Origin of the sequence: Bradyrhizobium sp. USDA 4532 (assembly GCF_024171315.1) — a bacterium.
In the GTDB taxonomy this organism is placed as follows: Bacteria; Pseudomonadota; Alphaproteobacteria; order Rhizobiales; family Xanthobacteraceae; genus Bradyrhizobium; species Bradyrhizobium australafricanum.
On the sequence record NZ_JALJZN010000001.1, the window covers coordinates 845,542 to 956,190 of the forward strand.

Annotated in this window: 111 protein-coding genes, 2 tRNA genes and 1 riboswitch (2 of these 114 cut by a window edge); of the genes, 73 read left to right on the forward strand and 40 right to left on the reverse strand. The window is 65.3% G+C overall.

The window, feature by feature from the left end; genetic code table 11:
• Positions 1-19 carry the 3' end of a helix-turn-helix domain-containing protein gene (locus tag J2R76_RS04050; RefSeq protein ID WP_057019538.1) on the forward strand. It extends 362 nt beyond the left edge of the window, so only the last 19 of its 381 coding nucleotides appear in the window; its start codon lies beyond the left edge, outside the window; the stop codon is at positions 17-19.
• Positions 20-371: 352 nt separating this feature from the next.
• On the opposite strand, the gene J2R76_RS04055 is transcribed toward J2R76_RS04050, so the two are convergent.
• On the reverse strand, positions 372-1,970 hold the full coding sequence (locus tag J2R76_RS04055) for an OprO/OprP family phosphate-selective porin (protein WP_057015490.1): 1,599 nt from the start codon (positions 1,968-1,970) through the stop codon (positions 372-374).
• A 345-nt stretch (positions 1,971-2,315) separates the two neighbouring features.
• Between J2R76_RS04055 and J2R76_RS04060 the strand changes: the two genes are divergently transcribed.
• Positions 2,316-3,674 (forward strand): DegQ family serine endoprotease, encoded by a 1,359-nt coding sequence (locus J2R76_RS04060; protein ID WP_092090135.1) that lies wholly within the window; start codon positions 2,316-2,318, stop codon positions 3,672-3,674.
• Positions 3,671-5,005: a replication-associated recombination protein A gene (locus J2R76_RS04065; RefSeq protein ID WP_057015492.1), complete on the forward strand. Its 1,335-nt coding sequence runs from the start codon at positions 3,671-3,673 to the stop codon at positions 5,003-5,005. Before J2R76_RS04060 ends, J2R76_RS04065 begins: the two co-directional genes overlap by 4 nt.
• Before the next feature lie 229 nt (positions 5,006-5,234).
• On the opposite strand, the gene J2R76_RS04070 is transcribed toward J2R76_RS04065, so the two are convergent.
• Positions 5,235-6,152, reverse strand: a complete 918-nt coding sequence (locus J2R76_RS04070) for an alpha/beta hydrolase (RefSeq protein ID WP_244558917.1) — start codon at positions 6,150-6,152, stop codon at positions 5,235-5,237.
• A gap of 167 nt (positions 6,153-6,319) precedes the next feature.
• Between J2R76_RS04070 and J2R76_RS04075 the strand changes: the two genes are divergently transcribed.
• The 7 genes from J2R76_RS04075 (at position 6,320) to J2R76_RS04105 (ending at position 15,287) form a co-directional block, all read left to right on the forward strand.
• Positions 6,320-7,612: an RluA family pseudouridine synthase gene (locus J2R76_RS04075; RefSeq protein WP_076831710.1), complete on the forward strand. Its 1,293-nt coding sequence runs from the start codon at positions 6,320-6,322 to the stop codon at positions 7,610-7,612.
• Between the two features lie 108 nt (positions 7,613-7,720).
• On the forward strand, positions 7,721-8,935 hold the full coding sequence (locus tag J2R76_RS04080) for an amidohydrolase family protein (protein WP_076831358.1): 1,215 nt from the start codon (positions 7,721-7,723) through the stop codon (positions 8,933-8,935).
• A gap of 88 nt (positions 8,936-9,023) precedes the next feature.
• Positions 9,024-9,326 (forward strand): hypothetical protein, encoded by a 303-nt coding sequence (locus tag J2R76_RS04085; RefSeq protein ID WP_076831355.1) that lies wholly within the window; start codon positions 9,024-9,026, stop codon positions 9,324-9,326.
• Positions 9,327-10,109: 783 nt separating this feature from the next.
• Positions 10,110-11,108: a glutaminase A gene (glsA, locus tag J2R76_RS04090; RefSeq protein ID WP_253623756.1), complete on the forward strand. Its 999-nt coding sequence runs from the start codon at positions 10,110-10,112 to the stop codon at positions 11,106-11,108.
• 133 nt (positions 11,109-11,241) lie between these two features.
• Positions 11,242-12,831: an MFS transporter gene (locus J2R76_RS04095; protein ID WP_076831700.1), complete on the forward strand. Its 1,590-nt coding sequence runs from the start codon at positions 11,242-11,244 to the stop codon at positions 12,829-12,831.
• Positions 12,832-13,249: 418 nt separating this feature from the next.
• Positions 13,250-13,813 (forward strand): HdeD family acid-resistance protein, encoded by a 564-nt coding sequence (locus J2R76_RS04100; protein ID WP_076831697.1) that lies wholly within the window; start codon positions 13,250-13,252, stop codon positions 13,811-13,813.
• A 166-nt stretch (positions 13,814-13,979) separates the two neighbouring features.
• Positions 13,980-15,287, forward strand: a complete 1,308-nt coding sequence (locus J2R76_RS04105; RefSeq protein ID WP_244558928.1) for an amidohydrolase family protein — start codon at positions 13,980-13,982, stop codon at positions 15,285-15,287.
• A 114-nt stretch (positions 15,288-15,401) separates the two neighbouring features.
• Here the strand turns inward: J2R76_RS04105 and J2R76_RS04110 are convergent, their stop codons facing one another.
• Entirely contained in the window at positions 15,402-15,857 is a 456-nt protein-coding gene (locus J2R76_RS04110) for a hypothetical protein (RefSeq protein ID WP_057015498.1), read from the reverse strand.
• Between the two features lie 70 nt (positions 15,858-15,927).
• Here J2R76_RS04110 and J2R76_RS04115 point away from each other — a divergent pair, with 70 nt between their 5' ends.
• The 5 genes from J2R76_RS04115 to J2R76_RS04135 all read left to right on the forward strand — a co-directional run bounded on the left by J2R76_RS04115 (position 15,928) and on the right by J2R76_RS04135 (position 20,304).
• A complete protein-coding gene (locus J2R76_RS04115; RefSeq protein WP_057015499.1) occupies positions 15,928-16,713 on the forward strand; it encodes an ATP12 family chaperone protein in 786 nt (261 codons plus the stop codon).
• 64 nt (positions 16,714-16,777) lie between these two features.
• Positions 16,778-18,361 carry a flagellar hook-length control protein FliK gene (locus tag J2R76_RS04120; protein ID WP_076831346.1) on the forward strand — a complete coding sequence of 528 codons (1,584 nt, stop codon included), beginning with the start codon at positions 16,778-16,780 and terminating at the stop codon, positions 18,359-18,361.
• Positions 18,358-18,621, forward strand: coding sequence for an EscU/YscU/HrcU family type III secretion system export apparatus switch protein (locus J2R76_RS04125; RefSeq protein WP_028335488.1), 264 nt, complete (start codon positions 18,358-18,360; stop codon positions 18,619-18,621). The genes J2R76_RS04120 and J2R76_RS04125 overlap by 4 nt, the downstream gene beginning before the upstream one ends.
• A gap of 133 nt (positions 18,622-18,754) precedes the next feature.
• Positions 18,755-19,567 (forward strand): class D beta-lactamase, encoded by an 813-nt coding sequence (blaOXA, locus tag J2R76_RS04130; RefSeq protein WP_076831343.1) that lies wholly within the window; start codon positions 18,755-18,757, stop codon positions 19,565-19,567.
• Between the two features lie 80 nt (positions 19,568-19,647).
• Complete coding sequence (locus tag J2R76_RS04135; protein WP_076831341.1) at positions 19,648-20,304, forward strand: carboxymuconolactone decarboxylase family protein; 657 nt, start codon at positions 19,648-19,650, stop codon at positions 20,302-20,304.
• Between the two features lie 176 nt (positions 20,305-20,480).
• Here the strand turns inward: J2R76_RS04135 and J2R76_RS04140 are convergent, their stop codons facing one another.
• Positions 20,481-21,839, reverse strand: coding sequence for a PLP-dependent aminotransferase family protein (locus tag J2R76_RS04140; RefSeq protein WP_076831695.1), 1,359 nt, complete (start codon positions 21,837-21,839; stop codon positions 20,481-20,483).
• A gap of 351 nt (positions 21,840-22,190) precedes the next feature.
• Between J2R76_RS04140 and J2R76_RS04145 the strand changes: the two genes are divergently transcribed.
• Complete coding sequence (locus J2R76_RS04145; protein ID WP_076831338.1) at positions 22,191-23,054, forward strand: DMT family transporter; 864 nt, start codon at positions 22,191-22,193, stop codon at positions 23,052-23,054.
• 144 nt (positions 23,055-23,198) lie between these two features.
• Here J2R76_RS04145 and J2R76_RS04150 read toward each other — a convergent pair whose 3' ends face one another.
• Positions 23,199-23,615 carry a DUF4260 domain-containing protein gene (locus J2R76_RS04150; RefSeq protein WP_028335494.1) on the reverse strand — a complete coding sequence of 139 codons (417 nt, stop codon included), beginning with the start codon at positions 23,613-23,615 and terminating at the stop codon, positions 23,199-23,201.
• Between the two features lie 160 nt (positions 23,616-23,775).
• On the opposite strand from J2R76_RS04150, the gene J2R76_RS04155 reads away from it, so the two are divergent.
• Entirely contained in the window at positions 23,776-25,308 is a 1,533-nt protein-coding gene (locus J2R76_RS04155; protein WP_076831336.1) for an acyl-CoA carboxylase subunit beta, read from the forward strand.
• Between the two features lie 245 nt (positions 25,309-25,553).
• Here J2R76_RS04155 and J2R76_RS04160 read toward each other — a convergent pair whose 3' ends face one another.
• Positions 25,554-26,624: a serine hydrolase gene (locus J2R76_RS04160; protein WP_076831333.1), complete on the reverse strand. Its 1,071-nt coding sequence runs from the start codon at positions 26,622-26,624 to the stop codon at positions 25,554-25,556.
• Between the two features lie 122 nt (positions 26,625-26,746).
• Here J2R76_RS04160 and J2R76_RS04165 point away from each other — a divergent pair, with 122 nt between their 5' ends.
• Positions 26,747-27,094, forward strand: coding sequence for a hypothetical protein (locus J2R76_RS04165; RefSeq protein WP_076831330.1), 348 nt, complete (start codon positions 26,747-26,749; stop codon positions 27,092-27,094).
• A gap of 168 nt (positions 27,095-27,262) precedes the next feature.
• On the opposite strand, the gene J2R76_RS04170 is transcribed toward J2R76_RS04165, so the two are convergent.
• Both J2R76_RS04170 and J2R76_RS04175 read right to left on the reverse strand, forming a co-directional pair.
• Positions 27,263-27,613 (reverse strand): cupin domain-containing protein, encoded by a 351-nt coding sequence (locus J2R76_RS04170; RefSeq protein WP_018272103.1) that lies wholly within the window; start codon positions 27,611-27,613, stop codon positions 27,263-27,265.
• Between the two features lie 149 nt (positions 27,614-27,762).
• Positions 27,763-29,010 carry a glycerophosphodiester phosphodiesterase family protein gene (locus tag J2R76_RS04175; protein ID WP_057015960.1) on the reverse strand — a complete coding sequence of 416 codons (1,248 nt, stop codon included), beginning with the start codon at positions 29,008-29,010 and terminating at the stop codon, positions 27,763-27,765.
• 94 nt (positions 29,011-29,104) lie between these two features.
• Between J2R76_RS04175 and J2R76_RS04180 the strand changes: the two genes are divergently transcribed.
• Together J2R76_RS04180 and J2R76_RS04185 are read left to right on the forward strand one after the other, a co-directional pair.
• The gene (locus J2R76_RS04180; RefSeq protein WP_057015961.1) at positions 29,105-29,422 is read left to right on the forward strand and encodes a hypothetical protein; all 318 of its coding nucleotides are present in this window, start codon (positions 29,105-29,107) and stop codon (positions 29,420-29,422) included.
• A 135-nt stretch (positions 29,423-29,557) separates the two neighbouring features.
• The gene (locus J2R76_RS04185) at positions 29,558-29,854 is read left to right on the forward strand and encodes a twin-arginine translocation signal domain-containing protein (RefSeq protein ID WP_076831329.1); all 297 of its coding nucleotides are present in this window, start codon (positions 29,558-29,560) and stop codon (positions 29,852-29,854) included.
• 69 nt (positions 29,855-29,923) lie between these two features.
• On the opposite strand, the gene J2R76_RS04190 is transcribed toward J2R76_RS04185, so the two are convergent.
• The gene (locus J2R76_RS04190; protein WP_076831326.1) at positions 29,924-30,187 is read right to left on the reverse strand and encodes a GCG_CRPN prefix-to-repeats domain-containing protein; all 264 of its coding nucleotides are present in this window, start codon (positions 30,185-30,187) and stop codon (positions 29,924-29,926) included.
• On the opposite strand from J2R76_RS04190, the gene J2R76_RS40560 reads away from it, so the two are divergent.
• Positions 30,186-30,311: a hypothetical protein gene (locus J2R76_RS40560; protein ID WP_256520351.1), complete on the forward strand. Its 126-nt coding sequence runs from the start codon at positions 30,186-30,188 to the stop codon at positions 30,309-30,311. The genes J2R76_RS04190 and J2R76_RS40560 overlap by 2 nt on opposite strands.
• 180 nt (positions 30,312-30,491) lie before the next feature.
• Here the strand turns inward: J2R76_RS40560 and J2R76_RS04195 are convergent, their stop codons facing one another.
• Positions 30,492-31,187 (reverse strand): helix-turn-helix transcriptional regulator, encoded by a 696-nt coding sequence (locus tag J2R76_RS04195; RefSeq protein WP_026192884.1) that lies wholly within the window; start codon positions 31,185-31,187, stop codon positions 30,492-30,494.
• 117 nt (positions 31,188-31,304) lie between these two features.
• Between J2R76_RS04195 and J2R76_RS04200 the strand changes: the two genes are divergently transcribed.
• From J2R76_RS04200 to J2R76_RS04210, 3 genes are read left to right on the forward strand one after another with little or no spacing between them, the layout of a single operon-like run.
• Positions 31,305-31,613, forward strand: a complete 309-nt coding sequence (locus tag J2R76_RS04200) for an NIPSNAP family protein (protein WP_050384507.1) — start codon at positions 31,305-31,307, stop codon at positions 31,611-31,613.
• Between the two features lie 33 nt (positions 31,614-31,646).
• Positions 31,647-31,997, forward strand: a complete 351-nt coding sequence (locus J2R76_RS04205) for an antibiotic biosynthesis monooxygenase (protein WP_028338223.1) — start codon at positions 31,647-31,649, stop codon at positions 31,995-31,997.
• A 56-nt stretch (positions 31,998-32,053) separates the two neighbouring features.
• The gene (locus J2R76_RS04210; protein ID WP_057015964.1) at positions 32,054-32,872 is read left to right on the forward strand and encodes an oxaloacetate decarboxylase; all 819 of its coding nucleotides are present in this window, start codon (positions 32,054-32,056) and stop codon (positions 32,870-32,872) included.
• 66 nt (positions 32,873-32,938) lie between these two features.
• Here the strand turns inward: J2R76_RS04210 and J2R76_RS04215 are convergent, their stop codons facing one another.
• Positions 32,939-33,379 carry a hypothetical protein gene (locus tag J2R76_RS04215; RefSeq protein WP_253623757.1) on the reverse strand — a complete coding sequence of 147 codons (441 nt, stop codon included), beginning with the start codon at positions 33,377-33,379 and terminating at the stop codon, positions 32,939-32,941.
• A 145-nt stretch (positions 33,380-33,524) separates the two neighbouring features.
• Here J2R76_RS04215 and J2R76_RS04220 point away from each other — a divergent pair, with 145 nt between their 5' ends.
• Entirely contained in the window at positions 33,525-34,166 is a 642-nt protein-coding gene (locus J2R76_RS04220; RefSeq protein ID WP_076831320.1) for a trimeric intracellular cation channel family protein, read from the forward strand.
• Between the two features lie 4 nt (positions 34,167-34,170).
• Here J2R76_RS04220 and J2R76_RS04225 read toward each other — a convergent pair whose 3' ends face one another.
• Positions 34,171-35,397, reverse strand: a complete 1,227-nt coding sequence (locus J2R76_RS04225) for a cytochrome c (protein WP_076831318.1) — start codon at positions 35,395-35,397, stop codon at positions 34,171-34,173.
• Between the two features lie 234 nt (positions 35,398-35,631).
• Between J2R76_RS04225 and J2R76_RS04230 the strand changes: the two genes are divergently transcribed.
• The 10 genes from J2R76_RS04230 to J2R76_RS04275 all read left to right on the forward strand — a co-directional run bounded on the left by J2R76_RS04230 (position 35,632) and on the right by J2R76_RS04275 (position 50,098).
• On the forward strand, positions 35,632-39,123 hold the full coding sequence (locus tag J2R76_RS04230) for an indolepyruvate ferredoxin oxidoreductase family protein (protein WP_057015968.1): 3,492 nt from the start codon (positions 35,632-35,634) through the stop codon (positions 39,121-39,123).
• Positions 39,124-39,391: 268 nt separating this feature from the next.
• Positions 39,392-40,549, forward strand: coding sequence for a thiolase domain-containing protein (locus J2R76_RS04235; RefSeq protein WP_076831315.1), 1,158 nt, complete (start codon positions 39,392-39,394; stop codon positions 40,547-40,549).
• Positions 40,549-40,938: a Zn-ribbon domain-containing OB-fold protein gene (locus J2R76_RS04240; protein ID WP_076831312.1), complete on the forward strand. Its 390-nt coding sequence runs from the start codon at positions 40,549-40,551 to the stop codon at positions 40,936-40,938. The genes J2R76_RS04235 and J2R76_RS04240 overlap by 1 nt, the downstream gene beginning before the upstream one ends.
• A gap of 209 nt (positions 40,939-41,147) precedes the next feature.
• Positions 41,148-42,008, forward strand: coding sequence for a MaoC family dehydratase (locus J2R76_RS04245; RefSeq protein ID WP_076831310.1), 861 nt, complete (start codon positions 41,148-41,150; stop codon positions 42,006-42,008).
• Positions 42,009-42,193: 185 nt separating this feature from the next.
• Positions 42,194-43,075: an SDR family oxidoreductase gene (locus tag J2R76_RS04250; protein WP_076831307.1), complete on the forward strand. Its 882-nt coding sequence runs from the start codon at positions 42,194-42,196 to the stop codon at positions 43,073-43,075.
• A gap of 93 nt (positions 43,076-43,168) precedes the next feature.
• A complete protein-coding gene (locus J2R76_RS04255; RefSeq protein WP_076831304.1) occupies positions 43,169-44,125 on the forward strand; it encodes a dihydrodipicolinate synthase family protein in 957 nt (318 codons plus the stop codon).
• A 2-nt stretch (positions 44,126-44,127) separates the two neighbouring features.
• A complete protein-coding gene (locus tag J2R76_RS04260) occupies positions 44,128-44,928 on the forward strand; it encodes an NUDIX hydrolase (protein ID WP_076831301.1) in 801 nt (266 codons plus the stop codon).
• Positions 44,929-45,200: 272 nt separating this feature from the next.
• Positions 45,201-46,109, forward strand: a complete 909-nt coding sequence (locus tag J2R76_RS04265; protein ID WP_076831299.1) for a DMT family transporter — start codon at positions 45,201-45,203, stop codon at positions 46,107-46,109.
• Positions 46,110-46,296: 187 nt separating this feature from the next.
• Positions 46,297-47,268, forward strand: coding sequence for a tripartite tricarboxylate transporter substrate binding protein (locus J2R76_RS04270; protein WP_076831296.1), 972 nt, complete (start codon positions 46,297-46,299; stop codon positions 47,266-47,268).
• Between the two features lie 148 nt (positions 47,269-47,416).
• A complete protein-coding gene (locus J2R76_RS04275; RefSeq protein ID WP_253623758.1) occupies positions 47,417-50,098 on the forward strand; it encodes a PAS domain S-box protein in 2,682 nt (893 codons plus the stop codon).
• A gap of 188 nt (positions 50,099-50,286) precedes the next feature.
• On the opposite strand, the gene J2R76_RS04280 is transcribed toward J2R76_RS04275, so the two are convergent.
• Positions 50,287-50,637, reverse strand: a complete 351-nt coding sequence (locus tag J2R76_RS04280) for a GrlR family regulatory protein (protein ID WP_057015832.1) — start codon at positions 50,635-50,637, stop codon at positions 50,287-50,289.
• A 316-nt stretch (positions 50,638-50,953) separates the two neighbouring features.
• Here J2R76_RS04280 and J2R76_RS04285 point away from each other — a divergent pair, with 316 nt between their 5' ends.
• Entirely contained in the window at positions 50,954-51,304 is a 351-nt protein-coding gene (locus J2R76_RS04285; protein ID WP_141340965.1) for a hypothetical protein, read from the forward strand.
• A 15-nt stretch (positions 51,305-51,319) separates the two neighbouring features.
• Here the strand turns inward: J2R76_RS04285 and J2R76_RS04290 are convergent, their stop codons facing one another.
• Positions 51,320-51,703, reverse strand: a complete 384-nt coding sequence (locus J2R76_RS04290; protein ID WP_057015836.1) for a VOC family protein — start codon at positions 51,701-51,703, stop codon at positions 51,320-51,322.
• Positions 51,704-51,964: 261 nt separating this feature from the next.
• On the opposite strand from J2R76_RS04290, the gene J2R76_RS04295 reads away from it, so the two are divergent.
• Together J2R76_RS04295 and J2R76_RS04300 are read left to right on the forward strand one after the other, a co-directional pair.
• Positions 51,965-52,600, forward strand: a complete 636-nt coding sequence (locus J2R76_RS04295) for a hypothetical protein (protein WP_233475693.1) — start codon at positions 51,965-51,967, stop codon at positions 52,598-52,600.
• Positions 52,601-52,815: 215 nt separating this feature from the next.
• Complete coding sequence (locus J2R76_RS04300) at positions 52,816-53,340, forward strand: hypothetical protein (RefSeq protein WP_253623759.1); 525 nt, start codon at positions 52,816-52,818, stop codon at positions 53,338-53,340.
• Between the two features lie 120 nt (positions 53,341-53,460).
• Here J2R76_RS04300 and J2R76_RS04305 read toward each other — a convergent pair whose 3' ends face one another.
• Positions 53,461-53,871 carry a hypothetical protein gene (locus tag J2R76_RS04305; RefSeq protein WP_028339251.1) on the reverse strand — a complete coding sequence of 137 codons (411 nt, stop codon included), beginning with the start codon at positions 53,869-53,871 and terminating at the stop codon, positions 53,461-53,463.
• Positions 53,872-54,088: 217 nt separating this feature from the next.
• Positions 54,089-54,168, forward strand: a riboswitch (ZMP/ZTP riboswitch).
• A 15-nt stretch (positions 54,169-54,183) separates the two neighbouring features.
• On the opposite strand from J2R76_RS04305, the gene J2R76_RS04310 reads away from it, so the two are divergent.
• The 6 genes from J2R76_RS04310 to J2R76_RS04335 all read left to right on the forward strand — a co-directional run bounded on the left by J2R76_RS04310 (position 54,184) and on the right by J2R76_RS04335 (position 58,262).
• Positions 54,184-55,047 carry a bifunctional 5,10-methylenetetrahydrofolate dehydrogenase/5,10-methenyltetrahydrofolate cyclohydrolase gene (locus J2R76_RS04310; protein ID WP_076831287.1) on the forward strand — a complete coding sequence of 288 codons (864 nt, stop codon included), beginning with the start codon at positions 54,184-54,186 and terminating at the stop codon, positions 55,045-55,047.
• A 129-nt stretch (positions 55,048-55,176) separates the two neighbouring features.
• Entirely contained in the window at positions 55,177-55,629 is a 453-nt protein-coding gene (locus tag J2R76_RS04315) for a MaoC/PaaZ C-terminal domain-containing protein (RefSeq protein WP_076831284.1), read from the forward strand.
• A gap of 58 nt (positions 55,630-55,687) precedes the next feature.
• A complete protein-coding gene (locus tag J2R76_RS40765; protein WP_206601531.1) occupies positions 55,688-56,275 on the forward strand; it encodes a zinc-ribbon domain containing protein in 588 nt (195 codons plus the stop codon).
• A gap of 210 nt (positions 56,276-56,485) precedes the next feature.
• Positions 56,486-56,779, forward strand: coding sequence for a hypothetical protein (locus J2R76_RS04325; RefSeq protein WP_016846480.1), 294 nt, complete (start codon positions 56,486-56,488; stop codon positions 56,777-56,779).
• A 243-nt stretch (positions 56,780-57,022) separates the two neighbouring features.
• Positions 57,023-57,394, forward strand: a complete 372-nt coding sequence (locus J2R76_RS04330; protein ID WP_076831282.1) for a hypothetical protein — start codon at positions 57,023-57,025, stop codon at positions 57,392-57,394.
• Between the two features lie 82 nt (positions 57,395-57,476).
• Entirely contained in the window at positions 57,477-58,262 is a 786-nt protein-coding gene (locus J2R76_RS04335) for a hypothetical protein (RefSeq protein WP_253623760.1), read from the forward strand.
• A gap of 139 nt (positions 58,263-58,401) precedes the next feature.
• On the opposite strand, the gene J2R76_RS04340 is transcribed toward J2R76_RS04335, so the two are convergent.
• Complete coding sequence (locus J2R76_RS04340) at positions 58,402-59,547, reverse strand: alkane 1-monooxygenase (RefSeq protein ID WP_253623761.1); 1,146 nt, start codon at positions 59,545-59,547, stop codon at positions 58,402-58,404.
• A gap of 161 nt (positions 59,548-59,708) precedes the next feature.
• Here J2R76_RS04340 and J2R76_RS04345 point away from each other — a divergent pair, with 161 nt between their 5' ends.
• Positions 59,709-60,719, forward strand: a complete 1,011-nt coding sequence (locus J2R76_RS04345; protein WP_143271114.1) for an AraC family transcriptional regulator — start codon at positions 59,709-59,711, stop codon at positions 60,717-60,719.
• Positions 60,720-61,617: 898 nt separating this feature from the next.
• Here the strand turns inward: J2R76_RS04345 and J2R76_RS04350 are convergent.
• Positions 61,618-61,694, reverse strand: a tRNA-Arg gene (locus tag J2R76_RS04350).
• 102 nt (positions 61,695-61,796) lie between these two features.
• A complete protein-coding gene (locus J2R76_RS04355) occupies positions 61,797-62,069 on the reverse strand; it encodes a hypothetical protein (protein ID WP_076831273.1) in 273 nt (90 codons plus the stop codon).
• 212 nt (positions 62,070-62,281) lie between these two features.
• Here J2R76_RS04355 and J2R76_RS04360 point away from each other — a divergent pair, with 212 nt between their 5' ends.
• Positions 62,282-62,728, forward strand: a complete 447-nt coding sequence (locus J2R76_RS04360; protein WP_018272072.1) for a hypothetical protein — start codon at positions 62,282-62,284, stop codon at positions 62,726-62,728.
• A gap of 76 nt (positions 62,729-62,804) precedes the next feature.
• On the opposite strand, the gene J2R76_RS04365 is transcribed toward J2R76_RS04360, so the two are convergent.
• The 5 genes from J2R76_RS04365 to J2R76_RS04385 form a co-directional block, all read right to left on the reverse strand.
• A complete protein-coding gene (locus J2R76_RS04365; RefSeq protein ID WP_309143566.1) occupies positions 62,805-64,472 on the reverse strand; it encodes a universal stress protein in 1,668 nt (555 codons plus the stop codon).
• A gap of 771 nt (positions 64,473-65,243) precedes the next feature.
• The gene (locus J2R76_RS04370) at positions 65,244-65,546 is read right to left on the reverse strand and encodes a hypothetical protein (RefSeq protein ID WP_050385697.1); all 303 of its coding nucleotides are present in this window, start codon (positions 65,544-65,546) and stop codon (positions 65,244-65,246) included.
• Between the two features lie 13 nt (positions 65,547-65,559).
• Entirely contained in the window at positions 65,560-65,778 is a 219-nt protein-coding gene (locus J2R76_RS04375; protein ID WP_076831271.1) for a hypothetical protein, read from the reverse strand.
• 85 nt (positions 65,779-65,863) lie between these two features.
• Positions 65,864-66,091 (reverse strand): hypothetical protein, encoded by a 228-nt coding sequence (locus tag J2R76_RS04380; RefSeq protein ID WP_076831268.1) that lies wholly within the window; start codon positions 66,089-66,091, stop codon positions 65,864-65,866.
• Positions 66,092-66,179: 88 nt separating this feature from the next.
• Positions 66,180-67,001, reverse strand: a complete 822-nt coding sequence (locus J2R76_RS04385) for a helix-turn-helix domain-containing protein (RefSeq protein WP_076831265.1) — start codon at positions 66,999-67,001, stop codon at positions 66,180-66,182.
• Between the two features lie 115 nt (positions 67,002-67,116).
• On the opposite strand from J2R76_RS04385, the gene J2R76_RS04390 reads away from it, so the two are divergent.
• Positions 67,117-68,301 carry an MFS transporter gene (locus tag J2R76_RS04390; RefSeq protein WP_076831262.1) on the forward strand — a complete coding sequence of 395 codons (1,185 nt, stop codon included), beginning with the start codon at positions 67,117-67,119 and terminating at the stop codon, positions 68,299-68,301.
• A 140-nt stretch (positions 68,302-68,441) separates the two neighbouring features.
• Positions 68,442-68,816 (forward strand): hypothetical protein, encoded by a 375-nt coding sequence (locus tag J2R76_RS04395; RefSeq protein ID WP_253623763.1) that lies wholly within the window; start codon positions 68,442-68,444, stop codon positions 68,814-68,816.
• Between the two features lie 30 nt (positions 68,817-68,846).
• Here J2R76_RS04395 and J2R76_RS04400 read toward each other — a convergent pair whose 3' ends face one another.
• Positions 68,847-69,674, reverse strand: coding sequence for a hypothetical protein (locus tag J2R76_RS04400; protein ID WP_057015859.1), 828 nt, complete (start codon positions 69,672-69,674; stop codon positions 68,847-68,849).
• 692 nt (positions 69,675-70,366) lie between these two features.
• Between J2R76_RS04400 and J2R76_RS04405 the strand changes: the two genes are divergently transcribed.
• A complete protein-coding gene (locus J2R76_RS04405) occupies positions 70,367-71,239 on the forward strand; it encodes a DMT family transporter (protein ID WP_050385698.1) in 873 nt (290 codons plus the stop codon).
• On the opposite strand, the gene J2R76_RS04410 is transcribed toward J2R76_RS04405, so the two are convergent.
• Complete coding sequence (locus tag J2R76_RS04410) at positions 71,236-72,699, reverse strand: deoxyribodipyrimidine photo-lyase (RefSeq protein ID WP_076831256.1); 1,464 nt, start codon at positions 72,697-72,699, stop codon at positions 71,236-71,238. The genes J2R76_RS04405 and J2R76_RS04410 overlap by 4 nt on opposite strands.
• Positions 72,700-72,720: 21 nt before the next feature.
• A complete protein-coding gene (locus J2R76_RS04415; RefSeq protein WP_028337644.1) occupies positions 72,721-73,380 on the reverse strand; it encodes a peroxiredoxin in 660 nt (219 codons plus the stop codon).
• Between the two features lie 388 nt (positions 73,381-73,768).
• Between J2R76_RS04415 and J2R76_RS04420 the strand changes: the two genes are divergently transcribed.
• Positions 73,769-74,350 carry a hypothetical protein gene (locus J2R76_RS04420; RefSeq protein ID WP_057017042.1) on the forward strand — a complete coding sequence of 194 codons (582 nt, stop codon included), beginning with the start codon at positions 73,769-73,771 and terminating at the stop codon, positions 74,348-74,350.
• 43 nt (positions 74,351-74,393) lie between these two features.
• Here the strand turns inward: J2R76_RS04420 and J2R76_RS04425 are convergent, their stop codons facing one another.
• The 5 genes from J2R76_RS04425 to J2R76_RS04445 all read right to left on the reverse strand — a co-directional run bounded on the left by J2R76_RS04425 (position 74,394) and on the right by J2R76_RS04445 (position 81,596).
• Positions 74,394-76,235 (reverse strand): alkaline phosphatase family protein, encoded by a 1,842-nt coding sequence (locus tag J2R76_RS04425; RefSeq protein ID WP_076831253.1) that lies wholly within the window; start codon positions 76,233-76,235, stop codon positions 74,394-74,396.
• A gap of 139 nt (positions 76,236-76,374) precedes the next feature.
• Positions 76,375-79,599: an efflux RND transporter permease subunit gene (locus J2R76_RS04430; protein ID WP_076831251.1), complete on the reverse strand. Its 3,225-nt coding sequence runs from the start codon at positions 79,597-79,599 to the stop codon at positions 76,375-76,377.
• On the reverse strand, positions 79,592-80,812 hold the full coding sequence (locus J2R76_RS04435; protein WP_076831689.1) for an efflux RND transporter periplasmic adaptor subunit: 1,221 nt from the start codon (positions 80,810-80,812) through the stop codon (positions 79,592-79,594). The genes J2R76_RS04430 and J2R76_RS04435 overlap by 8 nt, the downstream gene beginning before the upstream one ends.
• Before the next feature lie 113 nt (positions 80,813-80,925).
• Positions 80,926-81,276 (reverse strand): hypothetical protein, encoded by a 351-nt coding sequence (locus J2R76_RS04440; RefSeq protein ID WP_143271112.1) that lies wholly within the window; start codon positions 81,274-81,276, stop codon positions 80,926-80,928.
• A 92-nt stretch (positions 81,277-81,368) separates the two neighbouring features.
• Positions 81,369-81,596, reverse strand: coding sequence for a hypothetical protein (locus tag J2R76_RS04445; protein WP_076831245.1), 228 nt, complete (start codon positions 81,594-81,596; stop codon positions 81,369-81,371).
• Between the two features lie 99 nt (positions 81,597-81,695).
• On the opposite strand from J2R76_RS04445, the gene J2R76_RS04450 reads away from it, so the two are divergent.
• The 4 genes from J2R76_RS04450 (at position 81,696) to J2R76_RS04465 (ending at position 85,945) form a co-directional block, all read left to right on the forward strand.
• On the forward strand, positions 81,696-82,190 hold the full coding sequence (locus J2R76_RS04450; RefSeq protein ID WP_057017045.1) for an ArsI/CadI family heavy metal resistance metalloenzyme: 495 nt from the start codon (positions 81,696-81,698) through the stop codon (positions 82,188-82,190).
• Between the two features lie 124 nt (positions 82,191-82,314).
• Entirely contained in the window at positions 82,315-85,017 is a 2,703-nt protein-coding gene (locus tag J2R76_RS04455; protein WP_076831243.1) for an EAL domain-containing protein, read from the forward strand.
• Positions 85,018-85,098: 81 nt separating this feature from the next.
• A complete protein-coding gene (locus J2R76_RS04460; protein ID WP_057017046.1) occupies positions 85,099-85,548 on the forward strand; it encodes a PPC domain-containing DNA-binding protein in 450 nt (149 codons plus the stop codon).
• A gap of 148 nt (positions 85,549-85,696) precedes the next feature.
• Positions 85,697-85,945 (forward strand): septal ring lytic transglycosylase RlpA family protein, encoded by a 249-nt coding sequence (locus J2R76_RS04465; RefSeq protein WP_245467148.1) that lies wholly within the window; start codon positions 85,697-85,699, stop codon positions 85,943-85,945.
• Between the two features lie 19 nt (positions 85,946-85,964).
• Here the strand turns inward: J2R76_RS04465 and J2R76_RS04470 are convergent, their stop codons facing one another.
• Together J2R76_RS04470 and J2R76_RS04475 are read right to left on the reverse strand one after the other, a co-directional pair.
• Positions 85,965-88,433 (reverse strand): PAS domain-containing protein, encoded by a 2,469-nt coding sequence (locus J2R76_RS04470; protein ID WP_076831241.1) that lies wholly within the window; start codon positions 88,431-88,433, stop codon positions 85,965-85,967.
• Positions 88,434-88,607: 174 nt separating this feature from the next.
• Complete coding sequence (locus J2R76_RS04475; RefSeq protein WP_076831238.1) at positions 88,608-89,387, reverse strand: thermonuclease family protein; 780 nt, start codon at positions 89,385-89,387, stop codon at positions 88,608-88,610.
• Between the two features lie 341 nt (positions 89,388-89,728).
• On the opposite strand from J2R76_RS04475, the gene J2R76_RS04480 reads away from it, so the two are divergent.
• The 4 genes from J2R76_RS04480 (at position 89,729) to J2R76_RS04495 (ending at position 93,417) form a co-directional block, all read left to right on the forward strand.
• A complete protein-coding gene (locus tag J2R76_RS04480; protein WP_016840474.1) occupies positions 89,729-89,935 on the forward strand; it encodes a hypothetical protein in 207 nt (68 codons plus the stop codon).
• Between the two features lie 197 nt (positions 89,936-90,132).
• Positions 90,133-92,148 (forward strand): acetyl/propionyl/methylcrotonyl-CoA carboxylase subunit alpha, encoded by a 2,016-nt coding sequence (locus J2R76_RS04485; protein WP_076831235.1) that lies wholly within the window; start codon positions 90,133-90,135, stop codon positions 92,146-92,148.
• A gap of 106 nt (positions 92,149-92,254) precedes the next feature.
• Complete coding sequence (locus J2R76_RS04490) at positions 92,255-93,121, forward strand: oxaloacetate decarboxylase (RefSeq protein ID WP_253623764.1); 867 nt, start codon at positions 92,255-92,257, stop codon at positions 93,119-93,121.
• A complete protein-coding gene (locus J2R76_RS04495; protein WP_057020862.1) occupies positions 93,118-93,417 on the forward strand; it encodes an acylphosphatase in 300 nt (99 codons plus the stop codon). Before J2R76_RS04490 ends, J2R76_RS04495 begins: the two co-directional genes overlap by 4 nt.
• A 9-nt stretch (positions 93,418-93,426) precedes the next feature.
• On the opposite strand, the gene J2R76_RS04500 is transcribed toward J2R76_RS04495, so the two are convergent.
• Positions 93,427-94,239 (reverse strand): class I SAM-dependent methyltransferase, encoded by an 813-nt coding sequence (locus J2R76_RS04500; RefSeq protein WP_076831230.1) that lies wholly within the window; start codon positions 94,237-94,239, stop codon positions 93,427-93,429.
• A gap of 230 nt (positions 94,240-94,469) precedes the next feature.
• Here J2R76_RS04500 and J2R76_RS04505 point away from each other — a divergent pair, with 230 nt between their 5' ends.
• The 4 genes from J2R76_RS04505 (at position 94,470) to J2R76_RS04520 (ending at position 97,588) form a co-directional block, all read left to right on the forward strand.
• A complete protein-coding gene (locus tag J2R76_RS04505; protein ID WP_057020860.1) occupies positions 94,470-95,027 on the forward strand; it encodes a GbsR/MarR family transcriptional regulator in 558 nt (185 codons plus the stop codon).
• Positions 95,028-95,053: 26 nt separating this feature from the next.
• Complete coding sequence (locus J2R76_RS04510; protein ID WP_076831227.1) at positions 95,054-95,719, forward strand: DUF4166 domain-containing protein; 666 nt, start codon at positions 95,054-95,056, stop codon at positions 95,717-95,719.
• Positions 95,716-97,152, forward strand: coding sequence for a TIGR01777 family oxidoreductase (locus J2R76_RS04515; protein WP_253623765.1), 1,437 nt, complete (start codon positions 95,716-95,718; stop codon positions 97,150-97,152). Before J2R76_RS04510 ends, J2R76_RS04515 begins: the two co-directional genes overlap by 4 nt.
• A 73-nt stretch (positions 97,153-97,225) precedes the next feature.
• Complete coding sequence (locus J2R76_RS04520) at positions 97,226-97,588, forward strand: hypothetical protein (protein WP_143271108.1); 363 nt, start codon at positions 97,226-97,228, stop codon at positions 97,586-97,588.
• Positions 97,589-97,606: 18 nt separating this feature from the next.
• Here the strand turns inward: J2R76_RS04520 and J2R76_RS04525 are convergent, their stop codons facing one another.
• Positions 97,607-98,464 carry a LysR family transcriptional regulator gene (locus J2R76_RS04525; RefSeq protein WP_057020856.1) on the reverse strand — a complete coding sequence of 286 codons (858 nt, stop codon included), beginning with the start codon at positions 98,462-98,464 and terminating at the stop codon, positions 97,607-97,609.
• Between the two features lie 115 nt (positions 98,465-98,579).
• Between J2R76_RS04525 and J2R76_RS04530 the strand changes: the two genes are divergently transcribed.
• A complete protein-coding gene (locus J2R76_RS04530) occupies positions 98,580-99,005 on the forward strand; it encodes a 4-oxalocrotonate tautomerase family protein (protein WP_057020855.1) in 426 nt (141 codons plus the stop codon).
• Between the two features lie 3 nt (positions 99,006-99,008).
• Here the strand turns inward: J2R76_RS04530 and lipB are convergent, their stop codons facing one another.
• Positions 99,009-99,737, reverse strand: a complete 729-nt coding sequence (gene lipB / locus J2R76_RS04535) for a lipoyl(octanoyl) transferase LipB (protein WP_076831219.1) — start codon at positions 99,735-99,737, stop codon at positions 99,009-99,011.
• A gap of 60 nt (positions 99,738-99,797) precedes the next feature.
• Between lipB and J2R76_RS04540 the strand changes: the two genes are divergently transcribed.
• The 3 genes from J2R76_RS04540 (at position 99,798) to J2R76_RS04550 (ending at position 100,846) form a co-directional block, all read left to right on the forward strand.
• Positions 99,798-100,043, forward strand: a complete 246-nt coding sequence (locus J2R76_RS04540) for a FliM/FliN family flagellar motor switch protein (protein ID WP_076831216.1) — start codon at positions 99,798-99,800, stop codon at positions 100,041-100,043.
• Positions 100,044-100,136: 93 nt separating this feature from the next.
• Positions 100,137-100,221, forward strand: a tRNA-Leu gene (locus J2R76_RS04545).
• Between the two features lie 250 nt (positions 100,222-100,471).
• Positions 100,472-100,846 carry a hypothetical protein gene (locus J2R76_RS04550; RefSeq protein ID WP_076831213.1) on the forward strand — a complete coding sequence of 125 codons (375 nt, stop codon included), beginning with the start codon at positions 100,472-100,474 and terminating at the stop codon, positions 100,844-100,846.
• Positions 100,847-100,852: 6 nt separating this feature from the next.
• On the opposite strand, the gene J2R76_RS04555 is transcribed toward J2R76_RS04550, so the two are convergent.
• Positions 100,853-102,232, reverse strand: coding sequence for a polysaccharide deacetylase family protein (locus J2R76_RS04555; RefSeq protein WP_076831210.1), 1,380 nt, complete (start codon positions 102,230-102,232; stop codon positions 100,853-100,855).
• Between the two features lie 96 nt (positions 102,233-102,328).
• Positions 102,329-103,144, reverse strand: a complete 816-nt coding sequence (locus tag J2R76_RS04560) for a polysaccharide deacetylase family protein (RefSeq protein WP_057020842.1) — start codon at positions 103,142-103,144, stop codon at positions 102,329-102,331.
• A gap of 84 nt (positions 103,145-103,228) precedes the next feature.
• Here J2R76_RS04560 and mgtE point away from each other — a divergent pair, with 84 nt between their 5' ends.
• Both mgtE and J2R76_RS04570 read left to right on the forward strand, forming a co-directional pair.
• Positions 103,229-104,650 (forward strand): magnesium transporter, encoded by a 1,422-nt coding sequence (mgtE, locus tag J2R76_RS04565; protein WP_076831207.1) that lies wholly within the window; start codon positions 103,229-103,231, stop codon positions 104,648-104,650.
• 126 nt (positions 104,651-104,776) lie between these two features.
• Positions 104,777-105,097, forward strand: a complete 321-nt coding sequence (locus J2R76_RS04570) for a DNA-binding transcriptional regulator (protein ID WP_028343385.1) — start codon at positions 104,777-104,779, stop codon at positions 105,095-105,097.
• A 772-nt stretch (positions 105,098-105,869) separates the two neighbouring features.
• Here J2R76_RS04570 and J2R76_RS04575 read toward each other — a convergent pair.
• Positions 105,870-106,397: a DUF6428 family protein gene (locus J2R76_RS04575; RefSeq protein ID WP_076831204.1), complete on the reverse strand. Its 528-nt coding sequence runs from the start codon at positions 106,395-106,397 to the stop codon at positions 105,870-105,872.
• Between the two features lie 49 nt (positions 106,398-106,446).
• Between J2R76_RS04575 and J2R76_RS04580 the strand changes: the two genes are divergently transcribed.
• Genes J2R76_RS04580 through J2R76_RS04595 form a run of 4 tightly spaced genes read left to right on the forward strand, consistent with a single transcriptional unit; the run spans position 106,447 to position 109,074 of the window.
• Positions 106,447-106,806 carry a helix-turn-helix transcriptional regulator gene (locus J2R76_RS04580; RefSeq protein WP_076831201.1) on the forward strand — a complete coding sequence of 120 codons (360 nt, stop codon included), beginning with the start codon at positions 106,447-106,449 and terminating at the stop codon, positions 106,804-106,806.
• On the forward strand, positions 106,806-107,492 hold the full coding sequence (locus J2R76_RS04585) for an MIP/aquaporin family protein (RefSeq protein ID WP_076831199.1): 687 nt from the start codon (positions 106,806-106,808) through the stop codon (positions 107,490-107,492). Before J2R76_RS04580 ends, J2R76_RS04585 begins: the two co-directional genes overlap by 1 nt.
• Positions 107,489-107,911: an arsenate reductase (glutaredoxin) gene (gene arsC / locus J2R76_RS04590; RefSeq protein WP_057020837.1), complete on the forward strand. Its 423-nt coding sequence runs from the start codon at positions 107,489-107,491 to the stop codon at positions 107,909-107,911. Before J2R76_RS04585 ends, arsC begins: the two co-directional genes overlap by 4 nt.
• Positions 107,908-109,074: an MFS transporter gene (locus J2R76_RS04595; protein ID WP_057020836.1), complete on the forward strand. Its 1,167-nt coding sequence runs from the start codon at positions 107,908-107,910 to the stop codon at positions 109,072-109,074. Before arsC ends, J2R76_RS04595 begins: the two co-directional genes overlap by 4 nt.
• Here the strand turns inward: J2R76_RS04595 and J2R76_RS04600 are convergent.
• Positions 109,043-109,951: a LysR substrate-binding domain-containing protein gene (locus tag J2R76_RS04600; RefSeq protein WP_057020835.1), complete on the reverse strand. Its 909-nt coding sequence runs from the start codon at positions 109,949-109,951 to the stop codon at positions 109,043-109,045. The two genes, J2R76_RS04595 and J2R76_RS04600, sit on opposite strands and share 32 nt — an antisense overlap.
• Positions 109,952-110,031: 80 nt before the next feature.
• Here J2R76_RS04600 and psrA point away from each other — a divergent pair, with 80 nt between their 5' ends.
• Positions 110,032-110,649: the 5' portion of an iron-containing alcohol dehydrogenase PsrA gene (gene psrA, locus J2R76_RS04605; RefSeq protein ID WP_076831197.1), read on the forward strand. Its footprint extends 513 nt past the window's final position; only the first 618 of its 1,131 coding nucleotides appear in the window; its start codon is at positions 110,032-110,034; its stop codon lies off the right edge, out of view.

Here is a 110,649-nt window from a genome sequence, read left to right on the forward strand (position 1 = left end):
GTCGAAGCGCGCGGCCTGAAAGCATGTTCGCGCGACGCGCTCCGCTTCACCTCGCCCTGCGTGCGGGGAGAGGCATAGGCCGCCTACGGCGGCCGTTCTCAAGAACGCCGAAGCGGTGCTTCGGCTATGACGCATCGTCAGATGCGTTCCGGGTGAGGGGGAGCCTCAGCAAGCGCAGCTGCTGCCGAATACGCGGAGAGGGCCCCTCACCCCAACCTTCTCCCCGTAAGAACGGGGAGAGGGAGCGCGGCGCCGTCCTGGTCAATATTCGACCGATCTCATTCAGCTAGAAACGCGTGAACCAAACGCTCGATGAAAACGGCCGGAGCGATGCCCCGGCCGTCTATGAGTTGGTCTCAGCTCCGATCAGATCAGAACGCAACCTGCGTACGCAGCGCGACCGCGTCGAACTTCGAGCCGACGTCCGCAGCCGAGGTCGCCGAGGCCTGCTTGGCGATATCGCCGTGCAGATAGTTCAGCATGAAGCGGACGTTGTTGTTGACGTACCAGTTCAGCGCGGCGGTGTAGACGGTCTGCCGTCCACCCGCGATGCCGACCGCCTGCGCGATCTGATCGTTGAGGTCCATCGTGCTGACGCGGCCGGCGATTTCCCAGGCGCCCCAGCCGCCGCCCGCGAGCGAGAACGGATCATGCGGCTTGATCCCGCTATAGGAGGCCGTCGCCGGGTTGTAGGCGTGGTTCTCGCCGGTCAGCACATAGCCGACCTGCGCGTAACCGCCGTCGAACTTCAGGCTCGGCGCGCCGAACGGCGGCAGTCCGGTGTTCGCGGAGCGGTCGACATTGAACCAGTAATATTCGCCCTGCGCGATGAACGGGCCATAGGTCGCCGCCGCCTCGACGCCGTAGACCTGCGCGCCGGAGACATTGGCGATCGCACCGGTCGAGATCAGCGTGGTCGGATCGATGCGCAGCTCGGGCCGGTCGCTGAGCGTGAGCGTCTGCGCCTGCGTGAGCTGGTTGCGCGGCGGCTGCACCAGCCATTCCGCATCGGCGCCAATGTGCACCGAATAATTCTTGCCGCTGATCGGATTGCCGGCGACGCGGATGACCCCGCCATACTGCTCGGACGTGCCGGCCGGCGAGGCGGAGGACGCGGAGTGGATGGCGCCCGACGTCGGTCCGGTGACATAGCCGCCGATCCAGAACTGGTCGTTCCACCAGCGGGTGCCGGCGGCCGAACGGAAGTCACCGGCGGCGATGTTCTGTGCGATGATGCCGACCGAGGCGCGCTCCATGAACAGGATGTCGTTGGAGCTGGTCGCTTCGTCGAGTGTCCACGGCACGTCCATGATGCCGCCTTCGATCGCCATCTTGCCGCCGAACGGCTTGAAGCCGGTGTAGCTCAGATACGCGTTCTCGATGCCCGAGGTGCCGCCGCCGGGCAGCGATCCCGGCGCCGCGCCGCCGAAGCCGTCGGACGAGCCGCCGAAATCGTAGATCAGTGAGTAATTCCAGTCACCGAAGAACTTGCCGACGATGCCGATGCGCGCGCGGCGGACGTTCTCGCCGCTGTCGAGCTTCTGCGGTGAGGTGCCTGCGGTGTTCGGGCGATAGTCGTAGCCGCCGACATCCCAGTGCACGCGGCTCGTGATCGCAACGCAGTTCTGTTCGTCCGCGGTGCAGATCGTCGGCCGGTTGTTCGGCATCGTCACCACGACGCCGGACGGCGCGACCGGGCCCTTCACCGGGATCGCGGCGTTGGCGGTCGCCACCCGCGCGGCCTTGGCATCCGCCGCCTTCGCATTGGCGTTTGCGCTGGCTGCGCTTGCAGTATTGGCGTTGGTCTGCTTCTGCAGTTTGTCGAGCTTCTGCTCGAGCATCTTCAGCTGCTGCTTCAGCAGCGCGATCTCCGCATCGCTGCCGCCTCCGGCCGATTGCGAATAGGCCGGCGAGGCGGCAAGCGCCCCTGCCAGGCCTATGGCGATTGCACTGACTTTTGTTGCACCCATTGTGCACCCCTGTTGTGTTTGAATTCCCCACTCACTCACTGAACGGTCCTAGGAGCGTATCGTGACTGACGCACGACAGTGCTTCCGGGCATCGCAGTTCCGCTTGTGGTCCGCAGGCAACAAGCGGAGCGGCGCAGTGAGATGACAGCTATCATAGAAGCTTGGCGGCGCGCTTCAACGCGGCCGCTGCGGGTTGTGCACCGGTACGGCGGGGGGCCAGTTATCCGGCCGGGCGCCCTTCAATTGCCCGGCGAACACGCCTATATTCCGGCGTTTCCACGAGAGGTGAGAATGCTCCGACCTGTCCGCTTTGCTGCCGTATCCGCTCTGTGCACGTTGGCCTTCATGGGGAATCTTTCCGCAGCCGCGGCCCAGGACCGCCGCGTGCCGTCCTCGCAGGCCGAGCTGCAATTGTCCTATGCGCCGATCGTGCAGCGGGTGCAGCCGGCGGTGGTCAATGTTTACGCCGCCAAGACCGTGCAAAACCGCAATCCATTTCTGGATGACCCGATTTTTCGCCGGTTCTTCGGCGTGCCGGGACAGCAGCCCGAGCAGATGCAGCGCTCGCTGGGCTCCGGCGTGATGGTCGACGGCTCCGGCCTCGTAGTCACAAACAATCACGTGATCGAGGGCGCCGATCAGGTGAAGGTCTCGCTCGCCGACAAGCGCGAATACGAGGCCGAGATCGTGCTGAAGGACAGCCGTACCGACCTCGCGGTGCTGCGCCTGAAGGACACCAACAAGGAGAAGTTCGCGACCCTCGACTTCGCCAATTCCGACCAACTGCAGGTCGGTGACGTCGTGCTCGCGATCGGCAATCCGTTCGGCGTCGGCCAGACCGTGACGCACGGCATCATCTCGGCCCTGGCGCGCACTCAAGTCGGGATCACGGATTATCAATTCTTCATTCAGACCGACGCCGCGATCAATCCCGGCAATTCCGGCGGCGCGCTGGTCGACATGACCGGCCGGCTCGCCGGCATCAACACTGCGATCTTCTCGCGCTCCGGCGGCTCGCAGGGCATCGGCTTTGCGATCCCCGCCAACATGGTGCGCGTCGTGGTGGCCTCCGCCAAGAGCGGCGGCAAGAATGTGAAGCGGCCATGGCTCGGCGCGCGGCTGCAGGCGGTGACGCCGGAGATTGCCGAGACGCTCGGGCTGAAGCTGCCGTCTGGCGCGCTGGTCGCCAACGTCGCGCCGAACAGCCCGGCGGCGAAGGCCGGACTGAAGCTCTCCGACCTGATCGTCGGGATCGACGGCACGCCGATCGACGATCCCAACGCGTTCGACTACCGCTTCGCGACCCGTCCGCTCGGCGGCAACGCGGAGATCGAGGTGCAGCGCGCCGGCAAGCCGGTGAAGCTCACCATACCGCTGGAGACCGCGCCCGACACCAACCGCGACGAGATCGTGCTGACCGCGCGCTCGCCGTTCCAGGGCGCGAGGGTCGCCAACATCTCGCCGGCGCTGGCCGACGAACTGCATCTCGACGCCGGTGCCGAGGGCGTGGTGGTGACTGATCTCGCCGGTGACGGCACCGCGGCCAATGTCGGCTTCCAGAAGGGTGACATCATCCTCGCGGTCAACAACGAGAAGATCGTGCGGACCAGCGACCTCGAGAAGGCATCGAAGACGGGGACGCGGGTCTGGCGCATCACGCTGGTGCGCGGCGGCCAGCAGATCAACGTGACGCTCGGCGGATGAGCCCCAAGCAACCGCGAGAGGCCGGCAACCTCTTTGCTGCGGCGGGGATGGAGCAGGACGCGCCGCACCCGCTGCCGGACCGGCTGCGTCCGCGCACGCTGGCCGATGTCGTCGGCCAGGATCACATCCTCGGCCCTGACGGCGCGCTGACGCGGATGCTGGAAACGCGCACGCTGGGCTCGCTGGTGTTCTGGGGGCCGCCCGGCACCGGCAAGACCACGGTGGCGCGGCTTCTGGCCGACGCCACCGAGCTGCATTTCGAGCAGATCTCCGCGGTGTTCTCCGGCGTCGCCGATCTCAAGAAGGCGTTCGATGCCGCGCGTGCCCGCCGCGAGACCGGCAAGGGCACGCTCCTGTTCGTCGACGAGGTGCATCGCTTCAACCGCGCGCAGCAGGATTCCTTCCTGCCCGTGATGGAGGACGGCACGGTGGTGCTGGTCGGCGCCACCACGGAGAACCCGTCCTTCGAGCTCAACGCGGCGCTTCTGTCGCGCGCCCGCGTGCTGGTGTTTCACTCGCTCGATACGGCGGCGATCGAGAAACTGTTCGCCAATGCCGAGAAGATCGAGGGCAAGCCGCTGCCGCTCGATGCCGAAGCCCGCGCCGTGCTGGTGCGGATGGCCGATGGCGATGGCCGCGCCTCGCTGACATTGGCCGAAGAGGTCTGGCGCGCCGCCCGCAAGGGCGAGGTGTTCAACGCCGAGCAGTTGCAGGCCATCCTGCAACGCCGGGCGCCGATCTACGACAAATCGGCCGACGGCCATTACAATCTGATCTCGGCGCTGCACAAGTCAGTGCGCGGCTCCGATCCGGATGCGGCGCTGTATTATCTCGCGCGCATGTTCGATGCCGGCGAGGATCCGCTGTTCCTGGCGCGGCGCGTGGTGCGCATGGCGGTCGAAGATATCGGCCTTGCCGATCCGCAGGCGCTGGCGGTGTGCAACGCCGCCAAGGATGCTTACGATTTCCTCGGCTCGCCGGAGGGTGAGCTCGCGATCGCGCAGGCCGTGGTCTATCTCGCCACCGCGCCGAAATCGAACGCGGTCTACACCGCGTTTGGTGCTGCGATGCAGACCGCAAAGCAGGGCGGCTCGCTGCTACCGCCGAAGCACATTTTGAATTCGCCGACCAAGCTGATGAAGTCGGAGGGCTACGGCTCCGGCTATCAATATGATCACGACATGCCGGACGCATTCTCCGGCCAGGACTATTTCCCGGAAGCGCTGGGCCGCCAGACCTTCTACGATCCGCCCGACCGCGGCTTCGAACGCGAGATCCGCAAGCGGCTGGATTACTGGCAGCGGCTGCGCAAGGACCGGGGCGGGAGCTAGGGCAAGACGAGATTGGGCCGTGGTCGCGAATAGCGCACGTTCCCACCTGCGGCGCGGGCAGGGAACGCTTGCGTAACTTCGGAATATTAGAAATATATTCCTGATTTGCCCGACGTGTCAAGTTGCTTGGTGCCACGCCGATCGCCGCCGGCTCCTTTGCATGGGGTTGTTTTCGATATTTTGCCAGCGCCCGCTGCGACGGCCCATAACCTCATATTGCGCTCGCGCGTCACTTGACGCTCTTCACGAACTCCAAAATCTCGTCCGTCAGCCGCGTGTCCGGCGTGTTGATCGCATAGACCTCCGACATGTGGCTGTGCTGCGGCAGCATGAAGCTGCGGGCGCAGCCGCTCGGCCGCTTGCAACTGGCCTGCTTCATGAGCTCGAACTGCTCGACGAAGCGCGGCGGATCGAGCTCGGCCGCGGTGATCAGGAACGGGATCGGGCTCGCGACCAGCCCTTGCAGCGAGGAGCGTTCGGCATAGCGCGAGGGGTCGGAGCCGTAATAGGCGAGCTCGGCGTCGCCGGCCGGCGAGGCGGTCAGATCATAGATGCCCGACACCATGATCGCGCCGGCAAGTCCGCCGCCCTTCACCTTGTGGAATTCGCCATGGGAGACATAGCTCGCGACATGGATCGCGCCGGCCGATTGGCCCATCAGGAAGATGCGCCTCGGCTCGCCGCCGCGGGAGGCGATGTTTTCCGCAACCCACTGCACGATCGCACCCATGTCCTCCGGGCCTGCCGGCCACGGAAAGGCCGGCGCGAGGCGATAGGTGGCATTGACGCCGACGAAGCCGTTCTTGACCGCCCACAGCATGATGTTGTCGTAGAACGGGCTGCCGGGCGCGCGCTTGTTGCCCGCGACGAAGCCCCCGCCATGGATGTAGATCAGCACGGGTCGTGCGGGCGCCGCCGTCTCCGGCGTGAACACGTCGAGCAGATGCCGGTCGGCGGGGCCGTATTTGAGGTCGCGCTCGACCTTGACGCCCTGATAGGGCTCCTTCTGTTGCAGCGGCGCGTAGAGTGCAGCGGTCTTGGGCGGGTCGATGACGCGGCCGAGTTCCAGGAGCTTCCAGGCCAGATCTTCCGGCATCGCGGCTTCGGGCATCGGACTTTGCTGGGCGTGCGCAGGGTCCGTGAGCATCAGGGCCGCCGCCAAAGCCGATATCGCCAGTCTCATTCCAGGGCCCCCGTCGATTGTCGTATGCGGCCGAACATGGCCGATGTTGCACCGGATTCACACCGATTTCGCCGTGACGATTCGCGGCATTTGCGCTAGGCACAATGCAGGTCTGGAGCCGAAAAATCACCATGAGCCGCCGCATCAAGAGAACTACATCGCCGGGCGACCGCGCCAAAGGGCGCGACAAGGGCCGCGACCGGGACCGCGCCGGCGATCGCGGCAAGGATCGTGGTAAGGATCGTGGGAAGAGCGGATCGGCGGAGCGCACCCGCAAGCCGGACGATCGCAAGTTCGGTGAGCGCAAGTCTGGAGAGCGTCCGTTCGCGCACCGGGCGTCCGCAAAGCCGCCGCGCTTTGCCGAGTCGCGTCGCGACCGGCAGGAGCGGGCTGAGCCCGCCGCTACGAAGCCCGCGGCCGAGCAGCCGCTGCCGACCAAGGTGCAGACCGTCGTCGTCACCGCCGACGAGAACGGCATGCGCGTCGACCGTTTCCTCGAGGCACGCTTTCCCGGCCTGTCGTTCTCCCACATCCAGCGCATCGTCCGGAAGGGCGAACTCAGGGTCAACGGCAAGCGCGCCGATTCCAAGGACCGGCTGGAGGAGGGCCAGAGCGTGCGCATCCCGCCGCTGCGGCTCGACACGCCGAAGACATCAGGCACGCTCTCCGAGGCCGAGGCGAAGACGCTGCAGGCGCTGAAGGACATGACGCTGTACGAGGACGACGACGTGCTGGTGCTGAACAAGCCGGCCGGTCTCGCCGTGCAGGGCGGCTCCGGCATGACGCGCCATGTCGACCAGATGCTCGAGGTGATGCGCGACGCCAAGGGGCAGAAGCCGCGGCTGGTGCATCGGCTCGACCGGGAGACCTCCGGCTGCCTTCTGGTCGCCAAGACGCGTTTCGCTGCCACGCACCTCACCGGCGCATTCCGCCATCGCTCCGCGCGCAAGATCTACTGGGCGTTGGTCGCCGGCGTGCCGAAGCCGAAGCAGGGCCGCATCTCGACCTATCTCGCCAAGGAGGAGAGCGAGGAGGACAGCATCATGCGGATCGCGGAGCATGGTGACGAGGGCGCGAGCCACGCCGTGACCTATTATGCCGTGGTCGAGACCTCGGCGACCAAGCTCGCCTGGGTCTCGCTCAAGCCGGTGACCGGCCGCACCCATCAATTGCGCGCCCACATGGCGCATATCGATCACGCGATCGTCGGTGATCCCAAATATTTCAACAAGGAGAACTGGCAGCTGCCCGGCGGCCTGCAGAACCGGCTGCATCTGCTCGCCCGCCGCATCGTGATTCCGCACCCGAGGGGCGGCGTGATCGATGCCACCGCGCCGCTGCCGCCGCACATGCTGCAATCCTGGAATCTGCTCGGGCTCGAGGCCGACCGCTTCGACCCGATCGAGAACGCGCCCGAGGAGTGACGGTCGGGCGCCGATATCCGGCGCGGACAGCAACAACGATCAAACGGCTCCGCGCTTTGCGGCTATCCTCGCGCGCCGGCCTTTGCCGGCCTGCAACGGAGACTCTCCATGATCGGCACCTGGCTGCGGGTCATGCTTTTCCTGATCAGCTCAGCTGTCGCCGCGGTGACGGCACAGGCCGAGACCATCGTGCTCCGCGGCGGCACGCTCTACGCATCGGCCGATGCGCAAGCGCTGCCGGATGCGGTGATCGTGATGACCGACGGCCTCATCAGCGCGGTCGGCAAGTCCGGCGACATCCAGGCGCCGCCGGATGCCCGCGTGATCGATTGCAGCGGCAAGACCATCGTCGCCGGCTTCTGGAACAGCCATGTCCATTTCACGCAAAAAGTCTGGCGCAACGCTGGCGCAGCGCCGGCCGCAGCGCTGACGCAGCACATGCAGGAGATGCTGACGCGCTGGGGTTTCACGACGGTATGGGATCTCGGCTCCGATCCGAGCGACACCTTGCCGCTGTGCAAGCGCATCGCCGCGGGCGAAGTCGCCGGCCCCAACATCCTGCTCGCCGGCAATATCTTCCCGAAGGGTGGGCACCCCGTCTACATCCCTCGCGAAGTGCAGCTTCCTGAGGTCGCAACGCCGGAGGAGGCCACGAAATGGGCGCGCGACTGGCTCGCCATGGGTGAGGACGGCATCAAGCTGTTCACCGGCGCCTTCATGGGGGACAAGCCCGTCGTCAACATGGACCCTGCAATCGCCAAGGCGGCTGTCGACGTCGCGCATGCGCAGGGCAGGCCGGTGTTCGCACATCCGCAGGACAAGGTCGGCGTCGAAACGGTGATCGAGTCCGGCGTCGACGTGCTCGCGCACACCACGCCCGGCGAACCCAGCTACACCGCGGATCAGCTGGCGCGGTTCAAGGCACAGGGGACTGCGCTCGTTCCCACACTGTCGCTGTTCACCACCGTGGTGCTCGATCCGAACGTCACCAACCGTCTGGTGGCCTCGACCGTCAACCAGCTCAAGCAGTTTTCGGAGAATGGCGGCACGGTGCTGTTCGGCACCGATGTCGGTTTCACCACGGTGTACGACACCACGCAGGAATTTCAGCTGATGCACTGCGTGTTGTCGGAGCGGCAGGTGCTGGCCTCGCTGACGACCAATCCGGCGCGGTTCTTCAAGGCCGCGAAGAAGGGACGGGTCGAGCAGGGCTTCGACGCCGATCTCGTGGTGCTCGACGGCGATCCGCTCGGTGACGTCGGCAATCTTGCGAAAGTGAGCAGCACGATCCGTGCCGGTCACGTGATCTACCAGAAACCGTGACGAGGGCGGGGAACTCGCATCTCGGGGGCAGCGTTGACGCATGGTGCGTTCACTTGAACCGTTGCTGCCGCGTCACGACATATAGGCTATGAAGCGATCCCTGATTGTTGCCGGCGTTCTGCTCTGGGCCATGGGCGCGGCAAGCGCGCAAATCCTTGCGCCCGGCCGCTCGACGTGGGATCCGCCGGTCCCTCAACCCCCACCGCCGCCGCGGATCGAGGTGCCGGCGATCCCCAGGATGGACGCGCCGACGCAGCCGAGCCTGCGTTCGCGGCCGCGCAGCTCGTTCGGCGACCGCGTCAGCCGGTGCCTCGACGAGGCCGCCGCCGCCGGCCTGAACCAGGCCGAGCGTGCCGCCTATTCGCGATCCTGCGCCAACCACCGGGATTAGGGCAGGGCGTGGTCTGCTAGACAAGCCTTGCTGACGCATGGAAGGAATTGTCGTCGCGCCGGCGCGAGTACGAACAGGCAAGCGGCATCGGCCGGCGGAGCCGCGGCGATCCGGTTCAAGGCTGTCGACCGTGCGAATCTGTCTGGCTATCCAAACGGACCGCTTTGATTTCGTCTCATGATCTTGAGCGTGAGCAGGGCCGCCCCGAGCACGAGAAGCAAGACACCGACGACAGTTGTGCTTGTCGATTCGAATGTCACACCGACTGCTGTCAGCAAGCAGCCTACAACGATAGCAATAAGCCCACCAAGCTTCTTTACCAACAGAAGCTGTCCGTCGCTTGCGCGCGCCACCATGATCAACCTCACTCTGTAAGTGATGCGGTCATTCCACCGTCGCCGCGGGCCGGTGTTGCTTGGACAAGCGGCGGGCTCACATCCGCACACGATGATCGTACTCTCGCGTGCCAATGATGGAAATCGCTCGTTGCTGCCATGATGACTTCTCTTTTGATTCAATTGCGCCGCGGGCGATTGGACAATCTTGCTTACCTAGCCGCGCCGAAACGTCGCATGACTATATCGAATGTGCATCGCGCAACGGCGCTGCGATTCCGCGATACGCAATGCGTTCAGCGCATTTGTCGTAAAGTGTTCTGGACCAACGCAAGCATTGCAAAGGCTGTGGGAGTGGATCGTTGACTCCGTGGTTTTTCGGGCGCCTACTTCTGGTTGCCGACTAGAAGACCTGAAGCAATAAGGTCGAAATGCGGAAGGACAGCCAATGCGGCCGCCTTCGATCGCGGAACAAGCGGAGCGGCCCTACATCTCGACCGGGCACTTGCCCGAACCCGAGATGGTGCAGGAGCTCGTGTCTCAAGCGCATCAGCGCTTCAAGTCGAACAGCGAAGGGACCAATTCGCAGGTTTATCCGGCCCTGGCCAGGGTGCGGAGTGAACTGTTCGGCGTCTGCGTGGCCGGCACCAGCGGACGTGTCTACGGCGCGGGCGATACCGAATACGAATTCTCGATCATGAGTGTATCGAAGCCATTCGTATTCGCATTGGTGTGCGAGGCCATCGGCCCTGAAGAGGCTCGTGCAAAACTGGGCGCGAACGCGACCGGGCTGCCGTTCAATTCACTGGCGGCGATCGAGCATGGAGCCGGGCGCACCAACCCCATGGTGAACGCAGGCGCGATCGCGACCACAAGCCTTGTGCCGGGCTCGAGCGCTGACGAGCAATGGCGGTTCATCCATGACGGTCTCTCGCGCTTCGCGGGCCGCAAGCTTTCGCTCAACGAGGAAGTCTACGCATCGGCATCCAAGACCAATTTTCGCAATCGAAGCATCGCGCGGTTGCTGGAGAGCTACGACCGGATCTATTGCGACGCCAGGCAGGCGACCGATCTCTACACCCGGCAGTGTTCGCTGAATGTGAGCGCCAGGGATCTCGCCGTGATGGGTGCGACGCTGGCCGACGGCGGGGTGAACCCCGTGACCCGGCAGCGGGTGGTCGATGCGGCCGTGTGCCACTATGCGTTGGCGGTCATGGTCACTGCTGGACTGTACGAGACGTCGGGCGACTGGCTGTACGACATCGGTCTGCCCGGCAAAAGCGGCATTGGTGGAGGCATCGTCGCGGTGTCTCCAGGAAAGGGTGGTTTCGGCACTTTCGGGCCGCCACTGGATGCGGCCGGCAACAGCGTGCGAGGGCAGCTCGCCGCGAAGTTCCTGTCGCAAAGACTGGGCATGGATCTGTTCGTGTCCCAACCGGACGAGTGAACAAGAGGCACTGAAGATCGGTCGAGCCGTGGCCCGATCGATCGCAACGTCGGGCAGGTTGGAGGACGCGATGGCAACGCAAGCAATCTCGATCGGCGACATTCATCAGGAAGAGCGCGCATCATGGGTGCCCATGGTCGCGATTGCGTTCGGCCAGATGATCATGTCGTTCAACGTCGCGTCGTTGCCGGTTGCGATGGGGGGAATGGTGGCCAGCTTCGGCGTGCCGCCGACCACGGTCGCGACTGGAATCGTGGCGTACTCGATGCTTGTCGCCGGGTTCGTGATGCTTGGCGCCAAGCTCGCCCAAAGGTTCGGGGCGGTGCAGGTATTTCGCGGTGCCGTCGTGCTTTTCCTGATAGCGCAGATTGCGATGACGTTCAGCCCTACGGCCTCCGTCATGATTTCCGCTCAGGCGCTTTGCGGCGCTGCGGGCGCGGTGATCGTGCCCTCGCTCGTCGCGCTGATTGCCGAGAATTATGCCGGACGCCAGCAGGCGACGGCCCTTGGCGCGTTGGGCTCGGCGCGGGCTGCCGCCGGCGTGCTGGCATTTGTCGTCGGCGGGTTGCTCGGCACCTATATCGGCTGGCGCCCCGCATTTGGAATTCTCATCGTTGCCTCGGCGATCGCTTTCGCTCTGAGTTTCCGCCTGCGGCCGGACCACGGTCGCCCGGATGTCCAGATCGACATGATCGGGGTCGCTCTTGCCGCGAGCGCGATCATCTTCATCAGCTTCGGCTTCAATAATCTGAACAGTTGGGGCGTGATCCTGGCGACCCCTAACGCGCCATTCGACTTGCTGGGCGTCTCGCCGGCACCGGTCCTGATCGTGCTTGGCATAGTGCTCGGGCAGGCATTCCTGATGTGGACGCATCGCCAGCAGGCCGCGGGGAGGACGCCTTTGCTGGCGTTGGAGGTGATCGATTCGCCGGAGGAGAGGTGTGCGGTCTACGCGCTGTTCGCGGTCGTGGCGCTCGAGGCCGCGCTGAACTTCACGGTGCCGCTCTACATCCAGATCGTGCAGGGACGTTCGCCAATCGCGACGGCGATCGCGATGATGCCGTTCAATCTGACCGTCTTTCTCTCGGCGATGCTGATCGTCAATCTCTACGACAAGCTGACGCCCCGCCAGATCGGACGCTTCGGCTTTGGGCTCTGCACCGTTGCGTTGCTGTGGCTCGCGTTCGTCGTGCGCAACGACTGGAGCGAGATTCCCGTTCTCCTTGGCCTCGTGCTGTTCGGTATCGGCCAGGGCTCGCTGGTGACACTGCTGTTCAACGTTCTGGTCACTGCTTCGCCCAAGGCGTTGGCGGGGGATGTCGGGTCTTTGCGCGGAACCACGCAGAATCTGGCGGCTGCCGTTGGCACCGCGGTGGCCGGAGCTCTTCTGGTCGGTCTTTTGAGCACGATCGCGCTCGGCAGGATCGCGGCCAGTCCGGTGCTGACCAAGGAGCTTCAGAGCCAGGTTGATCTCGGCAACATCACTTTCGTCAGCAATGATCGGCTGCGCAGCGTACTCGAAGGCACGAGCGGTACGCCACAGCAGGTCGAGGAAGCCGTCCGGGTCAACACCGAAGCGCGCCTGCGCGCTTTGAAGATCGGGTTGCTGATCATGGCCGGCCTCGCACTGCTTACGGTCATTCCCGCGGGACGGCTGCCGAATTATCGGCCAGGCGAAATACCGGACGACGGAGCGACCGGCGAGGGCGAGCGATCGGCCTGATCGGACGTCGGGCGCCGCGGGGCAAGAAGGTCTCTGCAATAACCAGGTGCCAGATATGGATGAACTCGACCGTCGCATCGTGCTCCGGAGAATGCTTGGCGGCGTCGCAGTCGCTGGTCTCGGAACCGGCTTGCTGATGCAGGCGGCCAAGGCGCTGCCAGTCGCCCCCGAAGATGCCCTCGTCGCGAAGACGGATGATCCGGAGCGGCCGCTTCATATGGTCGTCGCCCGGCCACCACCGCGCCCGCGTCCTCCGCCACCGCGCCGCCGCCGCTGGACCTGTTGGTGGCACAGAGGTCGCCGCCGCTGTGGATGGCGCTGGTGAGGGCAGGCACAAGCTCCGGCGGCGCGAGTGGCGCGGTTGCGCGGCCTGGAATGCGCGACCGTGCCATGGCTGCCAGGGATCAAGGAGGACGACATGGCTACCTATGAGAACAGTCCCACGATGCTCCGCGGCCTGCCTGGCCCGCCTTTATGGGTCTGCGTTCTGCTGGGCCTCGTCATGATCGCCGCGGGCCTTCTGGTGCTGGGAGATGTCGTGCTTTTCACCGTGATCAGCGCCATCTTTATCGGCTGGACGGCCATTGTTGCCGGCGGGTTCGAAATCCTGCACGCCTTCTGGACCAAGGGCTGGGGTGGATTCGTGTGGCAGCTTCTGCTGGGGGTGCTCTACCTTGCCTGCGGAATCGTTCTGCTCAGCCAACCGGTGGCGAGCGCGCTGCTCCTGACCTATGCCCTCGGTCTCATGCTTTTGGTCTCAGGGATTGTGCGCATGCTGGTCGGCATCGGCCATTGGCAGCAGTCCGGCTGGATCATGCTGGCATCCGGGCTGTTTGGCGTTCTGGCCGGCCTCATCATTCTGACGGGATTTCCGGCGACCGGGCTGTGGGTGCTCGGGCTGCTGCTGGGGATCGATCTGCTGTCTCATGGCATCGGATGGCTGACTTACGCTTTACAGCCTGCCGCCAGAGCGGCTCAATAGGCCGTCGATCCTCTAGGGAGCAGCAGAACTCTCATTAATCGTCTGAAATCAAATCGGCTCCTCGCGACATCAATGACGGTCTCGCGCGATGCGCCATCGGCGGAGAGTGGACATGTCAGGTTTGAGGAAGGGCGTGAGAGTTTCGGCGCTGGTTGCGTCGATCGTGATGAGCCTCGTCGCCTTGCTGCCCGCGCAAGCTCAGCAGAATGGCGACGTGCTGTTTCAGAACGTGCGAATTTTCGATGGCAGGAATGGCGCGCTGTCCGGGCCGTCCAATGTGCTGATCCGGAACAACAAGATCGAGAAAATTTCGACTGGGCCGATCGCGGCCGACGCTCAGGTGATTGCCGGCGACGGACGGGTGCTGATGCCCGGGCTGATCGACGCGCACTGGCATGCACTGCTGGTACGCCCGACGCCGGCGGCCGTGATGGCCAGCGACATCGGTTACATCAATCTTCTTGCGGCCGCCGAGGCAACGGCCACCCTCATGCGCGGCTTCACCACCATTCGCGACATGGGCGGGCCGGCCTTTTCCCTCAAGCGCGCGATCGACGAAGGTCTCGTCGCCGGTCCCCGCATCTACCCATCCGGTGCCATGATCACCATCACCGGCGGCCATGGCGACTTCCGGCCGCTGTCCGATCTGCCCAGAACAATCGGCGGCATGCTCAGCCGCATGGAGAGGATAGGCGGCGCCATGGTCGCGGACAGCCCGGATGAAGTTCGCGTGCGCGCGCGCGAGCAACTCATGCAAGGGGCTACGCAGGTCAAGCTCACGGCGGGCGGTGGGGTGGCGTCGCCGTTCAGCCCGCTCGATGTGTCCACGTTCACTGAACCGGAGTTGCGCGCCGCGGTCGAGGCTGCGGAGAACTGGGGTACTTATGCCGTCGTACACGCCTACACGCCGGTCGCGATCCAGCGATCGATCGCAGCGGGGGTCAAGTGTATCGAGCATGGTCATTTGATGGACGACGCGTCGGCCCGCCTGATGGCCGAGAAGGGAATTTGGCTGAGCACCCAGCCCTTCCTCGATATGTCGGGCGCCAGCGCCCTTGGACCTGCGGAGCAGGACAAGATGCGGCAGGTCGTTGCCGGCACCGACAGGGTCTACGGCTTTGCGAAGAAGTACAAGTTGAAGACGGCATTCGGTACCGACGTGTTGTTCTCGAAGGCACTCGCCGACCGGCAAGGCGCCATGCTGTCAGCCCTCACGCGATGGTACACGCCGGCTGAAGCGCTCATCATGGCGACATCGACGAATGCCGAATTGCTCGGTCTGTCCGGGCTTCGAAATCCATATCCAGGCATGCTGGGCGTGGTGGAGGAAGGCGCGTTGGCCGACCTTCTGCTGGTCGATGGCAATCCAATCGACAACATCAAGCTGATAGAGGATCCGGCGAAGAATTTCCTGGTCATCATGAAAGATGGGAAGGTCTACAAGAATCTTCTTGGTGGTGACCGGAACAGGTAGGCGGACATAGTCACAAGGCGGGCCAAGCGGCAGCGTCAAAGCATCGGCTTGTAGCCGATATGGCTGCCGACGTGGCCGGTGGAGCAGCGATCGCCGGAAGGGCAAGGGCAGCTACTACCGCCGAAACTGCGTCAGAAACGTCCGCAAGGAATCGTGCGGGCTCTCGACATCCGAAATCACCCAGCCGTCGGGACCATTGACGACGATGAAGTTGAGCGTGACGGCGCGGCCTTCATTGTCGAATGTCACCGTCACGTCGGCCTTGTCGAACTGCCGGCGCGGGATTGCGATCGAGATCGGGCCGAGCCGCCAGGTCGGGCTCTGCACCAGAAAATCGTAGGGCGCATCGTGCAGCGCGGTCCAGGCACCGCGCAGGGTGGGATCGAAGAATCGGCGAGCCGTTTCCTCGTCGCGCGGCAGGCCGTTGGAATATTCGGCGCTGCCTCGCCCATAATGGGCGTAGACGTTGCGGATCAGGGATTCCGGCGAACGGAACCCGGCACAGGCTGTGGCGGAGGCGAAAACCACCGCAACCAGCGAAAAACCCGCAAGGAATTTGCCGCGTCCCATCAGCTTTATTTGCCGTTGCCCCTGACATATCTTGCAGGGAAATCCCTATGAACGAAAGCTACCCGGCGCGATGCGCGAACTTTTCGACGATGTCCCAGAACAATCTCCGTTCGATCCGCAGGAGGCGGTGCGGCGCCACATCCGCACGCCCCAGCGCAAGCGGTTCTACACCAGCGCCGGCGTCGCCGAGGCCGATGGCGGATTTTCGATCACGCTCGACGGCAAGCCGATCCGCACGCCGTCCGGCAAGCCGATCGCGGTGCCGACGCGGGCCATTGCGGACACGGTGGCGGCGGAATGGAATGCGCAGCGCGAGACCATCGATCCCATGACCATGCCGCTGACGCGGCTTGCCAACAGCGTGATCGAGGGGGTGATCGATCGCATCGACGAGGTCGCCGACGATGCGGCCAAGTTCCTCGGCAGCGACCTCTTGTTCTACCGGGCCGGCCATCCAGAGACGCTGGTGGCGCGCGAGGCCCAGCACTGGGATCCGATCCTGTTCTGGGCCGCCGACGCGCTCGGCGCCCATTTCGTGATGGCCGAGGGGGTGATGCATGTCGGCCAGCCCGAGCCTGCGATCAAGGCGGCGCGGGCGGCGTTCCCGACCGACCCATGGTCGGTCGCGGCGCTCCATGTGGTGACGACGCTGACCGGCTCGGCGCTGCTGGCGCTGGCGCTCGCCCATGGCGTCCGCGACGAGGACCAGGTCTGGGCCGCCGCCCATGTCGACGAGGACTGGAACATCGAGAAATGGGGCGTCGACGAGGAGGTCGCCGTCCGCCGCGCCGCCCGCCAGCTCGATTTCAAGGCCGCCGCCGGCGTGCTCAGGGAGCTCAAGCCGGCCGCCGGTTAACGAGGGGTTTACGGCGCCGGGCTAGCCTGCGGCACGTTCCTCGCGCAGGGCCGAGACCTCCGACATGGCACTCGCCATCAATCCCGTGCTGCCGGTGCTCGCCTCGAAGGAGGCGGACGGCGTTGCGCCGGACCTCAAGCTTGAGGCCGGCAGCGTCGTCAATGCGCAGGTGCTGAAAGTGCTGTCCGCCGATCTGGTGCGGATCGCGATCGCGAGCCTGTCGATCGACGTCCAGACCGAGGTGCCGCTGCAGCAGGGCCAGAACCTGCAGCTCGAAGTGTCGCAGACCAATGACGGCATCCGCCTGCAGCTGGTCGGGCCGGGGCCGGACACCGGCGATGCCGTACGGCTGTCGCCGGCAGCGGCCAACGCCACCGATGCCGCCCAGCCGGTCGCCCCGGCACCGAAGGCTGTATTGACGCCGCTGGAGCGCGTCACCATCACCGCGACGGCGCAGACCGCGGCGGCGGTGCAGGGAAGCCAGGCGCCGCTGTTCGCCAATCTCGCCGCGGTCGCCTCGGCCAATCTGCCGCCGAAGCTGCAGGCCGCGATCGCGCAGGTGCTGGCGCAGCAGACCGGTCTCGACGAGAATTTGAGCGGCGATGCGGTCAAGACCGGCTTGCAGAAATCCGGCCTGCTGTTCGAGGCGACGGTGGCGGCGGGCATTGCGCCCGCGAGCGGCAGCGCGCCCGATCTAAAGGCCGCGCTGATCGTGCTGCGCCAGGCGCTGACCTCGCTTGGTACCGCTGATGCCGGCAGGCCCGCGTCCGCCACACCGCTCCAGCAACCGGCGCAGGCCAGCGCCGCGACGGCGCCGAGCCTCATGCCATCCGGCACGCCAGACCTCGACGTTCAGGAGATCTTGCTGCCGCAGGCCCGCCTGCCGGTCGCCGAGGATGTCACCCGCGGCACCACAGGGTTCGCAGGGGCGCTCGCGGATGCGCTCGATGCCGGCCCGTCCTCCGGCGGCGCGCTCAATCTCATTCAGCAAGCGCTGCACGAACTCGGCAACCCCGCACGGCAAGGCGCCGCGCCGAGGGAGATGCTGCCGGGCGAGGTGCCGGTACGCGACAACACACCGCCACCGCCGTTTCGCGGTGCGCTGCCGTCGGCGCAGGCCGTCGCCGAGCCGTCGATCGCCCCAAACACGCCACTCGCGACCGCCGCGCATCGCCTGCTGGAAAACACCGACGCCGCGCTGGCGCGGCAGACGCTGCTGCAGGTCGCCTCGCTGCCGGACCGCGGCGACGCTACGCGGCCGCAGCTCGACGCCATGCTGCCGCGCTGGAATTTCGAGATCCCGTTCCTGACCCCGCAGGGCACGGCGATGGCGCAGTTCGAGATTTCCCGCGACGGCGGCGGCAATGAGGTCGAAGCCGCCAAGCGGGTGTGGCGCGCGCGCTTCACGCTCGATATCGAGCCGGCCGGCCCGGTGCACGCGCTGGTGTCGCTGAACGGCGAGCGCACCTCGGTGCGGATGTGGGCCGAGCGTCCCTCGACCGCCGCGCAACTGCGCGCCGGCGCTTCCGAGCTGAGCCGGGCGCTGACCAGGGCCGAGCTCACGCCCGGCGACATCGAGATCCGCGACGGCACCCCGCCGCAACCCGCACCCGCCCGCGCCGGCCATTTCCTGGACCGCGCATCATGAGCGAGGCCAACAACCAGCTCGCGGTCGCGCTGCATTACGACCACGCCGGTGCGCCGCGCGTGGTGGCAAAAGGCAAGGGCGCGATCGGCGCCAAGATCATCGAGGTCGCCAAGGCCAACGACATCCCGATCGAGGAGAACGAGGTGTTGGCCGGCGCGCTCTCCAATGTCGAGCTCGGCGACGAGATTCCGGCCGAGCTCTACAAGGCCGTCGCCGAGGTGCTGGTGTTCGTGCTGCGGATGTCGGGCCGGGCGCGCTAGCGGGCGCGTTTTCGAGCGAAGCGGGCACCGGTTCGCGTGAAGAAAACGCGACAGACAAGTGAGTCTTCTTGCCATCCTTTCACCACGATGGCATCCACCATCGTCGTCAATGCGAACCTGCCCAGGACTTGTCGTGATCCATCGCCGCCATGCGCTCGGTCTGCTTGCTGCCGCTACGATCCTGCCATCGCGCAGCTTCGCCAATGTGTCCTACCAGCGCAGCGAGTTTCGCGAGGAGCTGCAAAAGCGGTTCTTCGAGCTCGGCACCGAGGGCACCTTCGTCGGCTACAAGGTCGAGGACTATCTGATCATCGCCAGCGACAAGGTCCGCTCGGGCGAGGGCAGGCTGCCGGCCTCGACCTTCAAGATCCCGAACGCGCTGATCGCGCTCGAGACGGGGGTGGTGCAGGACGCCGACAAGGACCTCTTCAAGTGGGACGGCACAACCCGCAGCATCGAGGCCTGGAACAAGGATCACACGCTGCGCTCCGCGCTCGCGGTGTCGGCCTTTCCGGTGTTCCAGGAGATCGCCCGCCGAATCGGCGAGGAGCGGATGAAGAAATATCTCGAGATCATCGACTACGGCAACCGCGACATCGGCGGCGGCATCGACCAGTTCTGGGTGGCCGGCAATTTGCGGATCGATCCGGTGCAGCAGATCGATTTCCTCGACCGGCTGCGCCGCGGCGTGCTGCCGGTCGACAAGCGCAGCCAGCAGCTGGTGTGCGACATTCTCCCGGTGACGAAAGTCGGCGACGCCGTCATTCGCGCCAAGACCGGCCTCACCGACAAGGAGCACGGCTCGCTCGGCTGGCTGGTCGGCTGGGCCGAGAAGGGCACCGACATCACGGTGTTCGCGATGAACATGGACTGCAAGACGCAGGCGCAGACCGATGCGCGGATGAGCGTCACGCAGCAATGCCTCACCGATATCGTCGCGCTGTGATGACCTGATCTGCGTGTTCATCGCTGGCTGGCGCTACGTAGCTCGACTAGCATCCTCCGATAAAATCAAGCGGAGGAATCATGCATTCAGCAACAGTCTGGCTCTCGTCGCTCACGCTGGCCGCGGCCGGCGGCTGGCTCGCGGCGACGGTGTTCTCGGTGCCGGCCACCAGCAAGGAGCCGCGCTTCCCGCAGCTCACGATGGAGCAGCTCAGCGACCTGCAAAAACCGCTCGGCGAGCAGATCATGAAGGTGTCGAGCGTCGGCATCGGCGGTCCCTACAATCCGATGATCCGGAGCCCGGTGCTCGGCCAGCGGCTCTACGATCTGTTCTATTATCTGCGCTGGCAGACCTCGGTGCCGACACGGCTGAACGAGTTCGCGATCCTGATCATCGGCCGGCAGTGGCGCTCGCAGGTCGAGTGGTTCGCGCACGCGCCGCTCGCCGCCAAGGCCGGCCTGCCACCCGACGTCATCGCGGAGCTCAAGGCCGACAACCGGCCGTCGAAGATGGCCGACGACGAGGCGGTCGTGTACGACTTCGTCACCGAGCTGACCACGACCAAGAAGGTCTCCGACGAGACCTATGCGCGGGCCAAGAAGATTTTCAACGATCAGCAGATCGTCGACCTCACCGCGGTCGCCGGCAATTACGTGATGGTGGCGATGATCCTGGCGATGGCGGAGGAGACCGTGCCGCCTGGCAAGGAGGAGCCGTTCAAGGTTGGTGAGAAGTAGGGGCGGCGCGGACTCCGTTCACCTCGCCCCGCGTGCGGGGAGAGGTCGGAACGCATCGCAGATGCGTTCCGGGTGAGGGGACTCTCCTCAGGCACAGCTATCACCGTGCAAGAGGAAGCAGCCCCTCACCCCAACCCTCTCCCCGTAAGAACGGGAGAGGGAGTAGGGCGCCGTCGCTATTGGCGCCCGATCGCTCGCTGCAAGGTCGGCATCAGCTTCGGGTCGCGGCATTGCGCGACGTTGAAGCGCATGAAGGCGGCGGCCGTCTGCGAGGCGCTGAACACGTTGCCGGGCGCCAGCACGACATTGTCCGTTAGCGCCAGCCGCGCCACGTCGGCGGAGTCGCACCCGTCGGGCAGATGGCACCACAGATAGAAGCCGCCGCGCGGCATCAGCCAGGGTGTGACGCCGATGCGCTGCAGTTTGTCGCCGACGTCGCGGCGGGCGCGGGCAAGGCGCCGGCGCAGCTCCTCAACATGCTTGCGATAGAAACCGCTCGACAGCACGCCGGCGATGATCTCGGTGGCGACCGCGCTCGGGCCGCCGAAACCGGTCGCGACCTGGAGATCGACGAGATCCTCGATCCAGTCCGCCCGCGCGGCGATGAAGCCGCAGCGCACCGATGCCGACAGCGTCTTGGAGAAGCTGCCGATCCGGATCACGCGGCTCAGGCCATCGAGCGCGGCGAGCCGCGCCGAAGGCTCCGGCTCGAAGTCCGCAAAGATGTCGTCCTCGACGATGGTGAGATCATGGGCGGTGGCGGCATTCAGCACGCGGTGCGCGGTCTGCGGCGACAGCGTCGCACCGGTCGGATTATGCAGCGCCGAGTTGGTGACATAGAGCCGCGGCCGCTCGGCGGCCAGTGTCGCCTCGAAGCTTGCGACATCGGGGCCCGATGCCGTGTAGGGCACGCTGACGATGCGAACCTGATGCGCGCGCAGCAGCGCCCGGAAATTGAAATAGCAGGGATCGTCGACCAGCACAGTGTCGCCCGGCCGCAGCAGGAAGCGGCAGACGAGGTCGATCGCCTGCGTGCCGGACGCGGTCAGCAAGAGCTGCTCGGGTGGCACCTCGAGGCCCTCGTCGGCAAACCGCGCCATCAGGATCCGACGCAGCGTGAGCGAGCCGCGTGTCGCGCCATAGTCGGAGAGCACGGCGTCGTCGGCCCGCGCGAGGCCGCGCAGCGCGCGCCGCAGCGCCTCGGTCGGCATCCACTCGGCGGGCAGCCAGCCGCAGCCGGGTTTGAGCGCGCCGGTCTCGGCATCAAGCGATTGCCGCGACACCCAGAACGGATCGACTGCGCGGTCGCGTTGCGGCTGGTCCTTGGCGAGCGCGAGCGGCGGCAGGGCCGTGGACGAGACATAGAAGCCGGAGCCGGGCCGGGCGCGGATCAGGCCCTCGGCCACCAGCCGGTCATAGGCTTCGACGACGGTGGAGGGCGACACGCCCATGGTCGCGGCCAGGCCGCGGATCGAGGGCAGGCGGTCGTCGGCGACCAGCGCGCGGCTCGCCACCTTGGCGCGGATCGCGTTCATCACGTCGGTGGTCCGCGTCGCCTTTGGCGCATCGGATTGCTGTTGCAAGTGTATGCCTACCTTTGCCCATACAGTTTTGCGATATTGTACTGATCTGTAGCTGCCTTGGCGAGCCTCCGCCGGCTATGGTCGGTGCGAGGTGGACTCGGCTTCACCTCGCCCCGCCTGCGGGGAGAGGTCGGAACGCATCGCCAGATGCGTTCCGGGTGAGGGGGAGTCTCCACGGGTTCGGCCGTTACCGAGTATGCGGGGCGGCCCCTCACCCCAACCCTCTAAGAGCGAGCTTCGCTCGTCTCGGCCCCGCAAGAGCGGGGCGAGGGGGCGCAGTTACGTTTTGGGAAGCAAAGTACGATGGACAAGGCTTCGATCGACGGCTGGGGCAGCGGCCTGCTCGGCGTGATTATCTTCAGCGGCTCGCTGCCGGCGACCCGCGTGGCCGTGGCAGAGTTCTCGCCGCTGTTCTTGACTTCGGCGCGGGCGGCGATCGCGGCGCTGCTCGGCGCCGCGCTGCTTGCGGCGCTGCGGCAGCCCTGGCCGCAGCGCAAGGATCTGGTGTCGCTGACCATCGTCGCACTCGGCGTCGTGATCGGCTTTCCGCTGCTCACCGCGCTCGCGCTCCAGCACATCACCTCGGCGCATTCGATCGTGTTCATCGGGCTGCTGCCGCTGTCGACCGCCGTGTTCGGCGTGCTGCGCGGCGGCGAGCGGCCGCAGCCGCTGTTCTGGCTGTTCTCCTGCATCGGCAGCGCGACGGTCGGCGCGTTCGCCTTGTCGAGCGACGGATCGGCGTCGCTGACCGGCGACCTCCTGATGGTCGCCGCCATCATCGTCTGCGGCCTCGGCTATGCCGAGGGCGCGGCGCTGTCGCGGCGGCTCGGCGGCTGGCAGGTGATCTCCTGGGCGCTGGTGCTCTCAGTGCCCGTGGTGCTCGTGATGACGATCATGACGCTGCCGCCGAGCTGGCAGGGCATCGGCGCGCCGGCCTGGCTCGGGCTCGCTTATGTCTCGATCTTCAGCATGCTGGTCGGTTTCGTGTTCTGGTATCGCGGCCTTGCGATCGGCGGCATCGCCAGCGTCGGCCAATTGCAGCTGCTGCAACCGTTCTTCGGCCTCGCGCTGGCCGGCCTGTTGCTGCACGAGCAGGTGCCGTGGTCGATGATCGTGGCGACCATGCTCGTCGTCGTCTGTGTGGTGTTCGCGCGCCGCTTTGCTTGACGTCTGTCTCTCCTCACGGTGAGGAGCGCGGAACGCGCGTCTCGAACCATGAGGCCACAGGCGGGCCTGCATCCTTCGAGACGCCAGCAATCGACGCGCACGCTGTCAATTTGACCGGCCGTGCGTGACGTCAGGAAGCGGGCGCTAGGCGGGCTCCTGCGCTTTCCCGATCCGCCCGAGATGGGTGAAGCCAAAGCCCTTGGAATATTTCAGCCCGTAGCCGAGCGCGCGGTCGATCCCGATATGGGCGAGCCAGATCATCGCGATCGATAGCACCAGCGGCGCCGCGGCGGCAAAGCCCAGCGTCATCAGCGCGACCGGCGCCAGATAGCTGTGGGCGGCGTTGTAGACGATGGCGCCGACCCGCGGGCCGGCGAGATAGGCCGCGAAACTCAAATCCGGCACCAGGAACAGCAGGACATAGACCAGCCACGAGCCCTCCCATTGGGCATAGAGCACGGTCATGCCGAGGAACAGCACGAGGCCCTCCAGCCGGAGCAGGGTGCGCACCCCGCCGGTCGGTGCGCCGGTCTCGACCGTGGCCGTGCTCGTGTCGGTCATCGCCATCTCCCCAGATATCGGAAAATCCTACCGTTTTTGCGCCCGAACCCGTCCACAACCGCCTTTCCGGTTCCGAAATGGCCGTGCTAAGCCATTTCCGAACGAAGCGGACCTCGGCTCGCGCCGGGACGCGGACTGTAGCTAACACGGGCGGAAACAAATGAAAGATATCCTCGATACCCTCGAAGAGCGGCGCGCCGGCGCCAAGCTGGGCGGCGGCGAAAAGCGCATCGAGGCGCAGCACGCCCGCGGCAAGCTGACCGCCCGCGAGCGGATCGAGCTCCTGCTGGACAAGGGCTCGTTCGAGGAATTCGACATGTTCGTCGAGCACCGCTCGATCGAATTCGGCATGGAGAAGACCAGGATCCCCGGCGACGGTGTCGTCACCGGTTGGGGCACGGTCAACGGCCGCAAGACGTTCGTCTTTGCCAAGGATTTTACGGTGTTCGGCGGCTCGCTTTCCGAAACCCACGCGCTGAAAATCACGAAACTGCAGGACATGGCGATGAAGGCGAGGGCGCCGATCATCGGCCTCTATGACGCCGGCGGCGCGCGTATCCAGGAGGGCGTCGCGGCGCTGGCGGGCTATTCCTATGTGTTCCGCCGCAACGTGCAGGCCTCGGGCGTGATCCCGCAGATCTCCGTCATCATGGGCCCCTGCGCCGGCGGCGACGTCTATTCGCCCGCGATGACCGACTTCATCTTCATGGTGAAGAACACCAGCTACATGTTCGTCACCGGCCCCGACGTGGTGAAGACCGTCACCAACGAGGTGGTGACCGCCGAGGAACTCGGCGGCGCCTCGGTGCATGCCACGCGCTCCTCGATCGCCGACGGCGCGTTCGAGAACGACGTCGACGCGCTGCTGCAGATGCGCCGCCTGATCGACTTCCTGCCCTCGAACAACAGCGACGGCGTGCCGGAATGGCCGAGCTTCGACGATATCGGGCGGGTCGACATGTCGCTGGACACGCTGATCCCCGACAATCCGAACAAGCCCTACGACATGAAGGAATTGATCCTCAAGGTCGTCGACGAGGGCGACTTCTTCGAGATCTCGGAGACCTTTGCGAAAAACATCGTCACCGGCTTCGGCCGCATCGCCGGCCGCACCGTCGGCTTCGTCGCCAACCAACCGATGGTGCTGGCGGGCGTGCTTGACAGCGACGCCTCACGCAAGGCCGCGCGCTTCGTTCGGTTCTGCGATGCTTTCAACATCCCGATCGTCACCTTCGTCGACGTGCCGGGCTTCCTGCCGGGCACCGCGCAGGAATATGGCGGCCTGATCAAGCACGGCGCAAAGCTGCTGTTCGCCTATTCGCAGTGCACGGTGCCGCTCGTCACCATCATCACCCGCAAGGCCTATGGCGGCGCCTTCGACGTCATGGCGTCGAAGGAAATCGGCGCCGACATGAACTACGCCTGGCCGACCGCCCAGATCGCTGTGATGGGTGCCAAGGGCGCGGTCGAGATCATCTTCCGCTCTGACATCGGCGACCCCGACAAGATCGCCGCCCGCACCAAGGAGTACGAGGACCGCTTCCTGTCGCCCTTCATCGCCGCCGAACGCGGCTACATCGACGACGTCATCATGCCGCATTCGACCCGCCGCCGCATCGCGCGGGCGCTGGCGATGCTGAAGGACAAGAAGGTGGAGATCCCCGCGAAGAAGCACGACAATCTGCCGTTGTGAGGAGAGCGTAGGGTGGGTTAGCGCAAGCGTAACCCACGACCTTCGCATGCGCGTCTCCCTTTGTTGCTCTTGTTGTCGTCATTCCGGGGCGCGCGTGAGCGCGAACCCGGAATCTCGAGGTTCCAGGGGCGTACGATCCGTGGCGGGTTGCGGCTTCCACCTTCGCTCACTGCGCTACGCGCGCGGACCCGGTCGCGTAACCGGCCCTGCGAACAGAGAGCTGAGCTCAGCCCCATTCCAACCCTTTACGCTGAAAGGGGCGGACAGTCCGTCACGGCAGGCAGGAGAAACTGGTTGAGGATGGCGTTTGAGATGGCATCGTGGTCGAAGGCGTTCACGACGACCACCAGATCGAGCCCGGGCACGATGAAAAGGCGTTGGCCACCGCTGCCGTACGCGGCGATCCAGATCAGGTCGTGACCGTTCAGCAAGGAACGGCCAAGCCACCAGTGATAACCATAGTAGACGACCACGTGCCCTCCGGCGTTAACCCGCGGCTTGGTCGACTCGGCGATCCACGCGGCGGGCAGGACCTGTCTGCCGTTCCAGCGTCCATCATTCGCGACGAGTTCGCCAAGCTTGGCGACGTCGCGCGGCCGTAGCCGCAATCCGGCAAAGGCCGCGAGTTCGGCACTGCCGGTAAAGCTGAGCCACTCGACATCAGTGATGCCGAGCGGTTCGAACAGCTTGTCTCTGGCAAAAGCATCGATCCGTTGGCCGACGCTCTTGGCAAGGGCCGCAGCCAGGAGGCTGGTGGCGCCGCCGCTATAGTTGAACGATACGCCGGGCGGGAGCGCCATCCGCTGTTGCAGAACATAGCGGTAGGGATCTTTCGCTTCGAGCAGATGCCGTTCGTTGTTCGCCTGACTGTTCCAGCCGCGCGCTTCATCCCACCGTAGACCGTGCGACATGGTGAGCAGGTGCCGGAACGTGATGCGAGCGTTCCTCGTCGTACGAAGATCGGCATATTCGGGGAAATAGTCGATAACAGCGGAATCGAGCGGCGGAAATTGTCCCTTGCCGATGGCCAAGCCGATCAGAAGTGAGGTTACGCTCTTCGAGATGGAGCGGATGTCGTGCTTCGTTTCCGGCGAAAATTGAACCGGTGCCGACCACTCCATCCACCGCCGCTCCCGGCCGGCGAAATAGCGCTCGAACACAAGCTTGCCGCGCCGTACGATGACAACGGCGTGAACGTTGCGCTTGGGCCATTGTTTGAGAAACGCGTCGAGTCTGGAGAGGCTTTCGGCATCGAAGCCGACCTCGGCGGGAGCCGCAGCGACCCATCCGTCGTCGAGCGTTGAACAGGCTAACATTTGATTTGAGTCCGAATCGGATGACCAAGAGCTAGCGCGCGCCTGAAGCGTAGCGATTTCTTGCGAAAATGAACACGGCGGGTTACGGCTTCCGCCTGACCCGCCCTACAGGTCCGAACCCGATGACCGAAGACGAGCCGACCGACGAGATCTCCGAGATCGAGGCGCAGATCGAGGAGCTTGCCGAGAGCGCCGAGCGCTCCCGGCGGATCATTCTCGGCTCGAAGGTCGCGATCGCAGGCGGGTTCGCGTTGCTGGCCGTCGCGCTGCTCGAGCTGTTGGGCGCCGGTCAGACCGCGGCACTCGGATCGATCGCACTGGTGCTCGGTGGTATCGTGTCGCTCGGCTCGAATGTCAGCACACTGCGGCAGACCGAGGCTGCGATCAGCACCGCCGAGGCGCGCCGCGCGCGTTTGATCGGCAATATCGACCTGCGCCTGGTTCACGACGCGCCGCTGAAACTGATGTGAGGCGCGGCGGGCGCGCAAAGCGGCGCCGCAAACTCAGTGTCGTCCTGACGAAAGCCAGGACTCATTATCCCAAGTCTCAATTGTTGCGCGACGCTGGGGCGATCCCGTTCATCACCGAAATGCGGTGGTAATGGGTCCCGGCTTTCGCCGGGACGACAGCGGAGGGAGTTACTTCGACGCCAGCGGTACGTAGTCGTATTCGCCGACGCCTTGCAGGATCAGGAACGTCAGCGACGTCGTGCCGGCGTTGGTGACGAGGTGAGGGCGGGTCGGGCGGACGGCGTAGACTTCGCCGACCTTCAGGTTCACTTCCTCCTTGGGCTCCTGCAGGAACAGCCGCATCTGGCCCTCCAGCACATAGAAGGTGTCGGAGATGTTGCTGTGGGTGTGCCACGGCACCTTCTGGGTCGGCGAGAGCTGCAGCTCCATGATGCGGAAGCCGGGGCGGGCGGCGTGCTGGGCGCGGCGCTCGACTTCGTAGAGATGGCTGGCGTCCTTGACCGGTTGTCCTGGCTTCATGGCGGCCTCCCTGTGGTGTTGTCCCGTCGGGCGGGAAGGCGATGATGCTAGTCCCGTTCTGCCGCGCGCGGAACGGCCGGAATGGTCATGGCGGGCGCGCACGGTGCGTAGGGCGGGGCAGGCGCGGCTGTAACCTGCCCCGCAAGATCTCACTTCATCCCCATGCAGTTCGCATAGAATGTGGTCGTCGCCGGCCAGTCGGAAAACATCGCGCGGACGCCGACCTGTCTTGCCAGCACGTCGAGCACGGTCAACGTGTCGCCGTCGCGGTCGATCGCCGCCTTCACCGACTTGTGGTAGAACGCACCGCCTCGGTTGAGCGGCCCGTCGCGCTCCAGCGACCAGCCGATCAGATCGAGGCCGGCGGCCTTCGCTGCCCTGGCGTAAGCCGACGGGACGATCTCGCCCTTGTCGTTCAGCGCCAGCATCGCGAAGATCGGCGGTCCCAGGATCGCGACGCCGGAGGCCTTCAATTCCTGCATCGACGGCTTCCAGGTCTCCGGCCGGTTCGGATCGAGGCCCGCTTTCTCGTAGCGGTCCTCGAGATAGAGCGCCTGGCTGGCAAAGTCGGGTTCGGTCTTCACCCAATAGAGGATGTCCTTAAGGCTGAAGCTCTGTGGGAACACGTCGCTCGGCGGAATGCCGGCGGCCTTGTAGGCGGCGAGCATCTGGGTCGCATATGTCTCCTGGGTGTAGTCGCCGTCGAACGGCATCGCCACCTCCGGCGCCTTCAGCTCCGGCGTGAATTTTGCGCCGAGACTTTTGATCAAGGCGATGCTCTCGTCATGGCTCATCAGCGTGCCGGAATTGGCGTAGAGGTCGGTGCGCCAGCGCGGCGTGCCGTTCTGGTACTCCTCGGGCGTCCTCGCATCCGGATTGAAGCCGTCCATTTTCGCGGTGAGCCGCTTGAATTCGGCGAGCGTGATGTCGCTGGTGCAGCACTTCGCCGAGGCCTTCCTGCCGGCGGCGGGATCGGCCGGGCTGAAGGGTTGCGTGCATTTTGAAGCGAGATCCGGCACCGTCAGGATGTTGGTCGTGGTGTGCAGGTCGCATTGCGAGTGCCGGCACACCAGCTGGCGGTCCCTGGTGAAGGTGACGTCGCATTCGATCACGCCGGCGCCCATCCGTGCGGCGGCGAGATAGGATTCGCGGCTATGCTCGGGAAATTGCAGCGCGGCGCCGCGATGGCCAATCGAAAAATCGGTCTTGTGGAACGGCCCGGTGCATTGGCTGAGCTGCTGCTTCAGGGGCCCGTCCTTCATCTTGTCGACCAGATAGAACGGGCGCGGCCCGAGCTGCGCCTCGCGCGGCAGCGCGATCTCCCCGGCGGCGACGGGCAGCGCGGCGCCGAGGGCGAGCAGGAACGAGAGCAGGGCGGTGCGGTGACGGGCAAGCATGGGTGATCCCCCTGATCAGGCATTGTCAGCAGGCCGACATATCACGGAGCATATGCCGGCCGCCTGTGCGAAATGAAACCATGGAGGAAAACCAATGCCCGCAGCCTATTTCGTCGTCCGCGCCACCGTCACGGACATCGCCCGGCGTGCCGCCTTCGACGCCTGGTATTCGCGCGAGCATCTGCCGGACGCGATGAAATCGTTCGGCGCCGAGCGCGCCTGGCGATGCTGGAGCCTGAGCGATCCCTCGCTGCACCAGGCGACTTATCAGTTCGCCGACGAGAAGGCGCTCGAGCGCGCGGTGAGCAGCGATCACATGAAGCGGTTGGTCGCCGACTTCAACCGTGACTGGCCGGAGGTGACACGCACGCGCGATCTCCTGGTGCTGGCGGAGGAGGCGACGGCGGCATGATGGTTGCGTGACGTCACGACGTCGACAACGCTCGAGTTCCATGAAACGTGAACGCGCGGTTCAGCGAGCGTTCAGCTCGCGAGGCAAAAACTTACTGCTGCAGTTGGTCCAACTCAGCAACAAAGGGAAACGCTCATGGAACGTCGGGATTTTCTGAAGATGGCCTTCGGTGTCGCCGCCGGAGCCGTCACCTTCGCAGCGACGGCGCAGGCGGCGCCGCTCGCGCCGCTTCCCCTCAACCAGGATGCACGCGCACCAGCGGCTGGCGAAGCGCATCCCGCCGTCACAACGGCCGAGGAGGTCGGCCGCATGAAGCCCGAGCAAGTACGCTGGCATTATCGCCATTGGGGTTGGCGTCACCGGCACTGGCACCGCAGGCATTGGGGCTGGCGTCGCCACCATTGGCGCCGTCATCACTGGCGCCGCTGGTGATATCGACTCCATGACGAAAAGAAAAACCCCGCGCCAGGCGGGGTTTTGTTAGTTCGGAATCTGCCGCGATCAGATCGGGCGGCAACGGCCGTAGCGCCAGACGAAGCCGTACGGGCAGGCGCGGACACGCGGCGCCACCACGACGGGGCGCTCGACCACGACCGGCGGGCGCACGACAACGGCGCCCGGCGCGACGACGACGCCGCGATTCCTGACGCAGCCGCCATAGGGGCCACGGTGCCAGCCGGGGCCGCAGCCACCGGCCGCATCAGCGGCGCTGATGCCGGCGAATGCGGTCGTCAGCAGAACTGCTGCAGCAAAAAGATACTTCATGTCTTCTCCTTTTTTATTTTGGGCCGCGCTGCGGCACCGCAACAAGCTTTCGTCTACCGATTCGCCCGGCCGGATCATTGCAGAAGGCGTGCCCGATGTCGCCGACCATAATGTTGCGGCCTGAATGCGACATGAATGTTGCAGCTCACAGCTGCGTCAGCACGCCGCAAGCCGGCTCAGCATCACTTCGAAATATTTCGCGGACGCCGGGCAGCCGCGCGCTGTTGGCGAGCGTACGAGAATACATCGGAAGGCGAGGCAAACGAGACCGGCGGTTCATCGACGCTTGCCCGAAGGCGCACCGCTACTGGTCTGGGCCGAACAGCGCGGCAAATCGCTTCTCGCCGTTGCGCGAAAAATTGACCACGCGGCTGCCCGGTGCAGCGTCGCGCGCGGCCCATTTCAGTTCCGTGAAGCGGTCCATCATGGCAGCGCCCAGCGTGCCGGCGAGATGATGCCGCCGCTCGCTCCAGTCGAGGCAGGCCTTGCACACCGGCCGGCGCGGATGCGTCAGCGCATCGGCGTCGATCTGCAGCTCCTCGGCCATGAAGCGCTTGCCTTCGCCGGTGAGCTCGATCGCCTGCTTGCTCTGGCGGACCAGCTTCTGCCGCTTCATGCTGTCGAGCATCTGAACGCCGAGATCGCCGGCGAGATGGTCGTAGCAGATGCGGGCGCGGCGCAGCGCCGGATCCTTTGGCCCGGTGCGCACCCGCATATGGCCGGCGCGGGCGGCAATGCCCTGCAGGCCTTCCAGCACGTCGGCGACGTCGGGGTCGGAGAGGCGGTAGTAGCGGTGGCGGCCCTGCTTCTCGGGCTCGATCAGCCCGCCGGCCTCGAGCTTGGAGAGATGCGAGCTCGCCGTCTGCGGCGTGATGCCGGCCTCCTGCGCCAGCTCACTCGCGGTCAGCGCCCGGCCGGTCATCAGCGCGGTCAGCATGTTGCAGCGCGCGGGATCGCCGACCAGAGCGGCGATCCGGGAGATGTCGGGTCCTGCTTTCATAGTTCGATGATAGCCGAAGCATCGAGGTCGGACAAGCCGCTATTGTTCAACGGGCCGTCATTGCGAGGATTGCTTCGCTGACGCTCGCAATAACGGAAACATGACTGGAGGCCATCAATGACCGTCACCGTCTTCATCCGCTACCAGCTCGATCCGTTCAAGCGCGCGATGTTCGAGGAGTATTCGCGGAACTGGCTCTCGATCATCCCGCGCTGCGGCGGCGACCTCATCGGCTACTGGATGCCGCATGAGGGAACCAACAACATCGCCTTTGCGCTGATCTCGTTCGACAGCCTTGCCGCCTATGAGGCCTATCGCGCGCGGCTGCGCCAGGACAAGGAGGGAGTGGCGAACTTCAACTTCGCGGAAGAAAACCGCTTCATCCTCGCCGAGGAACGGACATTTCTCCGCAAGGTCGAGGTATAGTAGGGCCACAACAGCAATGTGCGGGAGGCGCCCATGATCGCAGTGATCTTCGAAGTCTGGCCCAAGCCTGAGCAACGGGATCTCTATTTCGACCTCGCCGCCGAGCTGAAGCCGATCCTGCAGGAGATCGACGGCTTCATCTCGGTCGAGCGGTTCGAGAGCATCACCGAGAAGGGCAAGTTCGTGTCGCTGTCATTCTTTCGCGACGAGGCTGCGGTGGAAGCCTGGCGCAACACGATCGAACATCGCCGTACCCAGGCCAAGGGCCGCGCGCGGATCTTCGAGAACTACCGGCTGCGGGTGGCAAGCGTGATCCGTGATTACGGCCTGAACGAACGCGATCAGGCGCCGAAGGACAGCCGCGCGGCGCATGAGCCGCACTAGCGGGCGGATGCGTGGGTGCCTATCTGTGCGCGGCCAATGACTCCAGGGAGCGACCAATGCCACTGCCAACTGCTGACAAACGCGCCGCCTTCAGGAAGCTGCATGAGAGCGGGTGCTTCATCATTCCGAATCCGTTCGATGTCGGCAGCGCCCGCGCCTTGCAGCATCTCGGCTTCAAGGCGCTGGCGTCGACCAGCGCGGGCTTTGCATGGACCATCGCCAAGGCCGACAACCGCGTCACCGTCGATGACGTCTGCGACCACCTGACCGCACTGTGCGCGGCGGTCGATATTCCCGTCAATGCGGATTTCGAGGGCGGCTTCGCGGTCGAGCCCGACAAGGTCGCCGCCAATGTCGCGCGCGGCGTCAAGACCGGCGTCGCCGGGCTTTCCATTGAGGATTCCACCGGAGACGCCGCCAACCCGCTGTTCGAGCACAAGCTTGCGGTGGAGCGCATCAAGGCGGCGCGCAAGGCCATCGATGCCGACAACAGCGGTGTGTTGCTCACCGGCCGCTGTGAGGCATTCCTGTGGGGCAAGAAGGACCTCAATCTGGTGATCGAACGGCTGCAGGCCTATTCGGAAGCAGGAGCGGACGTCCTTTATTCGCCGGGCATCGCGACCAAGGAGGAGATTTCCGCGGTTGTGAAGGCGGTGGCGCCAAAGCCGGTCAATCTGTTGATCGGCGGCGCGTCGGAGCTGACGCTGCAATCGGTCGCCGATCTCGGCGTGCGCCGGATCAGCGTCGGCGGAGCGCTTGCGCGGATGGCCTGGACCGGCGTGATGAAGGCGGCCAAGGAGATGGCCGAGAAGGGCACCTTCACGGAATTCGCCAACGGCTATCCCGGCGGCGAGCTCAACAAGATGTTCAAGTAGACTCACACGCAAAAAAGCAGCGGGCCGCCGGGGCCCGCTGCTTCATCGCTCACGATAGCGAGCGGATTACTTGTTCTTGTCGCCGGTCGAGTCGGCCGGCGCCGCCGAGCGGTCGATTTCCTGTCCAGTCGGCTTGTTGGCCGATGGAGAGGCCGGCTGCGCAGGTGCCGCGCCCGTGGTCGTGCCGGGCTGGCTGTTCGGCTTCGGCGTCACGTCGCGCATGCCCGGAGGCGGCGCGGCCGGATTGGCCGGCTGCTGCTGCGCGGTCTGCGCTGACGGCGTGGTACCCGCCTCATGCACCGAGGTATTGTTCAAGCCGTAGAACAACGCACCGAGCACCACGGCCACCGCGACGGCGAACATCGCGATCTTGGTGGTGCTGGCCGGTCCCTCCTGGAGGTCCGGGTCCGGCTGCAGCTCGTTGTCCAGCCTGTTGAAGCGCGCCTGACGGCGCATTTCGTCCTCGGTCAGGTTGGCGCGATACGGATCGTCAGGTTGATGGGCCATTGCAAAGTTCCTCCGTTAGCACCCTGAAAGCTAAACGCAGAGGACAATGGCTGGCGCGCGAGGATGTTCCGCGCCAATGTTGCAACCTGTTCATGCAGGAACCGCCGATTCCTCGGGTTCCAACCTGTTTCATGAGGCCTTTTCAATGTGGACCATGCCGCCCACCGATTCGGTGCTGCACTTGCTCTCGTTCATTGCGGTTGCGGCGCAGTCGATGACGGCGGCGCTGGCGGCAGGCAGGCGCAGCATGGATTGGGCCGGCGTCTGCATGCTCGGCGCGATCACCGCGCTCGGCGGCGGCACCATCCGCGACGTTCTGCTCGGACATTATCCGCTGCTCTGGGTCGCGCACCCGATCTACCTTGCGGTCGCGGCGGCGGGCGCCTTCGCCACCATCCTGCTGGCGCGGCTCGTGCACCGGCTCAACCTCGCATTCCTGGTGCTCGATGCGATCGGACTTGTGGTGTTCACCATGGCCGGTTGCGACGTGGCCTCACAAGTCGACGTCCCGCTGCCGATCGTGATCGTCGCCGGCATGATCACCGGCTGCGCCGGCGGCGTGCTGCGCGACATCCTCTGCAACGAGGTGCCGTTGTTGTTTCGCAGCGAGCTCTACGCCAGCGTCTCCGTGGTGACGGGACTGTTCTATGTGACCGGCTCCGGGCTGCAGGTGAACACCCAGCTCTGGACCGCGCTGACCTTCGCACTCGGGCTGACGTTCCGCATGCTTGCGATCCGCTACCGATGGGAGATGCCGAAATTCGTGTTCAGCGACGAGGAGCGCTGAACGGCTATTTCGCCGTCCGCGCCTTGGCGACCTCGTCCGCGGTGACGGCCGGCGCCGCGTTACCCCAGGCATTGCGGATGTAGGTCGCAACGTCCGCGACCTCCTGGTCGGTGAGCTTGGGATAGGCCGGCATCGAGCCGCCGTTCGGGGCGCGCGGCGTGGTCACGGTCTGCGCGCCGTCGAGGATGATGCGCAGCGTGCTCGCCGGATTGGCCGATTGCAGATTGGCGTTGCCGGGCAGAGGCGGATAGATCCGCGGCGCGCCGGAGCCGTCGAGCTCATGGCAGGCGATGCAGGCCCCGCGGTAGATGCGTTCGCCATTGCTCATCTGCGCCGGCGAGGGCGGGGTGACCTCCGGCTCCGGCGCGCCGGCAGGCAGGCTCTTCAGATAGACCGCAATCGCGTGCACATCGGCGTCGCGCATCTTCGAAGTCGAATTGAGCACCACCTCGGACATCAGGGGGCCGGCATGGCTGTGCCCGTTGCGGCCGCTCTGCAGATATTCGGCGATGTCAGCGACGCTCCATGATTTCAGCCCGCTGCGCGCGGCGCCATCGAGCCTTGGCGCGAACATGCCTTGCACCGTGCTGCCACTGAGCGCCTGGTCACGCCTGTCGGCGCCGAAGGCGTTCTTGGGCGTGTGGCAGGCGCCGCAATGGGCGAGGGCCTCGACGAGATAGCGTCCGCGATTCCATTCCGCACCCTGGCCCTGGTCCGGCTGGATGATGCCCGGTGTGAAGAACAGTGCGTTCCACGCCCCCATTAGCACGCGGTAGTTCAATGGCCAGCGCAGCTCCGGCGGCGGCGCCTTGTTGCTGACCGGCGCCAGCGTCGCGAGATAGGCACGGATCGCCAGGATGTCGCCGCGGATCAGCTTCGTGAAGTACGGGTAGGGGAAGGCGGGATAATAATGCGCGCCGCTCGGCGCGACGCCCCTCCGCAGCGCGCGCAGGAAATCGTCGTCGCTCCAGCCGCCGATGCCGGTATCGCGGTCGGGGGTGAGGTTCGGCGAGAACACCGCACCGAACGGCGTGTCGATCCGCTTCCCCCCGGCAAAAGGCTTTGCCGGATCGGCCGTGTGGCAGCTGGCGCAGTCGCCGGCGATCGTGAGCGCCTTGCCGCGGGCGATGACGTCGTCGGTCGGCGCGGCGGCGCATTCGCGGGTCGCGAGCGCGCCGCACAACAGCGCTGCAACCAGAATCGCACCCGTCGTTCGAAATCGTCGCCGCATCCGATCACCTTCCGGTCCACAAGACGCGTCACGCCATTTCGCCACGGGCCTGTCCTGCGACAGAAACCGAAACGGCCCTGCAATATTCCCGGCACGAAATTGCGATTTTTGAGCCACGGGCCTGGTCGCCCAGAATTGTGCTGCGCGGGCCGGAAAATCCGACATAGACTGGTTCCAACAAGCTCGGATGACTAGCTAAAAAGCAGTCGTCGCGACCAGCGAAAAGAGGGCTAAATGGGAATCAACCAAGGGCCTATCAGCCTCGACCAGAAATACACCCAGGACACCGGCCACGTTTTCATGACCGGCATCCAGGCGCTGGTCCGCCTGCCGATGGCGCAGATCAGGCGCGACCGCGCCGCGGGCCTCAACACGGCAGGCTTCATCTCCGGCTATCGCGGTTCCCCCCTCGGCGGCTACGACCAGCAGCTGTTCGCCGCCCGCAAGCATCTCGAGCAGTACAACATTAAATTCCAGCCCGGCGTGAACGAGGACCTCGCGGCCACCGCGATCTGGGGCTCGCAGCAGCTCGCCCTGTCGCCGGGCGCCAAATATGATGGCGCGGTCGGCATTTGGTACGGCAAGGGCCCCGGCGTCGACCGCTGCGGCGACGTGTTCCGCCACGGCAATGCGGCCGGCTCCGCCAAGCATGGCGGCGTACTCTGCCTTGCCGGCGACGACCATGGCGCGAAATCCTCCACCGTCCCGCATCAGTCCGACCACGCCTTCATCTCCGCGCTGATGCCCTACCTCTACCCCTCCAGCATCCACGAAATGATCGAGATGGGCCTCCTGGGTATCGCGATGTCGCGCTACTCTGGCTGCTGGGTCGGCATGAAGGTGATCACCGAGACGGTCGAGACGACCGCCGAGATCGACCTCACCGACGAGATGACGCCGTTCATCATTCCGACCGATTTCGAATTGCCGCCGGGCGGCCTCAACATCCGCTGGCCCGACGACCGCTTCGAGCAGGACCGCCGGTTGCAGGACTACAAGGGCTTTGCCGCGATCGCCTTCGCCCGCGCCAACAAGGTCAACCGCATCACGATGGATTCGCCGAACGCGCGCTACGGCATCATGGCCTCGGGCAAGAGCTACGAGGACATCCGCCAGGCGTTGCGCGAGCTCGGCATCACGCCCGAGATCGCCGCCAAGATCGGCATCCGCCTCTACAAGATCGGCATGCCCTGGCCGCTGGAGCCGGAAGGCGTGCGCAACTTCGCCGTCGGCCTCGAGGAGATCTTCATTGTCGAGGAGCGCCGCGAGATCGTCGAGAACCAGGTCAAGCAGGAGCTGTTCAACTGGCGCGACGATGTGCGTCCGCGCATCGTCGGCAAGATGGACGATCACGACAAGCGCTTCCTGACCTTCGCCGCCGAGCTCAGCGTGGCCTCGCTTGCGAGCTCGCTCACCGAACGGCTGCTTCGACTTAATCTCAATCCTGAAATCGCCGAGATGCTGCGCGCCAAGGCCGACTGGTTCAACGGCCGTCAGTCGACGCAGATGCAGGCGACCGCGCCTGTCAGCCGCACGCCGTATTTCTGCTCGGGCTGCCCGCACAACACCTCGACCAAGGTGCCGGAAGGCAGCCGCGCGCTGGCAGGCATCGGCTGCCACTTCATGGCACTGTGGATGAACCGGTCAACCGAGACCTTCACCCATATGGGCGGCGAGGGCGTGCCGTGGGTCGGCATCGCGCCGTTCACCAACGAGAACCACATCTTCGCCAATCTCGGCGACGGCACCTATTTCCACTCCGGCATTCTCGCGATCCGCCAGTCGATCGCTTCCAAGGCCAACATCACCTACAAGATCCTCTACAACGACGCGGTCGCCATGACCGGCGGCCAGCGCCACGACGGCGATCTCTCGCCGCAGCAGATCACCTTCCAGCTCCATGCCGAAGGCATCCGCGAGATCTATCTGGTCTCGGAGAATCCGGACGCCTATCCGGCCGATACGATCGCGCCCGGCGTCAAGCTGTATCACCGCGACGAGCTCGAGAACGTCCAGAAGATGTGCCGCGACACCAAGGGCACGTCGGCGATCGTGTTCGTGCAGACCTGCGCCGCCGAAAAGCGCCGTCGCCGCAAGCGCGGCCTGATGGAGGATCCGCAGCGCCGCGTGCTGATCAATCCCGCGGTCTGCGAAGGCTGCGGCGACTGCTCGGTGCAGTCGAACTGCATCTCGGTCGAGCCGCTGGAGACGGAGCTCGGGCGCAAGCGCACCATCAACCAGTCGACCTGCAACAAGGATTATTCCTGCGTGAAGGGCTTTTGCCCGTCCTTCGTCACGGTCGACGGCGGCAAGCTCAGGCGGCGCGCGCCGCCCGAGCTCGGCAGCATCGATAATCTGCCGGAGCCGGCCTCCAAGCCCGCGCTCGACCGGCCCTACAACATCGCGGTCGGCGGCGTCGGCGGCACCGGCGTGCTGACGATCGGCGCGCTGCTCGGCATGGCCGCCCATATCGAGGGCAAGGCCTCGATGATCCTCGACATGTCAGGTCTCGCGCAAAAGGGCGGCGCGGTGCTGAGCCACGTCCGGCTCTCCGAGCACACCGCCGACGTGACCTGCTCGCGCATCGTGACCGGAACGGCCGATCTGGTGCTTGCGGCCGACGAGGTCGTGGCGGCGTCGAAGGACACCATCACGCTGTGCGATGCGAGCCGCACCGTCGGCATCATCAACAGCCACGTGATCCCGACCGCGGACTTTATCCTGAACCGCGACTTCAACTTCCAGAGCCGCAAGGTCAACAGCGTGCTGGAGACCGAGCTGCGCAAGGACTCCGCGTTCTTCGACTTCACCAAGCCGGCCGAAGCGCTGCTCGGTGACTCCATCGCCACCAACATCATGATGATGGGCTTTGCCTATCAGCGCGGGTTGCTGCCGCTGTCGGCGGAGGCGATTCTGCAGGCGATCGAAGTCAACGGCGTCTCGATCAAGATGAACACCCAGGCGTTCCAGCTCGGGCGCCTGGCCGCCGCCGATCCGGCACGGCTGAGCGGCATGATGAAGGGCGACGACGAAATCGCGCCACCGAAATCGCTGGATGCGATGTCGCTGGACGAGATCATCACCCATCGCATGGCGTTCCTGACCGACTACCAGAATGCACGTCTGGCAAAGCGCTATCGCAAGCTGGTCGACCAGGTGCGCGACGCCGCCACCAAGGGCGGCTATGGCGAGGCGCTGCCGCGCGCGGTCGCGATCAACTACGCAAAGCTGCTCGCCTACAAGGACGAGTATGAGGTGGCGCGGCTGTTCACCGACGGCCGTTTCGAGAAGCAGCTGCGCGATCAGTTTGAGGGCGAGTTCAAGTTCAACTTCAATCTGGCGCCGCCGATCCTCGGCGGCGGGCTCGACGCGCAGGGCCGGCCGAAAAAGCGCGCCTTCGGTTCGTGGATGATGTCGGCCTTCAGGGTGCTGGCGAGATTCCGCTTTCTGCGCGGCACGCCGCTCGACATCTTCGGCTACAACGCCGACCGCAAGCTGGAGCGCGATCTGATCGCGGGCTACGAGAAGGATGTCGCGACGGTGCTCGGCCTGCTGTCGCCGCTCAACCACGACATTGCGGTCGAATTGCTGGCGCTGCCCGATCGCATCCGCGGCTACGGTCCGGTGAAGGACAAGGCGATCAAGGAAGCGAAGGTTCGCTACGCGCAACTCGCCGCCGACCTCGCCAACCCGCCGTCCGCGCCGCGGCAGATGGCGGCGGAGTAGTGTAGCCACACACGCGGTGTCGTCCCGGCGAAAGCCGGGACCCATAACCACCGCACTTTGTCGTAGCGCGACGCTGGGGCCACGGCTCACTCTCACCAACAATCCTGTGGTTATGGGTCCCGGCTTTCGCCGGGACGACACCTGGTGTTTTGGCAGCGCGTACCGTGCCTACGCGCAGTCTCGCCTGACGGAATATTTCCGCGCTTGCCAAGGTCGCGTCGTCGGTTCAGAAAAACGCTCGAGCGAAGAAACGCCAGCGGAGAGCGATTTGACCATCAAGGGCAAGGCCTACATTGCCGGGATCTACGAACATCCCACCCGGCACGCACCCGATAAATCAACAGCACAGCTGCACGCCGAGGTCGCCAAGGGCGCGATCGAGGACGCCGGGCTCACGAAGGACGACATCGACGGCTATTTCTGCGCCGGCGACGCGCCGGGCGGGCTGTGGCCGATGGTCGATTATCTCGGCCTCAACACCAAGAAGCTGCGTCATGTCGACTCCACCGAGACCGGTGGCTGTTCCTATCTGATCCATCTCGGCCACGCCGCCGAGGCGATCGCCGCGGGCAAATGCTCGGTCGGGCTGGTCACGCTGGCGGGCAAACCGCGCACCGGCCCGATGCCGCCGCGCGCCTCGGGCGCCGAGGCCGATTTCGAATCCGCCTACGGGGCTACCACGCACAATGCCTATGGCATGTGTGCCATGCGTCATATGCACGACTACGGCACCACCTCCGAGCAGCTCGCCTGGATCAAGGTCGCGGCCTCGCATCATGCGCAATACAATCCGCATGCGATGCTGAAAGAGGTCGTCACCGTCGAGGACGTGCTGAACTCGCCGATGATCTCCGATCCGCTGCATCGGATGGATTGCTGCGTCGTCACCGACGGCGGCGGCGCGATGATCGTCACGACGCCCGAGATCGCCAAGAGCCTGAAGAAGCCGCTGGTGCGCCTGATCGGCCATGGCGAGGCGATGAAGGGCCCGCGCGGCGGCAAGGATCTCGATCTGACCTACTCCGCCGGCGTGTGGTCCGGTCCGCGTGCCTTCGAGGAAGCGGGCGTGACGCCGAAGGACATCAAATACGCCTCGATCTATGACAGCTTCACCATCACGGTGCTGATGCAGCTAGAGGACCTCGGCTTCTGCAAGAAGGGCGAGGGCGGCAAGTTCGTCGCCGACGGCAATCTGATCTCGGGCGTCGGCAAGCTGCCGTTCAACACCGACGGCGGCGGTCTGTGCAGTAACCATCCCGTCAATCGCGGCGGTATGACGAAAATCCTCGAGGCTGTGCGCCAGTTGCGCGGCGAGGCGCATCCGAAGGTGCAGGTGAAGAACTGCGACCTCGCGATCGCCCACGGCACCGGCGGTCTGCTCGGCGTTCGCCACGCCGCCTCAACCTGCATTCTGGAGCGTGCGTGATGTCTGAAGCGAAGAAGTACAATGCCCCGGTGACCAACCCGGAGACCGCGCCGTTCTGGGAGGCGGCGAAGGCGGGCAAGTTCATGATCAAGCGCTGTAACACCTGCGGCGAGGCGCACTACTTCCCGCGCGCGATCTGCCCGTTCTGCTTCTCGGACAAGACGGTGTGGGAAGAGTCGAGCGGCGAGGCCACGGTCTACACCTACAGCCTGATGCGGAAGTCGCCGACCGGTCCCTATGCGATCGCCTATGTGACGCTGAAGGAAGGTCCGTCGCTGCAGACCAACATCGTCGATTGCGATCTGGAGAAGGTGAAGATCGGCCAGAAGGTGAAGGTGGTGTGGAAGCCGACCGACGGCGCCCCGCTGCCGTTCTTCACGCCGGCCTGATTTTACCCTCTCCCCTTGTGGGAGAGGGTGCCTTCGCTGAAAGCGAAGGCGGGTGAGGGGTCTCTCTCCGCGTAGAGAATCTCTCTGTGGCGCGAACCCCTCACCGAAACGAGTTTGAGACGACTGCCGGTGCTGCCCTCTCCCACAAGGGGAGAGGGCGCAGTAATGGGCACCGTGCCGTTAAGAATACATTCGGGGAGAAAACAACGATGCCGATCGTGTACGAACAGCTGATGGCCCTGAAGAATCTCGGCCAGAAATACAGCTACGCCGACCGCGACGTGATGCTCTATGCCTATGGCATCGGCCTGGGTGCCGATCCGATGGACGAGAAGGAGCTCGCTTTCGTCAATGAGGGCGTGCTGACGCCGCGCCCGCTCAAGGTGGTGCCGACGTTTGCCTCGGTCGCGGCCTGGGGCGCCGGTCCCGGCGAGATGAATCTTAACCGCGTCATGGTGGTCGACGGCGAGCGCGACATCACCTTCCACAAGCCGTTCGCGACCGCCGCGCACATCACGGCCGACTCGACCGTGCTCGACGTGTTCGACAAGGGCAAGGACAAGGGCGCGGTGATCCGCCACCAGACCGTGCTGAAGGACGAGAAGGGCGACAAGCTCGCCACGCTGGTCGCCTCGCGCTTCGCCCGCGGCGATGGCGGCTTCGGCGGCCCGTCCGACGGCCAGCCCGAGCCGCACAAGGTGCCGGAGCGCGCGCCGGACAAGGTGGTCGACATCACGACGCGGCCCGACCAGGCGCTGGTCTATCGGCTGTGCGGCGACCGCAACCCGCTGCACTCCGATCCGGAGTTCGCCAGGAAGGCCGGCTTCCCGCGGCCGATCCTGCACGGCATGTGCACCTACGGCATCACCTGCCGCGGCGTGCTGCAGACCTATGCCGACTACGATCCGTCCGCCTTCAAGCAGCACGTGGCGCGGTTCTCCTCGCCGGTGTTCCCCGGTGAGACCGTGACCATGGAGCTGTGGAAGGACGGCAATGTGGTGTCGTTCGAGGCCAAGGTGAAGTCGCGCGGCGTCACCGTGATCAAGAGCGGCAAGACGGTGCTGGCGTAGCAACGCTCGACGGCCGTCGACTCCCTCGCCCCGCTCTTGCGGGGAGAGGGTGGGGTGAGGGGCTTTCTCCGCAACGGTGGTCTTGCGGACAGACCTGTACCCCTCACCCGGATCGCAAGGGCGATCCGACCTCTCCCCGCCTGCGGGGAGAGGTGAAGAAGAAAGAACAACACGGAGAAACAACCATGGGATTACTCGACGGCAAGGTGGCGCTGATCACGGGCGCCGGCGGCGGGCTTGGTGAAGCCTATGCGAAGCTGTTTGCGCGCGAGGGCGCGGCCGTGGTGGTCAACGATCTCGGCGGCCCGCGCGACGGCTCGGGCTCCGACAAGTCGATGGCCGACAAGGTGGTCGACGCGATCAAGGCCGAGGGCGGCCGCGCCGTCGCCAACGGCGCCGACATCTCGACCTTGGCCGGCGGCCAGTCGGTGTTCGACGACGCCATCAAGCATTTCGGCCGCGCCGACATCCTGGTCAACAATGCCGGCATCCTGCTCGACGAGACCTTCCACAAGGCCAAGGAAGCGAACTGGGACAAGGTGATGAAGGTGCATCTGAAAGGCACCTTCTGCTGCACCCAGCCGGTGTTCAAATGGATGCGTGACAATGGCGGCGGCGTCATCGTCAACACGTCCTCGACCTCGGGCCTGATCGGCAATTTCGGCCAGACCAATTACGGCGCCGCCAAGGGCGGCATCTGGGGCCTCTCCAACGTGCTAGCGATCGAGGGCCGCAAGTACAACATCCGGATCTGGACCCTGGCGCCGGGCGCGCTGACCCGCATGACCGCGGACCTGCCGCGTTACAAAGAGAACCCGGGTGCGGCGCTCGGGCCCGATGGCATCGCGCCGGCCGTGCTCTACATGGTCAGCGATCTGTCGGGCGACCAGACCGGCAAGGTGCTTGGCGTCTCCGGCCCGCGCGGCGTCCGCGAAATGCGGATGATGGAAATGGAGGGCTGGACGCCGCCGTTCACGGGATGGAAGGCGGAGGACATCGTCACCCACGCCAAGGAGATCTTCTTCTCCGAGGAGGAGATCAAGAAGTCGGCGCGGCGGTTCAAGTAAGGATTGGCACCCGCGACCGCGGGACGGCTTCCCGATGCGCAATGGCGCATCGGGAAATGACGCTGTATAGAGGGCGAAACAGACGAGGCACCCATGACCAAACTCACCGCCCAGGCCGCCGGAACCTTTGCGATCGCGCCGACCCCGTTCCACGACGACGGCCGCATCGACGAGGCATCGATCGACCGGCTGACCGATTTCTATACCGATGTCGGCTGCGACGGCGTCACCGTGCTCGGCATCCTGGGCGAGGCGCCGAAGCTCGACGCCGCGGAGGCCGAGCAGGTCGCGCTGCGCTTCGTCAAGCGCGCCAAGAGGCTCCAGGTCATCGTCGGTGTCTCGGCGCCGGGCTTTGCCACGATGCGCTCGCTGGCGAAGAAGTCGATGGATGCGGGCGCCGCCGGCGTCATGATCGCGCCGCCGCCGCATCTGCGTACCGACGACCAGATCATCGGCTATTTCAAGCAGGCGCAGGAAGCGATCGGCGACGATATACCCTGGGTGCTGCAGGACTATCCGCTGACGCTGACCGTCGTGTTCACGCCGGCCGTGATCCGCAAGATCGTGATGGATTCGCCGTCCTGCGTGATGCTCAAGCACGAGGACTGGCCGGGCCTGGAGAAGATTTCGACCTTGCGCAACTTCCAGAAGGACCGCTCGCTGCGGCCGCTGTCGATCCTGGTCGGCAATGGCGGCCTTTTCCTCGATTTCGAGATGGAGCGCGGCGCCGACGGTGCGATGACTGGCTATGCCTTCCCCGAGCTGCTGATCGATGTCGTCAACCTGTCCAAGGCCGGCAAGCGTGATGCCGCGCATGATCTGTTCGACGCGCATCTGCCGCTGATCCGCTACGAGCAGCAGCCCGGCGTCGGTCTGACCGTGCGCAAATACGTGCTGCAGAAGCGCGGCATCATCTCCTCCAGCGCGCAGCGCAAGCCCGGAGCCGTCATCACGCAGCAGGCAAGGGCGGAGGTCGACTATCTCTTGTCCCGTGTGGCGCGCGTCGACCGTCGCGCCAATCTGCAACCGCAATCCAGTGCAGCAGGCTAATCATGACCGAGATCGTTGCCCCGCGCCTTGCGTCGACCGTGCTGCTGCTGCGTGACGGCAGCTCATCGGGCGAAATCGAAGTCTTCATGATGGTCCGCCATCACCAGATCGAGTTCAACTCGGGTGCGCTGGTGTTTCCGGGCGGCAGCGTCGACAAGAACGACAAGGAGATCGCCGCCGATCCCGCGCTCTATTCCGGCGGCGAAGGGCTCGACGGCGACGCGCTCGGCTTCCGCATCGCGGCGATCCGCGAGACCTTCGAGGAGAGCGGCATCCTGCTGGCGCGGCCGCAGGGGTCGAAGGACCTGGTCGATGCGAAGCGCGCGAACGAGATCGCGACCGCGCATCGCGCGCCGCTGAACGAAGGCAAGATCAGCTTCCTCAAGGTGCTGACCGACAACGGCATGGTGCTCGCGCTCGATGAGCTCGTGCCGTATGCGCACTGGATCACGCCGGAGGGCATGCCGAAGCGCTTCGACACCTGGTTCTTCCTGGCCGCCGCGCCGCCCGAGCAGCTCGGCGCCCATGACGGCAAGGAATCGACCGACTCGATCTGGGTGTCGACGCGCGAGGCGCTGGAGGGCGGCGAGACCGGCCGCTTCAAGCTGCCGTTCCCGACCACGCGCAATTTGATCAGGCTCGGCAAGCAGCCGAACGTCGGCGCCGCGCTCGCCGACAGCAAGGGCAAGTCGATTGTCGCCGTAATGCCCGTGATGACCAAGACCGCCACCGGCCGCCAGCTCCGCATCCCCAAGGAAGCGGGCTACGATGGCGAGGTGTTCGACGTCGGGGCGCTGGGGTAGGTCCGTCGTCCTGAGAGACGTCGAGTGCGTGACTCACAGGCAGCGCTATGTCGTCCCGGCGAAGGCCGGGACCCATAACCACCGAACTGCATTGCTGCGCGACGCCGAGGCTGCAGCTTTTTCCAACAACACAACCCTGTGGTAATGGGTCCCGGCCTTCGCCGGGACGACGGGGAAGGAGAGTCGCTTCTCCACATTTCGGCTTATATCGAAATATCATCACCTCGCAGCGATGTAGCTTCCGTCTCAACCATCGAGACGGGATCCCGCCAATGACCACCGCCCCACGACAGCCGAGCATGGCCTTCGAGCTCGCCTTGCTGCTCGCGCTCGCCACCCTGTGGGGCGGCTCCTATACCTTCATCAAGCTTGGTGTCGCGACCATCCCGCCGATCACGCTGATCGCGGCGCGCACCACGATCGCGGGGCTGCTGCTGCTCGTCATCATGCGGATGCGCGGCGTATCGATGCCGGCCGATCGCGCGACCTGGCGCCGCTTCATCTTTCAGGCCTGCCTCAACAGCGTGATCCCGTGGACGCTGATCGCCTGGGGCGAGCGCTTCGTCGATGCCGGGCTCGCCACCATCCTCAATTCGGCCTCGCCGATCTTCACCTTCCTGTTCACCGCCGCGATCACCCGCCATGAGGGGGCGAGCCCGCGCAAGCTGTTCGGGGTGATATCAGGCATGGCCGGCATCTGCCTGATCGTCGGCGTCGATGCGTTCCGCGATCTCGGGCAGGGGATCGTGGCCGAGGTCGCGATCGTCGCCGCCACCATCTGCTACGCCTGTGCCGCGATCTTCAGCCGCGGCTTCAAGGAGCTCGATCCGATGGCGCCGGCAGCGGGTTCGCTGCTCGCGGGCGCCGCGATCCTCGTTCCGCTCAGCCTTGTCGTCGAGCGGCCCTGGACGCTTTCGCCGTCGACGACATCGCTCACCGCATTGCTGGCGCTTGCCGTGTTCTCGACCGCGATCGCGTTCGTGATCTACTTCCACCTGATCCAGACCCTCGGCTCGGTCGGCACCACCGCGCAAGCTTACTTGCGGGTGCCGATCGGGGTGGCGCTCAGCGTCACGGTGCTGGGCGAACGGCTGAGCCCGACGGCGTGGATCGGCCTCGCCTGCGTTGTGATCGGCGTCGCCGCGATGACGATTCCTGCACGAAGGATCGCCACAGCCTGACGTCATCGCCGCGATGACGATTCCCGCGCGAAGGATCGCCACGGCCTGACGTCATCGCCGCGATGACGATTCCTGGGCGCAAGATCGCCACCGCCTGAAGTTTCGCCCGCTGAAACCGACGCCTTGCTGCCGCCGGCCAATGCCTGCATGCTGCCCGCAACGAGATCGCAGGGCGGGAAACGGGACGATGTTGCGGCGGATCAGCCTCATTGCCGGTGCGTGCATGGCGTTGCTGGCGATGGCCGGCACGGTGCGCGCGCAGGACTTCCCGAACCGGCCGATCCGCATCGTCATTCCCTACGCACCGGGCAGCGTGGCCGACGTGTTCGCGCGCATCATGGCGCAGGACATGCAGGAGCAGTGGAAGGGGACGATCGTCGTCGAGGCTAAATCCGGCGCCAATGGCTCGATCGCGGCCGAGGAGGTCGCACGCGCCGCTCCCGACGGCTACACATGGCTATTGGTGACGACCTTCTTCACCGCAAGCCCGGCACTGAACACGCAGCTGCGCTGGGATCCGGTCAGGGACTTCGTGCCGGTCGGGCAGATCTGTCTCGCCCCGAACTTCTTCATCGTGCCGACCTCGCTGCCGGTGAAGACCGTCGCCGACTATGTCGCGCTGGCCAAGGCCAAGCCGGGCACGCTGAACTACAGCCATCCCGGCAAGGGCTCGACCGGCCATCTCGGCTTCGAGCTGTTCAAGCGGCTCGCCGGCATCGACGTCACCGCGATCGGCTATCGCGGCTATCCGCAGATGGTGCCCGATATCGCGAGCGGCCTGATCACCTCGAGCTTCCTGTCGGCCAACCAGGCGCTGGCCCAGGTGCAGTCCGGCAGCATCCGGATCATCGGGACGATCAGCGACGGCCGCTCGAAGTATTTCCCCGACGTGCCGACCATGGCCGAGCAGGGCTTTGCCGAAGCGCAGGTGACGCCATGGTTCGGCTTCGTGGTGCCGGCCGGCACTCCGCAGCCGGTGGTCGAACGCATCAGCGCCGCGCTGGAGACGGCGCTGGCCTCCGCTGAGGTGCGCAAGAAGCTGGATGTCGCCGGTTGCGACGCCCGTAGCGCGCCGCTGAGGCAGTTCGCCGATATCATCAAGGCGGACGTTGCGCTCTGGGCCAGGGTGGTCAAGGAGGCCGGCATCCCGCCGGACTGAGCCGCGCCGCCCTGTGCCGGAATCGGCCACCGGCACCCGCCCGGGGTGACGCCGGTCACACCGCCCGCGGGTTGGGCCGTGCAGCATGTTTCCCCAAAGCCCGTAATTTCCCGTATATTAGGGCGCATTGGACCCCGGCCTTGATGACATGACCGCTGAATTGCCGCCGAATTCGCAAGCGCCGCGTGCGTTCTCCCTCTCCATTGGCCAGCTCACGTTCGGCAGCTTCCTGCTGGTCCTGGCTGTGATCATCATCACATCCACCGCCAGCGTGATCGCGATCCGCCACATCGATACCACCTTCGCCGAGCTGCAGCGGCTGCAGAGTGTCGGCGACATCGCCGAGGATATCGACCGCCGCATGAACGAGCTGCGGCTCGCGGCGCGCGATTTCGTCACCGAGCCGGGCAGCCAGTCGGTCCAGGTCGCGGAGGCGGCCCAGTCGCTGAGCGAGATCCTGAAAAAGACCCGCATCAAGCTGGCGCCCGAGCAGCAGGACATGATCGACGGCGTCACCCAACGGCTGGCGACCTATCGCAACGGCATCGAGCGCATCTCGGCGCTGCTCAGCCGCCGCGCCGAGCTGGTCGCCGGGCTGCCGCCGCTGCGCGACGCCTTCGACAAGGCGGTCGCCGCGAGCAACGATGCGGCGCTGGCCAATGCGCTGTCGCAATCCCAGAGCCGGATTGCCACCGCATTGCTGGCGCACAACACGTCCGCTGCCGAGCAGGCCGCGCAGAGCATGCGGGCGAAGACCATCTCCGATCCCGCGCTGCGCGGCGCCGTCGATAATTATGCCGAGGCGATCATCGCGGTCTCGGTGCGCGAGGGCCAGATCGCCGACATCGACAAGGAGGTGCTCGGCGCCGAAGGCCGGTTGATCCAGAAGGTCACCGAGCTGCTCCGCGAGCTCAGCTCTCGCCGCGGCCACGTGCTGTCGCGCGATTTTGCCCGGACGCTGGCCGAAGCAAAATGGCAGAGCATCGTGCTCGGCACGGCGGGTGTGCTGATCGGCCTGTTCGCGTCGGTGTTGGTGGTTCGCCGCACCGTCCGCCCGCTCGCCAGGATCGCGGGCTCGATCCGCAAGGTCGCCGGCGGCGAGAAGAGCGCGTTCATTCCCGGCGCCGACCTCGACAACGAGATCGGCGACATCGCACGCGCCGCCGAAGTGTTCCGCCAGACCCTGGTCGACGCCGACAGCGCGCGCGAGGCTGCCCTGCGCGCGCTCGCCGAGCAGCGGCTCGCCGAGGAGAGCTACCACAAGCTGTTCGAAGCGTCGGTCGAGGGCATCTACGTCACGACGCCGGGCGGCGCGCTGCTCAACGCCAATCCGGCGCTGGCGCGGATGATGGGCTATGCCACGCCGCAGGACCTGATCAAGGGCATCGACGACATCGCCACTACCGTCTATGTGGATCCGGCGGCGCGCGAGCAGTACCAGCAGCTGATGCAGCGCGACGGCACGGTGCGCGACTACGAGTACCAGGTGCGCGCGAGCGACGGCACCGTGCTGTGGCTGTCCGATTCGGCGACCGTCGTCCGCAACGACGAGGGCGAAGTGATCCGCTACGAGGGCACGGTGCGCGACATCACCGACCAGAAGCGCGCCGAAGACGCGATCGCCGAAGGCCGTCGGCTGTTGCAGATGGTCATCGATACCGTGCCCGCCGTCATCAACGTCAAGGACCGCGACCTGCGCTACGTGCTGATGAACCGCTACATGGCGGGAATCTTCGGCATCGAGCCGCAGGACGCGATCGGCCAGACCACCGGCGAGCTGATGTCGCGCTATGGCGCGGCGAAGACCGATGAGAACGACAAGCGCGTTCTGTCGGCGCGGCGCGAGCTCGGCTTCTATGAAGAGGAGTACAAGGACGTCGCCGGCAACATGCGGCAATGGCTGGTCAACAAGCTGCCGATCCTCGACGCGCAAGGCGAGATCGAGAACATCGTCACGGTCGCGCTCGACATCGGCGAGCGCAAGCGCTCCGAGCAGGAGATGCGCAAGGCGAGGGATTCCGCGGAGGCCGCGTTGCGCAATCTGCGGGAAACCCAGAATTCGCTGATCGAGGCCGAAAAGCTCGCCGCGCTCGGCCGCCTGGTGGCCGGCGTCGCCCATGAGGTCAACAATCCCGTCGGCATCAGCCTGACGGTGGCGTCCGCGCTGGAGCGCAAGACCGCGAATTTCGCCACCCAGGTCGAGCGCGGCGACCTGCGCCGCTCCAGCCTCAACGATTTCCTGAACACGGCGCGCGATGCCTCCTCGCAACTCGTCGCCAATCTCAACCGCGCCGCGGAGCTGATCCAGTCGTTCAAGCAGGTCGCCGCCGACCGCAACTATTCGGACCAGCGCACCTTCGACCTCGGCGATCTCACCGAGCAGGTGGTGATGAGTCTGAGGCCCGGCCTGCGCAAGCACAATCTGACGCTCAATGTCGATTGTGAGCCGAACCTGATCATGAATTCCTATCCGGGACCGTATGGCCAGGTGCTGACCAATCTGTTCCTCAACGCGGTCGCGCATGCGTTCCCGGACGGCAAGGCCGGCGAGGTCGAGATCCAGGTCCACGCCGCCGGCGGCGACAATGTCGAGGTGATCTTCGCCGACAATGGCTGCGGCATGAGCCTCGACGTGCGCCGCCGCGCCTTCGATCCGTTCTTCACGACGCGGCGCGATCAGGGCGGCACCGGGCTCGGCCTGCACATCGTCTACAGCATCGTCACCACGCGGCTCGGCGGCCGGCTCTCGCTGGATTCCGCACCGGGCAACGGCACACGCATCCAGATGATCCTGCCGCGCGTCGCGCCGCTGGAGCAGGCCGCGGAATAGCGCGAAGCGTAGTGGCCAACCACGCGTTTGCTCTCGATCCGTCATCCTGAGGAGCGGCGAAGCCGCGTCTCGAAGGATGCACGGCCCGGCTCGTGGCCGTCGATCCTCAGAGGCTCGCTGTGCTCGCGCCTCCAGCGACAAAGGCGAAGCCTTTGCGCGGGGATGACGGGTCTAATGGTTTCAAACCGCTAATTGATATCCGCGAGCTTGTGCAGCGTGGCGCCGAAGATCAGGCTCGCCTTGCCGACCAGCGCGGTCCCGCTCATGGTGCCGCGGGTGTCGGTGAAGGTGCCGGAGACGCCGATGCCGACGGGCGCGGGCCCGCCGAACAGCGGGTTGTCGGTGTCGCGCGGCGTCGTGTGGCGTTGCACAAGGATTTCGCCCTTGAAGGCATCGCCCTTCACCGTGTAGCTGCCGGTGTAGTAAAGATAGGCGTCGCCGCCCAGTATCTGGCCGTCGCGGAAGAGAATGACGCCGCTGCCCTTGCCGACGCGACCGTCCAGCAGGGTGACGTGAATTGAGTAAAGTCCGTTCTTCATGACGTCCCGATTGCTGGCCGCCACGCCCACGGCAAGCCAGTTGGTTTTTTATGCCAAAGCGAGCAACCTCGTGCAATGCGGCAGGTTGATTCCCGGGTGTCCCGCGTTCGGGTGACCCTCGGTTCCTGCCAGGCAGTGTGACGGCGCAATGACAGCGGACCGTACGCGCGAATCAAAGTGGCCCGCGAAATGCATAGCTCTGGTTGCACTGGCCGGTGAGTGCTGGAGCAAACACATGTCTGACTGGATTGAATCCGGCGGCCATTGGGCACGCCCTCGCAGGCTCAATGGAACTTCGGCCCGTTATGCGGGCCACATGATCGCATCCCTCGTGCTGATAACGCTGGTGTTGGTCGCGGCCATGCGAATCGCGCAGGCGCGCGATCCCGACGGCCGCTACGCCAATTCGCCGCTGAAGGAGTGGTTCGACGGCCTGCGCAGCGGCAAAGGGCCGTGCTGTTCGGATGCCGACGGCACAGCGGTCAGCGATGTCGACTGGGAATCCAAGGACGGGCACTATCGTGTGCGCCTCGACGGGGCGTGGATCGATGTCCCCGACGAGGCCGTGGTCACCGAGCCCAACCGGGTCGGTCGCGCCATGGTCTGGCCGATTCCCAGCTACATGGGCGTGACGATCCGCTGCTTCATGCCCGGCAGCATGACTTAGCGCCGCACGCGTGGCTCAGACGTATTTCTGGTCGCGCTCGAGCAGTTCGATCGAGATGCCCTGCGGGCCACGGATGAAGCAGATCCGCACGCCGGGACGGATCGTGGTCGGCTCCTTGGTGAATTCGACGCCCTTGGCCTTGATCTCGGCCGCGACCGCGTCGATGTCCTTCACCGTGAGCCCGAAATGATCGAGCCCCTGATAGGGCGTCACCGGCGCGGCGTTGACGCCGTCGCCCTGGGTCACCTCCGCAATGAACACCCTGGCGCCGCCGAGCTGGACGTCGATGCGGCCGGGGCCGCGGATGATCTCGCCGCCGAGAATGTCGCGCAGCCAGGTCGCGGTGGCCTCGGGATCGGGACTGCGCAGGTGGACGTGGTCCCAGGTGACGACAGGCATTGCGATCTCCTTGTTGTTGTCGTGCCGCTGTTCGGTGCGCGGCACTCGCTCTCGGGCGGCACAAATCTAGCGAGCGGTTCGCTGGGATACCATCCCTCGTTATGCCTGCCCAAGATTGTCGTCCCGGAATGAAACCATTGCGGCCGTCAGCGATTGTTTTTGCGTGGCCGCTCGACCTGCGGCCGTCCCGGAAGCCGCGCGGTGCGGCTTCCTCTCTGTGTGGGGGCGGCCCGATCAGGCTGCCAGGGTGAGGGCACGACGATGCGGATCGGCTTGGCGTCGTTTCGGAGGTTGGCCGCCGGACGTCTCGGTGAAGGGGGCTTCTACGCCAGCCTGCTGCTGCCGCTGATTGCGCTCGCCGGGATCGCCGCATGGTTCATGCTTCCCGAGCCGAGCGACGCCGGGGACCAGGATGTCTGGCCGGTGTCCTCCATGATCCGCACCGCGCAGAATGCCCCGACCGGCGAGCAACCAGCCCAAATCACAAATCAGACCGCGAGGGATGCGCTTGCCGCACCGGCGGACGAGCCGACCACCGTCGGTGTGGCCATCGCTCCACAGGGGGCAGAGGAGGCCAAGCCGTCCGGGCCCGGCGCTGAAAGGTCGCCGCTGGATAAGCTGCGGATCGCCTCGCAATCGTGGCGGCGCGGCGGGCTGGGTTCGAAGGCGCTGGTCACCCTGACGCTGCGCAATGCCAATGATTTCGCCGTCAAGGATATCGAGATCGCCTGCGCCTTCATCCGCCGGGACGGTCGGCCGCTGACCGAGCGCAAGCGGCTGATCTCCGACACCATCGCCATGAAGAGCCGCAAGACTTACTCGCAAATGTTGGTCGGGTTCGTCAACGTGAACGCAAACAAGGCGAAATGTTCGGTCGTGACGGCGAGCCGCCTCTAATTCCCGGCATCTCGAAAAAGTGACCGCGAATTGACTTGTCGGGTGAACCGTAACGGCCGGACAGGAACTAACTAATAAACCAGCCGTTAGCGAACGACCCGGGAGCGCGGACAGCGTCCGGGTGATCATGCGCAGACGATGAAATCGCCCGCGCGATGACTGATGTCGTCGCGCCGAGATGAACCGCGCCCTGCTGCGCGGGGGGAGCTACCAAAATGCCTGTGGCGCGTTATTTCCTGTTCGTTGGTGGAGTGCTGCTCGCGCTGCTCTTCGTCGTCAATGCCATCGTGCCGCAGGAGGCCGTGGTCGCCGGCCAGAACCAGGGACTGTCGTCGCCGGGCGTCGACAAGACCATGGTGCGCATCAAGTCGACCCAGAAATTGCCCGAGCGGGTGGTGTACGACACCAATTTGCCGACCATTGTTCCGGCGCAGGTCAACGCGGTCGCCGCGGCCATCCCGTCGGCTACGGGCGATGCGTCGGCGCAAGCCCGCGTCCGCAATACGTTCGCCCAGTTCATTCCGCCGGAGAAGGCTGATGCGCAGAAGGTCGCGGCTGAGGCAAAATCGGCTGAACAACCGGCGCAGGCCCAGCCTCAGGCGCCGAAGAAGCGCAAGGTCGCGCGCTACCATGCCCATCCCCAGCCGCCGATGCGGCTGGCACAGCCCGGCATGTATCAGCCCTACCGCGTCGCGCAGCAGCAGCGCATGGGCTTCTTCGGCGGCTTCGGCACCTGGTAAGAAAGGGCTGCCGCAGCCGGCAATCAATCCGCCGCCGCAAACACTTGCGGCGGCTTTTTCATGTCCGCGATCAGGCGGGTGGCCGGATCCGGGACGGCGTCCGAGCGGCGCTCGCTACCTTTAGCGCGGCAGGCGCGGAATCTTGTCCGCGAAGCCGTTGTAGCAGGTCAGCCGCTCGTCCTCTTCCTTCACGAAGCGGCAATCGTTGACGCCCTTGGCCGGGGCAGCCTTCGGCTTCGGCTGCGGCTTGAAAATCTCGTCGTAGCAGATCAGTCGCTCCTTGGTGGCGTCGTCGATGTCCTGACAGGCCTGAAGCTTCTGAGCGACCGATTGAGGCTTGCCGGGCGCGGCAGGCTTCTCGCCCTTCTTGGCGGCCGACTTCTTGCCGACCTGGACCAGCGGCTTGTCGCCGACCATCGGCTGCGAGGTCGCCGCCGCCGGCTTGTCTGCGTCGGCGGGGGCCGGCGTGGTGCCTTGGGCAAGCGCGGCAGCCGGGCAGAAGAGCGCCAGCGCGAGGATGATATGTCTCATGTCGAAAATGTCCGAAATGGCGTGATGACCGGAAGGATGGCGCCGGGGATCGGAAAAGCCCGGCAAGCGCCGAGACTTAACGCAAGTCTTGCCCGAATCCTACCCCCAGAGGTGACCCGCCCGGCACCGATCCACCGGCAAAAGTGAGGGCAATTCGTCGCCGTTCGACCCGCGGGAGAGCGTGAATTGCCTTTGCCCGGCGGGGCGGCTATGACCACGCCATCTGCGCGACTGGCGCTTGGATGGACCACCATCGGGGAGCGCAGAGACTGAACGCCGCGCGCCTGGGCACCGCTTCGAAACGGAGGTGCCATGACGGCGAACATTCTCGATGGGCATGCACATGCCCAAATTGTCATCGACAAGATTGCTGGCGAACTCGACCGGCTGCCCCGCGCGCCGGGGCTTGCGGTCGTGCTGGTCGGCTGCGACCCGGCGAGCCAGATCTATGTGCAGAGCAAGGTCAGGATGGCCGAGCGGCTCGGCCTGCGCGGCGAGGTCGCACGCCTGCCGGATGATGCCAGCGAGTCCGATCTGCTTGCCGGAGTAGAGGCGCTCAATGCGCGCGACGATATCGACGGCATCCTGGTGCAGCTGCCGTTGCCGGCGCATATCGACGCCTTGCGCGTGATGGCGGCGGTCGATCCCGCCAAGGATGTCGACGGCCTGCACGCCCTGAACGCCGGCCGGCTGTTTCATGGCGATGACGCGCTGGTGCCGTGCACGCCGCTCGGCTGTCTCCGGCTGATCAAGTCGGTCCGATCAGACCTCACCGGCGCCCATGCCGTGGTGATCGGCAGCTCCAACATCGTCGGCAAGCCGATGGCCGCGTTGCTGCTGCAGGAGCACGCGACCGTGACGCAGACCCATATCCACACCCGCGGCATCAGCAGGATCTGCCGCGAGGCCGAAATCCTGGTGAGTGCGGTGGGCAAGGCCGGCCTCGTGCGCGGCGACTGGATCAAGCCCCAGGCCATCGTCATCGACGTCGGCACCACGCGCGTCGAGAGGCCGGACGGCGGCTATGCGGTGTGCGGCGACGTCTCGTTCGACGAGGCGGTGCAGGTCGCCGGCGCCATCACGCCGGTGCCGCGCGGCGTCGGCCCGATGACGATCGCCTGCCTGATGGAGAACACGCTGAAGGCGGCAAAGGCGAGGGCGGCGCGGCTGCAATAGCGCGGGATACCTGCGGCGATATGCGAGCGGTGGGTATCGCTCGCGTATCGCGCGCGAAGTTCATGACGTCCGGGGTAATGGAAAGCCCGCACCATTCGTCTATCGTCGCGCGACAGATGGAGGCGCGCGATGCTGTATGCGGAAGATCTCACCGAGGGCCAGACGTTCAAGCTTGGCAGCTACACGATCGGCGAGGCCGAGATCCTGGAGTTCGCCGGCAAATATGATCCGGTGCCAATCCATGCCGATCCCGTCGCGGCTGCGGCAGGCCCGTTCGGCGGACTGATCGCAAGCGGTTTCAACACCATTGCGATCTATCAGCGGCTCGTAGTGGAGGCGATCTGGACCAAGGTGGCGGGGATCGTCGGGCGGAGCTTCGAGATCCGCCTGCCGAGCCCGGTTCGGCCCGGCGCCACGCTCACCGGCCAATCCCAGATCCAGAAGATCACCATCAGGCCGGAGCGGCGCGACGCTGTCGTGATCTTCAAGACGGAGCTGGTCAACGACGAGCAGCGCCCGGTTCTTGTCCTCGTGCTCGACGCGCTGATCCGCATGCGGCCGGCGGAGCAGGGGCCGGCATAGGCGCGGCCTGAGGGGCATCCCGAGGTCATCCGCCTCGGACGGCCGTCAGCGCCTCTACGTGTTCCCCGCACGCGACCTTGTCGTCGCGCAATGTTGCGGCAATTATGACAAGCCGGCGGCAGAACGGCAGCGCATCAATGACGTCATCATCGACGAGGTCGTGCTGCCCGGTATTTGCTTCGTCGATGCGCCGAACGCATTCGACCCAGACGGATGTGCCGCCGTGAAACGCAGCAAGCAGACGAACGGAGAGATCGAAGCCAGGCGGCGCAAGGCCGAGGAATGGCTCCGCATGCAGACCCGACGCGCCGCTGAACGGCAACGGCTTCGCGACTACAAGATTGCGCTGGCGCGCGACGAGGTTGCCGTCGATACGACGCGGCTTGCGCCCTCGAACAGCTATTCGACCCCCGACTTCGTGCTGCGCGGAACCTATCGACCCGAGCCCTTCGTCTGCAAGGACTGCGGTGTTGCCGAGGTCTGGACGCCGTTGCAGCAGAAATGGTGGTACGAGACCGCCAAGGGCGACGTGTTCACCAAGGCGGTGCGCTGCCGGGCCTGCCGCACCAGGGAGCGCGCGCGCAAATCCGCCGCACGCCGCGTGCATCTGGAAGGACTCGCAAGGAAGAAGCCTCCCGTCTCGTAGCGATGGGCGTGACTTCAGGGTCGCACTTCACATCTGATGCGCGGGGAACCGCTGCGCAGGCGGTCAATGCGTCGCGCGTGCGGAACGTTTCGTTGCCTGATTGGTTCGAGACCTTGAAGCCCCCGATGTGGGGTGCGGGCGGGGAGGAACCAGCCAAGGAAACTTGTCAAGGAAACCATCGCGGCCGGAACCAACGAGAAGGAGCAGCGGATGAAACTCAATTCCACGCAAGTCAAGCAGACCATGACGCAACTGAATGCCCAGGTGCTTCCGGACGATCACCCGGCCGTGGCGCAACTGAACAGCGTGTTCGGTGAGCACACATTCTTCGTCGACACCAGCGGGCTCAAGGTGCTTGAACCGGCCCAGACCTCCGACATGCCGGGGCAGACCGGCGAAGTCGTCAGTCTCGCCGAGTGGAGCGATCCGGAGCTGACCTCGCTTCGGCCGCACGAGCCCGAGCCGACCGGCGTGCTCATCGCGCTTGAACCCAGCAAGCACTGAAGCGTTCCAGCGCGAAGTGAATACCGGTTCGCGCAACCAAAACGCCATCAAGCAAGGGGATTGAGAGCATGATCCGATTCAATCGGATCATGCTCTTTGTGCTGCATCGTGCGACACCGCGATCGGCCGTCCTGATGGCGACAGCCCCGACGTCGCATCAAGAGGTGCCGAAAGTCACATGGCAAATCAGCGCCGCCTGCGTATGCATCGGTTTGAGATGGGTATCCAGGCGGTGAGGGGCAGATGGGGATCGTGCGGCGCTGGAGCCCTGACGAGGACGACAAGCTCAGAGAGCTCGCCAGGGCCGGCAAGAACGCTCTCGAGATCAGTAACGAACTGACCCGCAGCGCTTCGGCCGTGCGCCGGCGCGCCGAGGTCCTGTCGGTCCTGATCATGGCAAAGGCGTTTCGCGCGCGCCCCTCGCATGTCGCCACCCATCTCGAGCGGGTCGCGATCGACGCGATCCGCAACCGCCGTCCGTTTCCCGCGGGCGTCGGCCCGAGCACCATTGCCGGAATGATCGAGAAGGGCTGGATCGTCCCGGAGATGGGGCGCAGATACAACGTGACCGATGCCGGCGTGGAGGCGGTGCGGCGGAAGATTCCGAGCGGCTGAAGGGAATGCCGGCTGCACGCCGGGCGCGCCATGCCGAAGCGGCTTACGCATGCGGTGGGGAAGGCGGACCATTCGCGACCGAATGCAAGATTTCGCGCCCGAGACGGACGTCCCATCCGTTCAATCATCGGGGGCGCGACGACCTGCGGCCTCTTTGTGTCCTCGTCAGCCCACCGATCTGATTGCGCCGATGCTCAACGCCCAGCTAGCCCAAGCCGACCGATATCAAGCCGACCGATACCAGCGTTTCGCCGATCTCGCTGTCACCGTCGGTGACGCGATCAATGCGATCGCCGGGTTGAATCCGGCTCAGCGTACAGACGTGGACTTCCTCGAACGCGAATTCATCCCGGCGCTGGGGCTCAATGACGAACTGCTTCATGAGCAGCCGCCGGAGCTGGCGCCGAACTTCGGCAAGGGCCTCCACCTTTGGCAATACCCGAACCAGCTTGCGCCATACCTCGCCTGGCTTGCGCGCAATTCGTCCGGCGTTTCCTCGTACATGGAAATCGGCTGCCGCTGGGGCGGCATGTTCGTCCTGGTTACGGAGTGGCTCAGGAACAGCGGCGCCGACCTCAAGACCGTGATTGCACTCGATCCGATCGCGCCGACGCCCTTTATCTCGACCTATTTCGATCTGCTGCAGCAGCAGGCCGCTATCGAGCCGATCTACATCCAGGATTTTTCGACCTCGCCGCTGGTCGGTGCGCATGTCGACCGGCTGAAGCCGGACTTCGTCTTTATCGATGGCGATCACAGCCTGCGCGGTGCGCTACAGGATCATCTGCTTCCCACGCCCGCATCATCGTGCATCATGACATCCATTCCCAAGCCTGTCCGGATACCACGCTGCTCTGGAAGGCGCTGAAGCAGTTCGAGGCGCCGAGCTTCGATACGTTCGAATTCACCAGCCAGTATCTGTCGATCAATGGCTCATTCCTCGGCATCGGTGCCATGAAGCGGCGCTCGGCCCAGATGTAGGACCGGGAGCCGGGCAATCGCCGCGATCACGAGCTCGCGGGCCGATCGCGGAGGTTCAGCTTGCTCTTGTCGCCGCCGGCCCAGGCCAGGGTCTTCGGGTCCATCACGCGGAACCAGAGCGGCGGGATTGCCGCCAGCCCGAACATGCCGGTGTAGCCGTTCGGTAGCCGCGGGATGTCGTCGAAATCGCGCAGCGACTGGTAGGGGCGCATCGGGTTGGCGTGGTGGTCGGAGTGACGTTGCAGGTGGAACGTCATCAGGTTCGAGACGATGTGGTTGGTATTCCATGAGTGGCGCGGCTCGACCGCCTGGTAGCGGCCGTTCGGCAGCTTCTCGCGCAGCAGCCCGTAATGCTCGACATAGTTGGCCTGGGTCAGCGCGTACCAGCCGAGGAAATGGTGCGCGACGATGAACGGCGCGACCTTCCAGTCGAACAGCGCAATCAGCACGGCGGCGACGACGAGCGTCAGCGCAAAGCCTTGCAGGATCTCGTTGTTGACCGACCAGACCGGCTCGCCGCGCCGGGTCAGCCGTTCGGCCTCGTTGCGCCAGCCACGCTTGAATGCACCCGGCAACTCGCGCGTTGCGAACGCATAGATCGATTCACCGAAGCGCGCGCTGGCGGGGTCCTCGGGGGTTGCGACCCAAGTGTGATGGCCGCGATTGTGCTCGACGCGGAAATGCGCGTAGCCCACCGCGCAGTTGGCGAGCATGCCGAACAGGATGTTGAGCCTGTCCGGCTTGTGGCCGAGCTCGTGCCCGATCAGGAGCGCGCCGCCATTGATGGTGCCGACGCCGAGCAGCAAGGCGACATAGGACCACCACGGCAGATCCTGGGTGCCGAAGAAGGCGATCAGCGCGACGTAGTTGATCCAGGGAAATACCACGGTGATGCGCGCGAGCCGCAGGTAATAGGGATCGGCCTCCATCGCGGCGACCACTTCCGCCGGCGGATTGTGGGTGTCTTCGCCGAACACGACGTCGAGCAACGGGATCAGGATGAAGATGAAGACGAAGGGGATCAGCGTCACCAGCGGATTGTGTGTCCGCAGGAACAGCCAGTAGGACAACAGCGGGATCAGCGGCGGAATGAACGAGAGCATCCAGAGATAGCGTTTGCCGTCCCGGTAGGTGATCGTTTCGCCAGCAGCATTGGTGCCCGTGAAGATCATCGCATTCCCTCCAGCATCTCTTGCGAGGCGGCGTTCGCCATTGTTGGGCCAAGCATGCCGCCAGGCGGGCCTGCGCCGCCAGTTCACAACAGGCCAATTTTGTGGCATTTTGCGCCAAGCTTGTTCGGCCGGACGTTCGCGAGGGGGAGGTCGCCGACGCCATGCACGGATCGGAATCCGATGCCCTTCGCACGCCGGTCTCCGCGGCCTATGCGCGGGCCCTGGTGCGGGCATTTGGCCAGACGCGAGGCGATCGCGACGAGCTGCTGAAGGGCACCGGAATTCGGCTCGAGGCGCTCGACCAGCCCGGCGCTCACATGCCGGTATCCTCGCTGGTGGTGCTGGCGGCCAACATCACCCGCCGGCATGGCGAGCTGTGGCCGTTGTCGGCCGCGGCGGTGTGGTCGACATCGCTGCAAGGCGCGCTCGATGTCGCGACCAGGACGGCGCCGACCATCGCGGATGCGTTGGCGACCGGCGCGCGCTTCGGGTCGACCCGCGCGCCCTTCGTCCGCAACCGGCTGCGCAAGACAGCGCGCGCGATCCAGATCGAAATCTCTCCCGCCGTCGCGATGGACGAAGGGCTGTGGCACGCCGTGGCGCTGGCGGTCAGCCTCAACGTGCACGCCGTGTACGTGCAGCTGCTCGAGGATGCGATCGGTGAGGCGACACTGCAATTTCCCTGGTCGCCGCCTGCGGGCGCGGAGCGGCTGCTCGAGCATTATTCCTGCGCGGTGAAGTTCAACGCCGCCGCCTTCATCTTCGAGGTGCCGAAAGCGCTCGGCGCACGGCCGTCGCCGTTTGCCGATCCGCAATTGCACGCCAAGGCCATTGAAGCGCTCGAGGCGATCGAAAATCCGCAGCCCGACACCGCGGCGCTGGCGGGGATCGTCGAGCGCCTGATCGCGGCGCGCCTGCCGCGGCGCCTCGCCGAGGAGGAGGCCGCGCGCCTCGTCGGCACTTCGCGGCGAACGCTGGTGCGGCGGCTCGCCGAGACCGGCTGCGCCTTCCGCCCGCTGCTCGACGGCGTGCTACGCGAGCGCGCGAGGATCATGCTCGCGGCAGGCACCCAATCGCGCGACCAAATAGCGGCCGCGCTCGGCTATACCGACGCGACGAGCTTCAGCCGGGCGTGCCGGCGGTGGTTCGGAGAGAAGGGCGGGCGGGATTAGGGCGCGGTCGATGGCTCGCGCAAGCCCACAGACCCTGGTGGACGATACGCAGACTTAAGCGATGCCGATCCCGTCAATGCGTATGCAGGGCGTCGTAGGCGTGCGCAAAAAACACAGCGGCGCTGAGGAGCAGCAGCGCGACAATGGTCGCTTCCATCATGACACTTCCCCATTATTGTTTGGGAGAAGTGGTACCGGTCAAATGTTTCCGCCCGGTTTCGTCCGCTGATGAAAATGGTTTCGTGGCAGGATCGCTGCAACAATCGGCTGCCGGATCGAGCTCGCGCGGTGCTCGGATCGCTCGGCATCGATACTGTGACGCCGACCTAAAAGCTACGCCGCCGGGCCCGAAATGGTTTGTCCCGGCGGCGCCCTGTCATTCCCAGCGCTGGGGCCCTGAAATTCCCAGTGTCATTTCCTTAGCAGATCCGCGGAGAGACGGCTGTTGCCGAACTCACACAAGCTTCTAAGAGAGGAGCCGACGCCAGGGCCTACACGTCAGCTCCTCCGAAACGTGACCGTGCTGCGTCCCCAACGGTCCCGTCCCTCTGAGAAGCCTGCGCCGATCTAGTTGCCGATTTGCTAACTGTCCCTCTCGTCGGCAGGGCGGCCGATACCATCACTCCAATTCTGATATCGTTTTTCGGCGAGCCTGGCCGGGAGGTAATCCCTATTGGTGCTATTGGCGGCAGGAACGAGCGGTGGTTTTGGAAGTAGTGTCTTCCGGCTCCCGGCTCTCATACCCCCAATCCGGCTGGGAGCCACAGGGGCGGCCTCGGCGCGCGGCGTCGGGGTCGTTCTCATCTTGCAGCATCGCTTCAGAACAGACGCAACGCGAAAACGCTCACTCAGAACGAAATGAGCGCGGCTTAAATTATTGATCTATCGGTAAAATCGCTGGCGCGCTCGGAGAGATTCGAACTCCCGACCCTCGGAATCGAAATCCGATGCTCTATCCAGCTGAGCTACGAGCGCGTAGCGGGTCGATTATCAGACTTGGGCGGGGAGGGCCAGCAGGCAGGCACGGAGCGCGGCACCCAGCGGTGCCGGCACGTCCCGCCGTCTCCCTTATAGCCGTCAGAAGCAGGGATGCCGGCGGTGGTCCTGGCCGATATAGGCGGCCGCGCTCTGGTAGCACTTGTTGCGCGGGGAGCCGTCGTAATAGGCGAAGCTGCCGGCAGTCGGGCCGGGGCCGTAATTGTGCAGATAGCTGATGTGGTAGGGCAGGCCCCAATGGGCGTGGTGGTGATGCCGGTGGTGGCGCGGATGGGCCGTGAGGTCGGCCGCAGCCGCCGGGGTCAGGGCCATCACGGCCAGAGCGAGGGCGGCGAAAAGCTTGGTCTTGGTCATGGGCGGCCTCCGGTCATTTACGGGAATCGGCATTGTGGGCCGCCCCGGGGTCCATTTAACCCGGAATCGGGGCCAAAAGCTGCGGGAAATCAGCCACAGCGCGCCAAATTTTGCCTTTTTGCGGATGCTTAACGGATTGCCAACACAGTCCGGCCAGAGTCTTGCGGTCAGGTCCGCCCGGGCCCGGCCTTTCCCGCGGTTTCGAACGATCCATGCGCATCACGCCCCTTGTCGCCTTGCTGCTCTCGGTTCTGGCCGCGACGCCCGCGCGGGCGGTGCTGCACATCACGCGCGACCATGGCGGCTATGTCGAGGAGTACAAGGCCAAGTACAAGCAGATCCGCGAGCGCCGCGAGCGCGTCGTGATCGACGGCATCTGCAACTCGGCCTGCACGCTGGTGTTCGGCATCGTGCCGCTGAACAAGATCTGCGTTACGCCGCGGGCCAGCATCGGCTTCCACCAGGCCTATTACGACAAGGCCTTCACCTTCGGCATCAAGGTCACCAGCCTCGAGGGCACCTCCGACCTGATGTCCTACTACCCCGATACGGTGAAGGACTGGATCCGCCGCAATGGCGGGCTCACCACCGAGATGAAGAAGATCAAGAACGGGGTCGATCTCTGGAAGATCGTCGATCCCTGTCCGGAAGAGTGGTAGGCGCGGACGCGCTCGCGCTTCGAACCTCCTTCCTCAGGTCCTTGTTCTAGGTCTTCGGGCTTCAAGTCTTCGGGTTTCAGGTCTTGGGCCTGACGTCGCCATCCGACACCAGCAGCACGGACGCCTTCGACTTGCCGAGCACGGCCGCTGCGATGCTGCCGAAATTCAGGCTGTCGCCCTGGATGCGGTCGACGCCGATCACGACGAGGTCGGCCCGGCTTGACGCGATTTCCTGCAGGATCGCGACCTCAGGTGCGGTGTTGGCACGTAGCCGCGTCGTTACGTTGATGTCGTAGCGCGCCGCGGTCGCCGCGATGTCCTTCAGGATGGCTTCCTCATGCGCCAGCGACATGCTGGGGCTGGTGCGGCGGGCGCCCTTGTCGCGCGTGGTCGAGACGTAGACCACCTGCAGCGGCTCGCTCGAAAGGCGCGCCAGCGCGATCGCGACCTCGGCGCCGCGCCGCGAGACGTTGCTGCCCGAGACCGGCACCAGGATCTTCCGCGCATTCGCCGTCGGCTCCTTCTCGTGCACGCCCTTGGCGGCCGCGATCGCCAGCGGGCCGTCGAAGCCGGAGGTCAGGTCGTCGAGCCGCCGGTCGAAGCCGCCGTCGGGACCGGCGACCGCGTCCATGCCGACCACCAGCAGGTCGAAACCTTTTTTGGCTTCCTCGGCGATCGCCTCCGCCGCCGTCTCCTCGCGGGCGCGGCTGATGACGTCGACATTGCCGCCGCCGTCGGCATCGGCTTCGGCGCTCGCCTTGGCCGCGTTGATGACCGCCGCCTCGGGGCTCTCCTCATCGGCACGGTTCTTCTCCTGCAGCTTGGCATTGGCGCCGACATGCAGCACAGTGATCGGCAGGCCGCGCCCACCGGCAAGCTGGCCGGCGAGATGCGCGGCGAATGTCGCGTTGCTGCTCTCGTCGACCGCGAGCAGCAGCCGCTCGAGATTGGCGACGAAGCCGCGCTGCTCATATTCCTCGCGCTCCAGCCGCTCCTTCTCGTCCTGGCCGAGCGGCAGCCGCGCCAGCGCGCTGCGCAGCATCGGCGGCATCGCCATCGTGGTCAGGATCGCCATGGTCACGATCATCGAGAACATGGTCTGGCTCAGCACCCCCATCGACAGGCCGATGGTGGCGATGATCACCTCGGTCGAGCCGCGCGCATTCATGCCGCTCGCCAGTGCGTAGGATTCCTGCCGCGTCAGCCCGCCCAGCGCGCCGCCGACGAAGGCGCCGCCGAACTTGCCGATGCTCGCAATCAGCACCAGCGCCGCGGTCAGCCCCAGCACCGACGGATCCTTCAGCACCGTGAGGTCGGCGCTGAGGCCGGCAAGCCCGAAGAACACCGGCATGAACAGGCTCGAGATCAGCCCGCGCAGCCGCTCGTCGGTCTGCCGGGTCAGGATCGGGGATTCCCCGACCAGCATGCCGGCGATGAAGGCGCCGAGCACGGTGTGCACGCCGATCAGATGCGTGATCATCGCCATCCCGCTCATCAACAGCAGGATCACGGTGATCACCGCCGCCGAAGAGACCAGATTGTCGTTGGCCCAGCGGATCAGCCGGAACACCAGCCGCCGGCCGATCGTGAAGCTGACCGCGAGGAAGGCGAGGGTGCCGAACTGCGCCTGCGCGACCGAGAGGATGTCGAGGCTGCCGCGCGAGGCAAGGCTGAAGATGACAGCGATGATGATCCAGCCGAGGGTGTCCCCCAGCGGATCACCATGGCATCTCCGATTTCCAATTCCGGCGCGGCTCGGCCGGCTTGCCGCATGCGGTCAACGCCCGGGTTCCGAAAGCGATCCCCTGGGTCAGATTTTGGAACAGAGGCGCCGGCGGTTCGTTTTGCTCAGGATGCGTTCATCCTGGTGATGCGAATGTCTCCATGAGCGAGCCTGACCGCCGGAGCGGCTGTGGCTCAGCTCGCGCGAACGGGAGGCTGCAATGGCAACCAGATCCAATCTTTCGAAGGCTGAACTCGCGCGTAGCGTTGCCGGCGCTACATCGGCATTGGTGCTTAGTGCGCTCGTCCTGTTCGTCGCCGCGCATCACTTGAGCGGCGGGTAGGAAGGCGGCGCGTGCCGCGCTGATCCATCAAAGCAGGAAGGTCCCGATCAGGAGGCCGGCCGCAAATGCCCAAAGCCCGAGGGTGCAGGCCGATATGACCCGGACGAGATTGCGCAGATCCACGTCCTGCCAGCTGCTATGGGACCGATACGTCAATTGCAGGCACCCCCTGCGGTGGCCGCCTTTGCTTCGCTTTTGCTTCCTGGGCCGACAGCCTGTTCCCGATAGGTGCCGAAATGAAGGCAACCGGTGGTGGCACCCGATCACGCATTTGCGAGCCGTCGCCTAACGCGCGATGAGATCGGGTGCCGTCGTCATCGCGTTCTAGCTCATTGTTTGAGCATGATTTTGTTTGAGCATGATTTTTTCGAAAAATCGCTGCGCACTTTCCCGGATCATGCTCGGGCGTGCGGTATTGTCTTGCTGTCTGTGGGGGCGCCCGCGGCCGGTCAGGCGGCCCGGCGCTTGCGGGTACGTGCCGCCTTTTTCGCCGAGCGCGACCGCTCCGCCGCGGGGCGGCTCGCGGCCGCCTTGCCGCCGAGCTTGCCGCCCTTGCGCGACGGGGAATGATCCTCGCGCGTGCCTCGGCCGGAGCCGCTCTTCTTGCCGCCGTGGGTCTCCTTGTTGACGGTCGCCCATGCGCGCCGCTCGGCCTCGCGATCCGGAACACCACGCGTCTCGTAGCCTTCCTCGATATGCTCGGCCTGCCGCTTCTGCTTATCGGTATAGCTCGACTTGTCGCCTCTGGGCATCGCGCTCTCCTGTCTATTTTGATCGGGACGTCTGCCGGACTTCAGCCGTGTCGTCGTTCGTTTCGACAACCTCGAATCTGGACCGGCTGAAGCGGCCCAATCCGCTGAGCTCGTAATAGCCGTCACGTTCGATATCCCTTGTCACCTCGTAGACGCGCCCAAGCGAAAGCGTGTCCCGCTGCAACGTGTTGTCGACGCAGCGAACGTGAAAAATCTTGCCGGTTTCGGCCATGCGCTCATCCTGAATTGTTGGTCTGGTTCGGCGTTACTTATCGCGCAACGTCACGATCGCAACCGGCAACCCTGCCGCGGGCCGATCACGAAATTTCGTTCGGTAACTTCCATTCGGGCGCCGGTTCGAACACTTCGCTGTCGCCGGGAATTCGCTTCATGTGATAGCCGGCCGGCAGCACTTGGCCCGGCGCTTCATCCGCGACCGGAACGTCGAAGATCAGTCCGCAGATCAGTGCATGTTCCCACGCTTGCTTCTCCGTCGGAAAAGCCTTGTCGATCTGTCTGTCGCGATCGAACAGCGCGTAGGGCATCTGGCATCCTCGCTGCATTGGCTTGGCGTAGGCGGCTCGCTTGTCGTTCGCCCGATATGTCGAAAACGTCCGTTGCCGACCGGTGTTCCTAAATTCGCCCGCCAGCCGCGAACGCCGAGCCGCTCCCTTGCATGATATCGCTGAGATATTTCGCCGGTGGCTTGCCGAGCGCCTTCTTGAACATGGTGATGAAGGCTGTGACGGATTCATAACCGAGCTCGGACGAGACCTGCTGAACGCTCGCGCCGGCGGAGAGTTCGCGCAACGCGACGATCAAATGCAGTTGCTGACGCCAGCGTCCGAATGTCAGGCCGGTTTCCCTCAGGATGAGACGCGCGAGACTGCTCTCGCTCAGCGCCACGCGTTCGGCCCATTCGGCGATCGTGCGGCGATCGGCCGGATCGTCGGCGAGCGCTGCCGCGATCCGTCGCAAGCGTGGCTCGGGCGAGATCGGCAGATGCAGCTGCTGCAGCGGCATACGCGGCAATTCGCTCAGCAGCAATTGCGCAACGAGGGTTTCAGTGCCGTGGTCCTGCTGCATACGGTCGGAAAGCGCGATGATCAGCTCTCGCAGCAAGGGTGAGATCGACAATGCGCAGCAGCGGTCGGGCAGGTCGGCGGCACCGGGCTCGATGAAGACGAAGAAGATTCGTGCATTGGCGGTTGCGATATTGGTGTGGCGCGTGCCGCCTGGAAGCCAGACGCCGCAATGCGGCGGCACCATCCACAACCCGTTCGGAACGCGGCACATCACGCCGCCGCCGAGCGCGAAGACGAGCTGTCCCTTCCGGTGCGCATGCTCGGCCGCCTCGACCTTGTTTTCGGTGACGTCGAGGCGCACGGCGATGGCCGCCGCCGCGACGTCATCCGGATCAAGGTCCGGCCAGGGATAGCGAAGTTGAAAGCCCATAACGGAGCTGGAAACCCGTTGAGTGACCGAATTTAGCGATCGATAGAATAGATATGTAAATTCTTCCGACAGCCAAGTCGATAGCTTGGCGCATTCAGATGGGCAGGAGCATGCGATGACGATGATAGCACCGATGCGCACGCTGGGCGGGCAGGGGCTGTTGTTGACGGGGATCCTGCTGATCGCCTCGACGCTCCGCGCGCCCATTACCGGCGTCGCGCCGATGCTCGGCATGATCAGTGAGACCAGCGGGATCAGCGCGGCGGAGGCCGGAATCCTGACGACGCTGCCCTTGCTGGCGTTCGCCGCGATCTCACCGGTTGCAGCTGTGCTCGGGCGCGAATGGGGCATCGAGCGGTCGCTGTTCGGTGCGCTGCTTGTCATCGCGGCCGGGATCGCGCTGCGCTCGTCCGGTCCGGTCTGGGCGCTGTTCGCGGGCACCGCCACCATTGGTGCCGGAATCGCCGTTGGAAATGTGCTGCTGCCGAGCTTGCTCAAGCGGGACTTTCCGACTCGCATCGCCAGCCTGACCGGCGCTTACGCGATCACGTCCGCATTGGCCCAGGCGCTCGCATCGGTCGTGGCAATCCCGCTCGCCCAAATCCCGGGATCGAACTGGCATCTCTCGCTTGCGAGCACGCTGATCTTTCCGTTGGTGGCGCTGATAGCCTGGGCACCCCACCTGGGGGCGCACTCGGCCCCGACGGTCGAGCTGGCCTCGTCGCCGCATCGCGGGCGCATCTGGCACTCGCTGCTCGCCTGGCAGGTGACGGGCTTCCTCGGCCTGACCTCGCTGGTGTTCTACATCATCGTCGGATGGTTGCCCGCCATCCTCGTGCAGGCAAGCTACCCGGCGGCGACGGCGGGTACGCTGCACGGTGTGTTGCAATTGGCGACCGCGCTTCCCGGCCTGATCCTCGGGCCGATGGTCCGGCGCATGAAGGACCAGCGCGGGATTGCGATTGCCGTGTCGCTTGCAACCTGCGTCTCGCTGCTGGGATTGTGGCAGTGTCCGTCGCTCGCAATGCTGTGGGTCGCGCTGTTCGGCTTCGGGGCGGGTGCAGCCTTCATCCTCGGCTTGACATTCGTCAGCCTGCGAACCTCGCATAGCCACCAGGCGGCCGCGCTGTCCGGCATGGCGCAGTGCCTCGGCTACTCGCTCGCCGCTGCGGGTCCGCCGCTCGCCGGACTTGCCCATGATGCGACCGGAGGCTGGGAGGTTGCGCTCGCGTGCTGCGCCGTCGCGACGGTGCTGATGGCAGTCCTGGGCCGATCAGCCGGCCGCGCGGCGACAATCTGATTGTCGTTCGATGCGGAAATATCGCGAGCCAGATCCGGCTCGCAACAAGGCGTGGCGGCGGGCGGTCGGTTGTCTGCGCCGCAGGCGCGCGCTACAGAAGGCGGGAAGCCTCGCAAGCAAGAGCCAAGGGAAAAGTATCGTTGAGGACATCTGCCAGCACGTGCATCGCGATCGGATCGACGCTCTTTGCCTTGGCGTCGAGCGCATTCCTTTTTCTGGTTCCTCCGAGTCCGATCGACAGGAACCTGTTGCGTGGCGCCTTCCGTCTTTACAAGGGATATGCGTATCTCATCCCCGTCAAATACGTGGACGGCACGCTCGAGACTGCCCGATTGTACGAAGACGACCGGCTTCTCGGGCCCGCGAACACCGCCCAGCAAGAGATCATCGACAAGGGTGCCGGCCGCTTCGCATTTTACCGGGACACCTGGAATTACTTCGGCCCGGCCTTGATGTTCTCGACCAGCGACAACACAGACCCGAATACCAACGGCAGGAAGTATCACCTGAGATGACGAGCTGACCTGCGCTGTGTCCGGCTGTCGTCACGTCGTGCGTATCACGCCCAGTTCCTTCGACCGTTGGAGAAGAGCCGGCCGGTAAGGCGGGGAGGGATCGTCGTCGTCAGGGATGGCGCAATGGCCGAACTCCTGCTGGATGCGCTGGATCTCCATGACCCGATCGTTCAACCGCTGCAGATGCTCAAGCGATGTTGCCTTCCAGTAGCGGAAGGTGTCGAGCGTAATCGGCACGAAGGCGGTGCCGAACAGCGTTGGATCGGGCACGATGGTCCGCCCGAGCAGCAGGTAGCGGTCCTGACCGACGATGACGAGGGTGGCATACGGCCGCCCTTCACTTACCCTGAGGCCCTTCAACGAAAGTTCGCACAGCTTGCTGAAATAGGGTTCCTCGCGCCAGCGGTCGGGATCATCGAGGTCGACCTGCACATTCAGCGCGTCGAGCCCGAAATGCGGCACCATGCCCGTGGTCTCGGGAAACCAATCATCATCGAGGTGGCCTTGCAGCCAGGCACAGCTGAATGAGCGGCACTGCCGGGGACGCTCGTGGTAGATCTCGCATCCGCCGCCCGCCAGGATGTGGCTGCAGACCGTATTCACCGGCTTGCTGAGATCGGTCACCTCAAGCACCTTGCAGCAGAGGGTGCATGATCCACATTGCCTGACCGTCGGAGCCACGGGAAAGCCGAGGGCCCACGAGCCCTGCCGTTCGCGGAGGAGCAGCTTCTGCTTCTCCAGCGTGCTCAGTGCACGCTCGACCTTGAGACGCGACAATCTGGTCACGCCGATAATATCTTTCGTCGTCGTCGCGCCGCTCTCGACCGCCCGAACGACGACCAACGCCACTTGATCCATTGTTTTTCTTCTTGTCCGGCTCGTGGCCGGCTCTTCTTGTGCAGTGTTTTTGGCCGCCGGTATTCGGCGACGGTATATTCCAGTGCAATCCGGAACGTGCCGCGACCGACGGCTGCGAGATTCCACCGAAGCGTATCGGTGAGGGCGGCATGTCGCATCCGATAAACGCGCATGGCATCCCTGAGGACAAATCGTCGTGATTGGCAGCGCGTGCGGCCGGCGCTTCGCGTGAGAGGACTGGCGAGGTCGGCGAGCTCGCGAGCCTCTGTCACCGCGGCAAGTCGACCCGACGGGCAACTCAGTGAAAACCTGTCAAACCACTGACCGCGCAACACAGCCAGTGTCGTCCCTGCCTAGTGCGCAATTGCGCACGGGAGCAGGGACCCATAACCACAAATGCTGATTGTTGCGCGATGCTGATACGACGAGTCCCGTTCACAACAACCGCCGCGGAGTATGGGTCCCTGCTTTCGCAGGGACGACGCCAGGAAAGAGCCGTGAGCTCTCATTCTCCTTCCTTCCGGCGTCATGCGCGGGTGATGACACCGCGTGTTGGTCATCTTGAATTGCGACTCATCCCCACTGTCGTGCCTGCTTGCGCCGGGACGAAAGTGTGCTTGCGCAAACGGGCGCGGCACCCCACAAAATTCGCGATTGCTGGTTGCTTCATCTTCAGGCAATGACGGTCTGCAATGAACAAGAGCTTCGAGGAAACTGCCGCTCGTCTGGCGCCGGCGATCTTTGTCGTGCTGTGGAGCACCGGATTCATCGGCACCAAATACGTCATCAACAATGCGGAGCCGCTGACCTATCTGGCGATCCGGATGGCGTTCGTGGTGGTGGTGATGGCGGTCATCGCCGCGATCGCGCGGCCGAACTGGCCGGACCGGACTGGTATTTTCCACAGCGCGGTCGCCGGCATCCTGGTGCACGGCTTCTACCTCGGCGGCACCGCGATTGCGATCGCGCATTCGGTTCCGGCGGGGCTCTCGGCCTTGATCCCGGGCCTGCAGCCGATCCTGACCTCGACCATTGCCAACCGCTGGCTGGGCGAGCGCGTCACGCCGCTGCAATGGGGCGGGCTGGTGCTCGGCCTCGCCGGCGTCGTCTTGATCCTGCACAACCGGCCGATGACGGGCGAGGCGGGGTGGGGCTGGCTCGCCTCCGGCGTCTCGCTGATCAGCATCACCTTGGGCACGCTCTATCAACGGCGCTATTGCAACCGGATCGACTGGCGCGCCGGCAATCTGGTGCAGTACATCGCGGTGACGATCTTCTTCGGTATCGGCGCCTTTGTGTTCGAGACCAATGTGGTGCATTGGACCGGCGAGTTCGTGCTGGCGCTGGCCTGGCTCGTGTTCGCGCTGTCGATCGGTTCGATCGGGCTGTTGTACTGGCTGATCCGTCACCATGCCGCGACCTCGGTCGCGAGCCTTTTCTATCTGGTGCCGGCGGTGACCGCGCTGATGGCCTACGTCCTGTTCGACGAGCGGCTGGATCATGTCGCCATTGCCGGCATGGCCGCCTGCGCCGCGGCGGTGCTGCTGGTCAATCGCCGCGCTTAGTCTTTGCGACGGATCTTCGCGTAAGCTGCAAGCGCGCGTTCGCGCCCCTGCTTGTGATCAACGATCGGCGGCGGGTACGTCTTGCCGAGTTCGATGCCGGCGCTCGCCAGCTCGATCGGTGTCGCTGTCCAGGGCTGATGGATCAGCTCGTTGGAGAGCTGCGCGAGCTCCGGCACCCAGCGCCTGACATAGCCGCCGTCGGGATCGAATTTCTCGCCCTGCAGGACCGGATTGAAGACGCGGAAATAGGGCGCGGCGTCAGCGCCGCAGCCCGCGACCCATTGCCAGTTGGCGGGATTGGAGCCGGCATCGGCATCGACCAGCGTATCCCAGAACCATTGTTCGCCTGTGCGCCAGTCGATCAAGAGGTGCTTGACCAGGAACGAGGCCGCCACCATTCGCACCCGGTTGTGCATCACGCCGCTGTGCCAGAGCTCGCGCATGCCGGCATCGACGATCGGATAGCCGGTGAGTCCGCGTTGCCACGCCTCCAGGGCGAGAGCGCTGCGCCTCCACCGAAAGGCATCGAACAGCTCCTGCAAGTTCCGATCCGCCATATCGGGGACGTCGAACAGCAGATGGCGGCAGAATTCGCGCCAGCCGAGCTCGCTGAGGAACTTGTCGATGTCGCCGGCAAGGCGCGAGTCTTCCGCGGCGGCGAAGCGGGCCGCGTGAAAGACCTGCCGCGGGCTGATCTCGCCGAAGCGCAGATGCGGCGACAGGCGCGAGGTGCCGTCGCGGTCGGGCCGATCGCGGTCGTCGGCGTAACCGCTGATCCCCTCATCGAGGAATCGCTTCAGCCGCGCCTGCGCCGCGGCTTCACCCGGTGTCCAGGTCTCGCGCAGGCCGCCGGCCCAATCCGGCCGTGTCGGTTCGAGACCCCAGTCATCGAGGGCGTCGCTCGCGATGCCGCCGATGGATGTGAGTCTTTTCGGCGCCGGCAACGGCCTTGGCGGATCGCCGAGGCCTTGGACGCGCCGCCAGAACGGCGTGAACACGCGCAAGGCCCGGTTGTCCTTGTTGCGGAGCGCCTTCGGTTCGACGAGCAGATCGCCGCGGAAAATTTGCGAGTCGATGCTGTCACTTGCGAGCGCGGCTTCGACTTCTCTGGCAACGGCCTGATGCGGAGCCTGCGCGATGTCGTTCCAGAATACGGCGCGTGCGCCGATTTCGCGCGCCAACGTGGCGATCACCGACGCGGCCGGTCCGGTGCGCAGCACCAGCGATCCGCCTGCCATGGTGAGGCTCTTGCCAAGTGCGCGCAACGACTGCGCCAGCCACCAGCGCGTCGCACCCCCGAGCCGACGTAAGGCCGGCGGCATCAATGCACGGCTCTCTTCGTCGCGCACATAGAGGCCGACGACCGGCGCGCCGCTTGCCGCCGCCTCATGCAACGCCGGGTGATCCGACAGCCGCAGATCGTCACGAAACCAGACGATGATCGGCTGTGCGCGGGTCACCCGGACGCAGTGAGCCTGCCGCTACTTCGGCTGCGGCACGATGCGGATATAAGGCTTCGGCGCCTTCCAGCCCTGCGGGTAGATCGTCTTGGCTTCGTCGTCGCTGACCGAGCCCGCGATGATCACGTCCTCGCCCTGCTTCCAGTCGGCAGGGGTGGCGACGCGGTGCTTGGCGGTCATCTGCAGCGAGTCGATCGAGCGCAGGATCTCCTGGAAATTCCGGCCGGTGGTCATCGGATAGACCATCACCAGCTTGATCTTCTTGTCCGGTCCGATCACGAACACGTTGCGGACGGTCTGGTTGTCGGCGGCGGTGCGGGTGAGGGGATCGCCCGAGGTCGAGGCCGGCAGCATGTCGTAGAGCTTTGACACGTTGAAATCGGTGTCGCCGATCATCGGATAGTTCGGCGCCGCGCCTTGGGTTTCCTTGATGTCGTCGGACCATTTGGCGTGGCGGTCCACCGGGTCGACCGACAAGCCCATCAGCTTGACGCCGCGCTTGTCGAACTCGGGCTTCAGGCGGGCGAGCGCACCGAGCTCGGTGGTGCAGACCGGGGTGAAGTCCTTGGGATGGGAGAACAAAAGCGCCCAGCTGTTGCCGATCCAGTCATGGAACTTGATCTTTCCTTCGGTGGTCTCGGCTTCGAAGTCGGGGGCGACGGCGCCAATCTGAAGTGCCATGATTTTACCTCATCTCTTTGAAGTTGTAACTGAATTTGTATTTGAGGCTGTCTGTTCCAGTATAGGACGGGATAAGGCTTAAGTGAACGGGTTCTGAAAAAAGGTGAAACATTTCTCCTTGAGGACGGAATTCCAAGCAACTTGTTTTGATCCGGATCCCTGCGGCGAAACATCAGCTGCGGCACAAAGGCTTGGAAATGCCCAGATAATGCCGCTTATCGCAGTCATCACGCCGGCCCTGGCTGCTATAGGACTGAACCGTGACGACGTTTAAAGCGACCAAATAGCAACCATCTAAAAATCTCGGAACGCAAGTTCCGAATCATTAACCACTCGTTTACGCCCGCATGGAAAAGCTGGCCTGAGATAGGAATTGAAAGCTCCCACAATGTCTACCCCAAGTACCAAGACCGCTGAGCCTCTCAGCGGTGCGTTGCATCCGTCCTGCCGCAAGACTGCCGCCCATGCGCTCACCATTGTGCGCGACGGCGTGATCACCGGCGAAGGCCCGACCACCAAGGGCCGCATCCATTTCTCCCGGTCTCTCGATGCCGATGACGCTGCCTGGTGCGCGCGCATCCTGACGGCGGCCGCGGTCGAGCATCAGCCGATCAGCCGGGCCGAGATCGAGGCGCTGTTCGCGATCAACGAGGCCGCCGCCGAGCGCAGCGATGGCGGCCGGTTCGACGATCTGCTCGCCAAGGCGATCGCCCACCATGCCGCCTCCGAGTCCGGCCTGCCGGTGCCGCCGCGCACGGTGGCGCTGTCGCCCGACACCGAGATCGATCGCTGGGCGCCGAGGCAGGGCGCCAAGATGGACACCAAGGTCCTGGAGTGGATCGCGGGCCAGATGCGCGGTCAGCGCCGCACCGGCCGCGCGCTGGCGGCGATGGTGGCGACGCTGGTCGGCGCGACCGCGCTGCCGCTCGCGGCGCAGCTCCCCAACGTGTTCGACATCGGGATGATGTAAGCCATCATCCCGCGTAACTGGAATTCGACGAAAACGGCGGGGATTACTTCCCCGCCGTTTTCTGTTTGCCGCCGGTTTCCTCGAGTCCGAGCGTCCGCCCCGGAAACCCGGCGACGTCGAAATAGCGGGTCGAGAGCACTCGCTGGAATTTCAACACGGTGCGCAGGCCGTTGGCCGACGGCTTCTTCGACATGATGGTGCCCTCGACCATCTTCGGCACGATGCCGTTCGGCAGCGCCTCCGACATCACTCGGCCGATCAGCCCGCCATTGTTCGGCGCGCGCAGGCCGAGCAGCTGGGCGGCGGTCATGCCGACATCGGCGTTGCTGACCGGTAGCGGATCGACATAGCCCGCCTTGAAGTCGGGGCCGATCGCCGCAGTGAAGTTGAAGGTGTCGCCGCGGCTGAAGCTGCCATGCATGCCCTGGCCCTGGCGCAGCACGGTGTCGGCGACCTGCACCGAGCAGTTGGTCGGGATCTCGCAACCGCTCGACCAGGAGCGGAAATTGACCACGATCGACGGGTTCGGTGTCACCGCCTTGCCCTTCAGATTGAGGTTCGACATCGGCAGCGTGCCGGGGAAGGTGCCGAGCTTGTCGTCGACAAACAGGCCGCTGACATAGTCCTGCTCGAGCAGCGCCTTGATGACGCGGTCGGCGAGCTTCTTGTCGCGGTTCGGCAGATAGATCAGGTCCGAGCCGCCATTGGTGGCGATCACGACATCGGGCTTGGCCGGGTCCTGGCCGAGCACGCCGTTGCCGGCCTTCGTGTGGGCGTTGTCGGCGACCTTGGCGTTCTTGTCGTTGGGGTCGAACAGCGGCAGGTCCAGCGCCCTGGCGAGGTCGATCGCCACAAAGCCCATCGGCAGGAAATCCTGCGGCGTGTCGCTATAGGCGATCTTGGCCGAGGGGCTGGTCTTGCTCTCCTTCGAGATCGTCGAGAAGCCGTGGTCGGAGGAGACCATGATGTTGGTGTCGGCGGAAAGCCCGAGCTCGTCGAGCGCCTTGCGCAGCTGGGCGAGGTTGTTGTCGGCATTCCTGATGCCGGCCATCGAGGTCGGGCCGTTGATGCCGGGGGTGATGCTGTTGAGGCTGTCGCCGGTGTTGTGCTGGCTGCCGTCCGGATCGCGCGACCAGAACACCAGCACGAACGGCTTGTTGCGCGCCTTGAACATCGGCAGCACGACCTTGGTCGCGACGTCGGCCATGTAGGCCTGCTGCGTCACGTTGGCGACCGTCGTGCCGGGTGTCTTGGCGTCGCCCGCCTTGGCATTGTCGCCGCGGCTCGGCGTGGCGAGCGGCAGGCCCGCTTTGGTCAGCGCGTCCTTCATCTCGTCGGAGAGCGGCACGCCGGTCTTGCCGCCGGTGGAATCGTCGACCACGATCGTGTTCTTGCCGCGATCGGTGTGGTCGAACAGCAGGGTCGGGCCGACCTTGCCGATGGCGGCGGTGCTGAAACCCTGGCCGCGGGCCATCTTTAGCAGCGTCTCCTCGTTGAGGTAGTCGCCGTTGAAGTGATCGTCGACATCGGCGAGCACCGCGTCGTTCTCGATGAAGGGGACCACGGTGTCGCCCGCCGGCGCCGAGGTGTAGCCGGTATAGATCGTGTTGGAGAAGGTGCCGGTGTCGCCGAGATAATGGCCGGTCGACAGCGCCGAGCTGTTCGCCATCGTGAAGGTCGGGAACAGCGAGTGCGAATTCTTGAAGTTGACGCCCTTGTCGCGGATTTCCGCCATCGCAGGCGCCGTCTGCGGCGTCACGATGCCGCCACGCAGGCCGTCCGGGACGAACAGGATGAGGTTGCGGGGCTTGGCGTTCTGCGCCGAGGCGGCGCCCGCCGAAAGCGCGATTATGCTCGCGGACAGTAAGGTAATGGCACGACGCATATTGCTGTTCCCCCTGATGAAGCCCCGCGGCAGCCCGCCGCAGCCTTCGTTTAGTTTTGCCATATGACAGAAATGTTACAGCGCTTGCTCGGCGCTGTAACGGCCGGATTTTTCCCGCAGGACGCCGGTCAACACACCGTCATTCCGCAGGCTGAATCGCGGTTCTCTCATTGCGCGCAGCGCTGCCGGCATGCCCGTACCGGGCATAGAGCGCCGGCAGCACGGCGAGCGTCAGCAGGGTCGCGCTGATCAGGCCGCCGATCACGACGGTGGCGAGCGGCTTCTGCACCTCAGCACCGGTGCCGGTGGCGAACGCCATCGGCACGAAGCCGAGCGAGGCCACCAAGGCGGTCATCACCACGGGGCGGAAGCGGGTGAGGGCGCCTTGCTCGATGGCTTCCCGCATCGGCACGCCGCGCTCGCGCAACTGCCGGATGAAGCTCAGCATCACGAGCCCGTTCAGCACCGCAACGCCCGACAGCGCGATGAAGCCGACCGCCGCTGAGATCGAGAACGGCATGCCGCGGAGCCAAAGTGCGGCGATGCCGCCGGTGAGCGCCAGGGGCACCGCGCTGAACACCAGCAGGGCATCGCGGGCCGAGCCCATCGCCGCCAGCAGCAACAGGAAGATCATCGCAAAACACGCCGGCACCACGACGGCCAGGCGCTGGCGCGCCGCGGCGAGGTTCTCGGATTGGCCGCCCCAGGTCATCCAATAGCCCGGCGGCAGCTGCACCGATTGCGTGACTCTTGCCTGGGCTTCCTCGACCACCGAGCCGAGATCGCGGCCGCGAACATTGGCTGTCACCACGATGCGGCGCTTGCCGTTCTCGCGGCTGATCTGGTTCGGCCCCTCGGTGAAGGAGAACTGGGCGACGCGGTTGAGCGGCAGGCTCTGCACCGGCGAGCTCGGCGTTGCCTTCGGCAATGCGACCGGCAAATTGCTCAGCGCCTCGAGATCGGAGCGCACGCTCTCCGGCAATCGCACCACGATGTCGAAGCTGCGATCGCCTTCGTACACAACACCGGCATCCTGACCGCCGACCGCGGCACCGATCACGTCCTGCACGGCCGAAACGCTGAGGCCGCGCCGGGCGATCGCCGCCTTGTCGACCTTGATCTCGAGCACGGGCAGGCCGCCGGCCTGTTCGACCTTGACGTCGGTCGCGCCGCGCACGCTGCGCAGCGCCGAGGCAATCTGGTTGGCAGCTTTCTGCATCGGCCCGAACTCGTCACCGAACACCTTGACCGCGATGTCGCCGCGAACGCCGGCGAGCAGCTCGTTGAAGCGCATCTGGATCGGCTGGGTGAACTCATAGACGTTGCCGGGCAGCCGGCCGACCGCCTTCGAGATGTCCTCGATCAGTTGTTCCTTGGTCAGCGATGGGTCCGGCCACTGCTCGCGCGGTTTCAGGATGATGAAGGTGTCGGACGCGTTCGGCGGCATCGGATCGCTCGCCACCTCCGCGGTGCCGGTCTTGGAGAAGACGAACGACACCTGCGGAAAGCGGCTGACGGCCTTCTCGACCGACAGCTGCATCGCCTGCGACTGTGACAGCGCCGTGCTCGGAATCCTGAGCGCGTGCATGGCGATGTTCTTCTCGTCGAGCGAGGGGATGAACTCCTGGCCGAGGCGGAAGAACCCGAACAGGGCGGTCGCGAACAGCACGACCGCCACCGCGATGACCGGCACAGGCGTTGCAACCGCGCGCCGGAGCAGCGGGCTGTAGCAGCGCTTCAGGGCGGCAACGAGCCGGTTTTCCTGCTCCTGCACGCGGCCGGTGATGCCGATCGCGATCAGCGCCGGAACCAATGTCAGCGACAGCACGAAGGCGGCCGCGAGCGCAAGGATCACGGTCAGCGCCATCGGCTCGAACATCTTGCCTTCGACGCCGGTGAAGGTCAGCAGTGGCACATAGACCAAGAGGATGATGGCCTGGCCGTAGAGGCTCGGCTGCACCATTTCCGCCGCGGAGGCCCGCACCGTCGCCAGCCGTTCATCGCGCGTCAGCACGCGGCCGAGCGCATGCTGCTTCTCGGCGAGGTGACGCAGGCTGTTTTCGGTGATGATCACGGCGCCATCGACGATCAGGCCGAAATCCAGCGCGCCAAGGCTCATCAGATTGGCGCTGATCCGGCCTTGCCACATGCCGATCGCGGTCATCAGCATCGCGACCGGGATCACCATCGCCGTGATCAATGCCGCGCGGAAATTGCCGAGCAGCACGAACAGCACGGCGATCACGAGCAATGCGCCTTCGCTGAGGTTGCGCGCCACCGTGCCGATCGTTGCATCGACCAGCTGGGTGCGATCCAGCACCGTCTTGACCTCGATGCCGGCCGGCAAGGACGGCATGATTGTCCGCAGTTTGGCGTCGACCGCGGCCGACACGGTGCGGCTGTTGGCGCCGATCAGCATCAGCGCGGTGCCGACCACGACCTCGCGGCCGTTCTCGCTGGCGCTGCCGGTGCGCGTCTCGCCGCCGATCGAAAGCGTGGCGAGGTCGCGGATCCGTACCGGGACGCCGCCGCGGGTGGTGACGACGACGGCGCCGAGCTCGTCGATGTTCTCGAGCCGGCCGCCGGAGCGCACGACGAAGCCTTCGCCGTTGCGCTCGATATAGCGCGCACCGCGGCTGACATTGTTGGTCTCGATCGCCTTGGCAACGTCGGCGAAGGTGAGACCGAGCGCAATCAGCTTCGCCGCATCGGGATGGACCTGATACTGCTTGAGGTATCCGCCGATCGTATCGACGCCGGCGACACCAGGCACCATCTTGATCTGCGGCTTGATGATCCAGTCCTGCACCGTGCGCAGATACGCGTCCTTCTCGACCTCGCTCTGCAGCATCTGACCGTCCGCCGTCAGGAAGCGGCCGTCGCTTTGCAGGCCCGGCGCGCCGTCGGTCTGCACCTTTTGGCCAGAGTAATGGACGGTCCACATGTAGATTTCGCCAAGGCCGGTCGAGGTCGGGCCGATCCGCGGCTCAATGCCTTGCGGCAGGCGCGCGCGGACTTCGGTCAGGCGCTCGCCGACCTGCTGGCGGGCGAAATAGATGTCGGTGGCCTCGCTGAACACTGCCGTGATCTGCGAGAAGCCGTTACGGGAGAGCGAGCGCGTGCTCTCGAGGCCGGGCGCGCCGGCCAGGGCCGTCTCGATCGGGAAGGTGATCTGCTTCTCGATTTCGGCCGGCGACAGCGCCGGGGCCACGGTGTTGATCTGGACCTGCTTGTTGGTGATGTCGGGCACCGCGTCGATCGGCAGCTTCGTCAATGCAAGGCCGCCGAGGACCATCAGGATCGCCGTCAATGTGACGACCACCCAGCGCCGCCGGATCGCAAGACCAATGATGCGCTCAATCATGGTCGTGCTCCGCCTCGTCCTTCTCGAACTCCGCCTTCAGCGTGAAGGTGTTCTGGACCGCGATGGTCTCGCCGGCCGCGAGGCCGGCAACGATCTCGATATCGTCGTCGTCCTCGCGGCCGGTCCGCACCGATCTCGCCTCGAAGCCGTCGGCATCGCGCACGAACACGGTCGGCGTTCCCTTGATGGTTTGAAGCGCCTTCTTCGAGACGATCACGGTCGACGGCGCGCCTGACAGCGGGACCTCGGCGGTGACAAAGGTACCCGGCTTCCAGCGGTGGTCCTTGTTGGGCATGGTCGCGATCACGCGCGCGTTGCGGGTCTCGCGGTCGAGCAGGGGGCTGACGAAGATCACACCGGCATTGGCTTCATCTTCGGTGCCGATGGCGCGGATTTTCACCGAAACACCTTCGCGGACCGCGCCGATGTCTTCGGGGGAGACCGCGAGATCGACCCAGATGTCGTCGAGATTGACGATGACATAGAGCTCGCTCTCCTGGCCCTCGCGCCCGATCAATCCGCCGAGGTCGACACGCCGCTCGGATACGCGGCCGCTGATCGGCGCGCGCAAGAATTGCGTCCGCAGGCTCTCCGGCGGCTGGTTCGGCAGGTCGGCGATCTCGGCCTCCGAGAGACCAAGCGCGAACAGCTTCTGCCGGGCGCCGTCGAGCTTGATCTGGGCATCGTTCGCGGTCAGCCGCGTGCGCAGGAACTCGTTTTCCGACACGATGCGGGTCTCGACCAGCGTCTTCTGCCGCGCGTAGAGGGTCTGCTGCAAATCGTTGGTGAGCCGTGCGGCGAGGTATTCGCTCTTGGCGTCGGCCACCTCGCGGCTTTCGATCGCGGCGACGATCTCGCCCTTCTCGACGACGTCGCCGAGACGCTTGCGCAGTTCTGTGACCGTCGCAAGCACGCGCACCGAGACCCGGCCGATATGATCCGCATCGGGGATCAGCGATCCCGGCGCGAGGAAATGCCGCTTCAGCATGCCGCCGCTGGCTTGCGCGAACGTGATGCCGGCTTCGCGAACCTGGTCTTCGCTCAGCTCGATATGCCCGGGGGCCTCGTGCCGGGCCTCGGTCTTTGCGTCTGTCGTCGCAGTCTCCTGCGTCGCGGCCGGGAACCTGACCGGCCAGCCGATCCATCCGGCCGCCACAACGACCAGTGCAATGCCGGCGGCCACGCCGGCGAAAAATAGAACAACCCGTTTCATATGCGCCTCTCCGCAGCGCAGGCCGATGGCCCTGCGCTGTCGCGACATCGATCTGTGCGGAAGGGTGCGCGCTGCCGAATGGCAGCAGCGCACGGCCGGTCACGTCGACCGGATCAGGCGCGGGGTGGCTTGAAGGGCGAGCGGCGATCGGCCGAGGCCGGCAGCCCGATGTTGGTGTCGCCGTAGCTGTGCGGCGCATAGGCGATCGGGAACGCGGCCTCCTGCGGAGCCACGGAGGCGACGTGCGTCAGGCAATGGTCGCTGTGAGGCGAGGCGGGATGCGCCGGAGCCTTGCCGCCGGTGTCGTTGATCGACTGCGCGATCGAGAAGCCGGGAGCCGCGTCGGCATCGCCGTCGGAGGTCCAGCCGTGGAAGAACGACAGCACCAGCGCAAGCGAAATCAGTCCCGCAAGCAGGCTGCGCCAGCGGCGCGATCCCGTTGCGTGAGGAGAAGACTGAATCATGGTGCGCGAAGCGTCCATGGGGCCTACTTAGCGCCGTGCCCGCGCGCATTCAAGTTCCGGTCCGCGACAGATTGGCCGCGGATACTATAACGTTACGCGCGGTCTGCGGTTCGGCGCAGCAGCCATCGGCGCGCCGCGACGACCGCCCAGATCGCTTCGACGAGGCCGAACGGCCAGGCGCCCTGCAGGAAACCGTAGGCCGAGCCGAGCGCGCAGGAGACAGCGAAGGCCAGGATGAACCAGGGGCTGCGATCTTCGGCCGCATAGCAGACGAGCATCATGGTCACGGCGAATAACCCGAACAGCGTCAGCGCATCCATTCCGCAGCAGAACTCCTGTTGTAACACTGTTGATATCTGAGCATGCTTGGGATGGAATATCCATCCAGCGTCGCCGCCCTAACCTAAAGGGACTGCACCATGAAGCGCATGCATGTTCACGTCGCCGTCAAGGACATCCCGCAATCGGTCGGCTTCTACTCGGCGCTGTTCGGGGCCGAGCCGACGGTCGTGAAATCAGACTATGCCAAATGGATGCTCGACGATCCCCGCGTCAACTTCGCGATCTCGAGCCGACGCCGCGAACCGGGCCTCGACCATCTCGGCATTCAGGTCGAGAGCGCTGAAGAGCTCGGCGAGGTGTACGGACGGCTGCGCAAGGCCGGCGGCGAGGTCATCGAGCAGGGCCAAACGGTGTGCTGTTATGCCAAGTCCGAGAAGTCGTGGATCGACGATCCCGCGGGGATCGCCTGGGAGACGTTCCACACGACCGGTGAGAGCATCGTCTATGGCGACGGCACCGGCGAGCGGACCGCGCGTGTCGCGCACGAGAAGCAGGAAGACAAACAGAGCGCGTGTTGCGCCCCACAGCCCAAGGCCGCGCCGCCCGAGGCTTCGGCTTGCGGCAGCTCGTGAGTATGGAGCGGCCGAGTGGCCGGCTCTGCGCGAGTCCACGTTGGCCTTAACCGTCCGATAACTGATTTTCCTAACCACCCCTTGGGTTGTGTTCCCGTACAAGGGCATCCACAGGGGCAGGAAAATGTCGGTTGTCTCAACGAGCAGCGTGCCGGAATACCGGCGGCTGTCGATCAAGGGTGTGTTGCGCGCCAGCAGGATGGGCGCGATCCAGTGGCTCGTCTTGAGCGCCGCGCTGCTGGTGCTCGCCATCACGCTTGGCACCGGCTATCTCGCGCTGCAGTTTCGCGAGCGCGCGCTGGAGATGTCCGAGCGCGAGCTCAACAACACTGCGCTGCTGCTGTCGCGGCATTTCGATCAGCAGCTTACAGATCTCCAGCATGTCCACGACGACATCGTGAATTACCTGCGGGCCGAGCAGGTCGAGACCGCCGATCAGTTCGAAAGGAACATGTCACTCCTGAGCGCGCACGAGATGCTGCGCACGCGGCTGGCGGCGCTGCCGCATGTCGGCGGGCTCAATCTGTTCAACGCCAAGGGATGGCTGATCAACTCATCCGAGATGTGGCCGGTGCCCGACATCAGCGTTGCGGACCGGCGCTATTTCCAGGAGTTCACTTCGGGACGGCCAACGTCTCCTGTCATCGTCGAGCCCGCAATGAGCAAGGTGACCGGCAACTGGACCACGATCTTTGCGCGCAAGATCACCGGGCGCAACGGCGAGATCATCGGCTTCGCGAGCCGCGGCGTCGAGCCAAGCCATTTCGAGGATTTCGTCGCCTCGCTGGCGCTGAGCGGCGACACCGTGATTTCGATGATCCACCGCGACGGCACCATCATCGCACGCTATCCGCAGGATGCCGGCGTGATCGGTCGCAACATCATCAATCTGCCGGTGTTTCAGAAGGTCATCAGCTTTGGCGGCAACACCTCGGGACGGTTCGTTGGCGCTTCAGGCGAGGAGAACGTCGGTGCGGTCAGATCGCTGTCGCATTTTCCAATCCTGATCCTCGCTACCACGAAAACATCGAGCGCGCTGGAGGACTGGCGCACTCAGACCAAACTGCAATTTTGCGCAGCCGTGTTGGCGGTACTGATCATCAGCTTCGCGGTCTTCCTGATCGTCCGCCAGCTGCAGCGGCAGCACGATGCGGCAAGCCGCAGGCTGTCCGAGAAGAGCCAGCACCTCGACACCGCCATCAACACCATGACGCAGGGGCTGCTGCTGTTCGACGCCTCGGCGCGGCTCGTGATCTGCAACCAGCAATATATCGACATGTTCGGCCTCTCGCCTGATGTCGCGAGGCCGGGCTGCCATCTGCGCGAGCTGATCCTGCATCGCCAGGCGATCGGCTCGTTTGTCGGCGACGTCGACGAGTACTGCGCCCGCTTCACCAACCCGAGGGGCGATGAGGTTCGGGACTCCGTGATCACGACGCCGGACGGTCGCAGCATCCGCCTGATCTACAAGCGTGCGCCCGACGGCGGCTGGGCCACCACGCTCGAAGACGTCACCGATGGGCGGCGTGCGCAAGCGCGGATCGAGTATCTCGCGCATTACGACGCGCTGACCAATCTGCCGAACCGGACGCTGTTCCAGCGCCACGCGGAGGGGCTGCTGCTCGAGGCCGCCACGCGCGAGTTCGCCATCCATTACATCGATATCGACGAGTTCAAGCGGATCAACGACACGCTAGGCCATCTGATCGGCGATGAGTTTCTCCGGCGCGTCGCCGAGAAGTTGCGCCAGTCGGTCGGGTCGAACGACTTCATCGCGCGGCTCGGCGGCGACGAGTTCGCGATCGTCCAGCACGACATCACCTCGGACGACGACGTCGGCGACCTGGTCGCACGCATCTATCAGTCGCTGCGCACGCCGTTCGACTGCCTCGGCCACCATTTGTCGAGCGACGCCAGCATCGGCATTGCGATCGCCCCGCGCCACGGCTCCGATCTGTTCCGCCTGCTCAAATGTGCCGACCTTGCGATGTACGCCGCCAAGGCGGCGGGCCGCAGGACCCATCGCTTCTTCGATCCGGCGATGGAGGCGCAGGCCAATCTGCGCCGCGCGCTGGAGGCCGATTTGCGTATCGCGCTGGCCGAGGGCGGCTTCGAGCTGCACTACCAGCCGCTGGTCGACCTGCGCAGCGACGAGGTGACCGGCTGCGAGGCGTTGCTGCGCTGGCGGCATCCCGTGCGCGGCATGATCTCGCCGGCGGAGTTCATACCGGTTGCCGAAGAGACCGGGCTGATCGAAGAGATCGGGCAGTGGGTGCTGCGCACCGCCTGCACCGAGGCGGCAGCCTGGCCGGCGCATGTGCGCGTCGCGGTCAACGTCTCGCCGATCCAGTTCAAGTCGGAGACGCTGGCGCTGAAGGTTGCGAATGCACTTGCCGAGAGCGGGCTCGATCCGCGCCGGCTCGAGCTCGAGATCACCGAGGCGGTGCTGATCGCCGACGACGATGCGGCGCTGGTCACGCTCGGCCAGCTCCGCGCGCTCGGTGTCCACATCGCGCTCGACGATTTCGGCACCGGATACTCGTCGCTGCAATATCTGCAACGCTTCCCGTTCGACAAGATCAAGATCGACCGCAGCTTCGTCAAGGAAGTGACCCGCAACAGTGGCTCGGCCTCGATCATCCGCGCCGTGGTTTCGATCGCAGCCGACCGCAACATGATCACCACTGCCGAGGGCGTCGAGACCGATCAGCAGCGCGACACCGTGCAGATGCTCGGCTGCACGCAGATGCAGGGCTACCTGTTCAGCAGGCCGGTTCCTGCGCGGGACCTGCGGACGCTGCTCGCGGCCGATTGCGTCGCCGCCTGAGCGCCTGTCGATCCGGTCCGTCAGGAACAATCGTCGCCGTCTCCGATTGAGAGTGGAAGCTCTTGAGAGGCGAGGCGGTCCATGAAAAGCAAGCTCGTGTCCGATGCGCCCAGCGCGCAGGTTCACGTCGTCGTGCTCGATAGCGGCGAGGAAGCGTTCGGCGCGCTGACGAAGTTTGCCAATGATGCCAAGGTGACGGCGGCATCGCTCACCGCGATCGGCGCGTTCGAGCGGGCAACCGTCGGCTGGTTCGATTTCGCATCCAAGAGCTATCGGAAGATCGAGATCAACGAGCAATGCGAGGTGCTGTGCGCGATCGGCGATATCGCGACCGGCGACGACGGCAAGGCCAGCCTGCATATTCACATCGTGCTCGGACTGTCGGATGGATCGACGCGCGGCGGCCATCTGCTTGCCGGCATCGTTCGGCCGACACTGGAGGTTGTGGTCACCGAAGCCCCTGCCAGGCTTCGCCGGCGGAAGCGGCCCGAGCTCGGCATTGCCCTGATCGATCCAGCCGCGACCGCCTGACGCTTTCCTCCGAAAAGTTCCTAAAAATCGACCTGCCCGAGGCGCGGAACCGAACCCGTGGAACCGCGTTCCCTTGCGGGGCTCGACCGGCAGGCGATCAATGAAAACCGCAGCAACGTCCGCGGCCATGCTGCTGTTTGCCTCGTGCATGGCAAACGCAGAGAGTGGCCTTGCGTCCTATTATCGTGGCATCGGCAGGAGTGGCGAGATGACCTGCGCGCATCGCAAGCGGCCATTCGGCAGCATGATCACCGTCTCGTATCTGGGAAAATCGATCCGGTGCCGCGTCAACGACCGGGGCCCGTTCGTTCGTGGACGGATCATCGATGTGTCGACCACGGCGGCCCGCGCGCTCGGCATCCTTCAGCTCGGCGTCGCCCATGTCGTGATCCAGTAGAGCGCGGCCGGCGGCAGGATCAGGGCCTGGAAGCAGTCGCCCGCTGTTCGGCGATCGCCTTGCGGAGCGTCCGTGACAGCGCCTCGACCGAATAGGGTTTCTGGATCAGCTCGAAGCCGCTGTGCGCGTTCTCGGCGAGCACGTTGCTGTAGCCGCTGGTCAGCACCACCGGCAGTCCAGGAAAGCGATCGCGGATGATTCCGGCGAGCTCGACGCCGTTCATGCCCGGCATGATCACGTCGGAGAACACCAAGTCGGCGGCGAACTCGTTCTCCGAGAGGATCGAGAGCGCGGCATTGGCATTGGCCGCGCGCTTGACCGAATAGCCGAGATCCTCGAGCAGCTCGGTGGAGAACTGGCCGACATCGTCGTTGTCCTCCACCACGAGGACGCGATAGCCGCGGCCGATCGAAGCCTGCTCGGTGCCCGCGCTGGCGGCGACCTTGGCGTCCGCCGGGCGCATCGCGTGCGGCAGATAGATGGTGAAGGTCGCACCGTGCCCGGGCGTAGAGGTGACCTCGATGTCTCCATCGGATTGCTTGACGAAGCCGAAGGCCTGGCTCAATCCGAGACCCGTTCCCTTGCCGACCTCCTTGGTCGTGAAGAATGGCTCGAAGATCGCGTCAAGATTTTCCGGCGAGATGCCGGTGCCGGTGTCCTGGATCGAGACCGTGACGAAATCGCCGCTGCGCGAGGCCTGGGCGCGCAGGGCAGGGATATTCTTGACCTTCCGGACGCCGATCGTCAGCTGGCCTTCGCCGCTCATGGCATCGCGGGCGTTGACCGCGAGATTGAGTAGCGCGGTCTCGAACTGGCCGATGTCGGCGATCGCAAAGCAGTCGGGATCCTCGATCCTGACCTCGATGTGGATCCGCGCGCCGACCAGCGGGCGGATCAGCTGCGTCACGCTGTCGACCTGCGTGCCGACATTGAACACTTCCGGATTGAGCGGTTGCCTGCGCGCAAATGCCAATAGCTGGGCGGTGAGCTTGGAGGCCCGCTCCACGGTCTCGGAGATCGCATCGATATAGCGGCGGCGCCGGTCATCCGGCAGATCGCGGCGGCGCAGGAAGTCGGTCGCGGAGCGGATGATGGTGAGCAGGTTGTTGAAATCGTGCGCGACGCCGCCGGTGAGTTGGCCGACGGCTTCCATCTTCTGCGATTGCCGCAGGGCTTCCTCGCCGCGGCGCCGTTCGGTGATATCGACGGCCTCCGGAACGGCGCCGACGATGGTGCCGTGCTGGTCCTGCAGCGGCCGCATCGCGAAATCGAAATAGCGCTCGCCGATCGGCAGGCGCAGCTGCATCTCGATCTTGACTTCCTCGCCGCGCATCACGGTCGCGAAGGCATTCTGGATCACGCGCGGCATGCCCTCGGTCGCGGCGAACCACGGCGTGTCCCAGAACGGCTTGCCGACGACGTCGGCGGCATCGGTACAGATGCCGGCCAGCGCCGTCTGGTTGGTGTAGAGCAAGCCGCCATCGCGGTTGAGCAGCATCTGGTATTGATGGCTGGTTTCCAGGATCGCGCGCGTCTGCGCTTCACGGGATTCGAGCTGCGCGGTGCGCTCCAGGATGCGCCGCTCAAGCGACTCGTTGAGCTTGCGCAGCTCGATCTCGGCTTCCTTGGCCGCCGTGATGTCGTGGGCGACGCCGATGAAGCCGATGTGCTTGCCGTTCGGGTCCCAGCGCGGCTGCGATTCCGAGCGCAGCCAGCGCCAATCGCCTGCGGCGTTCCGATAGCGGGCCTCGAGCACGAATGGCTTCAGCGAGAGCTCGCCGGTGATCTGCTCCTGCAGGATTTGCGGCAGGTCATCCGGATGCAGCGCCTTGCGCCAGTCGAACACGATCGCTTCCTCGAACGGCAGTCCAAGGAAGTCGAGATAGGCCTGGTTGGCAAAGGAGCGGGTGCGGTCGAGCTTGGTCACCCAGATCGGCACCGGCGCGCTGTCGGCGATCAGGCGGAAGCGCTCTTCGCTCTCGCGCAGGGTCTCCTGTGCCAGCATCTGATCGGTGACGTCGAGATCGGCGCCGACCAGCCGCAGCGCACGGCCGCTGCGGTCGCGCTCGATCTTGGCGACGACGCGGATCCAGCGGCTCTCGCCGTCGTTCGGGCGGATGATGCGGTATTCGGCCGTGTAGTCTTCGCCGCCGGCCTTGAGCACGCCGAACAGGTGCCGGATCGTGCGCTCGCGATCCTCGGGGTGGATGCGCGCGACCCAGTTCTCATAGGTCTCGTTGATCTCTTCGGGCGGCAGCCCATGCACCAGGAGATATTCGGGAGAGCGGCGGTTGCGCACGCCGTCGCGGAAATCGATCTCGAGTCCGCCGACCCGCGCGATGCGCTGGATCCGCGCCAGCTCCGCTTCGCGCTCCTGGAGCTCGCGATGGGCGCGATCGCGTTCGCGCGCGATCTCCTCAAGATGCTGCCGCAGCCGTTCGGCTGCCGCAGCTTCGGGAAGCACATCAGCGGGATCGGATGGGGTCATACGCGCCGGCAACCTCTCGGTGCAGTCTCACACAGGACGCGGCGGCTTTGCCAGCTTGATTTACGGCAATCGTTAGGCTGAGTCATTCCGGGGCGATGCGAAGCGTCGAACCCGGAATCTCGAGATTCCGGGTTCGCTTCGCGCCCCGGAATGACGATGCAATCCACGAGCTCTTCATTTGCTCTTGGGCGGCCGGCAATTATAGGCCCGGCGGAACCCGGCGGCCTGTGCATCTTCCTCGGAGCAGAACCAGCGATCCGGATTGCCGAGGCCCGGGTAACTGCGGCACGCCTGCAGGTGGTAGATGCCGACATTGCCAGTGACGCGGGCCCGCACGGCGTACTTGCCCTTGATGTTGCAGCTGGCCGGCATCGGCAGGTCGTCGGGGAAGAGCACATTGCGGATCTGCGTGTCACGGTCGGCGGGGCAGGCGTTGCCGAGCAGGGCGCCATCCTTCCTGGCCGTACGAAAATCGCGCGGCGCCACGAAGCAGCCCTTCCAGAGCCCGGCGCGATTGTCCTTGGCGGTGGCTTCATCCGGCTTGAATCGGCCAGTGGCCGACCCCTCGACATTGAGAGCATAGCCCTTCTGGACCAGCACCTGGCTGAGGCTGGTCGGGTCGCCCTCGATCTTGCAGACGCCGAGGCGGCGCTTCTTGAAGGTCGGATCGACGCCGATATCGTCGCAATGAATTGGCTTGCCGCCGATCAGCCTGGTCAGCTGGTCGCGCGCCTCGATCCCGCAAGTCCAGGCGTCGGCGTGCTCGTCGATGCAGAGCTGATCGACCGCCGGCGCGTCGATGCCGTCGAGCCGATAGGTCGTGTTGCCGAGCTGAACGGTGCCGGCGTCCTTGATGACCGCCGTGGCCGTGGGGCCTGCGGTTGCAGTCGGGCTGGTGGTTGCAGACAGGAAGGCCAGGAGAAGCGTCGTGGCGACCGGATTTCGAAACCGCATTTTCTCAACTTCAGATCTTTGGCGGGCAGCCGAACTTCTAGCACAAGCCGGTACGATCCAACCAAGGACTGTTCGCGAGCGGGGCGTGCGAACCGTCACATCCCGATCGGCATTCCGTGGCGCAGAACGGCCGGACATTGCCATTGAAGGGATGCGCATGGGCGAGTTTCGTTATCAACGTCCTCCGCCGAAATCATCACCGGCATTTGGAACCTGCAATGCCTCGCGCGCTGGCGGCGGAAGAGAAAGACGGCCCAGGAGGCCGCGCCCGATCAAAGATCCAATTGACTTGATGAGAACAAAATAGGAACATGATGCGCCACCTGAATCCCGGATACCCCATGATGTCTGCACGGCCCGAATCTGACGACGATGACGGGCTGGAAGCCGCTGTCGATCAGGCCATTTCCGCCTGCGGCGGGAATTTGCGCGCCACCATCCGGGCGCTGATCGTGGCCAATGAATTCCTGGAGAACGAGGTCAGCGAGCTGATGAAGGCCGTCGCGAAGGCTCATTCGCGTGGCCGCTTCAAGACCTATTCGGGCTGAAATACCGATCGGGCTACCGCCGAGGACTGACCAGGGACTGGCCGGGCAGTGGGCAGGGTCTGCATTAGACCGTTGCCTCCGGGGCAATTTGCTGTACCAACGGAGTGGTTACGCCCAATCGCCCGTGCCAGATTGCGCGGGGAGGAATCCTGCCAAATGGACAATTCGAAGTCCGAAAAAGCCCAAGCAAGAAGAGCATGTTCAAACGAATCCTGATCGCCAACCGCGGCGAGATCGCCTGCCGGGTCATCAAGACTGCGCGCCGTATGGGGATTGAGACGGTCGCCGTCTATTCCGAGGCCGACCGCGACGCGCTGCATGTCGAGATGGCCGATGAGGCCGTGCTGATCGGACCGCCCGCCGCGGCCGAGAGCTATCTTTTGATCGACAAGATCGTCGAGGCCTGCCGCAAGACCGGCGCGCAGGCGGTGCATCCCGGTTACGGCTTCCTGTCCGAGCGCGAGGCGTTTCCGCGCGCGCTGGAAGCCGCCGGCATCGTCTTCATCGGTCCGAACCCCGGCGCCATCGCCGCGATGGGCGACAAGATCGAATCCAAGAAGGCCGCGGCGAAGGCGAAGGTTTCGACCGTGCCGGGTCATCTCGGGGTCATCGAGGACGACAAGCACGCCGTCCAGATCGCCGACGAGATCGGCTACCCCGTGATGATCAAGGCCTCCGCCGGCGGCGGCGGCAAGGGCATGCGCATCGCGCATTCGAAGGCGGAGGTCGCCGAAGGCTTCAACCTCGCCAAGGCCGAGGCGAAGTCGTCGTTCGGCGACGACCGTGTCTTCATCGAGAAATTCATCGTCGATCCCCGGCACATCGAGATCCAGGTGCTCGGCGACAAGCATGGCAATGTGATCTATCTCGGCGAGCGCGAGTGCTCGATCCAGCGCCGCAACCAGAAGGTCATCGAGGAGGCGCCGTCGCCGCTGCTCGACGAGACCACCCGCCGCAAGATGGGCGAGCAGGCCGTCGCGCTGGCGAAGGCCGTGAACTACGATTCGGCCGGCACCGTGGAATTCGTCGCCGGCCAGGACAAGAGCTTCTACTTCCTGGAGATGAACACCCGCCTGCAGGTCGAGCATCCCGTCACCGAATTGATCACCGGCATCGATCTCGTCGAGCAGATGATCCGCGTCGCCGCCGGCGAGAAGCTCGCGATCGCGCAGAAGGACGTGACGCTGACCGGCTGGGCGGTGGAATCCCGCGTCTATGCCGAGGATCCGTTCCGCAACTTCCTGCCGTCGATCGGGCGCCTGGTGAAATACCGTCCGCCGGCCGAGGCCAGCCATGACGGCATCACGATCCGCAACGACACCGGCGTGCAGGAAGGCGGCGAGATTTCGATCCATTACGATCCGATGATCGCCAAGCTCGTCACCCACGCCCCGTCGCGCGCCGCGGCGATCGAGGCGCAGGCGACCGCGCTCGACGCCTTCTATGTCGACGGCATCCGGCACAACATTCCGTTCCTGTCGGCCTTGATGAACCATCCGCGCTGGCGCGAGGGCCGGCTGTCGACCGGCTTCATTGCGGAAGAGTTCCCCAAGGGATTTTCGGCGCACGCACCCGAGGGCGAGTTCGCGCGGCGGCTGGCTGCGGTCGGCGCCGCCATCGACCACGTGCTGGGCGAGCGCAAGCGGCAGATCTCCGGCCAGATGGGCGGCCGCGTGGTGCTGCGCGAGCGCCGCCGCGCGGTGTGGCTCGACCGCGCCGAGATCGCGCTCGATGTCGCCCGCGAGGGTGACGCCATCGCGGTGCGCTTCATTGCCGCCGACGGGCTCCCTGGCAATCCGCACAATCTGGTGTCGGGCTGGGTGCCGGGCGATCCGGTTTGGCAGGGCACCATCGACGGCAACTTCGTCGCCGTGCAGGTGCGGGCGATCAACAACGGCTTCCGCCTCGCGCATCAGGGTTTTGAGATCCCGGTCTATGTTTTCACCGAGACCGAGGCGACCTCGGCGCGGTTGATGCCGGTGGTCTCGGCCGCCGACACCGGCAAGAAGTTGCTGTGCCCGATGCCTGGTCTCGTGGTGTCGATCGCGGTGACCGAGGGGCAGGAGATCAAGGCCGGCGAGACCCTGGCGGTGGTCGAAGCCATGAAGATGCAGAACGTGCTGCGCGCCGAGCGTGACGGCACGGTCAAGAAGATCCACGCCGCCGCCGGCGCCACGCTCTCGGTCGACGCGCTGATCCTGGAGTTCGCTTAGCACCGTCATTGCGAGCGCCAGCGAAGCAATCCATCTAGCCTCATATGATGAGAGATGGATTGCTTCGTCGCTTTGCTCCTCGCAATGACGTGGATGGAGACACATCATGGCCTTCCGCAAACGCCGCGAAGCCCTGCGATCGATACTCACCGGATCGATCTGCATCCGCCCGGGCTCGGTCTATGACGCGACCTCGATCCGGATTGCGGAGGATCTCGGCTTCGAGCTCGGCATGTTCGGCGGCTCGGTGGCGTCGCTCGCCGTGCTCGGCGATCCCGATATTGCGCTGATCACGCTGACCGAATTCGCCGAGCAGATACGCCGCATGTCGCGTGCGTCGACGCTGCCGGTGCTGGTCGATGCCGACCACGGTTACGGCAACGCGCTCAATGTCCGCCGCACGGTTCAGGAGGTGGAGGCCGCCGGCGCGGCCGGCCTCACCATCGAGGACACGCTGCTGCCGCAGGTGTTCGGCCAGGCCAAGACCCAGCTGATCTCGCTGGAGGAAGGCGTCGGCAAGATGAAGGCGGCGCTTGACGGCCGCAGCGATCCGTCGCTCGTCATCCTGGGCCGGACCGGTGCCGTTTCGATCACCGGTCTCGACGATGCGATCGCACGCGCCAGGGCCTATGAGGCGGTCGGCGTCGATGGCTTGTTCTTCACCGGCATCAAATCGCGTGGCGAGTTGGAGGCGCTCTCGGCCGCGACGACGCTGCCGATCGTGCTCGGCGGCGCGCCGGAGGAGATGACCGCGCTCGACTATCTGGCAAGCCGGCGCGTCAGGATCGCGCTGCAAGGCCACGCGCCATTCGCGGCCGCAACCCAGGCCGTCTACGAGACGCTGAAGGCGCTGCGCGAAGGCACCTCGCCGAAGAACCTCAAGGGTATCGCCTCGTCCGAACTGACCGGCCGCGTCATGCGCGAGGCGGAGACCAAGGCGCGCAGCGGCGAGTTCCTCGGTCTGAAGAAATGAGCGGCGTGATCCGCCACGTCACCATCAGCGGCCGCGTCCAGGGTGTCGGCTATCGCGGCTGGGTCGACGAGCAGGCAAACGCACGCGGCCTCGAAGGCTGGGTCCGCAACCGCCGCGACGGCAGCGTCGAGGCGGTATTCGCCGGTCCCGACGACGTCGTCACTGAAATGATCACGGCATGTGGCCGCGGTCCGTTCTCGGCGCGCGTCGCTGCCGTGCACGCCGCATCTGGCAATTCCGATCTTTTGAACCAGCGCCGGGCAGGGGAGCGGTTCTCGGTCCTGCCCACGATCTGAAGCGCGTCGTTACGCGGCCGCTGAGATCACCAGCGCCTGAATCCGGCCTTCGATCGCGCCGCTGCCGAAGCGGCGCGCAACGGCCGATGCGGCGTGCTCGGTCGCCGCATCAAGGCCGATACCGCCGCGCGCCTCGATCTCGCCGCGCAACGGTGATCCCTGGCAAAAGCCGATCGCAGGATCATGAGGCGCATTGGCCCGGCTTTGCAGCCGAACGTCGTCGATTTCGATCTTGCCGAAGCCCGCGACTGCAAGATCGGCCCGGATCGGGTCGGCCGCGCAGTGGCCATAAGGCGTGCGCGCCAGGAAGCGCGGCGGATCGGCCGGAAAGACCTCCGCCAATGCCCGGGTCACCACGTCAGCAAACTCGTTGTCTTCGATGCGACCCCACATGCTGAACAGGAAACGGCCGCCCGGCTTCAGCACGCGGCGCGCCTCCGAATAACCCTTGGGCTTATCGGGGAAGAACATCGCGCCGAATTGGCAGGCGACGACGTCGAAGCTCGCATTGTCGAACGGCAGGTTCAGTGCATCGGCCTGCCGCCAGGTGATTGCGGTCCCGCTCGGCATCTGTGACTTCGCTCGTTCGAGCATCGGCTCATTCAGGTCGGTCGCCACGATCCTGGTGTCGCTGCCGAGCGCGGACGACAGCGCGCGGGTGACGGCGCCGGTGCCGGCTGCCGTCTCAAGCAGGTCGCGCGGGCCAAGAGCCTTGGCGCGTTGCGCCAGATCGCGTGCGTAGGGTTCGAAAATCATCGGCACGAGGAGCCGGTCGTAAAGCTCTGGAATGGATCCAACGAACTCCTTGTCGGACGCTGGCATGCGCAATCTCCCTTGCGGCCGCGACGCCGGGCAACCCGGCGCACGGCCCATCATCCACGCGGATCAGCTTGGACAAAGAGCTCGGGGGCCACAAAGGAAAACTCCTCACCTCCGATGCACGGCATTCGCCGAGGCGCCGGATAGGTCAGGAGACCTGCCATGTCTCGTGCGCCGTCGTGGACAGCACGGCCAGCCTTGACTTCTGCTCCGAACCGTCTGATATTTCTGTCATGACAGAAATAACCGCCAAGAAAAAACTTCCCGCCGTCGTCGAGCGCTTCATCCTGCATTGGGGCGACATGGGCGACGAATGGGGCGTCAACCGTTCGGTCAGCCAGATCCACGGGTTGCTCTACCTTGCCGAAGCGCCGATGACGGCGGAAGACATCGCCGACACCCTCGGCATGGCGCGCTCCAACGTTTCCAACTCGATCAAGGAGCTGTTGTCCTGGGGATTGATCCGGCGGGTGCCGATCCTTGGCGACCGCCGCGACCACTTCGAGGCCGAGACCGACATCTGGGAGGTCGCGGCCAGGATCGCGGCGGGGCGCAAGGAGCGCGAGATCGATCCCGCGCTTGTAGCGCTGCGCGCCTGCGTCTCCGACGCGGCCGACGATCCCGCGATCAGCCCGCTCGCCAGCAAGCGGCTGAAGGAGATGCTGACATTCACCGAGCTGGTCGACCGTTGGTACACGCAGATGCTGAACGTGCCGCGGCCGCGCCTGGTCGCGTTGATCAAGCTCGGCGAGAAGATCGTGAGTTTCCTGCCCACGGGCAGGGCCAAATAAAGGCGGCGGCGTAACGGGAGCGTGCGATGGCGTCAGCAAGGATATCCGCCTTAAAGACAGCGCCGGCTTCCGATATAAAGCTGCTCGACGACCACCGCTTCCGCGCATTGCTGTCGGACGAGGATTGGGGCCGCCTGCCGGTTGCGATCTGGCGGCGTTTCTCGAAACGGTTCGAGGACGGCAACACCGTCGTCTATGTCGGCGAGGTCGAGGAAGCCGCGTGCAGCCGCATCGGCTGGTGGCTGGCGCAGGCCGCGCGGCTGATCGGCGGACCGTTCCCGACCGGCACCGAAACGCGCGTGCCGATGATCGTCACCGTCACCGAGGACGCGGCAAGCGGCGGCCAGGTCTGGACCCGCATCTGCGCGCGCCGCGACGGCTTCCCGCAGGTGATTCATTCCGCCAAGCGCTTTGCCGGTTCGACCGGGCTCGAGGAATATGTCGGCTTCGGCGTCAGCATGGCGCTGCGGATCGCGGTCGAGCACGAGGCGCTGGTGTTTCGCAGCGTCGGCTATTCGCTGCAACTCGGCCCGTTTCGCCTGCCGCTGCCCGAATGGCTCACGCCGGGCGATCTCACCGTGACCCATTCCGATCTCGGCTGCGGTGACTTCCGCTTCACGCTGGAGATCATCCACCCGCGTTTCGGCAGGCTGATCCGTCAGTCCGCTGTGTTCAGGGAGGCCACGCCATGACGCCGCTGCTTTGGACACTTGTCGCCATCCAGATTGCGATGGGCGCATTCGATACGTTCTATCAACACGAATTCACCGAGCGGCTGGCCTGGCGTCCCTCGCAGCGCCACGAGCTGCAGCTGCACAGCGTGCGCAACATGCTCTATGCGCTGCTGTTCCTCGTGCTCGGCTGGCTGCAAGTGCACGGCATCCTTGCGATCGCGATCATGGCCGTCCTCGTCGTCGAGGTCGTCATCACCTTGATGGATTTCGTCGAGGAGGATCTGAGCCGAAAGCTGCCGCCGAGCGAGCGGATCAATCACACGCTGCTGGCGATCAATTACGGCGCCATCCTCGTGCTGCTGGTGCCGGTCCTGATCGGCTGGGCGATGCTGCCGACCGCCGTCGCGCCGGCCTATGCGGGTCCGTTAAGTCTGTTCGCGACGGCTGCGGCCTTCGGCGTCGCGCTGTTCGGCGCGCGCGACTTTGCCGCGACGAGGCGCCTCGGACGGTTGGCCAGCGTGCCGGCCGCGACGCTGGTCGAGAAATTGCCGGCGCGGCAGACCGTGCTGGTCACCGGCGCTACCGGCTTCATCGGCAGCCGCCTGGTCGCGAGCCTCACCGCATCCGGCCATCAGGTGATTGCGTTGATCCGAAATCCGGCAAAGGCCGACATGCTGCCGCCGCCGGTGACGCTGGTCACGAGCCTCGACCAATTGCCCGCCGACTACGGGATCGACGCCATCGTCAATCTCGCGGGCGAGCCCATCGGCAACGGCCTCTGGACCGAGGCCAAGCGCCGCAAGATCATCGCCTCACGTATCGACATGACGTCTGACGTGATCAAGCTGATCGCGCGCCTCGAACGCAAGCCGTCGGTACTCGTGAGCGGCTCCGCGATCGGCTGGTACGGGCTCTGGCAGGACCAGGTGCTGACGGAGTCGGCGAAATCCCACGCCTGCTTCAGTCACGAATTGTGCGAGGCCTGGGAGAATGCGGCGAAGCCGGCCGCGGATCACGGCGTGCGCGTGGCATATTTGCGCATCGGTCTCGTGGTCGGCATCGATGGCGGCTTCATCACGCGGATGCTGACGCCGTTCGAGTTCGGCCTCGGCGGCCCGCTCGGCTCGGGCAAGCAGTGGATGTCGTGGATCGAACGCGACGACCTCGTGCGCCTGATCGCGCATGTGATTGCGAGACCTGAACTGTCCGGTCCTGTCAACGCGACCGCGCCGATCCCGGTGACCAACATGAAATTCACCGAGGAGCTCGGACGCCGTCTGCACCGGCCGGCGATCTTCCGCGTGCCGGCGGCGCTGCTCCGCGCCGTTGGCGGCGATTTCGCCGACGAGCTCTTGCTCGGCGGCCAGCGCGTGCTGCCGAACAAGGCGCTGAGCAACGGCTTTGTGTTCCGACACGAAACCTTGCGCAGCGCGTTCGATGCGATCCTGTGAGGAGGCCTCGATGTGCAGCACCTGTTCCCGTGCATTCGGAGGTTGGCTTGCGGGCTGTGGCGCGGCGACTGCGGTGATTTCCGCCGTCGGTCAGACCATTGTGATGATGACGTCGCACGGCGATGTCGCGCGGCTGCTCTACGGCATCGTCGTGATGCTGCTTCCGTCGGCCGCGATCTTCGTCATCACTTGTCTGCTCACAGCAATTCCCACGGCGATCGTCGTCTGGTTCACCGAGGAGTTCCATATCCGAGCCGCGGGATTTTTCGCCTGCGCAGGCGCGGCGATCGGTGCGTTGAGCATCACTGTCCTTCTACGATCCCCGGCTGTCTGGACATCCGGACTGGTTTGCCTGTTCGTCGTGGCCGGGTTTGTCGCCGGCCTGACCTACTGGTTCGTCATGTGCGAACTGGCGGCAGGCGAAGACTCGATGTGAACCGCTACGGTGTTCAACCTATGCCGCAGACGCCACGCTCCGAAACGTCGCGGCCAGCGTCCTGAGTGCCGCGAGCTTGGCGGGATCGCTGACTTTCGAATGCAGCATCACCTTCGACGTGCCGAGCCGCGGCAGCTTGTGGGCAGGGCCGATATCGACCAGGCCCGGCGGCGCGATGCGGCGGACGAGGGGCGCGACGGCAAGCCCTGCAAGCGCGGCCGCCACCACCGCGGTGACGCCGCCGCCGACGAAGCTTTCGGTCCAGGCGATGCCGGCCTTGTCAAGCGCGCGCACGGCGAGGGCGCGCACGCCGCAGGGCGGCGCCAGGGTCGCGAGCGGCAGCGCATCGCCGCGCGGCCAGACGAAGCGTTTGGCGGCGAACCAGCCGAATTCGTCCTCGGTCAGCTTCTCGCCGCCGCGCCGGCTGCCTTCCTGGCGCACGATCACGGCGTCGAGCTCGCCGCCATCATAAGCGTCGAGCATTTCGCGCGAGAAGCCGATGGTCACGGAGAGGGCAAGCTGGGAGGCCATCGCGTGCAGCCGCTCCAGCAGCGGCACCAGCTCCGGGCCCGCGGCGTGATCGCTGATCCCGAGCGTGAGTTGCTGCCGCGCTGGTTTCTCGCCGGCCAGCGCGCGATCATGCACCTCGATCAGCGCGCGGGCGTGCTGCAGGAAGGCCGCGCCGTCGGCGGTCAGCCGCACCGCGCGCGGCGAGCGCTCGACCAGCCGCTTGCCCAGCACCGTTTCGAGCCGCTGCAACTTCATGCTGATCGCCGCCTGCGTGGTGCCAAGCGCCTCGGCGGCGCGGGTGAAGCCTTGCAACTCGGCGACGAGGAGGAAGGCCTGCACGGTGTCGATATCGAGCGTGGCGGTCATGATCAAGGATTGTTATCATTGCTATCAATCTAGATAAGATACCAAGATGATGCGCGAAGGTCTAGCTAGAGGAGGCGCAATTGACCCGCGCCAACCGGATTCAAGGAGACCGATCATGCCGCTCATCACCGTCACCTACGCGACCTCGCGCGAGAGGCCGTCGCTGAAGTCCGACATCGCCGCCGCCGTGTCGGACCTGACCGCACGGATTCTGCACAAGGATCCGAAGGTCACCGCTGTTATCGTGAGGTCGGCTGATGCCGGCGACTGGTTCGCAGGCGGCAAGTCGCTCGCCGAGCAGGGGCTTGCGAGCTACTGGCTCGACATCCACGTCACCGAGGGCACCAACACCAAGGACGAGAAGGCGGCCTATCTCGCGGCGCTGTTCAAGCGGATGGGCGAATTGCTCGGGCCGCTGCATACCGAGAGCTACGCCCATGTCGACGAGGTGAAGGGCGACGCCTACGGCTTCGGCGGCCTCACCCAGGAGCGTCGCTACATCGCCGGCAAGCTCGAGGTCGCGCCGCAGAAGGCGGCGTGAAGCCTATGACGTCGCTTCCGGCAGGCGCGCTGCGGTGTCGCCGAACACCTCGGCAAATGCCTGCCGGAGCGCGATGTCGACATCGGCCATCGTGACCGGCAGTCCGAGATCGAGCAGCGAGGTGACGCCATAGCGCGGATCGACCACGCCGCAGGGCACGATGGCCTGGAAGTGCGCAAGATCAGGCTCGACATTGATCGCGATGCCGTGGAAGGAGACCCAGCGGCGCAGCCGCACGCCGATCGCGGCGATCTTGTCCTCATGGCCCGGTCCCTTGTCCGGGCGCCGCACCCAGACCCCGACGCGGTCCTCGCGGCGCTCGCCGCGGACGTTGAAGGCGGCCAGCGTGCGGATGATCCATTCCTCCAGCGAAGCGACATAGGCGCGCACATCGGGCCGGCGCCGCTTGAGGTCGAGCATCACATAGGCGACGCGCTGGCCCGGGCCGTGATAGGTGACCTGGCCGCCGCGGCCGCTCTGGAAGGTCGGAAAGCGCGGCGCGAGCAAATCGTCGGCCTTGCCGCTGGTGCCGGAGGTATAGAGCGGCGGGTGCTCCAGCAGCCATACCAGTTCGGGGGCCGCGCCCGTCGCGATCTTCACTACCCGCTCGTCCATTGCGGCGAGCGAATCGGGGTAGGGCACCGCGCGGTCGGAAATCCGCCATTCGACCGCTTCGCCGCCCGAAGGGCGCGCAAAGGTCGTCAAATCGAGGCTTTGGCGGTCGTTAACCATTAGCTAACCCTAACGTGGTCAGGTGAACCCACAATCTAGTTCCCGTTCGGCGGTTCAGAAGTGCCCACCCTCGATAAAGTCAGCGTTGATCTCATGGTGGTCCTCGGCACCACCACGATGCCGATTCACCAGGTCATGCGGCTGTCCCGCGGCGCCATCATCGAACTGGATGCCACCGAGGCCGACGAGGTCAAGATCCTCGCCAACAACCTGCCGGTGGCCAGCGGCGTGGTCCTGGTCGACCGCAACCGGATTGCGGTCGAGGTCAAGCAGATGCTGCCGAAATCTCCCGGGGTTCGCGGCTAATTCCCGCATTAATCGCCTTGTCCCTGCATCCGTGATTTGTTACATGGCCCCGTCGATCCGGCGGTGCCTTCGGGGTTCCATCCGGTATCCCAAGCGCTCGTGGCGGAATTGGTAGACGCGCTGCCTTGAGGTGGCAGTGGGTAACACCGTGGGGGTTCGAGTCCCTCCGAGCGCACCACACCTCAGCTGATCCTTGAAATCGCTGGACTTTTCGGAGCGTGGCCGCTCGCCGGCTATGCCGGCCCGTGCCTCCGGGGGCAGGTCCGACGAGTGCAGGCGGGTGACGTGGAGGTGCAGGTCGATGCGGTCATGTAACACCGGTCAGGTAGATTCGCGGATGCATGGCCTTACCGGTTTGGTGTTGCCGACCGAAGCCGACCGCTTTCCCCCAATCGCGCGGCTGCAAGCTTGCCTTACCGGAGCGCCTGATGATCTTTGCGAGCTACGTCTACCGTGTGGTCTCCAACTTCGTGTTCCTGGGGCTGGTCTATTTCACGCTGAACCTTCTGGAGAAGTACGAGCAGCGCGCGACGGTCGCAATTCTGGTCCTGGTCTATGCGGCGATGCACGCCTTTTCCGGCCTGCGCTCGTTCTATTTCTTCCAGCGCATCGAGCGCCTGGAGGGTGAGACGCGGCGGCTCGCCGCGGCGGCCGGCGAGGGGCCAAATGCTGTCGCCTCGCGCAGGCAGATCGTCGCCGATGTCACCGTGCTCAGGCATGCCGGCGAGATCAAATCCTATATCGATATCTTCTTCCTGGCGCTGGTGATCCTGCTCTGCGTCGCCAAGATCGTGGCCAGCTAGATCACGTCAATCAGGCACGCGCTTGCCGGCCGCCGCCGCCTCGGCGCGCGGCGTGCGCTTCTTCACATTATTGGCGACGTGGACTGACGCGTTGTCGGCAGCCGGCGGCGCGACATGCAAGGGCGCGCCGTGGCCTCGGCCGTGCGCCGGGGCGGGTCCCTGATGCGCAGCCTGCTTCGGATGCCTGGCCTGGCGCGCGGAGAACGCCTGCGCGCGCGATACGCCAACGCCAATTGTCGCACGCTGCACGAGGCGGCGATTGGCCGCCGATCGGGCTGCGAGCAGGGTCAGGTCGAGCGCTTCGGGAACGCGGAACACGTCGGGCGCCGGGACCGGCATTGTCGGGACGGATGCGAACCGCGCAAGCTGGGGCTGCGGCCACAGCGTGCGGACGGGCATCGCGACCCGGGTGCGCTGTGCGTGGTCGAGGATGTCGGCATCGCGCCAATCCATGTCGGCAAGCACCGGGGCAGGCAGCGTCCGCGTCGCGGTGAAGACGAAGTTCGGAATCCTGGGCCAGCGCGTGGTCGCCACCGTCTCGGTCGGCGGATGCAGGTACCATTGCTGCGGCTGGGTCGGCGTCGCCGGGCGATCGGGCGTTGCGGGCACGACATGAACGATCCGGTAGCCGCGCTCCTTCAGCGTGTTGAGGATGCGCGGCAGCGCCGCAACGGTGCGCGGCTGGATGTCGTGCAGCAGCAGGATGCCCTTGCGCTTGGCTTCGATCCGCTGGATCGCGAGGTCATAGACCCGCTGCGGCGAGATGTGGCGCCAGTCGTCCGCGGGGAAGTCGGCGCTCCAGACCTGAATGCCTTGGGACGCCAGATAGGCCTCCGGGATCTCGGCGCGCATCAGGCCGGGAATCCGGAAGAACGGCGCGAGCTTGCTCTTGTCGCCATTGAGCGCGGCGAGCGTCGAGGCGATGCCGTCGTCGACCTCCTGCCGCACCTTCTCGAGCGGCATCTTGTTCATCGTCAGCGGATGGTTCTGGCTGTGCGTGCCGACGGTATGTCCGGCCGCGATCAGCTTGCGCACGCCCTCCGGATTGAACCGGGCCTGGGAGCCGATGGTGAAGAAGGTCGCCTTGACGCACTGGCTGGCGAGAATGGCCAGCACCTGGTTGCTGTATTTAGGTAGCGGCCCGTCGTCGAAAGTCAGTACCACTTCGTGATCGGCGAGCGGCAAGGTCTCCGGGTACTGCATGGTGCCGATCCGGGGATGCTCCTTGGGATCGACGACGAGGGTCCGCGAGGTGCCGAGTGCGTTGGGGTTAGGGCAGTCTGCGGCGAGGGCGGCGTACGGCGTCATCAAGCCGCAGCCCAGCAGCGCCGCGCGGACCACGGTCCGCGACCGCTTCCGGATCATCACCAAGACGTTTGCAATCATCGAATCTCGGCCGCATTCCAAACGCACTGACGAATCCTTAGGTGCGGCGCCATGAATGCCGCCTTAACGGTCTGTAATCCACCTAGCGTCCCGGGTTCAATGTGTCCGGTCGGACACGGTTTTCAGCGCCGCCGGGACGATGTGGACGACGTGGTATTTATGCTCCTGCAGGTACCTCAAGAAGGCGGGCAGCATCTCGGCTGTCCGCATTTGCGGGTCATGCAGCAGTATAATTCCCTTGCGGTGGCCTTCGAGCCGCCCGGTGAGCAGCTTGAGTTCCTCCTCGGGGGTCATCTTGTTCCAATCGCTGGCCCAGAAATCGGCTCCGAACACCGCGATACCGCGCTTTTCCAGATGGTCCAGCAGGGCGGGTGTCGATTCGAAATAGGGGAACCGGAAGAATGGCGTGCTCGGGACCGTGCTTGCGGTGCCGCGCAGGGCCTTCTGGACCGCTTCGATCCCCCGGTTGATGTTCGCCTCGGCCTGATCCAGCGGGAGCTTGTTGAGATGCGGATGGTCCCAGCTGTGATAGCCGATGCTGTGGCCGAGGCGCGCGATCTTGCGGACCATATCGGGATGATCGGCCGCGTTGCGGCCGACCATGAAGAAGGTTGCCTGCACGCATTCGGCCGCCAGCGCCGTCAGCACCTTGTCGGTGACCCCCGGCGTCGGTCCGTCGTCGAAGGTCAGCACGACCTCGCCATCCCTGAGCGGCAGGGTCTGCGGAAAGCTCTTCAGCCCGACGCGCGGATAGGTCGCGGGGTCGACCTCGAGTACACGTGAGGTGCCGAGCGCGTCCTTGCGCTGGCATTCGGCGGCGTGCGCCGAGCCGAACAGTGCAACAGGCGCGAGCGCGACCAGCGCCGCGAAAGCCTTCCGGAGCGGTCGCGGTGCGCTCGACATCTTTCTCATTGCACTGGGCCCCACCGATTAGGTAATCCGTTCCGCACTCATCCAACCAGTTTTTCCCCTCCTGTCAAACCGGCGAAACACGGCATGGCCGAGAATTTCGACGTTGCCGAACCCGCCGAGGCCGATCCGCTGGCCCGGATGCCGATGCGGGACGAGGAGGGCGAGCTCCGCGGCGAATTCGTCGCGGCGATCACCCGGGCCATCCACGCCGCCGACCGGCCGTTGCTGTGCGAGGTGGTGGCGGAACTGCACGAGGCCGATCTCGGCGACCTGATCGTGGCGCTGGAGCCGGTCGACCGCGTCACCCTGGTCGAGATCACCGGCACCGATTTCGACTTCTCGGCGCTCAACGAGGTCGACGAGACGGTCCGCGAGGAGATCCTCGAGGAACTCGAGCCGGAGACGGTTGCCGAGGGCGTCCGCGAGCTCGAATCCGACGACGCCGTCGAGCTCCTGGAGAGCCTCGACGAGGAGGACCAGGAAGAGATCCTGGAAAAGCTGCCGGCGGCCGAGCGCGAGGACATCGAGCGGAGCCTGCTGTACCCGGAGAATTCCGCCGGCCGGCGGATGCAGACCGAGTTCATCGCGGTGCCGCCGGATTGGAATGTCGGGCAGGCGATCGACTATATGCGCGACACGCCGGATCTGCCGGATCGCTTCTACGAAATATATGTGGTCGATGCCGACAAGCACCTGCTGGGCGCGGTGCCGCTCGACGTGCTGCTGCGCACGCGCCGCCCGGTTCCGATCAAGGACCTGATCGACGAGGACCGCCGCCGGGTCTCCGCGCTGGAGGACCAGGAAGAGGTCGCGCGGATGTTCGGCAAGTACAACCTGGTCGCAGCTCCCGTGGTCGACACCATCGACCGGCTGGTCGGCGTGATCACCATCGACGACGTCGTCGACGTGATCGAGGAGGAGGCAGACGAAGACTTGAAGGCGCTCGGCGGCGTCACCAGCGACGAAGAGCTGTCCGACACGGTGTGGACCATCGCCCGCGGTCGCTTCAACTGGCTCCTAGTCAATCTCGCCACCGCGTTCCTGGCCTCGTCGGTGCTCGGTCTGTTCGAGGGCCAGCTCGAGAAGATGGTGGCGCTTGCGGTGCTGGCGCCGATCGTGGCGAGCCAGGGCGGCAATGCCGCGACCCAGACCATGACGGTCGCGGTGCGCGCGCTCGCCACCCGTGAGCTCGGCCCGTACAACGCGATGCGGGTGGTGCTGCGCGAGACCATGGTCGGGCTCGTCAACGGCATCGCCTTTGCCGTCATCACCGGCGTCGCCGCGGTGGCCTGGTTCAAGATCCCCGGCCTCGGCATCGTGATCGGGCTTGCGATCATCTGCAATCTGGTGGCCGGCGCGCTCGGCGGCATCCTGATCCCAATGGTGCTGGAACGGGTGCGGGCTGACCCCGCGGTCGCCTCCGGCACCTTCGTCACCACCGTCACCGACGTGGTCGGCTTCTTCTCCTTCCTCGGCATCGCCACGCTGTGGTTCGGCCTCAAGTAACGCGCTCGCGGGCAGGGCGGCGCATGGTCCGGGCGCGAGCCGCGCCGGGCCGCTTATCGTTAATCCGAACTTAACGCGCTTCATCGATGATGCCGCTATCTCCAAGGGGCCATCACGGGGGCCATCATGCAGCGGTTGCGGCTCAAGGCGGACGGACGGATCGTCGAATTGCGCGACGGGCAGGAAATCCCGCTCGTGCCCGCACATCCCGACCAGGCAGCGATGCAGCCTGCGGCAGCGCAGCCGGCCGTACGCGATCTGCGCCGCCGGGCCCAGCTCACCCAGCTCGAATTCGCCGCCAAGCTCGGCGTGCCGGTGGAAACCATCCGCAACTGGGAGCAGGGCAAGCGCGCGCCGCGTGGACCCGCCCGCGCGCTGCTCGCCGTGATCGCCCATTCGCCGGAGACGGTGTTCGCCGCGCTGTCGAGCGAGCCGACGGCGGCTTGAGCGGGTAGGGCGCGCTCTATCATCGCTGCAATCTCGGTGTCGTCCCTGCCTAGTGCGCAATTGCGCACGGGAGCAGGGACCCATACTCCGCGGCCCGTGTTGTGAACGGGACTCGTTCGTTCGACCGTCCCGCAACAATGCCGATCTGTGGTTATGGGTCCCTGCTTTCGCAGGGACGACAGCGAGCGTGTTGCGCGAGCTGTGAATCAAGCTTCCGCGTCCTCGCGACATGATCTGCCCGAGCTTGCTTTTTGTTCCGCCCTCTCTTGAACAGAGGGCGCAGGGAAAGCCGGGTGCCGATCGCACCCATGGGCCCCGAGCAAAAGGTAGAAAGCTCGGGGGTAGGACCACAGGTGTAACCGGAAACAACCCGGCTTTCCCTGCGCGATGGGTTACGGCTTATACGTGCTCTCCCCGGCGAGACTGGGCTTTTTTGTCGCCGCCCTCGCAAACGCTTGCGCACTTTGCGAGAGGACACCTGCCGCTAGGGCGTCAGGCCTGCACGATTTCGCCGTCCGCATCATGCGCACTCGTCAGTTGCGCTTGCCGCGTCCACCGCATCTCACCGCAACACTCCTGACGATGCGCAGCGCCCCTCGATCGGGTGAGACGGGTTATTCATACACTGAGTTGCGCTTCGGATAAAGCGAAATATTTTTGCTTCGGAGGCTTGACCTGTCGGGCAACTCAGTGATCGGCAATTTCCGGGCAGTCTTGCCGCGAGCGCCAATCCGCGTGACACGTCTGTCCATATCAGGCGTTCAAGCATCCATCACCCGCAGCACGGCTGTTTGGCTTTCGGTGCGCAGCAGAACTGCTGGTCCTGGAGCCATCGGTCGCGCGGCTTGCAGCTCGACGGACGCGCCGAGAGATAGACGCGGATCGCCGCGTCGCCGGCATCCATGCGTTCGGCGCGATAGATCTGCATCGGCCGAACACCGTCGCTCACCTCGAACGTCAGCCGGGCTTGCGGGTCGAAGCCGACGGCCTCGTCGACCTTGCGGATGATCGCAAGAAATTTTCCGGCCGGCATGTGACCGCGGTTTTCCTCCTCGATGTCCCAGAGCTGAATGAAGGTCTCGCTCCAGCTCTCCGGGTTCGCGCCGCAATCGAGCGCCCTGAACGAACCGGTCTTGACTTCGGTCACGTGGTAGCTGGGGCGGACGTCCCGGCCGTCGTAGCTGAAGATCAGCGGTTTCTCCTTGTGCGCCTCAAGGCCGGAAAGGAGGGCCGCGGATGACAGCTCTTCCACCGGAAGCAGGGCGCCGACGATCGAACGGGTATTGGCAAGCGTGTCCATGGCTGCTATCCGTATTTCAACGATTGTTGAATTGTAGGATTATCGAAAGATGGAGGAGCGTCAAGCCCGAACCGCCTTCGCCGCGTTGTCGCAGGAAACGCGGCTGCGGATCGTGCGGCTGCTGGTCCAGGCGGGTCCCGAGGGGATGGCCGCGGGGGCGATTGCGGAGGCGGTCGAGGTGTCGCCATCCAACGTGTCGTTCCATCTGAAGGACCTCGAGCACGCCGGCATGATCGTGCCGCGCCGCGAGGCGCGCTCGATCATCTACTCGGCGGATTTCACCGGTTTGCGTGACCTCATCGCCTTCCTGATGAAGGATTGCTGCGCGGGCCACCCGGAGATCTGCGCGCCGGTGCTCGCCGCCGCCCAGTGCAAGCCTTCCACCAGCAAGAAGAGAGCGCGTGCGTGATGCGCGATTTCGATCTGCCACGGCGCCTTGTGGCGGAATGTCTCGGCACGTTGCTTCTGGTCGCGACCGTCGTCGGCTCCGGCATCATGGCAGAAACCCTGACCAAGGACGTGGCCCTGGCGCTGCTCGGCAATACGCTGCCGACCGGTGCCATGCTGGTGGTGCTGATCACGATCCTTGGACCGATATCCGGCGCGCATTTCAATCCGGCGGTGACGCTGGTGTTCACGCTCAAGGGCGAGCTCCGCCCGCCGCACGCCGCGCAGTACGTCGCGGCGCAGGTGCTCGGGGGAATCCTGGGTGCGATGGTCGCGCATGCCATGTTCGGCCTGCCGCCCCTGGTGTTCTCCGCCAAGGCGAGGACCGGGTTCCCGCAGTGGTTTGCGGAATTCGTTGCCGCGTTCGGACTGGTCGCAACAATCATCGGTGGCCTGCGGTTTCGCGAGGCCGCTATCCCATGGCTGGTCGGGCTCTACATCACGGCCGCCTACTGGTTCACCGCGTCCACGTCTTTCGCCAACCCGGCCGTTGCCATCGCGCGATCATTCACCGATACGTTTTCCGGTATCCGCGCGCAGGACCTGCCGGGATTTATCGTCGCCGAGATTCTGGGGGCGATGGTCGCGCTGGCGCTGATGACGTGGCTGTTGCGGCAGAGCGAAACGAAGATGGAGGCAATCCGATGACGATCACGATCTACCACAATCCCGATTGCGGGACGTCGCGCAACGCGCTGGCCATGATCCGCCAAAGCGGGGAGGAGCCGGAGATCGTCGAGTATCTCAAGACGCCACCCGCGCGCGACACGCTGATCGCGCTGATCAAGGCCATGGGCATGACGCCCCGCGCGCTGCTCCGCGAGAAAGGCACGCCTTATGCAGCGCTCGACCTTGCCAATCCGAAATGGAGCGACGACGAGTTGATCGATTTCATGATCGCGCATCCGATCCTGATCAATCGGCCGATCGTGGTCTCGCCGAACGGCGTGAAACTGTGCCGGCCGTCCGAGGCTGTGCTTGAACTTCTCGCCACTGACATTGGCCAATTCGTCAAGGAGGACGGAGAAGTGGTCCCGCCCAGGACGCCGGGTGCGCGCGCCGGATGAGCCGCCGTGCAGACAACGTCCTGATTGTTGCGCTCGGGACCACGCAAACCCTTGCCTGGGCGTCGAGCTATTATCTGCCCGCCATCCTCGCGGACCCGATCGCGCGGGACCTCGGCATCTCGACCAACTGGCTGTTCGCCGCGTTCTCGATGGCGCTGGTGATCTCCGGGCTGCTCGGTCCGCGCGTCGGCCGCCAGATCGACCGGATGGGCGGACGCGAAGTGCTCTGCGCGTCCAACCTCATCCTGGCGTCCGGGCTGATCCTGCTCGGGCTGTCGCAGGGCGGCGTGCTGATGGCGGTGAGCTGGCTGTTGCTCGGCGTCGGCATGGGTCTTGGCCTGTATGATGCAGCCTTCGCGGCGCTCGGGCGCATTTACGGCAACGCCGCCCGTCGCTCCATCACCGGCATTACGCTGATCGCGGGCTTTGCCAGCACGATCGGCTGGCCGCTGAGTGCGTGGGGGCTGGCAACCATCGGCTGGCGCTGGACCTGTTTCGGCTGGGCTGCGGCGCACATCCTGATCTGCCTGCCGCTCAACGGCCTCCTGATCCCCAGGCTAAAGCGGGAGCATCGGATCGCGGCCGACACGCCGAAGCCGCACATCGCCATCGACCGCGCGATGGTGTTACTCGCCTTTGCCTTCGCCGCCGCCTGGAGCGTGACGTCGGCGATGGCGGTTCATCTGCCGCGAATTCTGGAGTCGCTCGGTGCGACGCAGGCGCAGGCGATCGCGGCGGGCGCACTGATCGGCCCGGCTCAGGTGGCGGCGCGCATTGTCGAAGCGAGCCTGCTGAAGCGCTTCCACCCGCTCTGGTCGGCGCGCCTGGCCTGCATCACACATCCCTTGGGCGCCTGCGTCATCGGCCTGTTCGGCGGTGGCTTCGCGGGGGTGTTCGCGCTGTTGCACGGTGCCGGAAACGGCATCCTGACCATCGCGCGCGGCACGCTGCCGCTGGCGATATTCGGTCCGAAGGATTACGGCTACCGCCTGGGACTGCTCGGCGCGCCGTCGCGACTGTCTCAAGCCCTCGCGCCCCTCATATTCGGATTCCTGATCTCGCCGCTCGGTGGCTACACGCTTGCGGTCACATCGGCTCTGAGCTTGGCCGCGCTGCTGGCGCTGTTCGCACTCAAGGCCGGGCCGAAGACCCCCTCGCGGTAGCATCACGCCCCTTCATCCGCCGGACCGTGTCGATGAACGCCTTGATGATCGGGGAATGGCCGCGTCCGCTGTGATGCGCGATGCTGTACTGGGTCTTGATGGTGCGGTCGCTGATCTCCAGCGCGCGCAGATTGGGATGCGGCACGAATTCGAAGTCGGCGACGACGCTAATGCCCAGGCCGCGCTCGACCGCCTTCCACACACCCTCGCGGCTCTCGATCTCGAACACCGGTTCGATCCTGATGCCCTCGGCCTGCATCGTCGCCTCGAACGCGCGCCGCGTGGTCGAGCCGCGCTCGCGCAGCACGATGGGCTGGTCGGCCAGCTCGCGCAGCCTGACCGACTTGCGCTTGAACCAGGGATGGTCGCGGTTGACGAACACGATCACGCGGTGCGTGCGGTAGGGGATCATGGTGACGCGCGGATCCTCCGGCACCTCCGCCAGGATCGCGACGTCGGCCTCGAAGTCGACGATGTGGCGGAAGGTGCGTTCGGAATTGCCGAGCAAGGTCGAGATCTGCACCTCCGGATGATCGCGCTTGAACGCCGCGATGATCTCGGTGGCATGAAACGGCCCGACGGTCGCGACCCGCAGATGGCCCTTGGTCGCCTTGCCGTGCGCGGCCAGGAGGTCGTGAGCCTCGTCGCAGAACGTCATGATGCCGCGGGTGATCTCGAACAGCGCGGCGCCGGCCTCGGTGAGCTCGGTATGCCGCGGCTTCCGAATCAAAAGCTCGACGCCGTAGCTCTCCTCCAGCTCCTTGACCTGGATGGTCAATGTCGGCTGGCCGACGTTGAGCACGCGCGAGGCCGCGGTGAAGCCGCCATGGGTGGCGACCGCGTGGAAGGCGCGAAGCTGGCTGAACACTATTGACATAATCAATAGAACGCATCCGTAGAATGAATTTGTCAATAGCAGCCGGCGCCGTACCTTCGCGCCAAACGGAGGACGCGCGGATGGACTGGACTTATTCCAACCCGGTGAGGATCGAATTCGGAGCCGACAGCTTCGACAAGCTGCCGGGGCTGATCGGCAAGCGCGCCTACGCGCTCGTGACCTATGGCGAGCCGATCTTCGACGAGCTCGAGCGGCGGCTGCGCGCCGCGGCGGGACCGTCTGTCTTGACTATTCGCGACGTCGCGCCCAATCCGGACTACCGCCTGCTTACCGAGCAGACCGCGCGCTTTGCCGGGCTCGCGAGGCAGCCCGAGGTGATCGTCGCGCTCGGCGGCGGCTCGGTGATCGACTCCGCCAAGGTGTTCGCGGCCGCCGGCGGCGACTTCGCGACCGTCAAAACCTATCTGGAGACGCAGCAGGGCGCCGAGCGCCTCGCGGCGATCCCGATCATCGCGGTGCCGACCACCGCGGGCACCGGCAGCGAGGTGACCTGCTGGGGCACGGTGTGGGACGAGGCCAACGGCAAGAAATACTCGCTGGCGCGTCCGTCGCTCTATCCGACCCATGCCGTGATCGATCCGCGCCTGATGCTCGGCAAGCCGCAGCTTCTGACCGTCAGCACCGGGCTCGACGCGCTGTCGCATGCGCTGGAGAGCATCTGGAACGTCAACAACAAT

Bases quoted from the DNA above. Each gene is read 5' to 3' on its own strand.
- J2R76_RS04055 (WP_057015490.1), bottom strand. From the start codon at position 1,970: ATGGGTGCAACAAAAGTCAGTGCAATCGCCATAGGCCTGGCAGGGGCG.
- J2R76_RS04060 (WP_092090135.1), top strand. From the start codon at position 2,316: ATGGGGAATCTTTCCGCAGCCGCGGCCCAGGACCGCCGCGTGCCGTCC.
- J2R76_RS04065 (WP_057015492.1), top strand. From the start codon at position 3,671: ATGAGCCCCAAGCAACCGCGAGAGGCCGGCAACCTCTTTGCTGCGGCG.
- J2R76_RS04070 (WP_244558917.1), bottom strand. From the start codon at position 6,152: ATGCTCACGGACCCTGCGCACGCCCAGCAAAGTCCGATGCCCGAAGCC.
- J2R76_RS04075 (WP_076831710.1), top strand. From the start codon at position 6,320: ATGAGCCGCCGCATCAAGAGAACTACATCGCCGGGCGACCGCGCCAAA.
- J2R76_RS04080 (WP_076831358.1), top strand. From the start codon at position 7,721: ATGATCGGCACCTGGCTGCGGGTCATGCTTTTCCTGATCAGCTCAGCT.
- J2R76_RS04085 (WP_076831355.1), top strand. From the start codon at position 9,024: ATGAAGCGATCCCTGATTGTTGCCGGCGTTCTGCTCTGGGCCATGGGC.
- glsA (WP_253623756.1), top strand. From the start codon at position 10,110: ATGCGGCCGCCTTCGATCGCGGAACAAGCGGAGCGGCCCTACATCTCG.
- J2R76_RS04095 (WP_076831700.1), top strand. From the start codon at position 11,242: ATGGTCGCGATTGCGTTCGGCCAGATGATCATGTCGTTCAACGTCGCG.
- J2R76_RS04100 (WP_076831697.1), top strand. From the start codon at position 13,250: ATGGCTACCTATGAGAACAGTCCCACGATGCTCCGCGGCCTGCCTGGC.
- J2R76_RS04105 (WP_244558928.1), top strand. From the start codon at position 13,980: ATGAGCCTCGTCGCCTTGCTGCCCGCGCAAGCTCAGCAGAATGGCGAC.
- J2R76_RS04110 (WP_057015498.1), bottom strand. From the start codon at position 15,857: ATGGGACGCGGCAAATTCCTTGCGGGTTTTTCGCTGGTTGCGGTGGTT.
- J2R76_RS04115 (WP_057015499.1), top strand. From the start codon at position 15,928: ATGCGCGAACTTTTCGACGATGTCCCAGAACAATCTCCGTTCGATCCG.
- J2R76_RS04120 (WP_076831346.1), top strand. From the start codon at position 16,778: ATGGCACTCGCCATCAATCCCGTGCTGCCGGTGCTCGCCTCGAAGGAG.
- J2R76_RS04125 (WP_028335488.1), top strand. From the start codon at position 18,358: ATGAGCGAGGCCAACAACCAGCTCGCGGTCGCGCTGCATTACGACCAC.
- J2R76_RS04135 (WP_076831341.1), top strand. From the start codon at position 19,648: ATGCATTCAGCAACAGTCTGGCTCTCGTCGCTCACGCTGGCCGCGGCC.
- J2R76_RS04140 (WP_076831695.1), bottom strand. From the start codon at position 21,839: ATGAACGCGATCCGCGCCAAGGTGGCGAGCCGCGCGCTGGTCGCCGAC.
- J2R76_RS04145 (WP_076831338.1), top strand. From the start codon at position 22,191: ATGGACAAGGCTTCGATCGACGGCTGGGGCAGCGGCCTGCTCGGCGTG.
- J2R76_RS04150 (WP_028335494.1), bottom strand. From the start codon at position 23,615: ATGACCGACACGAGCACGGCCACGGTCGAGACCGGCGCACCGACCGGC.
- J2R76_RS04155 (WP_076831336.1), top strand. From the start codon at position 23,776: ATGAAAGATATCCTCGATACCCTCGAAGAGCGGCGCGCCGGCGCCAAG.
- J2R76_RS04160 (WP_076831333.1), bottom strand. From the start codon at position 26,624: ATGTTAGCCTGTTCAACGCTCGACGACGGATGGGTCGCTGCGGCTCCC.
- J2R76_RS04165 (WP_076831330.1), top strand. From the start codon at position 26,747: ATGACCGAAGACGAGCCGACCGACGAGATCTCCGAGATCGAGGCGCAG.
- J2R76_RS04170 (WP_018272103.1), bottom strand. From the start codon at position 27,613: ATGAAGCCAGGACAACCGGTCAAGGACGCCAGCCATCTCTACGAAGTC.
- J2R76_RS04175 (WP_057015960.1), bottom strand. From the start codon at position 29,010: ATGCTTGCCCGTCACCGCACCGCCCTGCTCTCGTTCCTGCTCGCCCTC.
- J2R76_RS04180 (WP_057015961.1), top strand. From the start codon at position 29,105: ATGCCCGCAGCCTATTTCGTCGTCCGCGCCACCGTCACGGACATCGCC.
- J2R76_RS04185 (WP_076831329.1), top strand. From the start codon at position 29,558: ATGGAACGTCGGGATTTTCTGAAGATGGCCTTCGGTGTCGCCGCCGGA.
- J2R76_RS40560 (WP_256520351.1), top strand. From the start codon at position 30,186: ATGTCTTCTCCTTTTTTATTTTGGGCCGCGCTGCGGCACCGCAACAAG.
- J2R76_RS04190 (WP_076831326.1), bottom strand. From the start codon at position 30,187: ATGAAGTATCTTTTTGCTGCAGCAGTTCTGCTGACGACCGCATTCGCC.
- J2R76_RS04195 (WP_026192884.1), bottom strand. From the start codon at position 31,187: ATGAAAGCAGGACCCGACATCTCCCGGATCGCCGCTCTGGTCGGCGAT.
- J2R76_RS04200 (WP_050384507.1), top strand. From the start codon at position 31,305: ATGACCGTCACCGTCTTCATCCGCTACCAGCTCGATCCGTTCAAGCGC.
- J2R76_RS04205 (WP_028338223.1), top strand. From the start codon at position 31,647: ATGATCGCAGTGATCTTCGAAGTCTGGCCCAAGCCTGAGCAACGGGAT.
- J2R76_RS04210 (WP_057015964.1), top strand. From the start codon at position 32,054: ATGCCACTGCCAACTGCTGACAAACGCGCCGCCTTCAGGAAGCTGCAT.
- J2R76_RS04215 (WP_253623757.1), bottom strand. From the start codon at position 33,379: ATGGCCCATCAACCTGACGATCCGTATCGCGCCAACCTGACCGAGGAC.
- J2R76_RS04220 (WP_076831320.1), top strand. From the start codon at position 33,525: ATGTGGACCATGCCGCCCACCGATTCGGTGCTGCACTTGCTCTCGTTC.
- J2R76_RS04225 (WP_076831318.1), bottom strand. From the start codon at position 35,397: ATGCGGCGACGATTTCGAACGACGGGTGCGATTCTGGTTGCAGCGCTG.
- J2R76_RS04230 (WP_057015968.1), top strand. From the start codon at position 35,632: ATGGGAATCAACCAAGGGCCTATCAGCCTCGACCAGAAATACACCCAG.
- J2R76_RS04240 (WP_076831312.1), top strand. From the start codon at position 40,549: ATGTCTGAAGCGAAGAAGTACAATGCCCCGGTGACCAACCCGGAGACC.
- J2R76_RS04245 (WP_076831310.1), top strand. From the start codon at position 41,148: ATGCCGATCGTGTACGAACAGCTGATGGCCCTGAAGAATCTCGGCCAG.
- J2R76_RS04250 (WP_076831307.1), top strand. From the start codon at position 42,194: ATGGGATTACTCGACGGCAAGGTGGCGCTGATCACGGGCGCCGGCGGC.
- J2R76_RS04255 (WP_076831304.1), top strand. From the start codon at position 43,169: ATGACCAAACTCACCGCCCAGGCCGCCGGAACCTTTGCGATCGCGCCG.
- J2R76_RS04260 (WP_076831301.1), top strand. From the start codon at position 44,128: ATGACCGAGATCGTTGCCCCGCGCCTTGCGTCGACCGTGCTGCTGCTG.
- J2R76_RS04265 (WP_076831299.1), top strand. From the start codon at position 45,201: ATGACCACCGCCCCACGACAGCCGAGCATGGCCTTCGAGCTCGCCTTG.
- J2R76_RS04270 (WP_076831296.1), top strand. From the start codon at position 46,297: ATGTTGCGGCGGATCAGCCTCATTGCCGGTGCGTGCATGGCGTTGCTG.
- J2R76_RS04275 (WP_253623758.1), top strand. From the start codon at position 47,417: ATGACCGCTGAATTGCCGCCGAATTCGCAAGCGCCGCGTGCGTTCTCC.
- J2R76_RS04280 (WP_057015832.1), bottom strand. From the start codon at position 50,637: ATGAAGAACGGACTTTACTCAATTCACGTCACCCTGCTGGACGGTCGC.
- J2R76_RS04285 (WP_141340965.1), top strand. From the start codon at position 50,954: ATGATCGCATCCCTCGTGCTGATAACGCTGGTGTTGGTCGCGGCCATG.
- J2R76_RS04290 (WP_057015836.1), bottom strand. From the start codon at position 51,703: ATGCCTGTCGTCACCTGGGACCACGTCCACCTGCGCAGTCCCGATCCC.
- J2R76_RS04295 (WP_233475693.1), top strand. From the start codon at position 51,965: ATGCGGATCGGCTTGGCGTCGTTTCGGAGGTTGGCCGCCGGACGTCTC.
- J2R76_RS04300 (WP_253623759.1), top strand. From the start codon at position 52,816: ATGCCTGTGGCGCGTTATTTCCTGTTCGTTGGTGGAGTGCTGCTCGCG.
- J2R76_RS04305 (WP_028339251.1), bottom strand. From the start codon at position 53,871: ATGAGACATATCATCCTCGCGCTGGCGCTCTTCTGCCCGGCTGCCGCG.
- J2R76_RS04310 (WP_076831287.1), top strand. From the start codon at position 54,184: ATGACGGCGAACATTCTCGATGGGCATGCACATGCCCAAATTGTCATC.
- J2R76_RS04315 (WP_076831284.1), top strand. From the start codon at position 55,177: ATGCTGTATGCGGAAGATCTCACCGAGGGCCAGACGTTCAAGCTTGGC.
- J2R76_RS04325 (WP_016846480.1), top strand. From the start codon at position 56,486: ATGAAACTCAATTCCACGCAAGTCAAGCAGACCATGACGCAACTGAAT.
- J2R76_RS04330 (WP_076831282.1), top strand. From the start codon at position 57,023: ATGGGGATCGTGCGGCGCTGGAGCCCTGACGAGGACGACAAGCTCAGA.
- J2R76_RS04335 (WP_253623760.1), top strand. From the start codon at position 57,477: ATGCAAGATTTCGCGCCCGAGACGGACGTCCCATCCGTTCAATCATCG.
- J2R76_RS04340 (WP_253623761.1), bottom strand. From the start codon at position 59,547: ATGATCTTCACGGGCACCAATGCTGCTGGCGAAACGATCACCTACCGG.
- J2R76_RS04345 (WP_143271114.1), top strand. From the start codon at position 59,709: ATGCACGGATCGGAATCCGATGCCCTTCGCACGCCGGTCTCCGCGGCC.
- J2R76_RS04355 (WP_076831273.1), bottom strand. From the start codon at position 62,069: ATGACCAAGACCAAGCTTTTCGCCGCCCTCGCTCTGGCCGTGATGGCC.
- J2R76_RS04360 (WP_018272072.1), top strand. From the start codon at position 62,282: ATGCGCATCACGCCCCTTGTCGCCTTGCTGCTCTCGGTTCTGGCCGCG.
- J2R76_RS04370 (WP_050385697.1), bottom strand. From the start codon at position 65,546: ATGCCCAGAGGCGACAAGTCGAGCTATACCGATAAGCAGAAGCGGCAG.
- J2R76_RS04375 (WP_076831271.1), bottom strand. From the start codon at position 65,778: ATGGCCGAAACCGGCAAGATTTTTCACGTTCGCTGCGTCGACAACACG.
- J2R76_RS04380 (WP_076831268.1), bottom strand. From the start codon at position 66,091: ATGCCCTACGCGCTGTTCGATCGCGACAGACAGATCGACAAGGCTTTT.
- J2R76_RS04385 (WP_076831265.1), bottom strand. From the start codon at position 67,001: ATGGGCTTTCAACTTCGCTATCCCTGGCCGGACCTTGATCCGGATGAC.
- J2R76_RS04390 (WP_076831262.1), top strand. From the start codon at position 67,117: ATGACGATGATAGCACCGATGCGCACGCTGGGCGGGCAGGGGCTGTTG.
- J2R76_RS04400 (WP_057015859.1), bottom strand. From the start codon at position 69,674: ATGGATCAAGTGGCGTTGGTCGTCGTTCGGGCGGTCGAGAGCGGCGCG.
- J2R76_RS04405 (WP_050385698.1), top strand. From the start codon at position 70,367: ATGAACAAGAGCTTCGAGGAAACTGCCGCTCGTCTGGCGCCGGCGATC.
- J2R76_RS04415 (WP_028337644.1), bottom strand. From the start codon at position 73,380: ATGGCACTTCAGATTGGCGCCGTCGCCCCCGACTTCGAAGCCGAGACC.
- J2R76_RS04420 (WP_057017042.1), top strand. From the start codon at position 73,769: ATGTCTACCCCAAGTACCAAGACCGCTGAGCCTCTCAGCGGTGCGTTG.
- J2R76_RS04425 (WP_076831253.1), bottom strand. From the start codon at position 76,235: ATGCGTCGTGCCATTACCTTACTGTCCGCGAGCATAATCGCGCTTTCG.
- J2R76_RS04430 (WP_076831251.1), bottom strand. From the start codon at position 79,599: ATGATTGAGCGCATCATTGGTCTTGCGATCCGGCGGCGCTGGGTGGTC.
- J2R76_RS04435 (WP_076831689.1), bottom strand. From the start codon at position 80,812: ATGAAACGGGTTGTTCTATTTTTCGCCGGCGTGGCCGCCGGCATTGCA.
- J2R76_RS04440 (WP_143271112.1), bottom strand. From the start codon at position 81,276: ATGATTCAGTCTTCTCCTCACGCAACGGGATCGCGCCGCTGGCGCAGC.
- J2R76_RS04445 (WP_076831245.1), bottom strand. From the start codon at position 81,596: ATGGATGCGCTGACGCTGTTCGGGTTATTCGCCGTGACCATGATGCTC.
- J2R76_RS04450 (WP_057017045.1), top strand. From the start codon at position 81,696: ATGAAGCGCATGCATGTTCACGTCGCCGTCAAGGACATCCCGCAATCG.
- J2R76_RS04455 (WP_076831243.1), top strand. From the start codon at position 82,315: ATGTCGGTTGTCTCAACGAGCAGCGTGCCGGAATACCGGCGGCTGTCG.
- J2R76_RS04460 (WP_057017046.1), top strand. From the start codon at position 85,099: ATGAAAAGCAAGCTCGTGTCCGATGCGCCCAGCGCGCAGGTTCACGTC.
- J2R76_RS04465 (WP_245467148.1), top strand. From the start codon at position 85,697: ATGGCAAACGCAGAGAGTGGCCTTGCGTCCTATTATCGTGGCATCGGC.
- J2R76_RS04470 (WP_076831241.1), bottom strand. From the start codon at position 88,433: ATGACCCCATCCGATCCCGCTGATGTGCTTCCCGAAGCTGCGGCAGCC.
- J2R76_RS04475 (WP_076831238.1), bottom strand. From the start codon at position 89,387: ATGCGGTTTCGAAATCCGGTCGCCACGACGCTTCTCCTGGCCTTCCTG.
- J2R76_RS04480 (WP_016840474.1), top strand. From the start codon at position 89,729: ATGATGTCTGCACGGCCCGAATCTGACGACGATGACGGGCTGGAAGCC.
- J2R76_RS04485 (WP_076831235.1), top strand. From the start codon at position 90,133: ATGTTCAAACGAATCCTGATCGCCAACCGCGGCGAGATCGCCTGCCGG.
- J2R76_RS04490 (WP_253623764.1), top strand. From the start codon at position 92,255: ATGGCCTTCCGCAAACGCCGCGAAGCCCTGCGATCGATACTCACCGGA.
- J2R76_RS04495 (WP_057020862.1), top strand. From the start codon at position 93,118: ATGAGCGGCGTGATCCGCCACGTCACCATCAGCGGCCGCGTCCAGGGT.
- J2R76_RS04500 (WP_076831230.1), bottom strand. From the start codon at position 94,239: ATGCCAGCGTCCGACAAGGAGTTCGTTGGATCCATTCCAGAGCTTTAC.
- J2R76_RS04505 (WP_057020860.1), top strand. From the start codon at position 94,470: ATGACAGAAATAACCGCCAAGAAAAAACTTCCCGCCGTCGTCGAGCGC.
- J2R76_RS04510 (WP_076831227.1), top strand. From the start codon at position 95,054: ATGGCGTCAGCAAGGATATCCGCCTTAAAGACAGCGCCGGCTTCCGAT.
- J2R76_RS04515 (WP_253623765.1), top strand. From the start codon at position 95,716: ATGACGCCGCTGCTTTGGACACTTGTCGCCATCCAGATTGCGATGGGC.
- J2R76_RS04525 (WP_057020856.1), bottom strand. From the start codon at position 98,464: ATGACCGCCACGCTCGATATCGACACCGTGCAGGCCTTCCTCCTCGTC.
- J2R76_RS04530 (WP_057020855.1), top strand. From the start codon at position 98,580: ATGCCGCTCATCACCGTCACCTACGCGACCTCGCGCGAGAGGCCGTCG.
- lipB (WP_076831219.1), bottom strand. From the start codon at position 99,737: ATGGTTAACGACCGCCAAAGCCTCGATTTGACGACCTTTGCGCGCCCT.
- J2R76_RS04550 (WP_076831213.1), top strand. From the start codon at position 100,472: ATGATCTTTGCGAGCTACGTCTACCGTGTGGTCTCCAACTTCGTGTTC.
- J2R76_RS04555 (WP_076831210.1), bottom strand. From the start codon at position 102,232: ATGATTGCAAACGTCTTGGTGATGATCCGGAAGCGGTCGCGGACCGTG.
- J2R76_RS04560 (WP_057020842.1), bottom strand. From the start codon at position 103,144: ATGAGAAAGATGTCGAGCGCACCGCGACCGCTCCGGAAGGCTTTCGCG.
- mgtE (WP_076831207.1), top strand. From the start codon at position 103,229: ATGGCCGAGAATTTCGACGTTGCCGAACCCGCCGAGGCCGATCCGCTG.
- J2R76_RS04570 (WP_028343385.1), top strand. From the start codon at position 104,777: ATGCAGCGGTTGCGGCTCAAGGCGGACGGACGGATCGTCGAATTGCGC.
- J2R76_RS04575 (WP_076831204.1), bottom strand. From the start codon at position 106,397: ATGGACACGCTTGCCAATACCCGTTCGATCGTCGGCGCCCTGCTTCCG.
- J2R76_RS04580 (WP_076831201.1), top strand. From the start codon at position 106,447: ATGGAGGAGCGTCAAGCCCGAACCGCCTTCGCCGCGTTGTCGCAGGAA.
- J2R76_RS04585 (WP_076831199.1), top strand. From the start codon at position 106,806: ATGCGCGATTTCGATCTGCCACGGCGCCTTGTGGCGGAATGTCTCGGC.
- arsC (WP_057020837.1), top strand. From the start codon at position 107,489: ATGACGATCACGATCTACCACAATCCCGATTGCGGGACGTCGCGCAAC.
- J2R76_RS04595 (WP_057020836.1), top strand. From the start codon at position 107,908: ATGAGCCGCCGTGCAGACAACGTCCTGATTGTTGCGCTCGGGACCACG.
- J2R76_RS04600 (WP_057020835.1), bottom strand. From the start codon at position 109,951: ATGTCAATAGTGTTCAGCCAGCTTCGCGCCTTCCACGCGGTCGCCACC.